The following is an 89982-nucleotide window of genomic DNA, read 5'->3' as shown; positions in this document are numbered from 1 at the left end:
GAGCGGTGCGAGAGGAGGAATAGTCCCCTCGCACACAGCGTCCTCGCTGTGTTTTTTCAAAGGAACCTCGTCCCAGCGGATGCTATAGACGGGGTATCAACATATCTGGCGTTGACTTTTGGCACGCTGTTGAGTTCTCAAGGAACGGTCGCTTCCTTTGTACTCACCCTCTCGGGCTTTCCTCCGGGCGCTTCCCTTCGGTCTTGCGTTTCCGACTCTATCAGATCTTTTCTCGATCCGATTTCCTCGGTGCTTTCCAGGTTCCCGCTCTCGCGTTTCCCTTTCCGGCGCTTCCGACTCTATCAGATCCTTTCGGGCCTGACTCCCAGTCAGAGGGGGCTGTCTTCGCGGCTGTTGGGCCGTTCCGACGTCTCAAACTTTAGCGGATCCTCTCGGCGATTCCCAATCGGGCCGCCGGGTCCCGAATCGAATTGAATTCGGGCACGCCGAATACAACCCCGTCGGGAGATCGTGCTGTGGTTTGAGGTGCCGCTTTCGCGGCGGAAGGTGCCGTCGCAGAACCGTTCCGGCTCCGTGACAACCCGAAGAACTTTACGGATCGGGCAGGAGGGTGTCAAGTGGCCCTTGTCAAGATCTTTTATGGCTCGGGTCCGACCTGGTCAGTCGAGGTCGGAGAGGCGGCCGCCGGCGTCCGGCTGGGCGTGCTCCACCCGGCGCAGCAGCCTGGTCAGCACCTCGCCGAGGACCATGCGTTCCGCGGGAGTGAGGTCCTGGAGGAGGTCTTCCTCGAAGACCGTGGCGAGACGCATGGCCTCCAGCCACTTCTCCCGGCCCTCGGGGGTCAGCTCCACGATGACGCGGACCCGGTTGTTCTCGTCCCGCTCCCGGGTCACCAGTCCCTCGGCGACCATCCGGTCGATGCGGTGGGTCATCGCGGCCGGCGTCAGGCCGAGGCGCTTGGCGAGGTCGCTGGGGCCCATGCGGTACGGGGCGCCGGACAGGACGAGGGCCTTGAGGACCTCCCACTCGGCGTTGCTGATGCCGAGCGCCGAGGTCTGGCGGCCGTAGGCGACGTTCATGCGGCGGTTCAGCCGGGACAGTGCCGACACGATCTTCTCGACCTGGGGGTCGAGGTCCTGGAACTCGCGCTGGTAGGCGGCGATCTGCTCTTCGAGGGTCGGCTCGCTGAGGCCGGGTGTGTCGCCCATGGGTCGAAGTATCGCACGGACGTGCTTGGCATTGAAGTCCTCGAGTGTGTACTCTTTAGCGTCGAAGTTTAGTTTCGAAGTCTTCACTCCTAACTTGTTGTCGCTCCTACCTGAGAGAGGTGAACGTGACCAGGGCGATGGGCGCAGCGATGCGCCGGATCCACGTGGGCAACGCACTCAGCGCGTTCGGGCTCGGCTTCACCGTCCCCTACCTGTACGTCTATGTGGCGCAGGTGCGGGGGCTCGGTGCTGTGACGGCGGGGCTGGTCCTCGCCGTGTTCGCCGTGGCCGCGCTGATCGTGCTGCCGTTCGCCGGCCGGGCGATCGTGCGGCAGGGCCCGCTTCCGGTGCTGCTGGCCGCCCTGGTCACGGCCTCCGTCGGTGCGCTGAGCCTGGGGCTGGCGGGCGGCGCGGTCACCGTGCTGCTGTCGGCGGCGCTGCTCGGGGCCGGGCAGGCGGTGATGCAGCCTGCGCTGGCCACGATGATCGTGGACTGCTCGACCGCGGAGACGCGGTCGCGGGCGTTCGCGATGCAGTTCTTCCTGCAGAACCTGGGTCTCGGTGTCGGCGGTCTGATCGGCGGGCATCTCGTCGACACCACGCGGGTCTCCTCCTTCACCCTGCTGTTCGCCATCGAGGCGGCGATGTTCCTGCTGCTCGTCGTGGTGATGGCGACCGTGCGGATGCCGCACTCGCCGAAGATCGAGGGGGCGCCCGCGCGGTCGGCCAAGGGCAGCTGGAAGCAGCTGCTGGGCAACCGGGCGATGGTTCAGCTGTGCGTTCTCGGCTTCGTGCTGTTCTTCGCCTGCTACGGGCAGTTCGAGTCGGGGCTGAGCGCCTACGGCGTGGAGGCCGCCGGGATATCGACGTCCGCGCTGGGGACGGCGCTGGCCGCCAACACCGCGATGATCGTCGTCGCCCAGTTCGCCGTACTGCGGTTCGTGGAGCGGCGCCGGCGTTCCCGGGTGATCGCGGCGGTCGGGCTGATCTGGGCCGTGGCGTGGCTCGCGGCCGGGTACGCGGGGCTGGGGCACGGCAGCCAGGAGATGGCCACGGCCGCGTTCGTCTCGACGTACGCGCTGTTCGGGCTGGGTGAGGCGATGCTGTCGCCGACCGTGGCCCCGCTGGTCGCCGATCTGGCGCCGGAGGGCCTGGCCGGTCAGTACAACTCGGCGTTCGCCCTGGTGAAGCAGCTGGCGCTGGCCGTGGGGCCGGCGGTGGGCGGGCCGATGGGCGCCTCGCTGCACGCGCCGTACATCGTGACCTTCCTGCTGTTCTCGCTGGGCATCAGCGTGCTGGCGATACGGCTGGGGCGGCGGCTCACCGAGGGCCAGGACCAGCCGTGGGTGGCGCGCAACCGGGTGGTCGCGCGCGGCGGCTCGGCGGCGGAGCCGGTGGCCGCGGAGGCCTGAGCCGGCTCGGCCGCCTCAGCTCTTCGGCAGTGCGAACTCGCACCACACCGCCTTGCCGCCGCCCGGTGTCCGGCGGCAGCCCCAGTTCGAGGCGATGGTCGCGACGATGGCGATGCCCCGGCCGGATTCGTCGCCGGGTTCCGCGCGGCGGCGTCGGGGGAGGTGGTCGTCTCCGTCGGTGACCTCGATGATCAGGCGGCGGTCGGTGCGGCGCAGGCGGAGCCGCATGGGCGGGGTGCCGTGCTGGAGGGAGTTCGCGACCAGTTCGCTCGCGGCCAGGACGCCCAGGTCGTGCAGGTCCGCCGGGAAGCGCCAGCTCGTCAGGACGCCGGAGGCGAAGGCGCGGGCGCGGGGTGCCGCTTCCACGCCGCCGAGGAGTTCCAGGGCGGCGTTGCGGAAGAGGTCGGCGTCGGGGCCGGTGCGGGCCGGGTGCTGGAGGACGAGGACGGCGACGTCGTCGTCGTGGTCGGCGGTGACTCCGGCGGAGCGGACCAGGCGGTCGCAGACGACCTGCGGGGTGCCGGTGGCGCCGGCGAGGGCGCGTTCCAGGGCGGCGATGCCCTCGTCCAGGTCCTCGTCGCGGCGTTCGACGAGGCCGTCCGTGTAGAGGACGGCGGTGGAGCCGGGGCCGAGCGGGACGGAGCCGGAGGCGTGCATCCAGCCGCCGGTGCCGAGGGGCGGGCCGGTGGGCTCGTCGGCGCGCTGGACGGTGCCGTTCTCGTCGCGGACCAGGATCGGCAGATGGCCGGCGGAGGCGTACACCAGCCGGCCCTCGTTGGGGTCGTGGATGGCGTAGACGCAGGTGGCGATCTGGTTGGCGTCGATCTCGGTGGCGAGGCCGTCGAGGAGCTGGAGGACCTCGTGCGGGGGCAGGTCGAGGCGGGCGTAGGCGCGGACCGCGGTGCGGAGCTGGCCCATGACGGCCGCCGCGCGGACGCCGCGGCCCATGACGTCGCCGATGACGAGGGCGGTGCGGCCGCCGCCGAGGGTGATCACGTCGTACCAGTCGCCGCCGACGGCCGCTTCGGTGCCGCCGGGCTGGTAGGTGGCGGCGATCCGCAGGTCGTCCGGCTGTTCGAGTTCCTGGGGGAGCAGGGAGCGCTGGAGGGTGACGGCGGTCTCGCGCTGGCGGCGTTCGCTGGCGCGCAGGCGTTCGGCGGCCTCGGCGTGGTCGGTGACGTCGGTGGCGAAGACGAGGACTCCGCGGCCGCCGCTGCCGTCGCCTTCGCGGACCGGTGTGCAGGAGAACGTGTAGGAGCGGCCGTCGAGGGCCTTGCGGGACTTCAGGGTGCGCGGCTTGCCGCTGCGCTGGACCTGGTCGAGGAGCGGCAGCAGGCCCAGCTCCTGGAGCTCGGGCAGGGCGTCGCGGGCCGGCTCGCCTGGCGGGCGGGCGCCGAAGGCGGCGGCGTAGGCCTCGTTGACGTACGCCAGTCGGTGGTCGGGGCCGTGGACGAGGGCGACCAGCGCGGGGACGCGGTCCAGGACCTCGCGCACCGGCAGTTCGTCGACGGCGGGGACGGCGGGGAGCTGGTCGGTGAGGTGTTCGGCGCGGGCCGCGGGGACGGAGCCCTCGCCCCGGCCCTCCGCCCGGCGGTCGGGGTTGACCGTGGGTTCGGTCCGCGCTGCGGCGCGGCGCTGCGTTCCGGGGAGCCGGGCGCTCCAGCGCGTGAAGTTCACGAATCCTTGCCTCGTGTAGTTGTCGTCGGCCGGCTCCGGACCCGGCCCGGTCCCCCGGGGGCGGCACGGTGGTGACCGTGGGGTGGCACCGCCCCTGGAATGTGCAGCACTTGGGAAAGCCTCGTGGGTTCGGCGGGCAGGCCGGGCGGCGGCCCGCCCGTTTCGGCGTGGACCAGTCTGGCAGTGTGACCGACCGGACCGACATCCGTCAGACGCCCGGGTGGCTCCGGGAGTTCCTTGCTTCGGTCAGGACGACCCCTTCGGGTCGTCGGCAGGTTTTCCCCCGGCCGCGAGTTCGAACTCGGCACGGGGGTGTTCGAGTGAACCGAGGGAGACGATCTCCCGTTTGAAGAGGCCGGCGAGGGCCCATTCGGCGAGGACACGGGCCTTGCGGTTGAAGGTGGGCACGCGGCTGAGGTGGTAGGCGCGGTGCATGAACCACGCGGGGTAGCCCTTCAGCTTGCGTCCGTATACATGGGCGACGCCCTTGTGCAGGCCCAGGGAGGCGACGGAGCCGACGTACTTGTGGGTGTACGTCAGAAGTGCCTCGTCGCGCAGGGAGCGCACGATGTTGTCGGCGAGGACGCCGGCCTGGCGCACGGCGTGCTGGGCGTTGGGGGCGCATTCGGTGCCGGGTTCGGCGGCGGTGACGTCGGGGACGGCGGCGGCGTCGCCCGCGGACCACGCGTGCGGGTGCCCCTCGACGGCCAGCTCGGCGGTGCACCGCAGCCGGCCCCGCGCAGTGCGGGGCAGGTCGGTGGCCTCGAGGACCGGGTGCGGTTTGACGCCGGCCGTCCAGACGACCGTACGGGTGGGGAACCGTTGTCCGTCGCTGAGGACGGCGACCCGGTCCGCGCAGGACTCCAGGCGGGTGCCGAGGAGGACCTGGATGTTGCGGCGGCGCAGCTCGGTGACCGTGTAGCGGCCCATCTCCTCGCCGACCTCGGGCAGGATGCGGTCCGAGGCCTCGACGAGGACCCACTTCATGTCCTCGGGCTTGATGTTGTGGTAGTACCGCGCGGTGTAGCGGGCCATGTCCTCCAGCTCGCCGAGGGCCTCCACGCCCGCGAAGCCGCCGCCGACGAAGACGAAGGTGAGGGCCGCGTCGCGGATCGCGGGGTCGCGGGTGGAGGAGGCGATGTCCATCTGCTCGATGACGTGGTTGCGCAGGCCGATGGCCTCCTCGACGGTCTTGAAGCCGATGCCGTGGTCGGCGAGACCGGGGACGGGCAGGGTGCGCGAGACCGAACCGGGGGCGAGGACGAGTTCGTCGTACGCCAGCTCCTCGGGCGGCGCGCCCCGCTCACGGGTGGCGAGGGTGGCGAGGGTCGCGGTGCGGTCGGCGTGCCGGACGGCCTCCGCCTCGCCGATCACGACGCGGCAGTGGGGCAGGACGCGGCGCAGCGGTACGACCACGTGGCGCGGGGAAATGGCACCGGCGGCCGCCTCGGGGAGGAACGGCTGGTACGTCATGTACGGGTCCGGGGTGACGACCGTGATCTCCGCCTCGCCCGTCCTCAGTTCGTGTTTCAGCTTCTGCTGGAGGCGCAGGGCCGTGTACATCCCGACGTAGCCGCCGCCGACAACGAGAATGCGCGCACGTTCCTTCACCATCCCATGACGCACCCAGCGCTTGCGTTTGTCCACAGCCCCGGCAATTTGTGTGACCGCACGGCGCGCGTGCCCGGTGTTGGCCGAATCACCCATGTACGGGAAAGCTCCGCAGGTCAGGCGGTGTGAGACAGGTGACATAGGGGGGTGCAATCGGGGCGTATACGGCCCGTACTCCGATCGGGGGGCGCTCCGTGCGGAACCTGCCCCTTCTGAATTGACTGTCTCTCAACTATGTTCGTCTCACGACGGGGTGTAGGGGGTGCCTCTCGGGTCCGCGACGGGCGGGCTCGACCGGCGGGCTCGGGGTTTGAGCCGGTTCCGTGCGCTCCGGCATCCAATGACGGGGAGAGTCTCCGGGGGGAGACGTCATTACCGGGGGATTTCTTATGCACATTCAGGACTCTCGTTGGTCTTCCGCGTCGGCCATCGCAACCGGCGGCGCGGTCGGCGCGGCGGTGAGCACCGGACGCGGGGACACCTCGCGGACGACGCCGCTGCGTGTGGACGCACAGCGCAACCTCGAGCACGTACTGCGCGCGGCGCGCGAGGTCTTCGGCGAGCTGGGTTACGGCGCGCCGATGGAGGACGTGGCGCGGCGCGCCCGGGTCGGCGTCGGCACGGTGTACCGGCGCTTCCCGAGCAAGGACGTCCTGGTCCGGCGGATAGCCGAGGAGGAGACCTCCCGGCTGACCGACCAGGCGCGGGCCGCGCTCGGGCAGGAGGACGAGCCGTGGTCGGCGCTGTCCCGCTTCCTGCGGACCTCGGTGGCGTCGGGCGCGGGCCGGCTGCTGCCGCCGCAGGTGCTGCGGGTCGGCGTCGCCGAGGAGGGCGACGCCGAGCCGGAGGAGACGCGGGTGCCGCAGCAGCGGACCCAGCCGGGCGGCGGGGAGCTGCGGCTGGTGCCGGAGCAGCCGGCGGCCGAGGACGACGCGGGGGCGGCGGCGCTGCTCGACGTGGTGGGCCAGCTCGTGGAGCGGGCCCGCGCGGCGGGCGAGCTGCGTGCCGACGTGTCGGTGTCGGACGTCCTGCTGGTGATCGCGACGGCGGCGCCCTCGCTGCCGGACCCGGCGCAGCAGGCGGCGGCCTCGGCACGGCTGCTGGACATCCTGCTGGAGGGGCTGCGGTCGCGTCCGGCGTGAGGTGTCGGCCGATCGGCGTAACCCGATGAGGTGACAGGGGCGTGGGTGCCGAGGTGCCCGCGTCCCCCGCCTTCTCGCCGCCGGCGACCCGGGCGTTCCGGGGACGGCGCTCAACTGCACGTCCACGCGCGCCCGTTGCCGCTTCCCCGAACGGGTGACGATCAGTACCGTGCGGCGACAAGTCCCCTCGGACGAGTGGACGGCCCTTCACTGCCGGAGTCCGGCCGAAAGGCCTTGTGGCACTCTGACCCGGTGGTCGGGACTGGTTGGGCAGGCGGCGAGGGCTTTCCGCGATGAGCGTTGACGGGCGGGACGAGTCACTGGACGACGGCGACCCGGAGGCCGGTGGCCTCGTTCCACCACATGTGCCGAGCCAGGGCAAACGCGCCGGCCTCCCGGCGGGCTTCTCACCCGAGCGGGCCGTACCCGCGCAGCGTGACCGGCGCGACGACCACGGCATCCTGCCGCCGCCGCGCGAGATGCCGCCTTCCGACGCCGAGCTGATCGGCCGGATGCGGTCCGGGGACGACACGGCGTACGAGGAGCTGTACCGGCGCCACGCGGACGCCGTCCGCCGGTACGCGCGCACCTGCTGCCGTGACACCCACACCGCGGACGACCTCACGGCCGAGGTCTTCGCCCGCATGCTCCAGGCGGTGCGCGGCGGCTCCGGCCCCGAGCACGCCGTGCGCGCCTATCTGCTGACCAGCGTCCGCCGGGTCGCCGCGAACTGGACCAGCTCGGCGAAGCGGGAGCAGCTGGTCGACGACTTCGCGGTGTTCGCCGCTCAGGCCGCGCGGGCCTCCGACGTCTCCGACGCCGGCACGCTCGATCTCGGGGCCGACGCGCGGGCGATGCACGAGGCCGAGCAGTCGATGGCCATGCGGGCCTTCCGCTCGCTGCCCGAGCGCTGGCAGGCGGTGCTGTGGCACACCGAGGTCGAGGACGAGTCGCCGAGCGAGGTCGCGGTGCTCTTCGGGCTCGACGCCAACGGCACGCGCGTGCTGGCCAGCCGGGCCCGCGAGGGCCTCAAGCAGGCGTACCTCCAGGCGCATGTCAGCACCAGCCTCGCCACCGACCAGGAGTGCGCGCGCTACGCCGACCAGCTCGGGACCTACGCCCGCCGCAAACTGCGCACCCGCGCGGAGCGGGGTCTGCGCAAGCACCTGGAGGAGTGCGCGAAGTGCCGGCTGGCGGCCGGCCAGATCGAGGAGGTCGCCGCCGGCATCCCCGCCGTCGTACCGGTGGCCGTCATCGGCTGGTTCGGCGCCGCCGGGTACGCCAAGGCGGCCGGGCTCGTCGCGGGCGGGGCCGGAGCCGGTGCGGCGGGCGCCGCGGGCGCGGCCGCCGCGGCGGGCGGTTCGTCCGGCGGGGCGGGCACGGGCGCCGGAGCGGCCGCGGGTGCCGGGGCAGGCACGTCCGGCAGCGGGGTGGCCGCGGGAAGCGGGGCGAGCGCCGGAAGCACGGCAGGTGCCGGAGGCGGAGCGAGCGCCGGAAGCACGGCAGGTGCCGGAAGCGGGGCGGGCGCCGGTGGTGTGGCCGCCGAAGGGGTGGGCGCGCCGGTGAAGGCCGGTGTCGCGGCCGGGGTGGTCGCGGTGGCCGCCGCTGCCGTCGCGCTCGCGCTGGTCGGCGACGACAGCCCGCCCCGGAAGCCGGTGGCCAGGCCGCCCGTGTCGGCACCGGCCGTCCAGCCGGAACCGCCGGCGCCGACCTCGTCGGCGATCCCGTCGGCGATTCCGTCGCCGAAGAAGCCCGCGCCCGCGCCCCCGCCGGCGCCCCGGGTGATCGCTCGCAAACCGGCCCCCACCCCTACCCCCACGCCCACCCCGAAGCCGGCCCGGACACCGACTCCCGCACCGACCCCGACCGCCACCCCGAAGCCGACCCCCACGCCCACCCCGACACCGACACCCACTCCCCCGCCCGCGCCGGTCGTCTACCAGTGGAGCGACCTCGCGTACGACATCAGCGGCGACGGCAGCGAGCCCGAGATGCGGATCGGTGAGAGCGGCTGGGTGTGGCAGCGGCAGGGCCTGTCGATCGGCGGGACCTCCTACGCGCGCGGGGTCACCGTGCACGCCGAGTCCTCCGTGACCATCGACCTCAACCGCGAGTGCAGCTCCTATCAGGCGCTGGTCGGCGTCGACGACATGACGCTGAAGCTCGGCAAGGTCTACTTCTCGGTCTATGCCGACGGCGTCCGGCTGTGGAAGTCCCGCATGGTCAAGGGCGGCGACGCGGCCGTCCCCGTACAGGTGAACCTGACCGGGCGGGAGACCGTACGGCTGGTGGTGGAGCCGCACAACCACGTCGACAACGTGGCCGTCGCGGACTGGGCGGACGCCAAGTTCACCTGCTCATAGGGTTCGCCGCGGCTCCCGCGCCCAGCGCGCCGCGTTGCGGGACGATGCCTGCCGGGACGGCACGCGCGCGTCCGGGGGTGCCGGTCCAGCAGGTGCCGCGGCGGGCGAGCAGGCGGCGCAGCCACAGTTCCAGGGAGACGAGGTCGGCGAGACCGTCGAGGGGCAGCGGCTCGCCCTCGGCGGCGCGGCGCAGCGCCTTGCGGACCACGCGGGCCTCGACCAGGCCGGCCTGCGCCAGCAGCGGGGTGTCGAAGAGGGCCATCAGGGAGTGGGCGGCGACGCGCAGGCCGGTGCGGGCGGCGGCGGCCTGCGGGGCCTGGGAGGTGGCGCCCCAGCCGGGCGGCAGGTCGGTGACACCGGCGCCGGTGAGCACGGTGCGCAGGATCTCGGCGCGCGCCCCGGGCTGCACGCGCAGCGCCTCGGGCAGTTCACGGCAGGCACGGACGACCTGGTTGTCCAGGAAGGGCGTGTGCAGGCGCTGGAAGCGGATCTCGGCGGCCTGTTCGAGGACGCGGACGTCGGCGGCGGTGCGGGCGAGGGCCGCGCGGGCGCGGAAGTCGCCGGGGCGGCGGTCGGGGCCGACGGCGGACCGCTGGAGGGCCGTCTGGAGACGAACCGATACTTCAGCGAGCGCCTCGCCGGTCAGCCAGCGTGCCGCCGGGCCGGGTCTGGCCCAGGTGAGCCCGGCGAGAGACGCCCCCGTGGCACCGCCGGGTTCGTCGAAGCCCCGTTCCAGGAGCTGGGCGGCGAGGCCTTCCACGCCCGCCCGGTACGGGGTGCGGGCGAGGCGGCGGGCGGCGGCGTAGACCCGCGCGGGGACCAGCACCGAGCCGTCCGCCTTCGCGAGGGCGGCCACGGGGCGCACCAGGTGCCGGCGCCGGCGGTCCATGAGGAGGTCGGCGAGGCGCGCGGGGTGGGCGTCGAGGACCTGGCGGGCGCCGTAGCCGGTGAGATGGTCCGCGCTGCCGGCGGCGAGCCGGGCGCGGTGCCGGACGGCCGACACCAGCATGGGGCTCGGCTCGTCGGTGAGCGGTCCGTCCAGGTCGGCGTACGGCAGGGTCTCCTCGTCGCCGGTCACCACCACGTGGTGCAGCCGGGGTCCGGCGGCGAGCGCCCCGGCGCGCTCCAGTTCTGCCTCCCGGCCGCCGACGGCCAGGTCGTTGAAGGTGACGGCGAGCAGCCGCTCACCGGCGCCGGTGCCGTGCCCGAGGACGGTGCCGGGCATGCCGGGCAGTCCGGCGGCCAGCAGCGCGAGGGTCGCCGAGGCGGGGCCGCCGGACAGGTCGGCGCCGATGCCCGGGACCGGCATCCCGCGCGCGGCTCGCCGTTCGGCGGGGCCCATGCCGGGCACGGGTCCGGGGTCGATGTCGGCGCCGGGGACGTGGCGGGGTGCGGACAGCCGGGTCCGTACGGCCTCCACGAGGGCGTCGCGTACGGCGTCGACCGCGCGGTCGGGGTCGGCGGGGGGCGCGGCCACGGCGAGGGAGGCGACGGGCTCGTACCCGGCGATCTCCCGCGCCCCCGCGCGCAGGATCAGCGCGTGCCCCGGCGGAATGCGCCGTACGCCGTCGTACGGGGTGGACTCCTGGACGGCGGCCGGGACGTCGGGGGCGGCCAGCAGGGCGGCGAGGTGGCCGAAGTCGAGGTTGGCCTCGACGAGGTCGGCGAGCGGCAGCGCGGCGGTGGCGTAGGCGGTGCCGCCCGCCCAGGCGGTGTGGAAGACGGGGCGGGCGCCCGCGAGGTCGCCGCAGACGGTGATCCGGCGGCCGACCTGGACGACGGCCGTGTAGCTGCCGGGCCAGGCGGTCAGATGCCGCAGTGCGCCGCCGCGCGCGGCGAACAGCCCGACCCGCAGCTGTTCGTCGGTGGCGCCGCAGGTGCCGAGGACGGCGATGCGGGTCTGCGCGTCGGCGGACACCACCCGCACCTCGTCGGGGCGCCAGTCGCCGACCGCCCACAGCGGGTCGGGGTCGCCCCACAGGAGCTGGGAGCCCACCGGCTGCAGGGTCTCGCCGTCGTACCCGGTGGCGCCGGCGGTGCCGATCCGGGCGGCGCCCGCGGCGGTGCTGCTCCAACCCACCAACCACCGCATCGACGCCTCCACAGACTGTGGACAACCAGTGCACCGCGAGAACCGGTTCACCATGCTGCCACGAAGGAGGCGCCGCGGAGGGTCGGCGGAGCCGCTTGCGATCCCTTGAATGCGCCCCACGCGCCCTGGCATGCGCCCTTGGCATGCGCCCGGCATGCGCCTCGGAGGCAGCCACCGGCCGGCCCAACTGCCTTTCAGCGCAGGGAAGCGCGGAGTGGACCGCGGGGAGGACCAGAGGGAGGACCGGGGAAAAAGCGCAGGCGGACCGCCCGCGCCGACGACGTGAATGCGCCCCCGGTACGCCCCCCGAAAACCCCCAACGCGCCCTCAAACCGTGTGGTGGACGCAGGTATTGGCCAGCACCCTACAGGGTCGAATTTCGGCCATTCCAAGACCACCAAGGCCGTGCGCCTTCGCCGCCGTGCACGCTCCGTACAGGCTCTGCGCATCACCGAACGGGCGCACGGCCCGGGAAACGGAGCACGCCCCCCGGGCCGGACCGCCGCCCGCGGGGATGTGAGGCGGCGGTGTCCCCCAGCCCACTGGTCAGTACAGCGGGCCGACCCACGCAGAAGCCATGGAATCGCTCCCGAGTTGGCCGGAGAAGAGCGCACGGACGGGCGCACGGCCACACACCGGGAGCACGCCGCAACGGTGCGTACAGGGCCCGTACTCCCGTACGGACCACAATCCCGCCAACCGGAACAATGCCCCTTAACGCTTGGGATGCGGCGAACTACGCTGGGTTTACGAATGCCGCACGGTTATGCCAGCGCGGCAGCCGTCTGTGTCGAGGGGTGGCGCATGTCCAGGGAGCAACGCGGGCCGAACGAGAAGCTCGGCGCCGTTCTCGCCCTCGCGGGAATCAGCAACGCGGGACTCGCACGACGCGTCAACGACCTCGGTGCCCAACGCGGGTTGACGCTTCGCTACGACAAGACCTCGGTGGCCCGCTGGGTGTCGAAGGGCATGGTCCCGCAGGGTGCCGCGCCCCATCTCATCGCGGCCGCGATCGGCCAGAAGCTCGGCCGTCCGGTGCCGCTGCACGAGATCGGCCTGGCGGACGCCGACCCCGCGCCCGAGGTGGGTCTCGCCTTCCCCCGGGACGTCGGCCAGGCGGTCAAATCGGCGACCGAGCTGTACCGCCTCGACCTCGCCGGGCGGCGCGCCGGCTCCGGCGGCATCTGGCAGTCGCTGGCCGGTTCGTTCGCCGTGAGCGCCTATGCGACCCCCGCGTCACGGTGGCTGATAACCCCGGCCGACAGCTCGGTGGCGCGCGAGGCGAACCCCGCCGAGGGCTCCGGCGCACCGATCAAAGTCGGCCACAGCGATGTGCAGAAACTGCGGGAGGCCGCCGAGGACGCGCGCCGCTGGGACTCCAAGTACGGCGGCGGTGACTGGCGTTCGTCCATGGTCCCCGAATGCCTGCGCGTGGAGGCCGCCCCGCTGCTCCTGGGCTCCTACTCCGACGAGGTCGGCCGCGCCCTGTTCGGCGCCAGCGCCGAGCTCACCCGTCTCGCGGGCTGGATGGCCTTCGACACCGGCCAGCAGGAAGCCGCCCAGCGCTACTACATCCAGGCCCTGCGCCTGGCCCGCGCGGCGGCCGACGTGCCCCTCGGGGGCTATGTCCTGGCGTCGATGTCGCTGCAGGCCACCTACCGGGGCTTCGGCGACGAGGGCGTGGACCTCGCCCAGGCCGCCCTGGAACGCAACCGGGGCCTGGCCACCGCCCGCACCATGAGCTTCTTCCGTCTCGTCGAGGCACGCGCGCACGCCCGCGCGGGAGACGCCCAGGCCGCCGGCGCGGCCCTGAAGGCCGCCGAGAGCTGGCTGGAGCGGGCCCGCCCCGGCGACCACGACCCGAGCTGGCTCGCCTTCTACTCCTACGACCGCTTCGCCGCCGACGCGGCCGAGTGCTACCGCGACCTGAAGGCTCCCCGCCAGGTCCGCCGCTTCACCGAGCAGGCCCTCTCGCAGCCGACCGAGGAGTTCGTCCGCTCCCACGGACTGCGCCTGATCGTCGGGGCGGTCGCCGAACTGGAGTCCGGCAATCTGGACGCGGCCTGCGCGGCGGGGGTCCGCGCGGTGGAGGTCGCCGGGCGCATATCGTCCGCGCGGACCACGGAGTACGTGAAGGACCTGCTGCACCGCCTGGAGCCGTACGGCGACGAGCCGCGCGTCGTGGAGCTGCGCGAACGCGCCCGCCCCCTGCTGATGGCCCCGGCGTGACACCGGACACCTCCCGGGTTTGAGCGCATTGTCAGTGGCGCAGTGCACTATCGAAACCGGGAGGTGGTGCAGGTGCGGAAGGTCGCCTACGACTGTGACGTGCTGGTGATCGGCGGCGGGATCGTCGGCCTGTCGACGGCGTACGCGATCACACGCCGGGCGCCCGGCACGCAGGTCATGGTGCTGGAGAAGGAACCGGGCCCGGCCCGGCACCAGACGGGGCGCAACAGCGGCGTCATCCACAGCGGCATCTACTACCGCCCCGGCTCCCTCAAGGCGCGGTACGCGGTCCGGGGCGCCGCCGAGCTGGTCAAGTTCTGCGCCGAGTACGACATCGCGCACGCCGTCACCGGCAAGCTGATCGTCGCCACCGACCGCGCGGAGCTGCCCCGCCTGCACGCCCTGGTGCAGCGCGGCCGGGAGAACGGCATACCGGTGCGGGAGCTGGGCGCGGCCCAGATCGCGGAGTACGAGCCGGAGGTCCGCGGCCTCGCCGCCATACACGTCGGCACGACGGGCGTCTGCGACTTCGTCGGCGTCGCCCACCGGCTCGCCGCCGCGTCCGGCGCGGAGCTGCGGTACGGCGCGGAGGTCGTCCGCGTGGACCGGCGGCCGGAGCTGGGCGTGGCCGTGGAGACGGCCGACGGGGCGGTCGTGCGGGCGCGGGTGCTGGTGAACTGTGCCGGACTGCGGTGCGACGAGGTCGCGCGGCTGACCGGGGACGACCCCGGGATGCGGATCATCCCCTTCCGCGGTGAGTACTACGACCTGCGGCGGCCGGAGCTGGTGAACGGGCTGGTGTATCCCGTCCCCGACCCCGCGTTCCCCTTCCTGGGCGTCCACCTCACCCGGGGCATCGACGGCACCGTCCACATCGGCCCCAACGCGGTGCCCGCGCTGGCCCGTGAGGGGTACGGCTGGGGCGTCGTACGGCCCCGGGAGCTGGGCGGCACGCTGGCGTGGCCCGGGGCGTGGCAGCTGGCGCGGCGGCACTGGCGGTACGGGGCGGGGGAGCTGCGGCGGTCGGTGTCCAAGGGGGCGTTCACCGAGGCGGTGCGAAGACTGCTGCCGGCGGTGACCGAGGCAGATCTCACGCCGAGCGCCGCCGGGGTCCGGGCGCAGGCCGTGCTGCGGGACGGGACGCTGGTGGACGACTTCCTGATCCGGGAGGGAGCGCGCGCGGTGCACGTGCTGAACGCGCCGTCTCCCGCGGCGACCGCGTCCCTGCCGATCGGCAGGGAGGTGGCCCGGAGGGTGCTGCGGGTGCTGGGGGAGGCGCGCTGAACGGCGTCGCGGCCGAGGCGTCGCGGCCGAGGCGTCGCGGCAGCTCGGCGCGGCTGCCCGCGGCCGGGGCGATGCCCGTAAAATCGACCCCACTGTGTCTGACTCCCTGAGCTCCCCCGCGCCCCGCCACCCCAGCCGTCCCAAGGGCCGGCCCCGGTTTCCCGAGGGGCCGCAGGCCGATCCCGCCGGTTCGCACTTCGAGCGGCGGATCCGGAGTTTCCAGCCGCGGCGGAGCCGGGTGACCGCGGGACAGGCGGACGCGTTGCAGCGGCTGTGGCCGAAGTGGGGGCTGGACATCGACGGCGGGCGGGTGATCGACCTCGCGGAGCTGTTCGGGAACACCGGCCCCGTCGTCCTGGAGATCGGCTTCGGCATGGGCGAGGCGACCGCCCAGATGGCCGCCGCCGACCCCGGCACCAACATCCTCGCGGTCGACGTGCACACCCCCGGCCAGGGCAACCTTCTGAACCTCGCCGACCGCGACGGCCTGACCAACGTCCGGGTCGCCAACGGCGACGCCATCATCCTGCTCCGCGAGATGCTGGCCCCGGACGCGCTGGACGGCCTCCGGGTCTACTTCCCGGACCCCTGGCCCAAGAAGCGCCACCACAAGCGGCGGCTCATCCAGCCCGAGTTCCTGAGCCTCGCCGCGACCCGGCTGAAGCCCGGCGCGATCCTGCACTGCGCCACCGACTGGGAGCCGTACGCGGAGCAGATGCTCGAGGTGCTCACCGCGCACCCCGACTTCGAGAACACCCGGGCCGACGGCGGTTTCGCGCCCCGCCCCGAGTTCCGTCCGCTGACCCGTTTCGAGGGACAGGGACTGGACAAGGGTCATGTCGTGAACGATCTGCTCTTCCGCCGCGTACCCCACGTACCGTCAGCTCAGCCTCCCGCCGACGTCTGATCCCCCGCGGGCGGCTCCGTCCCTCGTTAGGGTCAATGCCGTGGCCAGCAGTCCCCCGTACCCCCCGCCTCCCGGTTTTCCCCCTCCCGGGGCGCCCCGGCACGCGCACTGGTGGCAGCGCTCCTGGGTGCGCTACGGCGCGCTCGTCACGCTCCTCGCCCTGTCCGGTCTGGTGATCCTCGCGCTGGTACGGGAGGAGACCGGCACCGAGGGCTTCCTCGTCGGGCTGGGCCTGGCGGTCCTGCCCGTGCCGCTGCTGATAGCCGCGTTCCGCTGGCTGGACCGGGTCGAACCCGGCCCCTGGCGGAACCTGCTGTTCGCCTTCGCCTGGGGGGCCTGCGCGGCGGCGCTGATAGCGATCGTGGCCAACAGCTTCGCGACCCGCTGGATAGCGACGGCCACCGCCGATCCGTCCGGCGCGGACACCCTGGGCGCGACCGTCATAGCGCCGGTCGTGGAGGAGACCGCGAAGGCCGCCGCGATCCTGCTGATCTTCCTCTTCCGCAGACGTGACTTCACGGGGATCGTCGACGGCGTGGTGATAGCCGGGGTGACCGCGACCGGCTTCGCGTTCACCGAGAACATCCTCTACCTCGGCACCGCCTTCGGCACCGACCAGCTGCACGGCGACCGCGGCATCGCCTCCGTGACCGCGGCGACGTTCTTCGTGCGCGTCGTGATGTCCCCGTTCGCACACCCCCTGTTCACCGTCCTCACCGGCATCGGCTTCGGCATCGCCGCGCTGTCGGGGGAACGCCGGCCGCTGCGCCGGGTGCTGCTGCCCCTGGGCGGGCTGCTGCTCGCGATGGGCATGCACGCGTTCTGGAACGGCTCGGCGACCTTCGGCGAGTACGGGTTCTTCGCGGTGTACGGCGCGTTCATGGTGCCCGCGTTCGGACTGCTGACGTGGCTGGTGATCTGGACGCGGCAGCGGGAGCTGCGAACCGTCCGCGATGAGCTGCCCGCGTATGTGATGGCGGGCTGGCTGGGCCCGGCGGAGCCCTTCGTGCTCGGCTCGATGCGGGCGCGCCGGCTGGCCCGCGAGTTCGCCGGCCACCACCTGGGCAAACCGGCGTCCCGCGCGGTGGCCGAGTACGAGGCGTACGCGACGTCGCTGGCGTTCCTCAGGCACCGGGGGCGGCGGGGCCGGGCCGGCGCGGACTTCGTCGTACGGGAGCGGGAGCTGCTGCACGAGCTGTGGCGCCGCCGCGAGGTGGCCCGCCCGGCGCTGGAGTATGCCGCGCGGGCCACGGCCCCGCCGGTGCCGGTCCTGATGCCGTGGCCGGCGTACGGCCCACCGGCACACGGCTCAGCGGCGCACGGCCCCGCGGTGTACGGCCCGGCGGCTCCGTATCCGGCGTACAACCCGTACCGGACCTAAGGCCAGGGTTTCCGGGACTTACGCGGAGGCCTCTCCCAGCCGCTTCAGCTCCTCCTCCGTGAGCCGCAGCTCCGCCACGCCCAGCAGGGCCGGGAGCTGCTCCACGGTCCGCGCGGAGGCGATCGGCGCGGCGACCGTCGGCTGGGCGGCGAGCCAGGCGAGGGCGACCGTGGCGACCGGCGCCTCGTGGGCGGCGGCGATGTCGTCGAGCGCGGTGAGGACCCGGCGTCCGCGCTCGCTGTCGAGGTGCTTGGCGGCGCCGGACGCCCGCGCACTGTCGACGGTGGTGCCGGGCCGGTACTTGCCGGTGAGGAAGCCGGAGGCCAGCGCGTAGTAGGGGACGGCGGCGAGGCCGGCCCGCGCGGCGACGTCCTGGAGCTCGCCCTCGTAGGTCTCCCGGGACACCAGGTTGTAGTGCGGCTGGAGCGCGACGTACCGGGCCAGGCCCTCCCGGTCGGAGAACTCCAGGGACTCCCGCAGCCGCTCCGCCGAGATGTTGGACGCGGCGATGTGCCGGACCTTGCCCGCCTTCACCAGTTCGTCGAGCGCGCCGATGATCTCCTCGACCGGCACCTCGGGCCGGTCGAAGTGGGTGTAGTAGAGGTCGATGTGGTCGGTGCCGAGGCGATGCAGGGACGCGTCGGCGGCGGCCTTGATGTTCGCGGCGGACAGACCCTGGTACTCGGGGTGCTGGCTGACCTTGGTCGCGACGACCACGTCGGCGCGGTTGCCGCGGGCCCTCAGCCACTCGCCGATGATCGTCTCGGACTCGCCACCGGAGTTGCCCTCGATCCAGGCCGAGTAGACGTCGGCGGTGTCGACGAAGTTGCCGCCCGCGGCCGCGTAGGCGTCGAGGACGGCGAAGGACTGGTCCCGGTCGGCGGTCCAGCCGAAGACGTTGCCGCCGAGGGAGAGCGGGAAGACCTCGAGGTCGGAGGAGCCGAGCTTGCGCAGAGAAGTCATGCTCGAAGTCAACGACCCCGGGGGAACCGGCTATTCCGTGAACCGGCAGCCCTGACGTCGGGGGGTTGCCGTCAGGACCGCCGGGGCTCGAAGCCGGCCGGGGTCAGGGGGTGAGGCCCTTGCCGCGCAGCCAGGCCAGCGGGTCGAGGGCGCCGCCGTCGGAGGTGTGCACCTCCATGTGCAGGTGCGGCCCGGTCACGTTGCCGGTCGCGCCGACGCGTCCGATGACGTCCCCGGTGCTGACCTTCTGCCCGACGCTCACGCTGATCGACGACTGGTGGGCGTAGAGGATCTCGGTGCCGTCCTCCAGGGTGAGGACGGTCTTGTAGCCGTAGGAGCCGTCCCAGCCGGCCTGGGTGATCGTGCCGGTGTGCACGGCCTTGAGGAGGGTACCCGTGGGCGCGGCGAAGTCGAGGCCGGTGTGGTAGCCGGAGGACCACATGGCGCCGGCCTGACCGTAGGTGGAGGTGAGCGTGTACGAGGAGGTCGGCAGCGTGAACTGCTTGGCCAGCTCGGCCAGGCGCTCGGCCTCGGCCTTCTTGCGGGCCTCCTCCTCCGCCTTCTTCTTCGCGGCGGCGGCCTCGGCCTCGGCTTCCTTCTCCGCCTTGGCGGCGGCCTCCGCGGCCTTCTTCTCGGCGGCTTCGAGCGCCTCGGCGGCGGCCTTGGACTCGACCTGGTCCTGCTGCTGCTCGGCCTGCGCCATGATGCGGGCGCGCAGCGCCTCACCGGCGTCGGTGGTGCCCTGCGCGGTGTCGACGGCGGTGACGCCGACGCTGCTGAGCGGGGTGGCGGTGGTCTCGGCCTCGGGCTCGGCGTCGTCGGAGATGAGCGAGCCGACGTTCGGCAGGTCGGGCATCGAGATGGACACCGGCGGCTTGCCGGTCTGGGCGGTGGCCATGCCGCCCGCGCCGACGGCGGCTATGACACCGACGCCCAGGACGGTGGAGCTGCGGGCGAGTCCGCCGCCGCGCTGCTTGGAGACGCGGTGCCGGCCGCGTACGGGGCGAATGGACTCCGCGGTGGGATTCCACTCCTCGAACGGTCCCTCTTCGGTGCGCTGACCGCCGTAGACGAAGGTGTCGGCGGGATCGCCGGTGCGCTGGCCGGGCACGAAGGGGGCCCCGGGGGCAGGCCGGTTGGACGCCACGTGGGCGTACTCCTTTCCTTCCTTCTCGCCTACCGGGTTAGCTGACGGGTTCGGAGCAGGAAGGTCTCCTACGCGCGTAAATCAGCCGTGTGGACACGACCGCTTACGCCCGATTCACCCCAAGGTGGTGGTTCCCCGGTTCCCTTACGGGATTCGGCGCGTGCGCACGGAGCCGCCTCTTGTGACGGCTGGGACGACCGCGCTGCGTTATCGGACGTTAATAGAACCGAGGGGTGATTTCCAAGCTGTTCCACTTGATCATTAAGGACGACCGCCGGGACGTACGCCCCACTGTCGGCGAAAACCGGGCGAGTTGACCTGCCTTCGCGACAACTTCAGCAGCATTCCCGTTTTTGATGGTGTCTCAGATGTTATGCGGAGGGGGTTCGACCGCTCACTCCCGGTGACGGCTCAGGCGCCCGTCGGCCCGGCGGGTGAAGAAACGCGAAAACACTCAGGGCCGGAACCCATTTCCATGGATTCCGGCCCTGAGCCTTCAGTAGCGGGGACAGGATTTGAACCTGCGACCTCTGGGTTATGAGCCCAGCGAGCTACCGAGCTGCTCCACCCCGCGTCGTTGAAACCAGTGTACGCCATGCGGGGGGCCGTCCGTGCCAGGGTTTTCCCGCGCCCTCCCGCACCGCCGGCGCACCGCCTCTGACCTGCGGTGATCAGCCCACGTTCAGCCCGGTCAAGTCGGCCAGCGGCAGGGTGTGCCGGGTCTGGAGGACCTTGGCGCGCAGGTAGTGGACGTTGTGGGCGGTGGTGAAGACGCCGGTCGGGACGCGGTCGCGCACGTCGACGCCGAGGGCGCGCAGCTGCTCCGCCTTGTCCGGGTTGTTGGAGAGCAGGTCCAGCTCGGTGATGCCGAGGGCGGCGAGCATCTGGGCGGCGGCCGTGTAGTCGCGGGCGTCCTCGGGCAGGCCGAGGGCCAGGTTGGCCTCGTAGGTGTCGAGGCCCTGGTCCTGGAGGGCGTAGGCGTCGAGCTTGTTGTAGAGGCCGATGCCGCGGCCCTCCTGGCGGAGGTAGAGCAGGACACCGCCGCGCTCGGCGATGCGCTCGACCGCCTCGCGCAGCTGCGGGCCGCAGTCGCAGCGGGCGGAGCCGAAGACGTCGCCGGTCAGGCACTCGGAGTGGAGCCGGACCAGCGGGGTGCTGCCAGGGGCGGGGTCGCCGAGGACGGCGGCGAGGTGTTCCCGGCCGTCGGCCAGGCCGTGGAAGGTGACGAGTTCGGCGTCGACGCGGTAGCCGTCGTGGAAGTGCAGGGGCACCCGGACGCGGGCGCGCTGGGTGGCGGCGGGGGTGTCGGACATGCGGTTCTCCGGGTCGGCGGCTGGGAACTCCTCTTGCTTCAGTTTTGAAGCAGCCTATCGATCAGGACCCTACCCATGCTTGAAACTTAAAGCAACAGCCGGTGGGACAGCTCACGAGCAGGACGGCGGCGCCGACCGCCGCAGCCAGGGGACCTCTCCGCCGTCCCGGCCGTCCTGGAGAACCCCGGCGACCCTGGTGAAGATCTCCTCGACCTGCCCCACCTGCTCGGGCGTGAGGTGGTCGAAGAGCGCGGCCCGCACCGTCGCGACGTGTCCCGGAGCCGCCCGTTCGACGGCCGCCGTCCCCTCGTCCGTCAGGACGGCGATGCTGCCCCGCCGGTCACTGGCGCAGCCCTCCCGTCGCACCAGCCCGTCCTTCTCCAGCCGCCCCACGGCGTACGTCAGCCGGCTGCGGGTGATCTTCAGTTGCCCGGCGAGGTCGGTCATGCGCAGCCGGCGCTCGGGCGACTCGGACAGGACGGCCAGGACGGAGTAGTAAAGGTGTGGCATGCCGGCCTCCCGCTGGAGCTGCCGGTCGAGCGCGTCCTCCAGGAGATGGGCGGCGTCGATGTACGCGCGCCAGGCGCGCTGCTCCTCGGGCGTGAGCCAGCGGGTCGTCATGCCGCCCAGTGTAGGTTTGCTTAAAACTTGAACCAAGATCCGCCGTCTCCCAGATGGGTGCGCCGATGCCTTACCCGTACGTCCTGCTCTCCGCCGCCGTCTCCCTCGACGGCTACCTGGACGACACCGGTCCCGAACGCCTCCTGCTGTCCGGGCCCGCCGACTTCGACCGGGTCGACGACGTACGGGCATCCGTCGACGCGATCCTCGTCGGCGCCGGCACCATCCGCGCCGACAACCCCCGCCTCCTCGTCAACTCCCCCGAGCGCCGGGCGGCCCGGACGGCGGCCGGACGGCCGGAGTACCCCCTGAAGGTGACGGTCAGCGCCACCGGCGACCTGGACCCCGGCGCGCAGTTCTGGCACACGGGCGGACAGAAGGTCGTCTACACGACGCCGGAGGGCGCGGACCGGCTGCGGGCGGCGGGCATCGCGGCGGACGCGGACGTGGTGGCGCTGGGCGCCTCTCTCGACTGGCGGGCCGTCCTGGAGGACCTGCACGACGTACGCGGCGTACGGCGGCTGATGGTGGAGGGCGGCGGCACCGTCCACACCCAGCTCCTCCAGCAGGGCCTGGCCGACGAGGTCCAGCTGGCCCTGGCCCCGTTGTTCGTCGGCGACCCGGACGCCCCCCGCCTGTTCGGCCCCGGCGCCTACCAGTCGGGCCGTCTGCGCCTGGTGGAGACCCGCCCGGTCGGTGACGTCGTCCTGATGCGCTACGAGCCGACCGCCCCCGGCACCGGCGCCGTCGCGTCGGCCGCGGACCGGCACTGGCTCTCGCTGGCCTGCGACCTGGCACGGCAGTGCCCCCCGTCGTCGTCCGCCTTCAGCGTCGGCGCGGTGGTGGTCGCCGCCGACGGCGCCGAGCTGGCCCGCGGCCACTCCCGGGAGGGCGACGACCCGGTCGTCCACGCGGAGGAGGCGGCGCTGGCGAAGATCGACCCGGCGGACCCCAGGCTGCCCGGCGCGACCGTCTACAGCAGCCTGGAACCCTGCACCCACCGCGCCTCCCGGCCCCGCCCGTGCGCCGGGCTGATCCTGGACGCGGGCGTGCGCAGGGTGGTCACGGCGTGGCGGGAGCCGGACACGTTCGTGACGGGTGCGGACGGGGTCGGCGCGCTGTCCGCGAAGGGCGTGGACGTGGTGGTCCTGCCGGAGTACGAGGAGGCGGCGACGGCCCCGAACCGCCACCTGCTGACCTGACCGGGCGGGCCGGGCGGGCCGGGTCCGGGCCGACCGACCGACCGGACGCGGTCGGTCAGCCGTGCGTGGCGAACATCTGGTGCAGCGGCACCACCCGCAGCGCCTCCGGCGGAACCTGCGCGACGAGCCAGGTGTTGCCGCCCGCGTGCCGGCACTCCAGCCCGTCGGGCTCGGGCACGCACAGGAGCACGCTGGGGCCGTGCCGCCGCCCGGCGCTCAGCGCGGTCGCCGGGTCGGTCGTCAGGTGCACCCACTGCCGGGTCATGGGCCGCAGCCCCTCACCCCGCTCGAAGATGCTGCCCAGCGCGGCGGTCGGCGTGCAGTGGTAGAGCGGGCCGTCCGGCTTGCGGACCTCGTACTCGACGGCCGCCGGACGCGAGTGCCCGTAGCGGGCCCGGATGAGGCCGTCGCGCACCTGGAAGCGCGTCTCGGTCACCGCGCGCGCCACACTGATCAGTTCGTCGGCGGAGACCTTGAGCCTCGGTCCGAGCGCCGCGACCAGCGTGTCGACCGGCACCCACCCCTGACCGTCCCGGTTGATCCCGTGGTCGTGGCGCAGGTGATAGGCGAGGGTGCGGCTGATCCGGCGCCTGCGGCCCTCGCTGAGTTCGCGCAGCGGGGCGTCACCGGGGGTGCCGCGCCGTTCCGCCCAGGCGTCCCGCAGCCTGATCGCCAGGTCGTGCAGGGAAGCCCGGCCGGGGCCGTGCGGGCCGCCGTCGGCCGGGGCGTCCAGGCACAGCTCGTCCAGCATCGCCTCGCCGTGCTCGCGGACGCCCGGTCCACCCGTGCGGTCGGTCAGGCCGCGCACCGAGCGGACCAGCAGGGAGGCCCGGTAGGCGGCCCACAGCTTCTCCATGTCGACGGCCGGGGCGTCCGTGCAGCGCGCCAGCGCGTCCACGTAGGCCGTGACCACCTCGCGGCGCAGGTCCCAGCGGTCCACCGGGAGCGCCGGCACGTCGTCCGTGAGCTGGGCGAGCTCGTACCCCATGGGACGCCAGTGCGACGCCTCCAGGTCGACCGCGATGATCCGGTCGGTGTCCGTCACCAGCCAGTTGAAGGCGTGGGCGTCGCGGCGCGGCTGCGGCGGCAGGTCGCTCTCGCCGAGCAGTGCCCACCACTCCTCGAACAGCGCGCTGTCCTCGCCGGGCGGCTCCTCGGGCAGGATCGCCCGCAGCCACATCTTCACCTCCTTGCGCACCTCCTTGCGCACGCCGGGGACCCGGGCCGGGGGCGGCTCGCCGGACCCGTGCACGTACGCGAGGAACCTGGCCGCGCGCTTGAGCAGTTCGCAGGACGAGTCCGGCGCGGCGGGCGACAGCCGTTCGGCGAGCACGGTGCCGTGCTCGAACCGGCGCACCGAGATGATCTCGGTGCCGAGCGCGAACTGCGCGTCGCCGTGCGGCAGGTCGGTGACCGGGATGGTGGTGATCAGGTCGATGATGCCGAACTCGCCCTCGGCACCCATCCGGTTCAGCGTCCCCTGCACCGCGGCGGACTTCTCGGTGTCACGCTGGAAGCAGAGCCGCGTGGTCGGCTTGAACACCAGGGTGGAGTTGGTGAAGCCGAGGTAGTCGTCGACGGTCACCACGTTGCTGCGGCCGCCGAGGTTGCGGCGCACCAGGTCGGGGCTGCTGATGGCCCGGTCGGCGGCGTGCTCGTAGAAGAATCCCGGGTCGCCGTCCGCGACCGCCTGGATCCACCGGTCGGCCTGCGAGAGGCCGCTCAGCCGGGCCCGCATGAGCCCGCGTTCGGCCTGGTTGACGGTCACGCCGCCGCGTTCCAGCTCGCGGCCGAGCCGGACGAGCGGCACGCAGGAGGTGGTGTTCGTCTCCGTCTCCCGGATCAGCCGGGTGACGCCCTCGATCCAGAACGACCGGTTGTCGCGCAGCGCGGCCACGGCCAGCATGTCGTCGGCGTAGCGGATGCGGCTCAGCTCGTCGGTCAGCGGCCCGGTCTTGACGAGCGACCCGTCCTGCAGCCCGAGCGCGTTGTGCAGCAGCAGGTAGCGGTCCATCTCGCCGACGTCCTCCAGCTGGACGTACGCCCGGAGGCAGTCCGACAGCAGGCGGCGGTGCAGCGGTTCGGTGGAGCTCATGAAGCGGGTCTGCAGGGCGTGCACGAGAGCGGCCGGCAGCTCCACCGCCGGGTGGCCGGCCTCCGCGAACCGGCGCAGCTGTTCGCCGAGTCCGAAGGGGTTGTTGAGCCGCCGCAGACCGAGCCGTATCTGCGGGAGCAGCGCCGGGGCCCGGCGGGCGGCGGCGGTCACGCACGACAGCAGCACCTGCTGCACGGCCTCGCCGCCGCTCGGCTCCCCCGCGAGCCTGAGCGCCTCCTCGGCCCGGCGCAGGTAGAGGGCGAAGTTGTCGTCCTTGGGCATGCCGTCGGCCAGCCGGAGCCAGATCTCGGCCATGAGCAGGTGCCAGGTGGTGCCGCGGGCCACGGTGGGGTGGGCCCGGTCCGTGCGGACCGCCCGTCCCAGGTATTCGCGGTTGCCCGTGTGGTCGTGCAGCCGCAGGTAGCACTCCAGGAGGTAGGGCACCGCGTCCTGGGCGGGGTTCCCCTCGACGATCGAGACCTGGAACTGCTCCGCCGACGCCTCCAGGTCCGCGACACCGACCTGCTCGAACCGCGCCAGCAGCACCGCCGCCTGCCCCAGCCGCCCGGAGAACTGGAGTTTGCTCCCGGCGTCGGTCAGTTCGCTGTCCCCCACCACGTGGACCAGGTAGGTCCGTGCCAGCCGCAGGGCCCGGCAGAACACCACGGGCCGGCGCCAGTTGATGGACAGCGCGTGGTCCCACAGGGAGAGCGCGGTGCGCGGCCGGACCACGTGGAGCGTCTTGTCGTAGTGCATCCGGCCCGGCATGCTCGTCGCCGCGCGGGCCGCGTACCGGCACAGGTTGCTCTCGAAGACGAACGACTCGAGGACCAGGATGGACCTGGAGCGCGCGTCGAGGACGTCCTTCCACGCGGTGGCGATCCGCCCCGGGTCGCCGCCCGCGTCGAGCACCCCGCCGACCCAGGCCGCGCCGCGGTGCTGGACCCACTCGCCCATCAGGTCGTCGAAGGACTCGCAGCCGATCCAGCGCAGTAAGTGGACGACTTCCGGGTAGCGCTGCTCCAGCAGCGCGGTGAGCTCCGGCACGGACGGCCCCGGCTCGGGAGCCGGCGCGGCGCTCGCGACGGTCCTCTGCCGCGGCCACGCCGCCCGCCGGGCCAGATCCAGTGGGGTGACTCTGTCGCTCACGAACGCCCCCGTCGTCCGAGTACCGGGACGGGCGAGTCTAGCGTTCAGCCCTCGCGTACGACCCGGAAACAGCGGCTTCAGCAGGCATTGTGACGCTTGGTCATGCCCGGCGCGGGGCGCCCGCCCCGACACGCCGGGAGAGGACCACGGTCATGGCCGCGCAGACCGACGCGAACACGAGGACCCCGGCCGGGTTCTCGTCGTGGACGACATGGGCCGACGCGGCCACGGTGAACACGCCGGACGCCAGTCCGAACGCCGACGCGAGCAGGGGCGCCGCGCGTTCCTTCGGCAGTCCCGCCGCCACGGCCAGTACGACGCCCACCAGCACGTCGGGCACGACGAACATGTCCTCCACGCCGCGCACGAGCAGGTTGGCGAATGTTCCCAGGCTGACGAAGGCAGCCACCCAGCGGCCGATCACAGGAGCAGTGGGCACGTTCCACCCCTCTCGGGCCCTTCGGGTCTTTTGCACCCTTGGTCCTCGGCTGGTCCTCGGCGTCCGGCGTGACTCGCCCGCCGCCGACAGATGTCTACAGCGTAGACATGCGTCGAGCGGCACGTCTACGGCGTAGACAAAGTGGAAGGATGGGCGCATGGCCCGGACCCGCTTCCTCACCCCCGAACTGATCACCCGCAAGGCTCTGGAGGTCGGCGACCGGGGCGGTGCGGAGAGCATGACGATGCGCCGGATCGCGGCGGAACTGGGGTGCGACCCCATGGCGCTCTACCGGCACTTCGCCAATCGGGACGCCCTGCTCGACGCCGTCGCCGACCTCGCCGTCGCCGAGGTGCGGGACCCGGGCCCCGGCCTGCCGTGGGACGAGCGCGTCACGGCCACCGCCGACGCCCTCCGCGAGGCGGCGCTGAGCCATCCGGGGGCCACGGCGCACCTGGCCGCGCGCCCGCCCATGGGAGAGCACGGCCGGCGGATCGCCGGGAGCGTGCTGGCGGCGCTCCAGGAAGGCGGGCTGCCGCCGGCCACGGCGGTGCGGTGCTTCCAGACGCTCGTCGCCTACCTGGCGTCGTCGCTGGCCATGGCGGTCCGGGCGGGAGAGCGGGACCGGCGCTGGGAGCAGGTGCGGGACATGGTGAACGAGCTGCCCGCGGCCGCCGCCGTCGGCGAGGAACTGTTCACCGTCGGGTCGGCCGAGCAATTCCGTTTCGGGCTGAGGCTGTTGATGGCCGGCATCCGGGAAGAGGCCGCAGCTCACCCGCCCGGCCGCCCGAGCGGAACGACCGGGACGTGAGGACCGCGTCACTCGCGCGGCTCGGGTTCGCCCGAATCTTCCTCCTCCTCCATGAGCCGGATGCCCTCGTGGGTCAGTGCGGCGGTGGCGGGAGTGTTGTGCGACGTCCAGTCGACGGCTATCAGGCCCTCGTCGGCCAGATAGACGCAGGCGGCGGACAGGTCGTCGTCGGGCATCCCGAGCTGCTCGCGCAGCGCCGCCCCGCTGATCTCGGGACGGTTGCGTTCCACGGCCCCGTACAGACACCGGAGAATGGCCTTGCGGTAGATCCTTCGTTCGCGGAGTGTCGTCATGGCTGGCGCCCTCGGACTCGCGGCCGACCCAGCGGCCTCGCTCATCTGGTCCGGGTGCCCCGCTGCGCGGCCCCCATGCGGCCATTCACCGCCGTAAACGGGCGCCACCGCGATGTCCCCGCCGCCGGCCCCCGGCCGCAGACGTGATCAGCGCACAGCCGACGGAGGCCCGCGGACGGGAACGCCCCCGGCTCGAACTGCTCGGGAGCCGGGGGCGTTTCGGTAGGCCCTGTGGGACTCGAACCCACAACCAATGGATTAAAAGTCCACTGCTCTGCCAATTGAGCTAAGGGCCCAGGCGATGTTCGCCACCCCGAGCATAGCCGGATCGGGCCGTGTCTCCGATCGGGTATCGGGGACACGGCGTGGACGGACCGCCGGGGGCGGTGAACGAATCGCCTCGCAGGCTACGAATCGGCGGTTTCCGGTACGGCCGCCCGCTCCCCCGCGGGCTTCAGGAACCAGTGACGCGCCGACGCCAGCCACCAGGCCGCGGCGAACCCCAGCACCACCAGGACGGCCACCGGCGCGTAGTTGAACGTCTCGCCGGTGACCGGGTACACCTGGGGCAGCATGAACAGGACGGTGATCACACCGACCCAGCCGACCGCCACCACGCCGACGGCCCGCGACCAGCGCCCCAGGTGCCAGGGCCCGCGCTCGAACGCGTCGCCCTTGCGCAGCCGCAGCAGGGTCGGGATGACGTAGGCGATGTAGAGCCCGATCACGGCGATCGAGGTGACCGCCGCGTACGCGGTCACGTTGATCAGGTACGGCAGCCCGAGCGCCAGCGCCCCGCCCGCCGCCAGCCACACCGCCGCCACCGGCGTCCGGGTGCGCGGGCTCACCGTGTGCCACACGCGGGAGAACGGCAGCGCGCCGTCGCGGGAGAAGGCGTAGATCATGCGGCTGTTGGCGGTCACGGAGGCCATCCCGCAGAACAGCTGGGCCCCGATCACGACGAGGAGCAGCAGCTTCCCGGCCGTGACGCCCAGCGCGTCGAGCAGGATCTGCGCGGGCGGTACGCCGGTCGGGGAGCCGAGTGCCCCCTCGTACGACTGGATGGCGAAGGTGAACCCGAGCAGCAGTACGAATCCGGCGATCCACGACGTCCAGATGGACCGCACGATGCCCTTCGGCCCGGCGGTCGACGCGTCGTGGGTCTCCTCGGTCATATGGGCGGAGGCGTCGTAGCCGGTGAAGGTGTACTGGGCCATCAGCAGCCCCAGCAGCACCACGTACGGCCCGCTCCCCCACCCGGTGTTGTTCACGAACTCCCCGAACACGAACGACGCGGACTGATGGCGGTCCGGTACGAGGGCCAGCGCGCCGACGATCACCGCCACGCCCAGCACGTGCCACCACACGCTGACGCTGTTCAGCACGGCGACGATCCGCACGCCGAAGGTGTTCAGCAGACCGTGCAGCAGCAGGATCGCCGCGAACAGCAGGATCGTGCGGCCCGGGGTGACCTCCCAGCCGAACTCCAGGTTCAGATACGCGCCGAGGAACGACGCCGCCCCGAAGTCGATACCGGCGGTCACCGCGACCTGCCCGAGCACGTTGAACCAGCCCGTGAACCACGCCCAGGCCGCCGCGCTCCGCGGCGGTGCCAGCCGGTGCGCCCAGAAGTACAGGCCCGCCGAGGTCGGATAGGCGGAGCAGATCTCCGCCATGGCCAGCCCGACGAACAGCGTCATCAGCCCCACGGCCACCCAGCCCCAGGTCATCACCGCGGGCCCGCCGGTGTTCATGCCGAACAGGTACAGCGTCAGGCAGCCCGACAGCACCGAGATGATCGTGAAGGAGACCGCGTAGTTGGAGAACGCCGACATGCGGCGGGCGAGAACCTGCGTGTAGCCGAGCTGGGCCAGCCGCTCTTCGTCCGACAGCCCACTCGCCTTGGCGTCATCTGTCATGCACCCAGCAATGCCCAGAGCGGTGGCGTGACATGCGTCACAGGGCAAAGCGGAGGGCCCGCACGACCGGAGTCGTACGGGCCCTCTTACTTCAGCTGTCAGCCGTTGCGCTTCCAGCGCGGCTTGTCCTCGCGGCGGCCGAAGGAGCCGCCGGCGCGGTGGTCGTCACGGCGGCCGTAGGGACGCTCGTGGCCGCCGGTGCGGAAGCCCGGACGGTCGCCCTGGCGGTCGCGGTTGAACGGACGGTCGCTGCCACGGTGGCCGGTGCGGTCGTCGCGGCGGAAGCCGCCACGGTCCTCACGGCGGTCGTCGCGGCGGAAGCCACCGCGGTCACCGTCACGGCGGTCGAACGAACGGCCACCACGGTCGCGGTCACGGTCGCGGTCGAACGGGCGACGGTCGTCACGGCGCTCGTCACGACGGTCGTCCCGGCGGAAGCCACCCCGGTCGTCACGGCGCTCGAAGGAACGGCCGCCACGGTCACGGTCCCGGTCCCGGTCCCGGTCGAACGGGCGACGCTCGTCACGGCGGTCGTCCCGGCGGAAACCGCCCCGGTCCTCACGACGCTCGAACGAACGGCCACCACGGTCGTCACGGCGCTCGAAGGAGCGACCGCCACGGTCACGGTCCCGGTCCCGGTCGAACGGGCGACGCTCGTCACGGCGCTCGTCCCGGCGGAAACCGCCCCGGTCCTCACGGCGCTCGGCGCGCTCCGCGCGGTCCACGTCCTGCGCGGCCGGCTGCTCCGGCACCGCGACGGCGTCGCCCTGGGGCTCGGCGGTCTCGGCGGCCGGGGTCCCGGCGACGACGGCGGCCTCGGCCACGGCCGTCTCCGGGTCCTCGCCCCGCTCCCGGGCGAGCCGGGCGACCAGGCGGTCGGCCTCGTCACGCAGCTCGGCGGCCCGGCGCTGGGCTCGCTCCAGCTGCTTGGTGAGCTGGGCGACCTCGCGCTCGGCCTGCTGCGCGGCGTGGCCCGCGGACTCGGCCTGCACCTCGGTCATGGACCGGGCGCCGGTGATCTCGGCGACCTCCGGGTCGAAGGCGCCGCCGCCCTGGATGATGTGGCGCGAGGCGTCGACGCCCGCGTCCTCCATCAGGCGGAAGATCTGGCGCCGCTGGTGCGGCAGGGCCAGGGAGACGACCGTGCCGGTGCGGCCGGCGCGGGCGGTGCGGCCGGCCCGGTGCAGGTAGTCCTTGTGGTCACCGGCGGGGTCGACGTTCAGCACCAGGTCGATGCCGTCCACGTGGATGCCGCGCGCGGCGACGTCCGTCGCGACCAGCACGTTGACGTAGCCGTCCTTGAAGTCCGCCAGCGTCCGGGTGCGCGCGCCCTGGGTCATGCCGCCGTGCAGCGCCTCGGCCTTGGCCCCGGCGTCGCGCAGCTGCTCGGCGACGCGGTCGGCGCCCAGCTGGGTGCGGACGAAGATGATGGTGCGGCCCTTGCGGGAGGCGATCGCGGCGGTGACCGGCGCCTTGTCCTTGGGCTTCACGATCAGGATGTGGTGCGACATGGTCGTCACCGCGCCCTGCGCCGCGTCGACCTCGTGGGAGACCGGGTCGTTCAGGTACCGGTCGACGAGGGTCTGGATCTCGTTCTCCATCGTCGCGGAGAACAGCATCCGCTGGCCGCCCGCCGGGACCTGGTCGAGCAGCTCGGTGACCTCGGGCAGGAAGCCCAGGTCGGACATCTGGTCGGCCTCGTCGAGAACGGCGATCTGGACGTCCTCGAGCGAGCAGGCGCCGCGGTTGATGATGTCGCGGAGCCGGCCCGGGGTGGCGACCAGGATGTCGACGCCCTTCTCCAGGGCGTAGATCTGGTTGCCCATGGAGGTGCCGCCGCAGACGACCTTCATGCGCAGGCCCACGACGTCGCCGTAGGGCTGGAGCGCGTCGGCGACCTGCATGGCCAGCTCGCGCGTCGGGGTGAGGATGACGGCCCGCGGCCGCTTCTTCTCGGTGCGGCCGCCGGCCAGCTGGGCCAGCGTCGGCAGACCGAAGGAGAGGGTCTTGCCGGAGCCGGTGCGGCCCCGGCCGAGAATGTCCTTGCCGGCCAGGGCGTCCGGGATGGTCGCGGCCTGGATCGGGAAGGGGGTGGTCACGCCGTTCTGCGCGAGCTTGCGCACGACGCCCTCGGGGAGGCCGAGGTCCGCGAAGGTGAGCTCGGGGGCGGCTTCCGCCGCGGCCTCGGTCACGACCTCGATGTCTGCCTCGTTCTCGGGCATGACGGAATGATCAGTACTGGCGATGGACATACGTCTGCGAAACCTTCCGGAGTCTCAGTCGGCACGCGCCCGTCAACTCCGTGATTCGCAATACGACCGCCTCGATGCGGTCAGCCACGGCAAAGGAGAGTACGCGCCACACGGCGCGCTTCTGATTGGCGCCGGGCAAATGGGATCAAACGATCTACCACCATACGCACCCACCACCCCTGAAGGCAAACCGCCAGCCCAGCGCCACCACGTGACCCTCATTACGCCGGCGATCCCGCCTCCGGCGCCGGTTCCCGCTCCACCAGCTGCGGTCCCGGCTCCGGATGCGCGGACGACGACGGCTCGGCGACCGTCGGCTCCGGCGAGGCCGTCGGCTCCGGCGACGGCGGCTCGGGCTCCGGCGCGGGCGTGGTGGGCGCGGGCGTCGGCTGCGCGGGCGTGTGGCCGGGACCGCCGGGCCCCTCGGTGCTGCCCGGCCCGGCCGGCTCCGGGGCGGACGCGCCGCCGCCGGGCGCGGCGGAGCCGGACGGCGCCGCCGACTTCCCCGGCTTACCGCCGTCGCCCTTCTTCCCCTTGCCCTTGCCCTTGCCGTCCGCGCGCCCGGCCTCCCCGGCCGCCACGCCCTGGTACCCGGCGCCGCCGCCGGACACCGCCGGACCCCCGTCGGGCGCCGCGCCGCCCTCGCGTCCCGCCGAGTGGGACGGCTTGGCCCGGCCGGCGTCGTCGTCGCCCACGCTCACACAGCCGGTGGCTGCGGCGACGGCCACGACGGCGGCGGCCAGGCGGACGGGTACGTACAAGGGGCGCACGAGCAGCCACCTCCGTGGGCCGGTGAAGAGTCAACGTGCCCAACTCCCGCCGCCCGCAAGAGGACACGCGCCAGGCTCATCCGTAACCGAGCGCGTGCAGCCGGGCGTCGTCGATCCCGAAGTGGTGGGCGATCTCGTGGACCACGGTGATCTCGGTCTCCGCGACGACGTCCTCCCGGTTCTCGCAGATCCGCAGCGTCGGCCCCCGGTAGATGGTGATCCGGTCCGGCAGCACCCCCGCGTACCACTCGCCCCGCTCGGTCAGCGGGGTCCCCTCGTAGAGCCCGAGCAGCTCCGGGTCGTCGGTCGGCGGTTCGTCCTCGACGAACACCGCGACGTTGTCCATCAGCCGCGTCAGCTCCGGCGGGATCCGGTCCAGCGCCTCGGCGACCAGTTCCTCGAACTCCTCGCGCGTCATCTCCAGCACAGGCCCATTGTCGGGTACGACACGGCCGTACGAGAGCCCGCCGACCGCCTGTACGACGACCCGGACGTCCCCGCATAGCCACCCCCGCTCCCGGGCATACGGCCCCAATGGCCCGCGTCCCCGCCGCAGTCCTGAACGTCCTGACCCGCAACCGCAAGCCGTCCCGTCCCCGCCCACCCGTGCTCGAACTGGCCGCCGGGCCCGGCCCGTGGGCCCGCGCCCTCGGCGTGGTCGCGGTCGTGCTGCTCGGCGGCTGGCTGGGCCTGCTGGTCGTCGGCCAGGTGAGGGTCCCGGTCGGGCCGATGGACACGACGATGACCCTGCGCCCGTCCTTCACCGGCGGCACGAAGATCAACGTCTCTCCGCTGGGCGCGCTGCACCTGGACAGCCACATCGCCCCGGTCCGCCTGGACGTCAACGTCGACCAGCTCGACCCGGTCCGCTCCCAGGCCCTGGTCGACCACCCCGAACGCCTCTCCGGACTCCAGGACGAGGTCACCCGCGACGTCGGCCACGGCACCCTCGACCTGGCCGTCCGCTCCGGCGTCGCCGTGGTCGCCGGCGCCACCGCCCTCGGCCTCGCCGTCTACCGCCGCCCGCGCCGCGCGCTGGCCGCCGGCGGCCTCGCCCTCGCCCTGCTCGCCGCCTCCGGCGCGACGGCGTACGCGACCTGGAACCCGAAGTCGGTCCTGGAGCCGCGCTTCTCCGGCCTGCTCTCCTCCGCGCCCAGCCTGGTCGGCGACGCGCGCAGCATCGTCACCGAATTCGACGTCTACCAGAAGGAGTTGGCGCGCCTGGTGACGAACGTGACGAAGCTCTACGACGCCACCTCCACGCTCCCCGCGTACGCCCCCGACCCGACCACCATCCGCGTCCTGCACGTCTCCGACATCCACCTCAACCCGGCGAGCTGGACGATCATCGCCTCGCTGGTGGAGCAGTACGAGGTGAACGTGATCGTCGACTCCGGCGACACCATGGACCACGGCACGGCGGCGGAGAACGGCTTCCTGGACCCGGTCGAGGACCTCGGCGCCCCGTACGTCTGGGTCCGGGGCAACCACGACTCCCGGGTCACCCAGCGCTATCTGGAGCGTCTGAAGAACGTGCACGTCCTGGACGACGGCCGTGCCGAGACCGTCGCGGGCCTGCGCTTCGCGGGCATCGGCGATCCCCAGTTCACCCCCGACCGCACGGCCGCCCGGACCGGCGCCGAGCGGTCCCAGGAGCTGGCGGGCGCCCGGCTGGCCTCCGCCCTGCGCGACGAACGGGCCGCCGGTACGCCGGTGGACGTCGCCGTGGCCCATGAACCGGCGGCCGCCCGGAGGACCGACGGCGAGGTGCCGCTGGTCCTGGCGGGGCATGTCCACCACCAGGAGACGGAGGTCATGAAGTACGGCACCCGGCTGCGCATCGAGGGCTCCACGGGCGGCAGCGGACTGCGCGCGGTCGAGGACGAGGACCCCGATCCGATCGAGGCGTCGATCCTCTACTTCGACCGCGACTCCCGCCGTCTGCAGGCCTGGGACGCGATCAGGCTGGGCGGCCTCGGCCTGACGACGGCGGAGGTCAGCCGCCATCTGGTGGAGGAGAACCAACCGGGCGCGTCCCCGTCGCCGGCCGGCTCCGGCAGCCCCTCTCCGTAAACCGTTTTGGCGATCCCTCCCGCCATCCCATATGCTTCTCACGTCCCCGACGCGCTGAGAAGCGCCCAGGCGGGCCGATAGCCCTCATCGTCTAGCGGCCTAGGACGCCGCCCTTTCAAGGCGGTAGCACGGGTTCGAATCCCGTTGGGGGCACGCAGTACCGTGTGCGACACTTGGCTACGCTGGTTCGCACACACGCCACGCTTGGTCCTGTGGAGCAGTTTGGAGTGCTCGCCACCCTGTCAAGGTGGAGGCCGCGGGTTCAAATCCCGTCAGGACCGCTGAGGTTTCACGTGAAACCTCGTGGCTGGGTAGCTCAGTTGGTACGAGCGTCCGCCTGAAAAGCGGAAGGTCGCCGGTTCGACCCCGGCCCCAGCCACAAAGAGAAGGGCCCGATCGTCTGATCGGGCCCTTCTTCCGTTGCCGTCCCGTGTCGGCGGAGCAAAAGCGTTAGCCAGGAATTTCGGGGGGATGCGATCCTGGACTGCGTATGTCTACGCACCCCGCCCCCGCCCTCGGCGCTCTCGCCCCCCGTCTGACCGAGCTCTCGCTGCGCGACGCGCACCGGCTCGGGCGCAGGCTCGAAGGCGCGCGCAAGATCCGCAAGCCGGAGGCCCGGGCCGCCGTTCTCGCCGAGATCGAGGCGGAGGTCGCCAAGGCCGAGGGGCGGATGGCCGAGCGGCGCACCCGTGTGCCCGGGATCAGCTATCCCGAGCAGCTGCCCGTCAGCCAGAAGAAGGACGAGATCGCGGCCGCCATCCGTGATCACCAGGTGGTGATCGTCGCGGGTGAGACCGGCTCCGGCAAGACCACCCAGATCCCGAAGATCTGCCTCGAGCTGGGCCGGGGCGTGCGCGGCATGATCGGGCACACCCAGCCCCGCCGGATCGCCGCCCGCACGGTCGCCGAGCGGGTCGCCGACGAGCTGGACACGCCGCTCGGCGAGGCCGTCGGCTGGAAGGTGCGGTTCACGGACCAGGTGAACCCGGACGCCACGTTCATCAAGCTGATGACGGACGGCATCCTGCTCGCCGAGATCCAGACCGACCGCGAGCTGCGCGCCTACGACACGATCATCATCGACGAGGCACACGAGCGGTCCCTCAACATCGACTTCCTGCTCGGGTATCTGGCCCAGCTGCTGCCGAAGCGGCCCGACCTCAAGGTCGTCATCACCTCGGCGACCATCGACCCCGAGCGGTTCTCCCGGCACTTCGGCGACGCGCCGATCATCGAGGTCAGCGGCCGGACGTACCCGGTGGAGGTGCGCTACCGCCCGCTCCTCGAAGAGGACTCCGAGGACACCGACCGGGACCAGATCACCGCGATCACGGACGCGGTGGAGGAGCTGATGGCCGAGGGGAAGGGCGACATCCTCGTCTTCCTCTCCGGCGAGCGCGAGATCCGGGACACCGCGGACGCGCTGAACAAGAAGCAGTACAGGTTCACCGAGGTGCTGCCCCTGTACGCCCGGCTGACCCACGCCGAGCAGCACCGGGTGTTCCAGCCGCACACCGGGCGCCGGATCGTGCTCGCCACGAACGTGGCCGAGACGTCCCTGACCGTGCCGGGCATCAAGTACGTCATCGACCCCGGCTTCGCCCGGATCTCCCGCTACAGCCACCGCACCAAGGTCCAGCGGCTGCCCATCGAGGCGATCTCGCAGGCCAGCGCCAACCAGCGCAAGGGCCGCTGCGGCCGCACGTCCGACGGCATCTGCATCCGGCTGTACAGCGAGGACGACTTCCTCGCCCGGCCCGAGTTCACGGACGCGGAGATCCTGCGGACCAACCTGGCCTCCGTCATCCTCCAGATGACCGCGGCCGGCCTCGGCGACATCGAGAAGTTCCCCTTCATCGACCCGCCGGACCACCGCAACATCCGCGACGGCGTGCAGCTCCTCCAGGAGCTGGGCGCGCTCGACCCGCAGCAGAAGGACCCCCGCAAGCGGCTCACCGACACCGGCCGCAAGCTGGCCCAGCTGCCGGTCGACCCCCGGCTGGCCCGCATGGTCCTGGAGGCCGACCGCAACGGCTGTGTCCGCGAGGTCATGGTGATAGCCGCCGCGCTCTCCATCCAGGACCCGCGCGAGCGCCCGGCCGACAAGCAGACCCAGGCCGACCAGCAGCACGCCCGCTTCAAGGACGAGACCAGCGACTTCCTCGCCTACCTCAACCTGTGGCGGTACGTCCGCGAGCAGCAGAAGGAGCGCGGCTCGTCGTCCTTCCGCCGGATGTGCAAGCAGGAGTACCTGAACTTCCTGCGCATCCGCGAATGGCAGGACATCTACACCCAGCTGCGCACGGTCGCCAAGCAGATGGGCATCCATCTCAACGAGGACGACGCCCCCGCCGACCGCGTCCACGTCTCCCTCCTCGCCGGCCTCCTGTCGCACATCGGCATGAAGGACGTGAAGGACGGCAACAAGAACGAGTACCTGGGCGCCCGGAACGCCAAGTTCGCCATCTTCCCGGGCTCCGCCCTGTTCAAGAAGCAGCCGCGCTTCGTGATGTCCGCCGAGCTGGTGGAGACCAGCCGCCTGTGGGCCCGCGTCAACGCGAAGATCGAGCCGGAGTGGGTCGAACCCCTCGCCGAGCACCTGATCAAGCGGACGTACAGCGAACCGCACTGGGAGAAGGACCAGGCGGCCGTGATGGCGTACGAGAAGGTCACGCTGTACGGCGTCCCGATCGTCGCCCAGCGCAAGGTGAACTACGGCCGGATCGACCCGGAGGTCAGCCGCGAGCTGTTCATCCGGAACGCGCTGGTCGAGGGCGACTGGCGCACCCACCACAAGTTCTTCGCCGACAACCGCAGACTCCTCAGCGAGGTCGAGGAGCTGGAGCACCGCGCCCGGCGCCGGGACATCGTCGTCGACGACGAGACGCTGTTCGACTTCTACGAACAGCGGGTCCCCGACCACGTCGTCTCCGGTGCCCACTTCGACTCCTGGTGGAAGCGCAAGCGGCACGAGCAGCCGGACTTCCTGGACTTCGAGCGCGAGATGCTGATCCGGGAGTCGGCGGAGGCGGTCACCAAGGCGGACTACCCCGACACCTGGCGGCAGGGCCCGCTGAAGCTCCGCGTGACGTACCAGTTCGAGCCGGGCGCGGACGCCGACGGTGTCACGGTCCACATCCCGCTCCAGGTGCTCAACCAGGTCACCGGCGAGGGCTTCGACTGGCAGATCCCCGGCCTGCGGGAGGAGTTGGTGACCGAGCTGATCCGTTCGCTCCCGAAACCGATCCGCCGCAACTACGTGCCCGCGCCGAACTACGCGAAGGCGTTCCTGGAGAAGGCGGTACCCCTCCAGGAGCCGCTGACCGTCACCATGGCCCGCGAGCTGAAGCGGATGGTCGGCGTTCCGTTCGAGGCGGACGACTTCGACTGGGCGAAGGTGCCGGACCATCTGCGGATCACCTTCCGCATCGTCGACGAGCGGCGCCGCAAGCTGGCCGAGGACAAGGACCTCGAAGCGCTGAAGCTCAAGCTGAAGCCGAAGGCGCGCCAGGCCCTGTCCCAGGCCGCCGCGGCGACCGCCGTGCGCCAGGGCGGGGAGTCCCTGGAACGCAAGGGCCTCACCGACTGGACGATCGGCGCGCTCACCCGCGTGTTCGAGACCCGGCGGGCCGGGCAGCCCGTCAAGGCGTACCCGGCGCTCGTCGACGACGGCGACACGGTCTCCGTACGCCTCTTCGACACCGAGGCCGAACAGGCGGAGGCGATGTGGAAGGGCACGCGCCGGCTGATCCTGCGGAACATCCCGGTCAACCCGGCGAAGTTCGCGTCCGAAAAGCTGACGAACGCCCAGAAGCTCGCCCTGTCGGCGAACCCGCACGGCTCCATCCAGGCGCTGTTCGACGACTGCGCGATGGCGGCGGCGGACAAGCTGATCGCGGACTTCGGGGGTCCCGCGTGGGACGAGGAGTCGTACCGGAAGCTGTACGACAAGGTCCGCGCGGAGATCGTCGACACGACGGTGCGCACGGTCGCCCAGGTGCAGCAGGTGCTGGCCGCCTGGCAGGCCTGTGAGCGTCGTCTGAAGGGCGTACGCAGCCCGGCGCTGCTGCCGAACCTCCAGGACGTACGGAAGCAGCTGGACGCGCTGGTGAAGCCGGGCTTCGTGACGGAGACGGGGCTGCGGCGGCTGCCGGACCTGATGCGCTATCTGGTGGCGGCGGACCGCCGCCTGCAGCAGATGCCGACGAACGTCCAGCGGGACACGACCCGCATGGAGAAGGTCCACGAGATGCAGGACGAGTACGCCTGGCTGCTGGAGCAGATGCCGCAGGGCCGCCCGGTGCCGTCCGCGGTCCTCGACATCCGCTGGATGATCGAGGAGCTGCGGGTCAGCTACTTCGCCCACACGCTGGGCACGGCGTACCCCGTCTCCGACAAGCGGATCGTGAAGGCGATCGACACGTTGGCACCGTGACCGAGCCGACACACAGCGTGAGTTCGACCAGGCGGCCCGGCTCCTGTACAGTCTCTTCTCGCAGCGCAACGCAGGAATAGCGCAGCGAAACCTGGTCCTGTGGAGCAGTTTGGAGTGCTCGCCACCCTGTCAAGGTGGAGGCCGCGGGTTCAAATCCCGTCAGGACCGCATTGAAACGAAGAAGGCCCGCCCCGCGAGGGAGCGGGCCTTCTTCGTTCCCTCTGGCAGGCCTCCAGCGCGCACTCCGCCGAGACGCGGGCCCTGACGGCCCCTCACAGCGCTTCAAGAGCGTCCGGCATCCCAAATCCGCCTCCGGCTCGTATACGGCCCTCCTGGCGCCGCTGGCGCCCTTGACGGCGTCACATTCGGTCGGTACCCCAGGAGTCAGGGCACTGTTTCCGGCACGGCCCCCGGAGGTGGCGTATGGCGACATCGGCGAGGCACGAGACGCGGGCACTGCTCCGCGCGCACCTGTCGGCCGCGTCGTCGTACCGCCACCTGACCCGGCACTGTCCGATCTGCCACCAGCTCCTGCGGCTGGCGATGCAGGGAGCCGGCCAGGAGGACCGGAGTGAGGGGACCGGGCGCGTCGAGGACGAGAGTCCCTCGCCCGCGTGACCCTCGGCGGCCCCAACACCCGTACGCACGTGGGGCGCTGGAACGCGTGGCTCCACTAGCGCACATACGCCAGGGGCAACAAGTAGCCTGGCATGTGACGGGAGTCACCGCATGAGTTTTTGAAACTGCGGAACTTACCCCGCCCCTACAACCGGTCAATTTAATATGTGCAATTGCACTGCCGTCGAAGGGTGCCTCACAGCCGTTCCGACACCCCTCCCCAGACTCCGACAAGCCCGCTCACAGGCCGGTCCGGCACGCTGGGCCACGCGCACAAAAAAGATCGCGCTGGACCCGGCGGAGTCCAGCGCGATCGACGACGCACCCTGTGACATCTGAAGAGCTTGGGCGAGGAGCCTGTTGGGGCAGGATCCGCGTCGCTTGGAGCTAGGGTTTCGGGCCGCCCGGCAGGTTGGGGGACCTGCCGTTTTGCCCGGTTATGCAGTTGTTCAGGCCTCGCTGCGCTGCTGCGGGATGCCCGCGAGCAGGGCGCGGACCTCGGCCTCGCGGTAGCGGCGGTGCCCGCCGAGCGTGCGGATGGAAGTGAGCTTGCCGGCCTTCGCCCACCGCGTGACCGTCTTGGGGTCGACGCGGAACATGGTGGCGACCTCAGCCGGGGTCAGCAGCGGCTCGGCATCAGGGGTGCGAGCGGTCATGAGCGGCCTCCTCGGGAGAACCGAACCTTCTCGGTTCTTTCCTCTAAATTCTGCACCTTGACCCGCGTTGCCCGAAATGGCGGACGCGAGTCGAGTCGGTTATAGGACGAACGGCTTGTCCTCGGCACTACAACTACACCATCTGTCCAGCCGCGTCGGCCAAACCGATGGAATTGCCCTCCCAGGTGTTCATCAGCGACGGAAGCCGATGGACCATGCCATAGCGGACAGTCACGCCACTGTGACGATCAGTCACAGGGCGATCAGGAGGCACCAGACCCCCCAAAGCGTGCAATGCTGAGATTCCACCCACAGTGGAGCACAGCGGGGCGGACAGAGTCCTCCCCGGACTCCTTGTCCTATTTTGGCACGAGGAGGGGCAAGCGGCGCAAGGGTGGTGTACGTGCGGTCCGTCACCCTTGACACCTGTCGCCACATACGCCCGGATCGGGACCTACGCCCCTTCTTGACGATCCGTAAGGTGTCCTGCGTCACCCACTGCGGCTCGGGACCCGGCCCGGCTCTCAGTTCGCCGAACGCAGGTCCCGCACCGAACGCCAGCGCGCCACGAGCCGACCGTACGCCTCGCCCGCGGCGACCCCGTCGCCCTCGCGCAGCGCCTCGATGCCGGCGGCGACGTCCGCCGCCGAGTGGTCGTCCTCCAGATCGCCCGCCGGCAGGGCGTGCACCAGCCCGCCGTAGTCCAGTTCGACCAGCGAGCGCGGGTGGAACTCCTCCAGCCAGCGCCCCACGTCGAGCAGGCCGTCGATGAGCGGCCCCTCGTCCATGGCCTCCTTCAGGGTGCGCAGGCCGCGTGCCACCCGGCGGCGGGCCTGCACCATGGGCGTGCGGTAGCGCAGCACCGGCGCGGTCTCCTCCGACGCGCCCCCGGAGCCCTTGGCGTACTCCCGCTCCTCGTCGGTGACCAGCACGAACCAGTGCAGCGGCACCTGCCAGGTCGCGGTGCGGATCCAGGGGCGGGCGTCGGGGTTGCGGGCCAGCCAGCGCTCGTAGTCCTGGGTCGCCTGGTGGCGCACGACCGGCGGCAGCACCGCGTCCAGGACCGTCGCGGGAAGCTCCTCGGCGAGATCGCCGAGGGCCTGCCAGCCGCGCAGCCGGGTGCGCCACGGGCAGACCACCACCACTCCGCCGGCCTCCAGCACGAACGCGTCGCCGCTCTCGTGCACCGGCACCGGGACGGGCGGGGTGGGCACCAAGTCGGCCAGGGAGCGCCGGAGTTCGTCCTGGTACGAGGGGCGGTGGGGGCGGCGGGCGTAGCGCTCCCAGTGCCCGCGCTCCGGCTCCGGGAAGGCGGCCAGCGGTTCGTACACGCGCAGGTATGCCGCGTACGGGACGATCACCGAGGACACCTTGGGCACGCCTGCTCCCTCCCCCGCGGGGCGCCGGGGAAAACTGCTGAACCCGCCGACAAAGCCGCGGGAAATCTATGCAAATCGTCGCACGGTGGTACTCCGGGAGGAGGTGATCCTGAACACTGTCCGTTCGGCGGGGCCGGCAGGCTCTACTCTCGTGCTCACAGCCCCCGCCACCCGCACGGGAGCTGATCCCCACCCGCCGTTCTTCACCTCAGGAGTCACCACAGTGACCGACGTAACCGACGGCGTCCTGCACACCCTGTTCCAGTCGGACCAGGGGGGTCATGAGCAAGTCGTGCTGTGCCAGGACCGCGCCAGTGGCCTGAAGGCCGTGATCGCCATCCACTCCACCGCTCTGGGCCCCGCCCTCGGCGGTACCCGCTTCTACCCGTACGCCACCGAGGAAGAGGCCGTCGCCGACGCGCTGAACCTCGCGCGCGGGATGTCGTACAAGAACGCCATGGCCGGGCTGGACCACGGCGGCGGCAAGGCCGTGATCATCGGGGACCCCGAGAAGATCAAGACCGAAGAGCTGCTGCTCGCCTACGGCCGTTTCGTCGCCTCCCTCGGCGGCCGGTACGTCACCGCCTGTGACGTGGGCACGTATGTCGCCGACATGGACGTCGTGGCGCGCGAGTGCCGCTGGACGACCGGGCGGTCCCCCGAGAACGGCGGCGCGGGCGACTCCTCCGTGCTCACCGCCTTCGGTGTCTACCAGGGCATGCGGGCCAGCGCCCAGCACCTGTGGGGCGACCCGTCCCTGCGGGGCAGGCGGGTCGGCATCGCCGGCGTCGGCAAGGTCGGCCACCACCTGGTGGAGCACCTGATCGCGGAGGGTGCCGAGGTCTTCGTGACGGACGTGCGCGAGGACGCCGTGCGCCGGATCACCGAGCGGCACCCCGGCGTGGTCGCGGTCGCGGACACCGACGCGCTGATCCGGACCGAGGGCCTGGACATCTACGCGCCGTGCGCGCTCGGCGGGGCACTGAACGACGACTCCGTGCCGGTGCTGACCGCGAAGGTGGTGTGCGGCGCGGCCAACAACCAGCTCGCCCACCCGGGTGTCGAGAAGGACCTCGCCGACCGCGGGATCCTGTACGCGCCGGACTACGTGGTGAACGCCGGCGGTGTCATCCAGGTGGCCGACGAGCTGCACGGCTTCGACTTCGACCGGTGCAAGGCGAAGGCGGCGAAGATCTTCGACACCACGCTGGCCATATTCGCACGTGCGAAGGCAGACGGGATTCCGCCGGCCGCCGCGGCCGACCGGATCGCCGAGCAGCGGATGCACGACGCCGCGGCGGCACGCGGACGGTGAGGTTCCGGGCGCGGTTCCACAGGGTCGACGCGCGGGTTTGAGCGGTACCTGCCGGTGGGCACTTAGAGAGAACTCTCACTTCCACCGGCGGGTCGTCCGCCGATAAGTGGTTAAAATCGCCACTGACCAGCGAGGACGGGGCGCCTCGAAGGTCCTGGGCGCGGGCACGTCATGCGGGCGACGTACCGTATGGGCGCGGGCTCAGGTACCGTGGAAGCCCTACGGACGGGCTCTCTGAGGAGAGACCGTTCTAGATCATGAACGCGTGTCAACCTGGGGCCGTCGAGCCCCGTCGTTGAGGGGGTCGAGCCATGGGGCGCGGCCGGGCCAAGGCCAAGCAGACGAAGGTCGCCCGCCAGCTGAAGTACAACAGCGGTGGGACGGACCTCGCACGCCTGGCCGAGGAGCTGGGCGCATCGACGTCGAACCAGTCGCCGAACGGTGACCGCTTCGAGGACGATGAGCATGACGACGACGACCTGTACTCCCGGTACGCCGACCTCTACGACGAGGACGACGACGAGGAGGACGAGGACGACAACTCCTCGCAGCAGCGTCGCGGCGCTTGACCTTGCACTGAGTATCAACCCGGTCGGTGACCTCGGTCACCGACCGGGTTCTGTGCTGCCCGCAGGGCCTCAGCCCGCGTAGTCACCCACCAGGGCCGCGCCCGTCTCGTGGTCGCCGCGGTCGGTGATCTCGCCCGCGATCCAGGCGTCGACACCGCGGTCGGCCAGCGTCGCCAGGGCCACCTCGGTGGACTCCTCGGGAACGATGGCCATCATGCCCACGCCCATGTTGAGGGTCTTCTCCAGCTCCAGCCGCTCGACCCGGCCGGTCTTCCCCACCAGGTCGAAGACCGGGGCCGGGGTCCAGGTGGACCGGTCGACGACCGCGTGCAGCCCGTCCGGGACGACCCGGGCCAGGTTGGCGGCGAGGCCGCCGCCGGTGATGTGGCTGAAGGCGTGCACCTCGGTGGTGCGGGTCAGGGCCAGGCAGTCCAGCGAGTAGATCTTCGTCGGCTCGAGCAGCTCCTCACCGAGGGTGCGGCCCAGCTCGTCGATCCGCGCGTCCAGGGACAGGCCGGCCTGGTTCAGCAGCACGTGCCGGACCAGGGAGTACCCGTTCGAGTGAAGACCGGAGGCCGCCATGGCGATCACAGCGTCACCCTTACGGATACGATCCGCGCCGAGCAGCCGGTCCGCCTCCACGACGCCCGTACCGGCGCCGGCGACGTCGAAGTCGTCCTCACCCAGCAGGCCCGGGTGTTCGGCCGTCTCACCGCCCACCAGGGCGCAGCCGGCCAGCACACAGCCTTCCGCGATGCCCTTCACGATGGCCGCCACCCGCTCGGGGTGGACCTTGCCGACGCAGATGTAGTCGGTCATGAACAGCGGCTCGGCACCGCAGACGACGATGTCGTCCATGACCATCGCGACCAGGTCGTGGCCGATCGTGTCGTACACGCCCAGCTGCCGGGCGATGTCGACCTTCGTGCCCACGCCGTCGGTGGCGGAGGCGAGCAGCGGGCGCTCGTAGCGCTTGAGGGCGGAGGCGTCGAAGAGGCCGGCGAAACCGCCGAGGCCGCCGAGGACCTCGGGGCGCTGGGTCTTCTTCACCCACTCCTTCATCAGCTCGACCGCACGGTCGCCCGCTTCGATGTCGACGCCCGCGGCTGCGTAGCTGGCACCAGTTGTCTCAGACATGACTTTGAGAACCTTCGTGTCGTACGTCAGGTAACGCGGACGGCTACGGGCGACGGATGGCGTCGGCGGCGGCCGTGGCGGCGGGACCGGCGGCGAGCTCGGTCTCCAGAAGCTGCTTGCCCAGCAGCTCGGGGTCGGGCAGCTCCATCGGGTACTCGCCGTCGAAGCAGGCGCGGCACAGGTTCGGCTTGGCGATGGTGGTCGCCTCGATCATGCCGTCGATGGAGATGTACGCCAGCGAGTCGGCGCCCAGCGAGGTGCCGATCTCGTCGATCGTCATGCCGTTGGCGATCAGCTCGGCGCGGGTGGCGAAGTCGATGCCGAAGAAGCAGGGCCACTTCACCGGCGGCGAGGAGATCCGGATGTGGACCTCGGCGGCGCCGGCCTCGCGGAGCATGCGGACCAGGGCGCGCTGGGTGTTGCCGCGCACGATCGAGTCGTCGACGACGACCAGGCGCTTGCCCTTGATGACTTCCTTCAGCGGGTTCAGCTTCAGGCGGATGCCGAGCTGCCGGATCGTCTGCGAGGGCTGGATGAAGGTCCGGCCGACGTACGCGTTCTTGACGAGACCCGCGCCGAACGGGATGCCGCTGGCCTCCGCGTAGCCGATGGCCGCGGGAGTGCCGGACTCCGGGGTCGCTATGACCAGGTCGGCCTCGACGGGGGCCTCCTTGGCGAGGCGGCGGCCCATCTCGACCCGGGAGAGGTACACGTTCCGGCCGGCGATGTCGGTGTCCGGGCGGGCCAGGTACACGTACTCGAAGACGCAGCCCTTGGGCTTCGCTTCCGCGAATCGGGAGGTGCGCAGGCCGTTCTCGTCGATGGCGACGAACTCGCCCGGCTCGATCTCGCGGACGAAGCTCGCGCCGCAGATGTCGAGGGCGGCGGTCTCGGAGGCGACCACCCAGCCGCGCTCCAGGCGGCCGAGGACCAGCGGGCGGATGCCCTGCGGGTCACGGCCGGCGTACAGGGTCTGCTCGTCCATGAAGACGAGGGAGAAAGCGCCACGGACCTTCGGCAGGACCGTGTGGGCGGCTTCCTCGATGGTCAGCGGCTTGCCGTCCTCGTCGACCTGGGCCGCGAGCAGCGCGGTGAGCAGGTCGGTGTCGTTGGTGGCCGCGACGCGGGTGGTGCGCCCGTTGTTGTCCTTGGGCAGCGCGGCGACCATCTCGGCCAGCTCGGCCGTGTTCACCAGGTTGCCGTTGTGACCGAGCGCGATGGAACCGTGCGCGGTGGCGCGGAACGTCGGCTGGGCGTTCTCCCACACGGAGGCGCCGGTGGTCGAGTAGCGGGCGTGTCCGACCGCGATGTGACCCTGGAGCGAACCGAGTGAGGTCTCGTCGAAGACCTGGGAGACCAGGCCCATGTCCTTGAAGACGAGGATCTGGGAGCCGTTGCTGACCGCGATTCCCGCGGATTCCTGACCCCGATGCTGGAGGGCGTAGAGCCCGAAGTACGTGAGCTTGGCGACCTCTTCGCCCGGAGCCCAGACACCGAAGACGCCACACGCGTCCTGGGGGCCTTTCTCACCGGGGAGCAGGTCGTGGTTGAGTCGTCCGTCACCACGTGGCACGCCACCGAGTGTAGGCGAGGTCGACCACTGGTCCGAATTGGGGAATGCCTGATCAGCGCCGCCGCAGTGGATCACTCGGCTGCGACGGCAGTCACGCTCTCGCCGTTTTCGCTGGTCAGAGTGAGGGTGCGGTGATCGAGGCGGTACTCGACGGTGCCGTCGAAGAGCCGCAGGAGCCGCTTTTCCGTTTTCATGAGTGAGGCGTCGCACATCATTCGGGTCGTGGACGGCGTGCCCAACGTGATATTTCCGTCGCGTACGGTCGCGGTGGCGTTCACCTTGTTGCAGCCGAGGCGTCCGGTGACCTTGCCGTCCTCGTCGAAGGTGAGGTGGGCCTCGGCGTCCTCCGGGAGGGACTGGGCGACGCCCTCGGCGCCGAGTGCCGTGACGTTCCAGCGGGTGCCGAGCAGGGGCGCGTCGGGCACCTTGCTGAGCCGCACGGTGTCGCCTCCGTCCGTGGTGAGGGTCAGCCGGTCCTTGGTCGTGCGCGCCTTCAGCGCGCCGTCGGCGAGCGTGCGGGCCAGGGTCTCCTCGAACTTCATCGGCTTCTCCTCGCAGCCCATCTCGGTCACCGAGGTGTCCTCCAGCCGGATCCGGTCGCCGTCGAAGGAGGCCTTGGCGTTGAAGTGGTTGCAGCCGAAGTTGCCCTGCGCCTTGCCGCCGTCGTCGATCGTGACGAACGCGCCGGTGGGGGCGTCGTGCTCGGTCCCGTCGACGGTCACGCCGTCCACGGACCAGTGGACGCCGGTGACCCCGCCGACGGTGTTCCCGGCGCTGCCTGCGTCGTCTCCGGCCTTCTCGGTGCCGCAGGCCGCCGCGAGGGGCAGCAGGGCGAGGACGGCGGCGGTGAGGGTGATGCGGTGCGTCTGCCTGTACATGCCGCTTCGACGGGGCGGGTGGGGTGATCGGTTCCACGCCTACGACAGGATCGGCAGCAGCCCTCCGAGGTCCGCCCGCTCCCCGCTCGCGCTGACCTTCGCCTCCTCCAGCGCCTCGGCCCAGGCCAGGCGGCCGGTCGCCAGCCGGATCCAGGTCAGCGGATCGGTCTCGACCACGTTGGGCGGGGTGCCGCGGGTGTGCCGGGGGCCTTCCACGCACTGCACGACGGCATAGGGCGGAATCCGCACCTCCGTCGACCCTCCGGGCGCCTTGGCCGCCAGCGCGTCCGCCAGCAGCCGCGTACAGGCGGCGAGGGCCTGGCGGTCGTACGGGATCTCCAGGCCCGGCACGGCGGCGTTCAGGTCGTCGGTGTGGACGACGAGTTCGACCGTGCGGGTGACGAGGTAGTCGTCGAGCGGCATGGCGCCCGTGCGCGCCGCGAGCAGCCGGGTGCCGGGGGCGCCGGCCAGGGCCTCGGTGAGGCGCTGCCCGGTGCGGGCGTAGAGGGCGTCCAGGTCGGGGTTGGCCTCGGCCAGCCGCCGGGTGCCGTCGGCGATGTCGGCGGCCCGGTCGGCCGTCGCGAAGGGCCACTCCAGCAGGGTCAGCTCCGCCTTGGCCGGCTCGTCCCGCTCCAGACTGCGGCTGACCGTCTCCAGGGCCATGGTCACGTGCGCGGCCAGGTCCCTGACGGTCCAGTCGCCGAGCCGGGTCGGCGACGCCAACTGCTCCGCGTCGAGGGTGCGTACGGCCTGCCGTACCTGCTCGAACTGGGCGAGGACCGCGGCGCGGGTCTTGACGGGGTCGTAGCTGCGGGTGCGCTTCTTGGCCGGCATGAGGGTGAGCCTAGGGGGTGTCTCGCCGATCATGCCGGGCTCGCGGCGCCTGGCACCGCACCTCGCCGCGTTGTCGTCGGTCCCCGATTCCCCCAAGCTCTCGGCTCCGCTCGAGCAGGGGGGACCCCCATCGCATCGGCTCCCTCCTCCGCCTTGCGATGCACGGCACCAGACGCCGCTCCCTGATCCGGCCTGATCGACGAGACACCCCCTAGGCCAAGGCAGGCGAAGGCCCCGCCCGGTTTTTCGACCGGCCGGGCGGGGCCTTCGTACGGCCTGTGATCAGGCCAGGAGCGCCGGGATGGTGCTCTCGTGGGCGGTGCGCAGCTCCTCCAGGGAGAGGCTGAACTCGCCCTGGATCTCCACCGTGTCGCCGTCGACGACACCGATGCGGGTGGCCGGGAGGCCCCGGGCGCCGCACATGTCGTTGAAGCGGACCTCCTCCGAGCGGGGGACGGCGACGACCGCGCGGCCGGCCGACTCCGAGAAGAGGAAGGTGAACGCGTCCAGACCGTCCGGGACGATCAGGCGGGCGCCCTTGCCGCCGAGCAGCGCCGACTCGACGACCGCCTGGATCAGGCCGCCGTCGGACAGGTCGTGCGCCGAGTCGATCATGCCGTCGCGGGAGGCGGAGATCAGGATCTCGGCGAGCAGCCGCTCGCGCTCCAGGTCCACCTGCGGGGGCAGGCCGCCGAGGTGGTCGTGGACGACCTGGGACCAGGCCGAGCCGCCGAACTCCTCGCGCGTGTCGCCGAGGAGGTACAGCAGCTGGCCCTCCTCCTGGAAGGCGACCGGCGTGCGGCGGGCGACGTCGTCGATGACGCCCAGCACGGCGACGACCGGCGTCGGGTGGATGGCCGCCTCGCCCGTCTGGTTGTAGAGCGAGACGTTGCCGCCGGTCACCGGGGTGCCGAGCTGCTGGCAGGCGTCCGCCAGGCCGCGCACGGCCTCCGCGAACTGCCACATGACCGCCGGGTCCTCGGGGGAGCCGAAGTTCAGGCAGTCGGAGACGGCGAGCGGCTTGGCGCCGGTCGTCGCCACGTTGCGGTAGGCCTCGGCGAGGGCCAGCTGCGCGCCCGTGTACGGGTCGAGCTTGGCGTACCGGCCGTTGCCGTCCGTCGAGATGGCGACGCCGAGGCCGGTCTCCTCGTCGATGCGGATCATGCCGGAGTCCTCGGGCTGGGCGAGGACCGTGTTGCCCTGCACGAAGTGGTCGTACTGCGACGTGATCCACTTCTTGGAGGCCTGGTTCGGGGAGGCGACCAGCTTCAGGACCTGGTCCCTCAGCTCCTCCGAGGTCTCCGGGCGCGGCAGCTTGTTCGCGTCGTCCGCCTGGAGCTCGTCCTGCCAGGACGGGCGGGCGTACGGGCGCTCGTAGGTCGGGCCCTCGTGGGCGACCGTGCGCGGGTCCACGTCGACGATCTTCTCGCCGTGCCAGAAGATCTCCAGACGGTCGCCGTCGGTCACCTCACCGATGACGGTGGCGATGACGTCCCACTTGTCGCAGATCTCGAGGAAGCGGTCGACCTTCTCCGGCTCGACGACCGCGCACATGCGCTCCTGCGACTCGCTCATGAGGATCTCCTCGGGCGAGAGAGTCGAGTCACGCAGGGGGACGTCGTCCAGGATGACGCGCATGCCGCCGGAGCCGTTGGACGCCAGCTCGCTGGTGGCGCAGGAGATTCCGGCGGCGCCCAGGTCCTGGATGCCGACGACGAGCTTCTCCTGGAAGGCCTCCAGGGTGCACTCGATGAGCAGCTTCTCCTGGAAGGGGTCGCCGACCTGCACGGCGGGACGCTTCGAGGGCTTCGCGTCGTCGAAGGTCTCGGAGGCCAGGATCGAGGCGCCGCCGATGCCGTCGCCGCCCGTGCGGGCCCCGTACATGATGACCTTGTTGCCCGCGCCGGACGCCTTCGCGAGGTGGATGTCCTCGTGCCGCATGACGCCGATGGCACCGGCGTTGACCAGCGGGTTGCCCTGGTAGCAGGAGTCGAAGACGACCTCGCCGCCGATGTTCGGCAGGCCGAGGCAGTTGCCGTACCCGCCGATGCCGGCGACGACCCCCGGCAGCACACGCTTGGTGTCGGGGTGGTCGGCCGCGCCCATGCGCAGCGGGTCGACGACCGCGACCGGGCGGGCGCCCATCGCGATGATGTCGCGGACGATGCCGCCGACACCCGTGGCCGCGCCCTGGTAGGGCTCGACGTACGACGGGTGGTTGTGCGACTCGACCTTGAAGGTGACCGCGTAGCCCTGGCCGACGTCGACCACACCGGCGTTCTCGCCGATGCCGACGAGCATCGCGTCGGACTGGGGGGCCTTCTCGCCGAACTGGCGGAGGTGGACCTTGGAGGACTTGTACGAGCAGTGCTCGGACCACATGACCGAGTACATGGCGAGCTCGGCACCGGTGGGCCGGCGGCCGAGGATCTCGACCACGCGCTCGTACTCGTCCTTCTTCAGGCCGAGTTCGGCCCAGGGCAGCTCGACGTCGGGGGTCGCGGCCGCGTGCTCGACCGTGTCCAGAGGCGTCCGGCTCATGCGTTGACCAGCTTCTTGAGGATCGAGGTGAAGAACGGGAGGCCGTCGGTGCGGCCGGTGCCGATCAGCGGCTCCACGGCGTGCTCCGGGTGCGGCATCAGGCCCACGACGTTGCCCGCCTCGTTGGTGACGCCGGCGATGTCGCGGAGCGAGCCGTTGGGGTTGAAGTCCACGTAGCGGAACGCGACGCGGCCCTCGGCCTCCAGCTTGTCGAGCGTGTACTCGTCGGCGACGTACCGGCCGTCCATGTTCTTCAGCGGGATGTGGATCTCCTGGCCCGCCGCGTAGTCGGTCGTCCAGGCGGTGTCCGCGTTCTCCACCCGCAGCTTCTGGTCGCGGCAGATGAAGTGCAGGTGGTCGTTGCCGAGCATCGCGCCGGGCAGCAGGTGCGCCTCGGTGAGGATCTGGAAGCCGTTGCAGATGCCGAGGACCGGCAGGCCGGCTTTCGCCTGCTCGATGATCGTGTCCATCACCGGCGAGAAGCGGGCGATGGCTCCGGCGCGGAGATAGTCGCCGTACGAGAAACCGCCGCACAGCACCACGGCGTCGACCTGCTTGAGGTCCTTGTCCTTGTGCCAGAGAGCGACGGGCTCGGCGCCTGCGAGACGGATCGCCCGCCGGCTGTCCCGGTCGTCGAGAGAGCCCGGGAAAGTGACGACGCCAATACGAGCGGTCACTTGACGGCCTCCGCGACTTCCTCGATCCGGACGGTGAAGTCCTCGATCACGGTGTTGGCGAGGAAGGATTCCGCAAGATCGTGGATGCGGGCGAGCGCGGCCTCGTCGACGGGCCCGTCAACTTCCAGTTCGAATCGCTTTCCCTGACGTACATCGGAGATGCCGTCGAAACCCAGCCGCGGCAGTGCGCGCTGCACCGCCTGGCCCTGGGGGTCGAGGATCTCCGGCTTGAGCATGACGTCGACTACGACGCGTGCCACTGGCACTCCCGGTGTGTGGTGCTGAGCAGGTTCCTTCAGACTACCCGCACAAAATTTCTACGCGAGTAGAGTTGTAGGAACCTACGGAACGATCGTCACGATCCGGCATCGGAGCCACCCCTTCACGAAAAGTTCAGGGAAAGATCCCGGATCGACCCGGGATAGCTAGTGCGCCGGGACACGCGGGGAGATTTAGTCGGGCTTCACATTGCTTTGCCAGGCACTGTACAAATGAATTGGCAATAGCCGACACTCGGCACGTCATCGCAGATGAGCTGCATTGAGGTGCCGCACGAAGGGACCGATATTCGTGGCGCAAAAGGTCGTGGTCACCCTCTTTGACGACATCGACGGCTCGGAAGCGGCGGAAACGATCGCCTTCGGACTCGACGGCAAGTCGTACGAGATCGACCTGAATGAAGCCAATGCCAGGAAACTGCGTAAGGCGCTCGCGCCCTACGTGGAGGCCGGCCGCAAGCGGTCGAAGTCGGGCAAGGCCTACAAGCAGACCGAGGTGGCCCCCGACCCGGCGGCGGTACGCGCCTGGGCCCAGGCCAACAAGATGGACGTGCCCGCGCGCGGCCGCATCCCCAAGAAGGTCTACGAGGCGTTCACCGCCGCGCAGTGAGCCGTTGCCGTGGGCCGTCGGTGCCGTCCGTGCCGTGCGCGCCGGCCCCGCGCGCCCCGCGCGTGGCGAGCCCGCCGACGGCCGCTCAGCCGCCCCTCACGGCAACCGACTTGCGCAGCACCCCCGCTGATCAGCTAGAGTCTGGAGCACGCCGAGGGGCGAGGCCGAAAGGCCCGGCTCACGGAGTACATGCGGGTGTAGTTCAGTAGTAGAACATCCCCCTTCCAGGGGGAAGGCGCAGTGTGCAATTCCTGTCACCCGCTCTGCACCGCCGTACGGACCACTCTTGTGGATCAGGTAGGCTGGTGCTCGCGCCGGTCAGTGAGAGCTGATCGGAGGCAATGCGGACGTAGCTCAGTTGGTAGAGCGCAACCTTGCCAAGGTTGAGGTCGCGAGTTCGAGCCTCGTCGTCCGCTCCAGTCACCAAGGCCCTGGTCATCGACCGGGGCCTTCGGCGTATGTCCCACGTATTGCGCGATCTCTCTGACATTTGTCATGTCCGCCTATGACAGCGCGCACTGCCGAACGGCCCCGGCCGCCGGGACGCTGAAGTCATGAAAACCGACGAACACGAGCACGTGATCGAGGTCACCGACCTCAAGCGTGTGTACGGGGGCGGGTTCGAAGCCGTGCGCGGGATCACGTTCAGCGTGACCCGCGGTGAGGTCTTCGCGCTGCTGGGCACCAACGGCGCCGGCAAGACGTCCACGGTCGAGCTGCTGGAAGGGCTCGCCCCGCCGACCGAGGGCCGGGTGCGGGTGCTCGGGCACGATCCGCACGGCGAGCGGGAGGTCGTACGGCCGCGCACCGGTGTCATGTTGCAGGAGGGCGGGTTCCCGGCGGAGCTGACCGTCGCCGAGACCGTACGGATGTGGGCGGGCTGCACCAGCGGCGCCCGGCCCGTCGGCGAGGCGCTGGAGGCCGTCGGGCTCGGGAAGCGGGCCACGGTGCGGGTGAAGCAGCTGTCCGGCGGTGAACGGCGGCGGCTGGACCTGGCGCTCGCGCTGCTCGGCGACCCCGAGGTGCTGTTCCTCGACGAGCCGACGACCGGACTGGACGCCGAAGGCCGCCGCGAGACCTGGGACTTGGTGCGCGCGCTGCGCGACGGCGGTACGACCGTGCTGCTCACCACGCACTACCTGGAGGAGGCCGAGCAGCTGGCCGACCGGCTGGCGATCCTCCACGAGGGGCGCATCGCGGCGAGCGGCACCCCGGACGAGGTGACCGCGGCCCAGCCGTCCCGGATCTCCTTCGAACTGCCCGAGGGCTACTTCCTCGGCGACCTGCCCGCCCTCGGCGAGCTGGGCGTCGTCGGCCACGACGTCGACGGCAGGACCGTACGGCTGCGGACGTACGAGTTGCAGCGGGCGGCCACCGGCCTGCTGGTGTGGGCGCGGGACGCCGGGGTGGAGCTGCGGCGGCTGGACGCGCGGTCCCCGTCGCTGGAGGAGGCGTTCCTGGGGATCGCCGGGCGGGCGTCGGCCCTCGCGGCGCACGAGGAGGGGGCAGGCGTATGAGCACCACGACTGTCGCGGGGCGGATGGGCGCGCTGGCGCGGGCCGAACTGACCCTGCTCGGACGCAGCAAGGCCACACTCGTCACCGCGTTGCTCGTGCCGCTGGCGCTGCCGTTCAGCGTGCGCGGCGCGGTCGACGAGATGGACCTCGAGGGCGCGGGGCTGACCGTCGGCACCGTGATCCTGCCCGCCGCCGTCGGCTTCTCCCTGCTGTTCGCCGTCTACGCCTCCCTCACCACCGCCTACGTCACCCGCCGCGAGGAGCTGGTGCTCAAGCGGCTGCGCACCGGTGAGCTGCGGGACCGGGAGATCCTGGTCGGCGCCGCGCTGCCGGCGTCCGGGATCGGGCTCGCGCAGTGTCTGCTGGTCGCGGTGGGCAGTGCGGCGGTGCTGGACGTCGGTGCCCCGTCCGCGCCCCATCTCGCCGTGGCGGGCGTGCTGTTGGGGATCGTGATGTGCGGGGCGCTGGCGGCGGTCACCGCGGTCTTCACCAGGACCGCGGAGAGTGCCCAGGTGACCGGGCTGCCGATGATGTTCGTCTCCATGCTGGGCTCCGGCATCACCGTCCCGCTGGAGGTGCTGCCCGACGGGCTGGCGTCCGTCTGCGAACTGCTGCCGCTGACCCCGGTGATCGCGCTGGTGCGGGGCGGCTGGACCGGGGACCTCTCCGGCTCCGAGGCGCTGGGCGACCTCGCCACCGCGCTGGCCTGGACCGCACTCGCGGTGTTTGCTGTACGGCGGTGGTTCCGCTGGGAGCCGCGACGCTGACGGACGGGGGTGGCGGGCAGGTGTCCGGGCCGGGGAGATGGTGGCGGCGCAAGAGCACGCCGGCGAAGGTCGAGACGTACACGCGGTGGTCGTTCCACTTCTTCGCGGTGGCCGAGGTCGCGGTGTTCGGCCTCCCGGCCCTCGGCGAGGTGCCGCTGCCGTACGCGCCCTGGGTGTGCCTGATGGTGTGCGCGCACGCGGCGTTCGGCGCGGTGGTGGGCAGCCGGGCGCTGGACTGGACGCGCGGGCGGCGGGCGCAGCCGCTGCGGCTGATGTCGGCGTTCGGGGTGACCAGCGCGGTGTTCGCGGTCGTCGTGCTCTGGCTCGTCGACCGTGGCCCGGGCGGTGAGGGCACCGCATCCGCACTGGGCTCGGTGATCGGCGGTCTGCTCTTCTTCGGCGTCGGGATGATCACTCTCGGCCTCCGCAGCAGACGCCGGGTGTCTGCGCTGGTGCTCGGCGTCGCGGCGGGCGTGGGCGTGATCTCCATGGCGCTGGGGGCCGGTATGGCCGCGCTGGTCACGGCGCTGGCGGCGCTGCTCGGCACCGGCTTCTTCGCCATGACCTCGGTGTTCTCCGTCTGGCTGCTCAACGCCGTCTACGAACTCGACGAGGCCCGCGAGACCCGGGCCCGGCTCGCCGTCGCGGAGGAGCGGCTGCGGTTCGGGCGCGACCTGCACGACGTCATCGGCCGGAACCTCGCGGTCATCGCCCTGAAGAGCGAACTGTCCGTGCAGCTCGCCCGGCGGGGGCGGGAGGAGGCCGTCGAGCAGATGATCGAGGTGCAGCGGATCGCGGCGGAGTCGCAGCGGGAGGTGCGGGACGTCGTACGCGGCTACCGGGAGGCCGACCTCGGCGTCGAACTCGTGGGCGCTCAGGGCGTCCTGAAGGCCGCCGGGATCGAGTGCGAGGTCACCGGGGAGGCGGCCGGACTGCCCGCCGAGGTGCAGTCGGCGCTCGCCTGGGTGGTGCGCGAGGCCACGACGAACGTGCTGCGGCACGGAGACGCCCGGCGGTGTTCCGTGGGGCTGCTGATGTCCGAGGGATGTGTGGTGCTGACAGTGGAGAACGACGGCGCCGAGACCGCCGCCGGAAGCGGCGGCGGAGGCACCGGCCTCGCGGGGCTGCGGGAGCGGCTGCGGGCGGTGGACGGCACGCTGGAGGCCGGGCCGGCCGGGACCGGGAAGTTTCGGGTGGTGGCGAGGGTGCCGGTGGGGGAGGCCGTGGCCGGCAACGCCGTTGCCTGTGCGCCCGTGGCCGTGGACGCCGACGACGGGGAGGCCGTAGTCGGGGACGCCGTTGCCTGTGCGCCCGTGGCCGGGGACGCCGACGACGGGGAGGCCGTAGTCGGGGAGCGGGGGGCCGCGGCGTGAGTGTGCGGGTGCTGCTCGCCGACGACGAGCACCTCATCCGGGGGGCGCTGGCCGCGTTGCTCTCGCTCGAGGACGATCTGCTCGTCGTCGCGGAGGCGGCGAGCGGGCCGGAGGCGCTGGCGATGGCGCGGGCGCACGCGCCCGACGTGGCGGTGCTCGATCTGCAGATGCCGGGCGCCGACGGTGTGAAGGTCGCCACATCGCTGCGGACGGAACTGCCCGGCTGCCGGGTGCTGATCGTGACCAGTCACGGGAGGCCCGGGCATCTGAAGCGGGCTCTCGCGGCCGGTGTGCGGGGGTTCGTCCCGAAGACGGTCAGCGCGCAGCGGCTCGCCGAGATCATCCGGACCGTGCACGCCGGAAACCGCTACGTGGATCCGGAGTTGGCCGCCGACGCGATCTCCGCCGGGGACTCGCCGCTCACCGCGCGCGAGGCCGAGGTGCTGGAGCTGGCCGCCGACGGGGCGCCGGTCGCGGAGATCGCCGAGCGGGCCGTGCTGTCCCAGGGGACGGTCCGGAACTACCTCTCGTCGGCCGTCTCGAAGCTCGGCGTGGAGAACCGGCATGCGGCGGTGCGTCTCGCACGCGAGCGAGGTTGGGTATAGTTGCTCTCGCGCCACGGCGCAACGCGGACGTAGCTCAGTTGGTAGAGCGCAACCTTGCCAAGGTTGAGGTCGCGAGTTCGAGCCTCGTCGTCCGCTCCAGTCACCAAGGCCCCGGTCACCGACCGGGGCCTTCGTCGTGTCAGCTCCAGGTGAGACCCGTCAGGCGCTCGTACGCCTCCACGTACTTCGCCCGGGTCGCGTCCACGACCTGCTGCGGCAGCGCGGGCGGCGGCTGCTCGCTCCTGCGGTCCCAGCCGGACTCGGCGGAGGTCAGCCAGTCGCGCACGAACTGCTTGTCGTACGACGGCTGCGCGCGGCCCGGCTGCCACTGGTCGGCCGGCCAGAAGCGGGAGGAGTCCGGGGTCAGCACCTCGTCGGCGAGGATCAGGGTGCCGTCCTCGTAGCCGAACTCGAACTTGGTGTCCGCGAGGATGATGCCCCGGTCGCGGGCGATGTCCCGGGCCCGGGAGTAGACGGCGAGGGTCGCCTGGCGCAGCTGGGCGGCGGTCTCGGCGCCGACCTGGCGGGCGACCTCCTCGTAGGAGACGTTCTCGTCGTGCTCGCCGACGGCGGCCTTGGTCGCCGGGGTGAAGATCGGGGCGGGCAGCTCCGAGCCGTCGGTGAGGCCTTCGGGGAGGGCGAGGCCGCAGACCGTACGGGACTCGTTGTACTCGGCCAGGCCGGAGCCGGTGAGATACCCGCGGGCCACGCACTCCACCTGGACCATCCGCAGCGACTTGCACACCAGGGTGCGGCCCGCCCAGTCGGCGGGGGCGCCCTCGGGCAGCTCGGTGCTCAGGACGTGGCTGGGGGCCAGGTCGGCGAGCTGGTCGAACCACCACAGGGAGAGCTGGGTGAGGACCCGGCCCTTGTCGGGGATCTCGGTCGGCAGCACCCAGTCGTAGGCGGAGATGCGGTCGCTGGCGACCATCACGAGGTCGCCCGCCTCGTTCTGGTACAGGTCGCGCACCTTGCCGGTGTGCAGATGCACCAGACCCGGAACCTGGAGCGGCTCGGGCTTTTCGACGAATCCGGACACGGTTCCTCCCCGTGGTTCTGTCCAATGGCTCGATTCTCCCGTACGGGAGAGTGATCACGGACAGTGGGTCAGTCACGTTTGCAGATGCGGTCCAGAAGGTTGGCGGTGGCGCGCTGGATACGCCGGTCGACGTGGCCCGGGCGGTCCAGTGCCGGGGACCAGGCGAAGGTTCCGGACGCGAAGACCCAGGCGCCGGAGGGGGCCCGGTAGAGGGACGTCTCCTGGTGGCGGGTGACGCCGTCGGCGTCGGTGTAGGGCGAGTGGGCGAGCAGGACGCGCTCGTCGTGCTCGGGGAGCGGGGCGCGCGGGAAGTACCGGTCGGCCTCACCGGCGACCAGGCCCGCGATCTCGTCGCCCTCGTGGGCGCCGGTCGCCTCCCACAGCCAGTGGCCGGCGTTGCGGACGATCAGCGGATGGGGCTCGGGGACCTGGCCGGCGTACTGGATGCCCAGCAGTTCCTGTTCGGGGCGGTCGATCTCGCGCCACAGCACGGGCTTGCCGGGGCCCTGGCGCTTGCGGCAGGTGAGGAGGCGGTCGGGGCTGCCGGACGGGGACGGGCCCAGCTCGACCTGCCAGTACACCGAGTTGGAGGAGAGGAACACCAGGGAGGTGCCGTGGTCGCGGGCCTGCTCGGCGGCGCGGCGCATCGGCACGGACCAGTACTCGTCGTGGCCGGGGAAGATCAGCGCCCGGTAGCGGGCGGGGTCGATCCGGCCGGCGTGCAGATCGCGGGCGTCGGCGTAGGCGAGGTCGTAGCCGTAGCGCTCGGCCCAGCGGATGACGTCGTAGGCGTGCCCGACGTGCAGCGGGAGGCCCGCGCCGGCGTACGGCCGGTCGAAGGAGACGGTCGTCGCGGCGTCGCGCTCGCCGAGCAGCCGGCCGTCCTCGTCCCAGGCGTGGTAGAGGCTCGCGCCGGTGCGGCCGTCCTCCGGGTAGAGGTTGTACGCCTGCCAGGTGACGTCCGGCAGCACCAGCAGGAAGTCGGCCGGGCGGTCGTCGCGGACCGTGAAGGGCACGTGGGAGCGGTAGCCGTCGGCGGTGGTGAGGACGGCCACGTAGGCGCCGATGGGCCAGTGCGGCGGGACCTGGAGCCGCCAGGACAGCCACCAGTGGTGGCAGGAGACCGTGCGGTCGGCGGCGAGCGGCGCGGACTGGACGATGCCGGAGAGGCGGGGACTGGTGGTGATCTTCGCGGCGCCGTCGCCCCCGTAGTGGCCGATGCGGTAGACGTCGACGCCGAATTCCTGGGGCGGGTCGACGGTGATGTGGAAGTCGACGGCCTCGCCGGGGGCGACCGCGCCGGTGGAGGCGAAGCCCTTGATCTGCCGGCGCACGTCGTCGGCGGAGCGGATGGCGCCGGAGGCGCTGCGGGGGGCGGGGACGCGGGCGCCGGTCCTGCGGCGGGCGTCGGGGGTGTCGGGGGCCGTGTCCACGTCGACGTACCAGGGGACGACGTGACCGGTGTCGTCGAAGTAGGTCTCGCTGCCGCGCAGCCAGGGGAGCGGGCCCTGGCCGAAGGGGTCCGTCACGGCGTGCGCGAGTGCTCCCGACTCCCAGCGGCGGATGTGGTCCGAGCCCATGGTCCGTGCTCCCCTCCCTTGGGCCCCCGTGTGCCGTGGTGCGTGTGCCTGCGGTGCCTGGTGCCTGCGGTGCCTGGTGCCTGCGGTGCCTTGTGCCTGCTTGCGGTGCTTGCGGTGCGTTTTCGGTGTGCTGCTGTGCCCTGTGTGCGGTGTGGTGCGGAGGCGATCGGGTGTGGCGTTCTTGTGCTTGTCGTATGTCGCAAGCCTTTGCCATGTGCCTGTTCGGTCCCAGCACATCACATTACGCACGGACTCCGTCACCGTTCGTTTCGAATTGACCGAAAGCGGAACTGCGGGCTCCGGGAAAGGGGGTTCTCGGGAGGGCCCTCAGACGAGCCGTACCGGCTTCTCCGGGCGTATGCCGACCTCGGTCAGCCAGGCGCGGAGCGGGGCCGGATCGCCGTCCTCTATGAGGCTCAGTACCTTCGGGGCCAGATCGGCCGCCCGTTCGCCCTTGATCAGGAGGGAAGGGCCGTCGAGCCAGTCCAGGCCGGGAGTCGCGCCCGCGGTGTCCATCGCGGCGCAGCAGACCATTGCCGTGATGTGGTCGGCGAGCAGTTCGCGCGGGGTGCGCGGGGTCTGGAGGGGGAAGAGCGGGAGGGTGCCGTCGTCCCAGAGCGGGATGTCCGGCGTGGTGGCGGCGGGGGCCGCCGTCGGGGGTGCGGCGGTGGCGGCGGTCTCCTCCTCGCGGGTGAGCTCGTCGGTGAGGCCGGCGGCCAGCGCGGCGCAGCGGGGGTTGGACGGGGAGAGCTGGTCGGGGTCGGTGCCGTCGTCCAGGTCCGGGTCCAGGTGAGTGTCCAGGTCCGGGTCCAGGTCCCGGGGGGCGGGGGCGGCCGGGTCCGTGGGCGGCTGGGCGCCGGGGGCCGGGTGCCTGCCGGGCTGGGGTGTCAGGCCCTCGTGAGGCTGGTGGGGGTCATGCGGCCGGTGAGGCCGGCCCGTGAGGTGGTCGAGTACGCGGGCCAGGGTCGGGCCCTGGGCGTCGGGGGCGGTGCGGCGGACGCCGAGGGTGTCGAGGACGCGGTGCAGCCGGGCCGCGTCGGTGCGCCATTTGCGGTCGACGACCTCCTCCGGGTACTCCTGCCAGTCCACCGGGGACCAGTCGGGGCCCTGCTCGGCCGGGCCGCCGTGGAAGAGGCGGGCGGCGAGCAGCGAGGCGGCCTCGTCCACCGCGCCGGGCTCCTCCAGCAGGTCACAGGCGGGCCGCTCGCCGAGGCGGGAGGCGAAGCCCTCGGCCAGCCGGTCCCGCCGGGAGAGTTCGGTGAGGGCGGCGACGACACCCGCGTCCAGCCGGGAGGGCCAGCGGCCCATCCGCCAGGCGGGCAGCGCGACCCGGGTGAGCAGGCGGTCCCAGCCCGCGTACGCCAGGCCGACCTGTTCCTGCGCGACGATGCGGAGTCCGTAGTCCACGGCCTGCGCGCGCTCGGCGGCGGCAGCGGCGACACCGCGCTCCATCTCGGCGGCGTGCTCCCGGCAGCCGCGCAGCAGCAGCCGGGCCAGCCAGCCGACGCCGGCGCCGGGCAGGCGGGTCAGCGGACCCCGCCCGGGGGCGGAGGCGACGGCCACCGCGGCGTCCAGCCCCCGCACAAAGCGCCGGGCCGCGGCCAGGTCCGGGTGGGCCGAGGGGCCTGTACCGGCGACGACCGGGGCGAGGACGGCGCGCAGCTCGCCGACGCGCATCCACCACAGGAAGGGCGAGCCGATGACGAGGACGGGCGCGGCCTGCGTACGCCGGTGGACGCGGCGGCCGAGGCCGGGCGGCTCGTCGGGGTCGTCGGGCGGCGGAGGCGGGCCGTGGGCCGGATGGGTGCGGTCCTCCAGCCAGCTGTCGCAGTCCGGGGTGAGGGCTATCGCCGAGGGGGCCGGCACGTCGAGGCGGTCGGCGAGGTCGCGCACCAGCCGGTACAGGTCCGGGGCCGCCTGCTCGGCGATCGGGACCGTGGGACTGACGGCGGGACGGGCGCGGGCCACGACCAGCGCGAAACCGCCCGCGGCGAGCAGTACGAGCAGCGCGACGACGCAGACGGCCCAGCGGGCCGCGTCCCAGCCCGGCCCCGTCAGCCGGCCGGTGGAGCCGCCGGCCAGCAGGACCACGGCGACGGCGGCCGGCAGCAGGGCCACGGCCAGCGCGCGGCTGCGTATCCGCAGCACGGCGAGCGCACGGGACCGCGCGGCCTGCGCTCCCGCCTCCACACCCATACCTGTCACGACCCGACCTCACCCCCTCCCAAGCGGGCTGCTGTTGCTGTCCTGGCGTTGCTCACTCCCCCACTGTGGCACCCACGACTGACATCGCAATGCCGGTGGGCCAAGTGCCGGAACACTTGCGCCGCACCCTAGTTGGGGTGTCGCCGCCCGTCAGCCGGATACGGCATCGGTCACTCGATGGAATGGCTTTGGGGAAAGGTGAACGACGCAGGGCAAGGGTCAGGCCCCGGATTCGCTGGGAGTCCGGGGCCTGTGCGGTGCGGGTGTCGATGGAGGTCCGGGGCCGCTTTACGCGCCTGCCGCCGCCTTCGCCGCGATGTCCGTGCGGTGCTGGGAGCCGTCGAGCCGGATGCGGCCGACCGCCCGGTAGGCGCGCTCGCGGGCCTGGGCGAGGTCCTCGCCGGTCGCGGTGACGGACAGGACGCGGCCACCCGCGCTGACCACGTCGTCGCCGTCGCGCCTGGTGCCGGCGTGCAGCACGTACGCGTGCGGGGCGTCCTGGGCGGCCACCTCGTCCAGACCGGTGATCGGGTCACCGGTGCGGGGGGTGCCGGGGTAGTTGTGCGAGGCGACGACCACGGTGACCGCGGCCTCGTCGCTCCAGTGCAGCGGCGCCAGGTCGCCGAGGTTGCCGGTCGCGGCGGCCATCAGCAGACCGGCCAGCGGGGTCTTCAGCCGGGCCAGCACGACCTGGGTCTCCGGGTCGCCGAAGCGGGCGTTGAACTCGATGACCCGCACGCCCCGGCCGGTGATGGCCAGACCGGCGTAAAGCAGACCGGAGAACGGCGTGCCGCGGCGGCGCATCTCGTCGACCGTCGGCTGCAGGACGGTCTGCATGACCTCGTCCACCAGCTTCGGGTCCGCCCACGGCAGCGGGGAGTAGGCGCCCATGCCGCCGGTGTTCGGGCCCTCGTCGCCGTCCAGGGCGCGCTTGAAGTCCTGGGCGGGCTGGAGCGGGACCACGGTCTCGCCGTCGGTGACGGCGAAGAGGGAGACCTCGGGGCCGTCCAGGTACTCCTCGATGACGACCCTCCCCCGCTGCCCGGAAGGCGCGGGAGGTGCCCCCACACAGGCCGCCGCGTGCGCGCGGGCCTGGTCGAGGTCGCTGGTGACGACGACACCCTTACCGGCGGCGAGACCGTCGTCCTTGACGACGTACGGCGCGCCGAAGGCGTCGAGGGCCTCGTCGACCTCCTGCGGGTTCGTACAAACGTACGAGCGGGCCGTGGGCACGCCCGCGCCCGCCATGACGTCCTTGGCGAAGGCCTTGGAGCCCTCCAGCTGCGCGGCCTCCTTCGAGGGGCCGAAGACCGGGATGCCCGCCTCGCGCACCGCGTCGGCGACGCCCGCGACCAGCGGGGCCTCCGGGCCTACGACGACCAGCTCGGCGCCCAGCTCCGTGGCCAGCGCGGTCACCGCCGCGCCGTCGAGGGCGTCGACCTGGTGCAGTTCGGCCACCTCGGCGATGCCGGCGTTGCCGGGTGCGCAGTGCAGCGCGGTCACGGCGGGGTCGAGGGACAGGGAACGGCACAGGGCGTGTTCGCGGGCGCCGCTACCGATGACGAGGACCTTCACGGGGTCAGCCTAACCGGCGCGGGGCGGGGCGGTTTGTGCGGGCCGCTGAAGGGGTGGGGGTGGGGGGATTGTGGGTTTGTCCAAAAACGGGGGTTGGGCGGGGGCGGACGGGAGTCCGGCGGGAGTCGGACGGGAGTCCGGCGGGGGGCCGACGGAGGTCGGACGGGGGGCGGCAGGCGTCCGCCAGGGGGACCGTGACCGGCAGGCGTCGGCCGGGGGGCGGCAGGCGTCCGCCGGGGGGACCGTGACCGGCAGGCGTCGGCCGGGGGCCGGCAGGCGTCCGGGGGGACCGGTAGGCGTCCGGGGGGCCCGACAGGGGTGCTACGGGGGTCTGGCGGGGGCCCGGCGGGGGCTACTCGTTGGTGAACTCCTCCATCACCGTCGCCCCCAGCTCCCGCACGATCAGCTCCTGCCCGGAGAGGGCCGACTCGTCGAGGTCCGGGTCGTCGTCCTCGGGGATGTCGTCCTCGGGGGCGACCGGCACCGGGGCCGGGTCCGGGGCGGGTGGCGGCGGAGACACGGGGGTGGGCGCCGCGGCGGGGGCGGACACGGATGCCGAGGCGCTGGGGGCGGGCGGGGCCGCGGGCTGCGGCTGGGCCGGGCGCTGGGGCGCGGCCGTACCGCCACCGCCGTAGCCGCCGGTGGCCGGGCCGCCGCCGTAGCCACCCGCGCTGCCTCCGCCGCCGTAGCCGCCGCTGCTGAAGCCGGGGGCGCCGGAGCCGCCGGTCGGTGCGGAACCGCCGGACGGGTCGACGATCGCGTCGATCTTCCACTGCACGTTGAACTGCTCGGCGAGCGCCTGCCGCAGCACGTCCTCGCTGCCGCTGCTCGCGAAGTTGTCGCGGGCACCGGCGTTGACGAAGCCGAGCTGGAGCGTGGTGCCGTCGAAGCCGGTCACCTGGGCGTTCTGGCTGAGCAGGATCCAGGTGAAGCGGCGGCGGTTCTTCACCGCCTCCAGGATGTTCGGCCACAGGGCACGGGGGTCCAGCCCGCCGGGTGCGGGGACCTGGGCGGGAGACGGTGCGGCGGGGGGCGCGGACGGGGACGGGGCGGTCTGAGCAGGGGCGGGGGCCGGGGCGGCGGCCTGGGGGCGGCTCGCGCCGCTGCCCGGGGACGTGGCGGTGGGCCAGCCGCCGGGCCGGCGGCCACTGCCCGCGGCGGTGGCGGTGGGCCAGGCGCCGGGAGCGGGTGCGGCCGCGGCGGCCGCGGGGGCCGCCGGGGCCTCCGTGGGGGCGGGCTGCTGCGGCGGGGCGGCGGGAGGCGCGCTGGGGGCGTGCACAGGGGTCGGGGCGGGTGCCGGAGCCGGGGCCGGAGCCGGGGGCTGTGCGGCGGGCGTGGGCGGCGTTCCCTGGCCCTGTATGGGGGCCACAGGGGCCCCTGAGCCCCGTACGGCTGCGCGGGCCGCGGCGACGCCGCCACCCGGCGGGATGGCCGGGGCGGGGGCAGCGTGGGCCTCCGGGCCCGGCGCGTAGGCCATGGCGGGCGCGCCGGCACCCGCCGAGAAGTTCACGCCGCGCTCCAGCCGGTCCAGGCGGGCCATGACGGACCGCTCGTCCCCGTAGGCGGCGGGCAGCATGACGCGGGCGCAGATCAGCTCCAGCTGGAGCCGCGGGGAGGTGGCGCCGCGCATCTCGGTCAGGCCCTCGTTGACGAGGTCGGCGGCACGGCTCAGCTCGGCGGCGCCGAAGACGCCGGCCTGGGCCTGCATGCGCTCCAGGACGTCCGCCGGGGCGTCGATGAGGCCCTTCTCGACGGCGTCGGGGACGGCGGCGAGGATCACGAGGTCGCGGAGCCGCTCCAGCAGGTCGGCGACGAACCGCCGGGGGTCGTTGCCGCCCTCGATGACGCGGTCCACGACCTCGAAGGCGGCGGCGCCGTCACCGGTGGCGAAGGCCTCGACGACGGAGTCCAGAAGGGACCCGTCGGTGTAACCGAGCAGGGAGGTGGCCATGGCATACGTCACACCCTCCTCCCGCGCGCCGGCGAGCAGCTGGTCCATGACGGACATCGAGTCACGCACGGACCCGGCACCCGCGCGCACGACCAGCGGCAGCACTCCGTCCTCGACCGGGATGTCCTCCTTCTGGCACACCTCGCCGAGGTAGTCGCGGAGGGTGCCCGGGGGGACGAGCCGGAACGGGTAGTGGTGCGTACGCGACCGGATGGTCCCGATGACCTTTTCGGGCTCGGTCGTGGCGAAGATGAACTTCAGATGCTCCGGGGGCTCCTCGACGACCTTCAGGAGCGCGTTGAAACCGGCCGACGTGACCATGTGGGCCTCGTCGATGATGTAGATCTTGTACCGGCTGGAGGCGGGGCCGAAGAAGGCCTTCTCCCGCAGCTCACGGGCGTCGTCCACACCACCGTGGGAAGCGGCGTCGATCTCGATGACGTCGATGGACCCGGGGCCGTTCCTGGCGAGGTCCCGGCACGACTGGCACTCCCCGCAGGGCGTCGGGGTGGGACCCTGCTCACAGTTCAGGCAGCGGGCGAGGATCCGCGCGCTGGTCGTCTTGCCGCATCCGCGCGGACCGCTGAACAGGTACGCGTGATTGACCCGGTTGTTCCGCAGCGCCTGCTGCAACGGGTCGGTGACATGCTCCTGCCCGATGACCTCGGCGAACGACTCCGGGCGATAGCGGCGGTACAGCGCGAGAGACGACACGCTTACGAGGTTATAGGCGCCCACTGACAACCTGCCCCGCCCGAAGATCCACGCCCCGGAACGCAAGCGCCCCCCACGCACCCGCCAGAGCCGACCTACCCTTGCTGCCTTCCGGCCCTGGGGGAGTTCAGTCAGATAGCGCCGCGTGAGGGGCTGCGCCAAGGCTACCTGATGCGAGGGGTCGGGAACGAGTTCGCGAGCACTCCTCTCGGTCATGTAATGTTTCCGGCGGAGGATTCGCCTAGAGGCCTAGGGCGCACGCTTGGAAAGCGTGTTGGGGGCAACCCCTCACGAGTTCGAATCTCGTATCCTCCGCCTCCGCCCAGCAGGGCAGACGAGGGCCCCGACCGGTTCGCCGGTCGGGGCCCTCGTCGTGTGCGGTCCAGTAGTGAAGTCGAGCGCCCGCACTGCGGTGACGTAGATCACCGGCCGTCGCCGCAGGGCGTGAGGCGAAACAAAGGCGACCGGCAGGGCGGCCTGAAGGCCCCGACCAGTTCGCCGGTCGGGGGGCCTCATCTGGTGTTCAAGGGATCAGTCGCTGTTCCTTCGCCGTCGCCACCGCGCCCGCGCGTGTGGTGACGCCCAGTTTTTCGTAGATGCGGCGCAGGTGGGTTTTGACGGTGGCCTCGCTGATGAAGAGGGTGCGGGCGATGTCGCGGTTGGTGAGGCCCTGGACGAGGTGGCCGAGGATGTCGCGTTCGCGTGGGGTGAGGGTGGGGCGCGGGGTGCGCAGGTGGGCCATGACGCGGCCCGCGACGGGGGGTGAGAGGGCCGTGCGGCCCTGGGCGGCGGCGTGGATGGCGGCGAAGAGTTCCTCGGGGCGCTCGGCCTTGAGGAGGTAGCCGGTGGCGCCGGCCTCGATGGCGCGGGTGATGTCCGCGTCGGTGTCGTAGGTGGTGAGGACCAGGACGTGGGGTGCCGGGTCGGTCATGGCGAGGATGCGGCGGGTCGTCTCCACGCCGTCGATGCCCTCGCCGAGCTGGAGGTCCATCAGGACGACGTCCGGGGACAGTTTGCGGGTCAGCGCGATGGCCTCCTCGCCTGTCGCCGCCTCGCCGGTCACCTCTATGTCCGGGGCGCTCGACAGGAGGGCGCGCAGGCCGGCGCGGACGACCGCGTGGTCGTCGCAGAGGAGGATCCGTACGGTCGTCGCCGTCATCGGGGCTCCGTGGGGGTCGTCAGGGGGATCGCGGCCGATACGACCGTGCCTTCGCCGGGGGCCGACTCGATCGTCAGGGTGCCGCCCAGCTGGCGGAGGCGGGCGCGGATGGCGGGGAGGCCGTGGCCGCGCACGTCGCGTGCGGGGGCGGGGGTGCGGGGATCGAAGCCGCGGCCGTCGTCGGCCACGTCCAGCACGATCTGGTCGTCCAGGCAGGTCAGGGTGAGGGTCGCCGTGGTGGCGGCCGCGTGTTCGCGGACGTTGGCGAGGGCGCCCTGCGCGATGCGCAGCAGGGCCGATTCGACCAGTGCGGGCAACGGGGCCGCCGGGGTGCCCTCGGTGTGCAGCCGGACGGTGAGGTGGGCGTCGCTCTCGCGCTCGGCCAGCGCGGCGAGGGCGCGGCCGATGCCGGTGCCGCCCGCGAGGTCGGCCGGGGTGAGGTCGTGGACGAAGCGGCGGGCCTCGGCGAGGTTGTGTTCGGCGACGGAGGCGGCCGTACGGATGTGGGAGCGGGCGCCGGCCGGGTCGGTCTCCCAGACCCGGTCCGCCGCCTGCAGCAGCATCCGCTGGCTGGACAGCCCCTGGGCGACGGTGTCGTGGATCTCCCGGGCGAGGCGTTCCCGTTCGGCCAGCATGCCTTCGCGGCGCTCGGTGGCGGCGAGGACGCGGCGGGTGCGCACGAGGTCGTCGATGAGGGCGCGCTGGCGGGCCGACTGGCGTTCCATCGTGACGAACACCGTGGTGGCGATCGCGGCCACCGCCGGGGGTGCGAGGAGCACGTTCGGGTCGGCCCAGCCCGCCAGTTTCAGCTGGGCCGCCACCACGAGTGCGGTGAGCAGCACGACCAGGGTGATGGCCGCGCGGAGCGGCAGGGTGCGCAGGCCGGTGTAGAAGAGCGGGACCGCGCACCAGGCGAAGCTCGGCGCCAGTGCCACCAGCGCGGCCCAAGCGGCCACCACCGCGCCGAGCCAGATCATCCGGCGCGCGGTGAGGCGGGCGCCTAGGGCCGGGCCGAGCACGTACAGCGCGGCCAGCAGCACGGACAGGGCGATGATCCACGGGGTGCGGGGTTCGGGGCCGTGCCGGGCGAGGTAGCGGGCGAGGGAGGCGCCGAGCAGCACGAAGAAGGCGGAGTGCATGACGACGGCGAGGGCGGTGCGGGCGTCGCGTCCGGTCTCCCGTACGTCGTGGTCGTCCGCCGGGGCGTGCGTCACGGGCTTCACCGCCTCTCGCGCCGAATCCTTCGCCGCGTCCTTCACTGAGCTGGGCAAACACCTTCATTGTCGGCCCTGGGAGGCGGGGCGGGGTCAGCCGTTCGGATGACCCGGGTCAGCTGATCCGTACCGGGCGGGCCACCGTCACCTGGTCGAACTCCGACAGCCGCACGGTCGTCCTCATGGTCCACGTGCCCGGGACGGGCAGGTCGAGGCTGTCGGTGGCCCAGTAGCCGCCGCGGTCGGCCAGTTCGGCGTCGATGGGGCCGATCTCCTGGGCGGGCAGGGTGAAGGTGAGGCGGAGTTCGGGGACCGTGGTGACGCCGCCGTCGGCGCCGAAGACGACCGCCTGCACGGAGTTCTCGCCGGTGCGGGCCGGGTCCAGGGTGATCTGCACCTTGCCGCTGCCGCCGGGGGTGCCCACGTCGAAGGGGACGGTCGTGGTCGTGGTGGGGGGCAGCACGGTCGTCTGTCCGGCCGCCGCGGCCTCGGTCTCGGCGCGGCCCGGGAGGGTGCCTGTCAGGAGGGTGGTGATCAGGAGCACCGCCACGCCCAGCGCTGCTTCGACGAGGACCGAGCGGCGCAGACGGCGCTGGTCGAGCGGACGCTCCGGCGCGGAAGCGGCCTCGGACCCGGGCTCCGGCTCCGGCTCCGGCTCGGGAAGCGGTCCGCCCACCGGCTCCGGCACCCTCTCCCGTACGGCCGTCCGCTCCGCCGGCACCCGTATCAGCCGCCGCGACACCCCCGCCGCCGCCAGCAGCAGCGCGACGCCGGCGAGTTTGGCGAGCAGGAGGCGGCCGTACGACGTCTCGGTGAGCGCGTCGAAGGAGCCCAGGCCGCGCCAGGACTGGTAGGTGCCGGTGACGGCGAGGACGGTCACGGAGGCGAAGGCGAGCCGGGAGAAGCGGTGCACGGTGCCGGCGGGCAGGGTGCCGTGGCGCAGGCTGGTCAGCAGCGCGGCGAGGCCGCCCAGCCAGGCCGCCGTCGCCAGCAGGTGCAGCACCGAGGACGTCATCGCCACCGGCACCTGGATCCCCGCGGAGGCGTGCTCGGCGGCGGCCCAGGTGAGGGCCAGGCCCACGGCGAGGGGGATGTGGACGGCCGGCAGGGGGCGCCTGGGGAGCCGTACGAGCAGCAGGAGCAGGGCAACCCGGGCCAGAAGGGCCATGCCGGGGCGGCCGGTCAGGGTGCGGGTGAGGGCGGCGGGGTCGAAGGCCGTCCAGGGTGCCGTGCCCGTCTCGTACGGGGCGCGCAGCAACAGCAGGGCGAGGGTGGACAGCAGCAGGGCCCACCAGCCGGTGACGAGCAGGCGGCGCAGCGGGCGGGGGTCGGGTGGGCGGCAGAAGGCGATGAAGGCGGCCGTGCCGAGGAGGAGGGCGGCGGCGAGGTACGCGAGGTGGCGGGCGAGGGTGTGCAGGGCCTTGGTCGCCGGGTGCTCGGGCGGGCCGGTGTCCGGTGCGGCCGTGGTGCGGGTGGCCTTGCCGACGGAGAAGGTGAAGACGCCGGAGACGGGGTGGCTGTCGGCGGAGACCACCCGCCAGGCCACGGTGTAGGTGCCGGTGCGCAGGCCGTCGGGGAGGGTGACGCGGACCCGGTCGTCGCCGCCGGGTACGTGGCGCGGCTCCTCGACGTGCACCCGCCGGTTGTCGGGGCCGAGGAGCCGTACGGAGCCGTCGAGCAGGCCGACGGACTCGGTGAAGTCGAGGGTGAGGGCGCGCGGCGCCGATTTCAGGACGGTGCCGTCGCGGGGGTCGGTGCCGGCGAGGGCGGCGTGCGCGGAGGCGGGGGCGGCGGAGCCGAGGAGGAGCAGGATCAGCAGTACCGCCGTCAGCGCCGGCCGGCAGCGCGGTCGTCCGCCCGTGTGCATCAGATCCGTACTCCCGGTGTCCGCGCCTGCCCTTCGGGAGGAGTACGGACGCCGGGCTCCGGATGTTCAGTCGGCTCACCAGGTCGGCCGGGCCGTCACCCCGCCGTCCACCACGAGGTCGTGTCCGGTCACCCAGGACGCGAGCGGCGAGGCCAGGAACACGCAGGCGTCCCCGATGTCCTCCGGCCGTCCCAGCCGGCCCAGCGGTGCGGCCTGCCGCCAGCGTCGTACGCCGTCCGGCCAGGCCTCCGCCAGGCCCTCGCGGTCGATCAGGCCGGGCGAGACGGTGTTGACGCGGATGCCGAGGGGGCCGTACTCCAGGGCCGCCGCGCGGGCGTGCATCACGACGGCCGCCTTGGAGGCGCTGTAGTGGGCGTGGGCCGGGGCCGGGGCGCTCGCCTCGATGGAGGCGATGTGGGTCACCGAGCCGCCCTCCCCCATGACGTCCACGGCCGCCTGTGTGCACGCGAACACGCTGCCCAGGTTGGTGTCCACGACGGTCCGCCACTCCTCGGCGGTCATCCCGGCCAGTTCGCGCACCGGTTGCACGCCCGCGTTGTTGACCAGCGCGGTGAGCCGTCCGCCGGCCCATTCGGCGGCGTCGCGGACGACACGGTGGCACGCGTCCTCGTCGGTGAGGTCGCCGCGCAGGACGACGGCCCGGCCGCCCAGGCCGTGGATGCGGCCGGCCACGGCCCGCGCCTGTTCCACCGCCGTACGGCAGTGCACGGCGACCGCCGCGCCGTGTTCGGCGAACTGCAGCGCGATGCCCCGGCCGATGCCGCCGCCCGCGCCGGTGACCAGGGCGGTCTGGCCTTCCAGGAGCCTCATGGGCGGCAGAGTTCCATGATCCGCGCGGCCTGCGCCGGGTAGCGCGCCGTGAGTTCGGCGGACTCGCCGTGCTCGTAGTCGGCGTAGGTGAAGCCGGGGGCCATGGTGCAGCCGAACAGCGTCCAGGAGCCGCCGGCGGCGACCCGGCCGCCCATCCAGGTGCCGGCGGGCACGGTGAACTGGACGTGCTGGCCGCCCAGGACGTCCGCGCCGAGCACGGCGGTGCGGGTGCCGCCGTCGGGGGCGAGCAGCAGGAGTTCCAGTGGGTCGCCGAGGTAGAAGTGCCAGGTCTCGTCGGCGGGGAGGCGGTGCAGCGCGGAGTGGTCGTCCCGGGTGAGCAGGGCGATGATCGCGCTGCCCTCGGGGCGGCCGTCCGGGCGTTCGGGCCCGGCCCAGGTGCGCCGGAACAGTCCGCCCTCGCGCGGGATCGGTTCGAGTCCGTAGTGGGCGACGAGGGCTTCGGGAGTGGGTGACGTGGTCTCGTGGTCCGGGGTCACCCCGGGAAGGCTACCTCCCGGCTGAGGAAGGCCAGTTGTGCCCGCTTCTCCGGCAGGTGCACCTCCGGCAGATCGATCTCCGGCAGCACGACCGCCGGGCCCGCCACGAAGCCCTGCTTCACGAAGCGGGCTATCGCCTTGTCGTTGCGGACGTCCGGGTCGACGACGATCCGCTGCCGGCCGAGCGCGCGGAAGACGTACCCGGTGATGGCCATCGTCAGCCGCGCCGTCCAGCCGGCCCGCGCGCCGTCCGCCGGGGCGGGTGCGAGGAGCAGGTGGATGCCGATGTCCCCGGGTTCGACCGGGTAGCACTCGCCCACCCGGTCGGCCTCCGGGTCGTAGGTCTGGAGCAGGGCTGCCGGGACGCCGTCCTTGACGAGGAGGAAGGCGTGGTGGGTGTCGAGGCTGTCCAAGTGGACGTAGACGTCGGCGACCTGGTCTTTCGTCAGGTCGTTCATGCCCCAGAAGGAAGCCCGCTCCTCGCTGACCCAGCCGTGGATCAGCTCGGCGTCACCCTTGGCGTCGAGGGGGATGACGCGGACGGTGCCGAAGCCGGCGACCGTCTCCTCGTGGACGGTTTCACGTGAAACATACGGGTCAGACATCGGTTTCCCTCATGAGCTGGTCCCAGTCGGTGACGACCGGGACGAGTTCTCCCTCGACCCATCGGGGGAGTTGATCGCGGTGGTGCGGCGAGCCGGGCACACCGGACGCGCCGAACGGCACCACCCACCGGCTGTCCTCGCGTCGGGCCAGGTCCCACACGTAGCGGGCGGCCGGGCCGCGCGCGGCGAGGTCGGTGAGGCCGGGGACGGCGGAGGTGCACAGCACGCAGTCGTGGTCGCCGGACAGGCCTGGTTCCGCGAACGAGGTGGTGGTCAGGGCCCGCCAGGGGGCGAGGCGGTGGGTGTCACCCCAAGTGCCCCGCGGCGGCCGCGCGGCGGTCTCCTCCAGCGCCTCGCGGGCCAGTGCCGCGCGGTCGATGCCGTACAGCTCCGGCGCGCGCAGCAGGTGTTCGAGGGCGTAGCCGATGCGCACGGTGAGGTTCAGCCAGGGCAGCAGGGCCTCCGGGTAGGCGGGCACGTCGGTGAGCGGAGCGAACACCGGTTGGGCGGCGAGGCCGCGGACGAGCGCGCTCCGTACGGCCGCGAAGGCGGCGGCGTCGGCGCTGGTCGCGTCCATACGGCGGTCCCAGCGCAGCAGGCGCTCACGCAGCCGTTCCACCTCGGGGCTGAGGCCGTCGAGGCCGGCGAGGAGGTCCAGGAGGGGCGCGGCGGAGGCGAGGTGGGTGTCCGTGTGGATCGCGGGCATGTCGCCGGCCGCCCAGTGCTCCTTCTCGGCGAGCAGGGCGGCGATGCGGTCGGCGCGGTGCGGCGGGGCGAACTCGATGCCGAGGGGGGCGGCGGGGCCGCGCTGGTTGGCCATGACGGCGATGCCGTCGGTGAGGCCCGCGCGGGGCGTCTCGTGCCAGCCGGTCCACTCGTGGCCGGGTTCCCAGGCGGGCACCGGGCCGAGGCGGTTGGCGAAGGAGCGTTCCGGCACCCGGCCCGCGACCCGGTGCAGGGTGCCGCCCTCGGTGTCGGCGGCCTGGACGACGTTGACCGGCTCGGCCCACTGGTCGAAGGCACGGTCGACGTCGGCCACCGTGCGGGCCCGCAGCAGCGGCAGCAGGGCGCCGAAGCCGAGGTCGGCGGTGACGCGGGGCGGCTGGCGCAGGCTGAGGGCGAGCGGGGTGCCGTCGTCGAGGCCTTCGGGGCCGCCCGCGACGACGGGACCGCGGTCGGTCTCGATCACCTCGACGGGCACGCGTTCCTCGCCCCGCACGTCGACGTACTCGGTGTGCCGGGTGGCGTGCCGCCAGATGCCGTCGGGTCCGAGGGCCTCCACGCCCGCTCCGGTGCGGCGCAGCCGCTCCTCGTAGAGGTCCTGGTAGTCGGCCATGGCGTTGGTGATGGCCCAGGCGACGGTGCCGGTGTGGCCGAAGTGGGCGATGCCGGGGACGCCGGGCACGGCGAGGCCGACGACGTCGAACTCCGGGCAGGACAGGTGGATCTGCTGGTAGACGCCGGGGTCCTCGATCCAGCGGTGCGGGTCGCCCGCGATGACGGCCTGTCCGGTGACGGTCCGCTCGCCGGACACCAGCCAGCCGTTGCTGCCGGAGGTGCCGGGGCCGTCGGTGGCGAACAGGCCGACGGCCTCCGGACCGAGGTGCCGTGCGGCGTGCGCGCGCCAGAGTTTCGCGGGGAACCCGGCGAAGAGGACGTGGGTGGACAGCCAGACGGCGAACGGGGTCCAGGGCTCCCAACGGCCGGGGGCCAGGCCGGTCTCGGCGAACTCGGGGGCGCGGCGGGCACCTGCCGCGAGACCGTCGTTGACGCCGTCGACGTACGCCTGTACGAACTCCGCCGACTCCGGGTCCCGTTCGGCCAGCGCGTCGAAGCAGCGGCGGGCGGTGTCGGCGAGGCGGGCACGGCGGGCGAGAATGTCCCAGGCGAGGGATTCGGTGCCGAGGAAGGCGGCGGAGGTGCCCTGGGCGCGGTGGCGTTCGACCTCCAGCTGCCAGGCGCGGTCGAGGGCGGTGACCCGGCCCTGGGCGCGGGCGAGTTCCGGTGCGCTGCCGGCCCGCAGATGCGGGATGCCCCAGGCGTCCCGGTAGAGCCCGTGGATCCCGTCCCTCTCGGTGGTCACCCCTGTACCCCTTTCCATGCTTTAGGTTAGCCTTGCCTAACTGAGTGGTGGCGGAATCGTACGCGACGTGTGGAGGAGCGCCATGGGGCAGGGGCACGGTTGGCAGGGCGCGGTCCTGAAACTGATGCGCGCGAAGGACTTCGTCCTCACCGTGACCGGGGCGGAGGACGTCACCGACGACTACCGGCGGCTCCACCTCACCGACGGCGGACTGCTCGCCGCGACCGGCGTCCACCCCACCATGTGGGTCCGGCTCTGGTTCGAGAACGCGGGCAAGCCCCACCAGCGGGCCTACACCCTCGTCGACCCCGACCCGGAAGCCGGCACCTTCAGCCTCGAGTTCGCACTCCACGAGGGGTGCGCCAGCGACTGGGCGCGGGCGGCGAAGCCCGGGGACACCATCGAGGCGACGGTCCAGGGCACGGGCTTCCAGCGGCCCCGGCCCGAGCCCTCGCACGTCTTCGCGATCGGCGACCCGGCGTCGCTGCCCGCGCTCAACTCCCTCTTCCAGGAGTTCGCGGCCACCCCGGCCACGGTGTGGTTCGAGGGCGAGCCGGACGGGCTCCCGAGCCGTGCCGACGCCTCCCGGCACGAGATACGGACGGTGCCCCGGGAGAACGCCGGCGCCCGCCTCGCCGAACAGGTCCGGGCCGAGCTGCCCGAGCTGCTGCGGGCCGCCCCGGACCCGTACGTCTGGATCGCCTGCGACACCGCGACCACCCGCACCCTCACGACGTACGTCCGCAAGGAACTGTCCGTTCCGAAGGACCGGATGCACGCGCTGGGGTACTGGCGAGCGACCTGACGCGCGCCCGCGCGCCCACCCAGCACACCCCAGGGCGCGCGCCCCCGCGCCGGACGCGAGATCATCGGTCCATGGACGTCACCCTCCGCCTCGCCCAGGATCCCGACGCCGACGCGCTGCTCGGCCGCAGTCCGCTCGCCGCGCTCGTCGGCATGCTGCTCGACCAGCAGATCCCGATGGAGTGGGCGTTCAAGGGTCCGGCGACGATCGCCCGGCGGCTCGGCGCCGACGACCTGGACGCCCACGACATCGCCGCCCAGGACCCCGAGGCGTTCGCCGCCGTGCTGTCGGAGAAGCCGGCCGTGCACCGCTACCCGGGCTCGATGGCCAAGCGGATCCAGCAGCTGTGCCAGTACCTCGTCGAGCACTACGACGGGGACGCCGAGGCCGTGTGGAAGGACGTCGGCAGCGGCGCCGAACTGCTGAAGCGGCTCCAGGAGCTGCCCGGCTTCGGCAAGCAGAAGGCCCAGATCTTCCTCGCCCTGCTGGGCAAGCAGCTCGGGGTGCGCCCCACGGGATGGCGGGAGGCGGCCGGGGACTACGGGCAGCCGAAGTCGTTCCGCTCCGTCGCCGACATCACCGGCCCGGAGTCGCTGGCGAAGGTGCGGGCGCACAAGCAGGAGATGAAGGCGGCGGCGAAGGCCGCCAAGGCGGCCGGGAAGTAACGCAGGCCGCGAGGCCCGGACCCGGTGTCATCCGGGTGGCCCGCGCCCGGTGGCGGGCAGTCCGCGCGCGGTCCAAGCATGGACCATGACCGAGGCACCGTCGGGCTCCCCGTGGGGGCCCGATCACAACGACCGGAAGGTCCACCACTCCAGACCCCCGGCGGCCGGGCACGCGCCCGAGCCGCCGTTCGAGGGCCCCCTGCACGCCCTGTCCCGCGCCGCCTGGCAGATCGTGCTGCTCACCGGCATCACGTCCCTGGTCCTGGGCGTCCTGGTCCTCGTCTGGCCGGACGCCTCACTGCGCGTCGCGGGCGTCCTCTTCGGCCTCTACCTCCTGCTCAGCGGCGTCCTGCAGCTGGTCTCCGCGTTCGGCACGCACAAGACGACCGCGCTGCGCGTGCTGGCGTTCATCAGCGGCACCGTGTCGATCCTGCTGGGCCTGTTCTGCTTCCGCGGCCCCATGCAGTCGATCCTGCTGCTCGCCCTGTGGATCGGCATCGGCTGGCTGTTCCGCGGCGTCGCCCAGACCATCGCCGCCGCCTCCGACCCGGGCGTGCCGGCCCGCGGCTGGCAGATCCTCCTCGGCGTCGTCACCTTCCTCGCCGGAGTCGTCCTGATCGTCTCCCCGTTCGAGTCGCTCGTCGTCCTCACCGTCGTCGGCGGCTGCTGGCTGGTCGCCGTCGGAGCCGTCGAGATCGTCACCGCCCTGCGCATCCGCGGCCGGGCCCGGCAGGTCCCGCACGAGCTGTGAACGGCGCCGACCGTACGCCGAGCGGGCGGTTCCCGGGGACCGCGCGATGAAGGCCGTACACCTGCCGGGGAGACGACTTCCGTGAGTGCCGCACCGAGCCTGCCGCGCAGCCGCGCAGGGCTGCGGGTGCTCGTCCTGCTGCTGGCGCTGCTGATACCGGGCTCGCACGTCGAGGCCACCGGGATGCCGGTCGCGGCCGGTGAGGTGGCCGAGGCGGACCTCGTGGTGGTGGCGCCGCGGCCGGTGGTGCGCAGCGCCCGGCGGGCCGCCGTACCCCGGCCGCCGCTGCGGACCGGGGCGACGGGCCCCGCCCGCTGCCTGCCGGGGCACCTCCCGGCCGCCCCGCCGTCCGCGCCGCCGTACACCCTGCGCACCCTGCGCTCCGTGGTCCTGCGCTGCTGACCGGGCCTTCCCGAACCCAGGTCAGTCGGCAGGACCACGACACAAGGAGCACAGACATGCCCGCAGATCCCTACGCGGTGCTGCGCGCCCTGGTGCGCGCGGAGGCCGCGCGCAGCGCCCCGAAGCCGGACGCGCCGAAGCCCGGGCCGCAGCAGCCCCAGCCGAACGAGCAGGACCGCTGAGCCGACGGTACGGTCCGGCCGGGCCTAACGCCTCCGCCGGGCCGTACCGAAGAGGGAACGGGTGATCTCGCGGCCGATCTGGGTGCCGATCGAACGGGCCAGGGACTTGAACATGCCGCTGCCGACGACCTGCTCGACGACGGACGGCTCCTCCCGCGGCCGCTTCTCCCGCCGGGATTCCGGCTCGGGCCGTTCGGGTTGCTCAGGCTGCTCGGTCTCCGGCCGCCGCTGGAGCTTCTCGTACGCCGACTCCCTGTCCACAGCCTGTGCATAACGTTCGAACAGCGGGGACCCCGTCACCGCCCGCTCCAGCACGGCCGGCTCGACCGGGCCCATCAGGGACTCCGGCGCCCGCAGCCGGGTCGCGGCGACCGGCGTCGGCGCGCCCTTCTCGCTCAGCACCGTCACCACCGCCTCCCCCGTGCCGAGGCCGGTCAGCAGCTCCTCCAGGTCGTACGCCGAGTCCGGGAAGGTGCGCACCGTCGCCGTCAGCGCCTTCTGGTCGTCCGGTGTGAACGCGCGCAGCGCGTGCTGGACGCGGTTGCCGAGCTGGGCGAGGACGTCGGCGGGCACGTCCTTCGGGGTCTGGGTGACGAAGAAGACCCCGACCCCCTTGGAGCGGATCAGCCGCACGGTCCGCGTGATCGACTCCAGGAACGCCTTGGACGCGTCGTCGAACAGCAGATGCGCCTCGTCGAAGAAGAACACCAGCTTCGGCTTGTCCGCGTCGCCGACCTCGGGCAGATCGTGGAAGAGATCGGCCAGCAGCCACATCAGGAACGTGGAGAACAGCCGCGGCTCGTCCTGTACGGCGGGCAGCTCCAGGACGGAGACCACGCCCCGCCCGTCCTCCGCCGTCCGCAGGAACTCCGCGGTGTCGAACTCAGGCTCCCCGAAGAAGTCCCCCATGCCCTGCGCCTCGAACGCGGTCAGCGAGCGCAGGATCACCCCGGCCGTGGCCGGGGACAGCCCGCCGAGGGTCTTCAGCTCGGCCTTGCCCTCGTCGGAGGTGAGGAAGGCGACGACCGCCGCGAGGTCCTTCAGGTCGAGCAGTTCCAGGCCCTTCCGGTCGGCGTAGTGGAAGACCAGGCCGAGGGACTGCTCCTGGGTCCGGTTCAGCCCGAGCACCTTCGACAGCAGCACCGGGCCGAAGCTGGTGACCGTGGCCCGTACGGGGATGCCGTGGCCGATGCCGCCGAGCGCGTAGAACTCGGCGGGGAAGCCGGTCGCCGTCCACCGCTGGTGCACCTCGGCGGCGCGCGAGCGGACCTTGTCGCCCGCCACGCCCGGCGCGGAGATCCCGGAGACATCGCCCTTGACGTCGGCGAGGAACACCGGGACGCCCTGCGCGGACAGCTGCTCGGCGATCAGCTGGAGCGTCTTGGTCTTGCCCGTGCCGGTGGCGCCCGCGACCAGGCCGTGCCGGTTGAGCATCGGCAGCGGGATGCGGACCTGCGCGTCGGGCAGGCACACGCCGCCCCAGAGCAGGGCTCCCAGGTCCAGGGCGGGCCCGGCGAAGGCGTACCCGGAGGCGATCTTCAGGGCCTCCTCCGGGAGCGCGGGCGCGCCGCCGGGCGCCTCGGGCGCGGTGGCGCCGGGCAGGGTCTCACGGTCGCTCATGTCAGGCCTTCCCTCTCAGCCCCCGTCCGTTTCGCCCTGATTCACGGCATCTTTTCCAGCGTCGCACTCGCTCTTCATGGCTGCGCCCGGAACGTCAGGACCGGTAGGCTTTCCGTGTGATCTTCAAGCGCATCGGAAACGGCCGGCCGTACCCCGACCACGGCCGGGAAAGCACCCGGCAGTGGGCGGACGTCGCGCCGCGCCCGGTCCGCCTCGATCAGCTCGTGACGACCAAGCAGCAGCTCGACCTGGAGACGCTGCTCGCCGAGGACTCCACCTTCTACGGCGACCTCTTCGCGCACGTCGTGAAGTGGCAGGGCGACCTCTATCTGGAGGACGGCCTGCACCGCGCGGTCCGCGCGGCACTCCAGCAGCGCCAGGTGCTGCACGCGCGCGTGCTCGAACTGGACTGATCCGCCCGCAGGGCCCGCCTTTGGCCCTTTCGGGTTCTTTCCCGATGCCCCGCGCGGCGTCGAGTGATCATCTAATAGGCATCGTCGTCCAGGCGCACTACGCTGCGCCCATGAGCATGCTGACTCCCCCAGGCATGGGCGGCCAGTACCGGATCACGGGGGACAAGTACCCGCGGATGCGCCGGCCCCGCCGACGCGGCAGGCTCGTGTTCCTCGCCGCCGCCTCCGCCGCCGTCCTCGGCATGCTCGGCTGGGGCACGCTCCAGCTGATCGACGTCTTCACCGGCAACAGCGGGAAGGCCTCCGCGGCCGGGCCCAAGGCCGACTGCGCGAAGAAGGCGAGCCCCTCACCCGCCGCGGACAAGCCCGCGGCGGTGCCGAAGCCGGGCACGATCACCGTGAACGTCCTCAACGCCACGACGCGCACCGGCCTCGCCAAGGAGACCGCGGACGAGCTGAAGAAGCGCGGCTTCCGCATCGGCGACGTGGGGAACGCGCCGAAGGAGTACGACAAGAAGGTCAAGGGCACCGGGATGCTGCTGGGCCCCGCCGCCGCCCTCAACACCTCGCTGCCGGTGCTCGCCACCCAGCTCCCGGCGGCCGAGCGCCGCACCGACGCCGCCCGCCAGGGCACCACCGTCGACCTCGTGCTGGGCGACGCGTTCAAAGCCCTGGCGCCGCGGCCGGCCGCCGACAAGGCACTGGCCGCGCTAAGCGCGCCCGAGCCGATGTCGACGGGGCCGAAGAAGACCTGCTGAGGCCTGGAGTGACCGGGGCCTGAATAGGCCGGGGTCTGGACAGGCCGGGGCCTAGATGGGCCGGGCCTCGATGGGCCGGGGCCTGGATGGGCCGGGGCCTCGATGGGCCGGGGCCTGGATGGATATGCCCCGGAGCCCGAAGAGGCCGCCTACTCGGCCGCCCCGTACATCCGGTCCCCCGCGTCGCCGAGGCCCGGGATGATGTAGCCGTGCTCGTTCAGGCGCTCGTCGACCGAGGCGGTCACGACCGTCACCGGCGTGCCGGCCAGCTCGCGCTCCATGACCTCCACGCCCTCCGGGGCGGCCAGCAGCACCACGGCGGTCACGTCGTCCGCGCCGCGCTTGATCAGCTCCTGGATCGCCGCGACCAGGGTGCCGCCCGTGGCCAGCATCGGGTCCAGCACGTACACCTGGCGGCCGGACAGGTCCTCCGGCATCCGGGTGGCGTACGTGGACGCCTCCAGCGTCTCCTCGTTGCGGATCATGCCGAGGAAGCCCACCTCGGCGGTCGGCAGCAGCCGCACCATGCCGTCCAGCATGCCGAGCCCGGCACGCAGGATCGGCACCACCAGCGGGCGCGGACGGGCCAGCTTCACACCCGTGGTCCGGGCGACCGGCGTCTGGATGTCGACCTGCTCGGTGCGCACGTCGCGCGTGGCCTCGTAGGCGAGCAGGGTGACCAGCTCGTCGGCGAGACGGCGGAAGGTCGCGGAGTCGGTGCGCTGGTCGCGCAGCGTGGTGAGCTTGTGGGCGACCAAGGGGTGGTCGACGACGTGGAGACGCATGACCTAACAGTAACCGCGCCCGCCGTCCCCTTCCGCTCGTCGCCCGCCGTCCCCTTCCGTCGTCGCACGCTGGCGTCAAACCCGCCGTCCGGGGGAAAGTGAAGGGACGGACTGGGAGGTGTGCCTGTGCCTGAGCTGCCGGACCTGCCCGCGCCCGACCCGGCGGACGACGGATCGCGCCCGGAGACCGACGCCGAGCGCCGCCGTCGGCGAGCGCGATTCCTGCGGGAACTCGCCGAGGCCCGGGAACTTCGTGACCGCGTCCAGCCCCGTCGCGCGAAGGCCGCCAGACTGCGCCACGCGATGCGTATGCGAACGTTCCGCTGGTAGCCGTACCGCCCTGGGCCCGCCCGGAAGATCCGCGCGGCGCACCGGTGTTGTGGGAGTGGGCATGCGTGGGCGGCGCCGAAAGCCGCGTACGATCCGCAGGTGGCGGCAACGAGTGTGCTGGTGAGTCGTTCGTGGACGTGCGATCAAAACAGCCGGACACAGGGAGCCGAAGACGTCCCCTGAACGCTTTGTTTCTGCCACGATTCCGAGTGGGTGGGGCTCGGAGCCCTCGACTCCCCGCCCGTAACCTCCGCCGGGGGGACCCCCAACCGGCACGCCTATGACCAGTGGGAGAGTCACGGTGTACTTCGCCGCACTGCTCGCGCGCACCGAAGACGGGTGGGAAGCGAGCGACACAGAGCTCGACGATGTGGAAACCCTGTCGGATCTGGCCGACCTGGCCCGGGAAGCCTCTCCCGACGAGGACACGGTGCTCGTCCTGATCGAGCAGGAGGACGCCTGGTTCGGCGTCGTCCGGGTCGACGGCGAGGACGACCCTCGTATCTACGTCTCGGAGGCCGCCGCCGCTGCCCGCAGCAGCTACGGCGAGATCCTGCTCACCGACGAACTGCTCGGCCGGGAGCCCGGCGACGACGACGCCGACCTGGACGCCCTCGACCTCGACGGCACCGAGGACGGCGAGCCGGAGCACGGCGACGCCGACGACGACGCCGAGGACGGCGGCTCCGCCGAGGCCGTGCCGCACGGCCCGGTCGGCGACCCCGGCCTCCTGGAGGACCTGGGGATCGACGCGAAGGAGCTGCTGGCCCTGGAGGGCGACGCGCTCAGCACCATCGCCGACGCCCTCGGTGCCGCGGACGTCCTGGAGGCGGTCCGCTGACCGCCCCCGAGGGTGCCGGCGCCCTGGACCCGGTGCGCGACCGCTGGCGGGACGCCATGTGCCTCGCGCTGGCCGAGGCGCACAAGGCCGCCCGGGGCGGAGACGTCCCGGTCGGCGCGGTGCTCCTCGCCCCGGACGGCACGACGGTCCTCGCGACCGGGCACAACGAGCGCGAGGCCACCGGCGACCCGACCGCGCACGCGGAGGTCCTGGCGATCCGCCGGGCCGCCGCGCGGCTCGGCGAGTGGCGGCTGGCCGACTGCACCCTGGTGGTCACGCTGGAGCCCTGCACGATGTGCGCGGGAGCCCTCGTGCAGTCCCGGGTCGACCGGGTGGTCTATGGCGCCCGGGACGACAAGGCGGGCGCGGCCGGCTCCCTGTGGGACGTCGTCCGCGACCGGCGGCTCAACCACCGCCCCGAGGTCGTCGAGGGCGTCCTCGCCGAGGAGTGCGCGCGGTTGCTCACGGATTTCTTCCGCGCCCGCTGAGCCCCCGTGCGCGGGGGACTCCCGGGAAACGGATTTCAGAGCATGGCCCGGCGTGCTGTAAGGTCTCCCTCGGTAGCGTGTCCGAGCGGCCGAAGGAGCTCGCCTCGAAAGCGAGTGTGGCGCAAGTCACCGAGGGTTCAAATCCCTCCGCTACCGCTGAGAAGGGCCCCGTCGAAAGACGGGGCCCTTTGTGCGTCCGGGGGTTCTTCGCGTCCGGAGGCTCTTCGCGTCCGGGGCCGGGGGAGGCGGCTACGGGGGATTCAGCCGCCTCCCCCGCTGGGGGCCGACCCGCAGTACGCCGCGTCCACGGGGAGGCAGCGCGGCGTACCCCGCAGAGGGGTCGGTCCCGGTTCCCCGCGGTCTCCTGCCGGATCCGGCGGGGCACAGCTCCATCCTGCGCCGCCGGCCCGGCCCGCGGACCGGCGAAGGGCCCCTACATCAGGGCCGTAAGTCCTTAAATACGATGTGAGTGACGGGGTGGCAGTTACACTCACCGCCGGCAACAGGGGCCCCTCGGGGCACGGCAGTCACAGGGGAGGCCGCGGTGGCGGTGAACGCCAAGAAGATCGCCGTCTATCTGGTCGTGGTCTTCGTCCTGTACGTGATCATCACGGACCCGGCCAAGGCCGCCGACTACGTGCAGATAGGCTTCGAAGGCATTTCGGACGCCGCCAAGGCCCTCGGCGACTTCGCGACGTGGGTCGCCAACGGAGGAAAGTCATGATCCGCCACCTGGTCCTCTTCAAGCTCCACGAGGGTGTCGACCGCGACGACCCGCGTGTGGTGAAGGGAGTCGAGGCGTTCCGCGCCCTCGACGGCAAGATCCCGGAGATCCGCTTCTGGGAGCTGGGCTGGAACCTCAGCGACCGGCCCATCGCCTACGACTTCGCCATCAACTCGGGCTTCGACGACGCCGACGCGCTGCGCCGGTACGTGGAGCACCCGGAGCACCAGGCGGGCGTGGCGCTCTGGAAGGAGTTCGCCACCTGGGTGATCGCGGACTACGAGTACTGAGCCGCGAGCCCCTTCCCGGCCGAGCCCTCCGCCGTCCAGGCGGGGGGCTTTTCGCTGCCATATGCCCCAACTCATCCCCCAACACGGTGTTATGGGGTGCTTGCACACAGTGCACATGTCTTGTGATGCTATGACCGCTTTTGACGGATGAGTTGACGGATGAGTTGACCGATGAAGAGGTGGCGTTGACCGTGTCGGCCAGTACTGCGCCGCCCCAGGAAGCCGCACCGCGCAGCCGCGGTGCCGACACCCGGGCCCTCACCCAGGTGCTCTTCGCCCAGCTCAAGGAGCTAGAGCCGGGCACGCCGGAGCACGACCGGGTGCGCGGGGCGCTGATCGAGGCCAACCTGCCACTCGTCCGTTACGCGGCCGCCCGCTTCCGCTCCCGCAACGAACCCATGGAGGACGTCGTCCAGGTCGGCACCATCGGGCTCATCAACGCCATCGACCGCTTCGACCCGGACCGGGGAGTGCAGTTCCCGACCTTCGCGATGCCGACCGTGGTCGGCGAGATCAAGCGGTACTTCCGCGACAACGTGCGCACCGTCCACGTACCGCGCCGGCTGCACGAGCTGTGGGTGCAGGTCAACAGCGCCACCGAGGACCTGACCACGGCCTTCGGCCGCTCCCCGACGACCGCCGAGATCGCCGAGCGGCTGCGGATCACCGAGGACGAGGTGCTGTCCTGCATCGAGGCCGGGCGGTCGTACCACGCCACCTCGCTGGAGGCGGCCCAGGAGGGCGACGGACTGCCGGGCCTCCTCGACCGGCTCGGGTACGAGGATCCCGCCCTGGACGGCGTGGAGCACCGGGACCTCGTCCGGCACTTGCTGGTGCAACTTCCGGAACGCGAACAGCGCATCCTTCTCCTGCGCTACTACAGCAACCTCACCCAGTCGCAGATCAGCGCGGAGCTCGGCGTCTCCCAGATGCACGTGTCCCGGCTGCTGGCGCGCAGCTTCCAGCGGCTGCGGTCGGCGAACCGCATCGAGGCCTGAAGAGGCCCGGAGAGGCCTGAGAGACCTGGGACGCGCGTGACGCCCGTATGGAGCCGTTTGCGGGCCTGCTGAATCGAACCGGCGCACAACCGAAAACCTGATCCATCGGTCACCGTGGCGGGCGAATCGCTCACCTGGGCCGTTGCCGGTGAAACGGCGCCGAAAGCCCGTCAGACCCCTTGTTTCCAGGGCGGATTCGCGTCTTGCATGTCGACATGTCACTACAGCGTGTTGCCGACATGTGACATTCTGCGGGAAGCGCGTTTGCCGGTGCCCCGGCTCCGGTATTCAGGTGAAGGCTGCGTTCCCCGGTGGGAGCGTCCGCCGCGACCGTCCCGCGACCCAAAGGGGGTGGCATGTCCGCAGACCAGGGCAGCTCGAAGGTGCTCACGCTCACGAAGAGCGAGGCAGCGACCGTCGAGCCCGACGTGCTCGACGACGTTACGGCGCTCGAGGCCGTGCCGGCCCCGGCCATCCCGACGGCGCCGGAGGCCATCGACACCCGCACCCTGTCCCGCTCCCTGTTCCTGCGGCTCGCCGCACTCGACGAGGACAGCCCCGAGCGCGCCTACGTCCGGGACACCCTGATCGAGCTCAACCTCCCCCTCGTGCGCTACGCGGCCGCCCGGTTCCGCTCCCGCAACGAGCCGATGGAGGACATCGTCCAGGTCGGCACCATCGGCCTGATCAAGGCCATCGACCGGTTCGACTGCGAACGGGGCGTGGAGTTCCCGACGTTCGCGATGCCGACCGTCGTCGGTGAGATCAAGCGGTTCTTCCGCGACACGTCGTGGTCGGTGCGCGTGCCGCGCCGGCTCCAGGAACTGCGCCTGGCCCTGACCAAGGCCAGCGACGAGCTCTCCCAGAAGCTGGACCGCTCCCCCACGGTCGGCGAACTCGCCACCGTGCTCGGCGTGTCCGAGGACGACGTGGTCGACGGCCTCGCGGTCGGCAACGCGTACACCGCCTCCTCCCTCGACTCACCGGCCCCCGAGGACGACGGCGGCGAGGGCTCCCTGGCCGACCGGCTCGGCTACGAGGACTCGGCGCTGGAGGGCGTGGAGTACCGCGAGTCCCTGAAGCCCCTGCTGGCCAAGCTGCCGCCCCGCGAGCGCCGCATCATCATGCTGCGCTTCTTCGCCAATATGACCCAGTCGCAGATCGGCGAGGAGGTCGGCATCTCCCAGATGCATGTGTCCCGCCTGCTGACGCGCACGCTGGCGCAGCTGAGGGAAGGGCTCATCTCGGACTGACGGTTCTCGACCGACGGTTCTCGATCGACGGTTCTCGATCGACCGTTCTGATCTGACGCGGCGTCAGTCACCATGGCCCGATGCTTCGGGCATCGCTTCGAACGACATGGACTCGTGGCCGCCGAGGCGCCCTGACCGGCGCATCGGCGGCCGTCGTGTGCCTGGGCGTGATCCTGGGCGCGTGCGGTGGTGACGGGACGCGTGAAGGGCGCGTGGCTGTTGGCGCGGCCGGGGGCGGCCCCGGAGGCGGGAGCTCCACGGGGGTGAGGCCGACGGAGGGGGTGCGGCTGGTGCCGCTCGACGGGGGCGGGGACGCCTCGTCCGGCGCCACGGCACCCGGGCCCGGCCCTGACGGAGCGTCGGGGGCGTCAGCGGCGAGGTCTGATCAGGGGGACGGTCCGAGTACGTCACCGGAGCGGGACTCGGGGCCGGAGCCGCGGCCGGAAGGTTCACCACCGCCGGCGCCGCCCCGGACCGCGCGGCCGGCACCCGGACCGGCACCGGGGCCGGCACCGGGACCGACGCCCACGTCATCGCCCCCGGCCCCTGCGCCACCCCCTCCCGCACCCGCCGAGCTGAGCGCCGCGGTCGTCGCGCGGGACGGGACGGACAAGCGGTGGTGCGAGGAGGTGACCGTCGCCTTCCGGAACACCGGCGGTACGGCGGTGCGCGACGGCACGGTGACCTTCGGGACGCACGTCATCGGCGCACTGGGGGTCGACTGGGGCACCGTGGAGAGCACCGAGGAGCTCCCGGTGCCGATCGAGGCCGGCACGCGGAAGGAACGGGCCTGGACGGTGTGCGTCGACGCCTGGAGAGTGCCGCTCGGCATGCACATCGAGACGCGGGACGTGTCCGTCCAGGGGGAGTGAGGGCGCGGCGGCGCGCCTTTACTTCAGCGCCAGCCAGGCGACGGCGGCGACGATCGCCACGGCGACGACGACGCCGACGATCAGACCGATACGGGGGCCCGCCGGGGCGGACGGCTGCTGCCGGGTCTGGGGCGCCTCGTCGACGAACGCGCGGAACATCTGGGTGCTGCCTGCGGGGTCGTGGTTGCCCTGCGGGTTCTGGGTGTTGGCCATGTCCCGAGACCCTAGCGAAGACACCGGGTCCGGCCCAAGGCCGGCTCTGCGACCTGCGTCTTTACACCCGCCAATACTTGCCTTTGCCAAGTTTTTATGCCCCGCATGCCCGTTTTAGTTTGCCTGCGGCAACCATCCATTCCTATGGTTGCTCTAAGCAACAAAGAAGCGGGAGATGCCACATGGCCGAGCAGGCGCAGTACGAGGAGCTCGTGCGTCAGTTCAGTGCTTTCGGGGCCGTGAAGCGGGAGATGGGGCGGATCCTGCCGTCCGACTGCCCCGCCGGCTCCGCTGCCGTACTGACGCTGCTCGGCCGGCACGGCGAGATGCGTATGAGCAGACTCGCCGAGCTGCTGAGCGTGGACATGTCGGTCACCAGCCGCCATGTCACGCACCTCGCCGAGCGCGGCTGGATCCAGCGGTCCCCCGACCCGGCGGACAAGCGCTCCCGCATCCTGCACCTCACCCCGGCCGGGGAAGCCCAGCTGGACGAACTGTCCGAACGGACCACCCGGCTGCTCGCCGAGCGGCTGAGCGACTGGTCCGACGACGACGTCGGCCGGCTCATCCAGCTCATGGCCCGGCTGCGGGCGAGCTTCGACGACTGCCGGGCCGCTCCGCCCCGGCCGCCGGTGCGGCCCCCCGCACCGCCGGAGGCCGAGCAGCGCACGGCCCCCACCACCCGTACACCCGCATCAGCGACGTAAGTAAAGGAAGCCCATGGCAACGACCACACCAGCCGGTGTGCGGGCTCACGCCAAGCACGGCGGAGGCGCCCACGGCGCCCACTCCGCCGGCGGCGCATCCATGTCCCACCGGCAGATCATGGAGGCGCTCTCCGGGCTGCTGCTCGGCATGTTCGCCGCCATCCTGTCCTCCACGATCGTCTCCAACGCCCTGCCCGAGATCATTCAGGACCTCGGCGGCGGACAGAGCGCGTACACCTGGGTCGTCACCGCCGCGCTGCTGTCGATGACCGCCTCCACCCCGCTCTGGGGCAAGCTGGCCGACCTGGTCAGCAAGAAGGCGCTGGTGCAGATAGCCCTGCTGATCTACATCGTCGGCTCGGTCGTCGCCGGTCTGTCGCAGAACAGCGGGATGCTGATCGGCGCCCGGGTCATCCAGGGTCTCGGCGCGGGCGGTCTGACGGCCCTCGCCCAGATCATCATGGCCGCGATGATCTCCCCGCGTGAGCGTGGCCGCTACTCCGGCTACCTGGGCGCGACGTTCGCGGTCGCGACGGTCGGCGGTCCGCTGGTCGGCGGTGTCATCACCGACACCGACTGGCTGGGCTGGCGCTGGTGCCTGTACGTCGGTGTGCCGTTCGCGCTGATCGCGCTGGTGGTGCTGCAGAAGACGCTGCACCTGCCGGAGAGCAAGCGCAAGGTGAAGGTCGACTGGGCCGGCGCCTTCTTCATCACCGCCGCGGTCTGCCTGCTGCTCATCTGGGTGACCTTCGCCGACGACAAGTACGAGTGGCTGTCGTGGCAGACGTACACGATGGTCGGCGGCGCGCTCCTGCTCGCCCTCGTCTTCCTGTTCGTCGAGACGAAGGCCGCCGAGCCGATCATCCCGCTGCACCTGTTCCGCAACCGCACCATCACGCTGGCCTCGGTCGCGTCGCTGTTCGTCGGTATCGCGATGTTCGCGGGCACCGTGTTCTTCAGCCAGTACTTCCAGCTGGCCCGGGACAAGTCCCCGACGATGTCCGGTGTCATGACGATCCCGATGATCGCCGGTCTGTTCGTCTCCTCCACCGTCTCCGGTCTGATCATCACCAAGACCGGCAAGTGGAAGGCCTGGCTGGTCAGCGGTGGTCTGCTGCTGACGGCCGGTCTGGGTCTGCTCGGCACCATGCGCTACGACACCGACTACTGGAAGATCGGCGTCTACATGGCGGTCATGGGTCTCGGCGTCGGCATGATGATGCAGAACCTCGTGCTGTCCACGCAGAACCAGGTCGCCCCGCACGAGCTGGGCGCCGCCAGCTCGGTCGTCACCTTCTTCCGGTCCCTCGGCGGCGCGGTGGGCGTCTCCGCACTGGGCTCGGTGATGTCGACCCGGATCACCCACTACGCCGAGGACACCATCGGCACCCTCACCCCCGAGCAGCAGGCCGGTGCCGCCAAGGCCATGGGTTCCGGGCAGCTGCCCGACATGGACCTGCTGCCCGCCCCCATCCGCACCTGGCTGGAGAGCGCCTACGGGCACGGCATCGCCGACGTCTTCCTGTACGTCACCCCGGTCGCCCTCGTCGCGTTCCTGGTGACCCTGTTCATCAAGGAGGTCCCGCTGCGGACGTCCGGCGCGCTGGCCCAGGCCGCGGAGGCGGACGCTCCGGCGCAGGCCCAGGCGCGGGCCGAGGCCCCGGCCGCCACGGTCCCGGCCGCCACGGCCGCGACCGCCGAGGAGCAGGTCCCGAGCTGGGCGGTGACCGTCCCCGCCGACACCACCGGCGGCATCCCGGTCCGCGGCCACGTCCGCGGCGCCGAGAGCGCACCGGTCCCGCAGGCCGCGGTCACGCTGATCTCGCTGTCCGGGCGGCAGCTGGGCCGGTCGGTCACCCAGGCCGACGGCTCCTACGCCCTGGACGCGCCGGGCGCGGGCTCGTACGTGCTGATCGCCTCCGCCGACGGGTTCCAGCCGCAGGCGTCCACGATCGTGGTGAACGACGAGCCGCTGTCGTACGACATCCTGCTCAGCGGCACCAGCGGGCTGAGCGGTGTGGTGCGGGCCGCCGACGGCGGGCTGCCGGTGAAGGACGCGATGGTCGTCGTCACCGACGTGCGCGGTGATCTGCTGGCCGGCGCGGCCACCGGGGAGCAGGGCGAGTTCGGCTTCGCCGAGCTGGTGCCCGGTCCGGTGACGATCGCGGTGAACGCCGCCGGGTACCGGCCGCGCGCCCTGCCCGTCGAGGTGGGCGGCACCGGGGTCACCCGGGTCGAGATCGACCTGGACGCCGGCGCCCGGGTGCAGGGCGTGGTGCACGCGCCGCACGGTCCGCTCGCGGACGCCCGCGTGACGCTGGTGGACGCGGCGGGCAACGTGGTCGGCTCGGCCACCACCGGGACGGACGGAGCGTACGCCTTCACCGACCTGGACGGCGGCGAGTACACGGTCATCGCGACGGGTTACCCGCCGGTGGCGACCGCGCTGACGGTCGCCGGCGCGGGCGTCGACGACCACGACATCCGGCTCGCCCACCCCGGCGAGTAGTCCGGACCCCGGCCCGTGGCGCGCGCTCCGAGCGGAGGTGCGCGCCACGGGCCGGTTCACCTCCAGGCCGTTCACATCCAGGCCGAACGACTCGGCGAGAAAGCTTCGAAGGACGTAGGGACATGGGACTGACCGCGAGGATCCGTACCCGGGACGGATGGGCCGTGTCGCACGCGGTCGTCACGCTGACCGACATGACCGGTACGCAGGTGCTGCGCGCCGAGGCGGACGCGGAGGGGGCCGTACGGGACACGACCGGGCTGGCGCCCGGGGCGTACACCGTGATCGTCACCGCCGTCGGGTACGCGCCGCACGCCGCCAGCGCGATCGTCACCGCGAGCGGACGCGCCGAGGTCGGCACGGTGACGCTGGCCCGGCAGGGCGGTGGCTCGGAGCTGCCGCCGCCGGGGCCCTGGACGATCGATCCGGCGCACTCCAGCGTCGCCGCCGTCGCCCAGCACCTGGGGATCTCCAGCGTGCACGGGCGGTTCACCGAGTTCGGCGGGGTGATCGAGATCGCGCCGGACGACGTCGCCAAGTCGCGGGTGGAGGCCGTCATCCGGGCCGCGTCCATCGACACCGGCAACGGCATGCGCGACACGCATCTGAAGTCGGCGGACTTCCTGGACGTCGAGCGGTTCCCGGAGATCACCTACCGGTCGGCGGGCCTCACCGAGGCCGGCCCCGACCGCTGGACGGTCCACGGCGAGCTGGGCCTGCACGGCGTCGTACGCCCCGTCGACCTGGACCTCTCCTACCTCGGCACCGGCGCCGACCCGTGGGGCGGCACCCGCGCCGCGTTCCGGGCGACGACCGAGCTGCGGCGCGACGACTTCGCCATGCACTACAACCAGGTCGTGCAGGCGGGCATCGCCGCCATCGGCACGACCCTGCGGGTGGAACTCGACATCCAGGCGGTTCAGGGCTAGGGGGTGTCTCGTCGATCAGGCCGGATCAGGGAGCGGCGTCTGGTGCCGTGC

Annotated in this window: 76 protein-coding genes, 11 tRNA genes, 1 other RNA gene and 1 riboswitch; of the genes, 46 read left to right on the top strand and 42 right to left on the bottom strand. The window is 72.2% G+C overall.

Annotated features, from left to right (window positions below; genetic code table 11):
* Positions 1-620 precede the first annotated feature (620 nt).
* The gene (locus tag AMK31_RS37275) at positions 621-1169 is read right to left on the bottom strand and encodes a MarR family winged helix-turn-helix transcriptional regulator (RefSeq protein ID WP_073945181.1); all 549 of its coding nucleotides are present in this window, start codon (positions 1167-1169) and stop codon (positions 621-623) included.
* 149 nt (positions 1170-1318) lie between these two features.
* Here AMK31_RS37275 and AMK31_RS37270 point away from each other — a divergent pair, with 149 nt between their 5' ends.
* Complete coding sequence (locus AMK31_RS37270) at positions 1319-2581, top strand: MFS transporter (RefSeq protein ID WP_198948662.1); 1263 nt, start codon at positions 1319-1321, stop codon at positions 2579-2581.
* A gap of 15 nt (positions 2582-2596) precedes the next feature.
* Here AMK31_RS37270 and AMK31_RS37265 read toward each other — a convergent pair whose 3' ends face one another.
* Complete coding sequence (locus AMK31_RS37265; RefSeq protein WP_073945179.1) at positions 2597-4258, bottom strand: ATP-binding SpoIIE family protein phosphatase; 1662 nt, start codon at positions 4256-4258, stop codon at positions 2597-2599.
* A 246-nt stretch (positions 4259-4504) separates the two neighbouring features.
* Entirely contained in the window at positions 4505-5872 is a 1368-nt protein-coding gene (locus AMK31_RS37260) for an NAD(P)/FAD-dependent oxidoreductase (protein ID WP_073945178.1), read from the bottom strand.
* A 386-nt stretch (positions 5873-6258) separates the two neighbouring features.
* On the opposite strand from AMK31_RS37260, the gene AMK31_RS37255 reads away from it, so the two are divergent.
* Together AMK31_RS37255 and AMK31_RS37250 are read left to right on the top strand one after the other, a co-directional pair.
* A complete protein-coding gene (locus tag AMK31_RS37255) occupies positions 6259-7011 on the top strand; it encodes a TetR/AcrR family transcriptional regulator (RefSeq protein ID WP_073945177.1) in 753 nt (250 codons plus the stop codon).
* A gap of 293 nt (positions 7012-7304) precedes the next feature.
* On the top strand, positions 7305-9374 hold the full coding sequence (locus AMK31_RS37250) for a sigma-70 family RNA polymerase sigma factor (RefSeq protein WP_073945176.1): 2070 nt from the start codon (positions 7305-7307) through the stop codon (positions 9372-9374).
* Here AMK31_RS37250 and AMK31_RS37245 read toward each other — a convergent pair.
* Positions 9361-11466, bottom strand: a complete 2106-nt coding sequence (locus AMK31_RS37245) for an asparagine synthase-related protein (protein WP_073945175.1) — start codon at positions 11464-11466, stop codon at positions 9361-9363. The genes AMK31_RS37250 and AMK31_RS37245 overlap by 14 nt on opposite strands.
* An 804-nt stretch (positions 11467-12270) precedes the next feature.
* On the opposite strand from AMK31_RS37245, the gene AMK31_RS37240 reads away from it, so the two are divergent.
* From AMK31_RS37240 to AMK31_RS37225, 4 genes are all read left to right on the top strand, one after another.
* A complete protein-coding gene (locus tag AMK31_RS37240) occupies positions 12271-13695 on the top strand; it encodes an MFS transporter (protein ID WP_073945174.1) in 1425 nt (474 codons plus the stop codon).
* Positions 13696-13758: 63 nt separating this feature from the next.
* A complete protein-coding gene (gene lhgO / locus AMK31_RS37235; RefSeq protein WP_073945173.1) occupies positions 13759-14979 on the top strand; it encodes an L-2-hydroxyglutarate oxidase in 1221 nt (406 codons plus the stop codon).
* Positions 14980-15073: 94 nt separating this feature from the next.
* Positions 15074-15886: a tRNA (guanosine(46)-N7)-methyltransferase TrmB gene (trmB, locus tag AMK31_RS37230; RefSeq protein ID WP_198948661.1), complete on the top strand. Its 813-nt coding sequence runs from the start codon at positions 15074-15076 to the stop codon at positions 15884-15886.
* Positions 15887-15926: 40 nt separating this feature from the next.
* Positions 15927-17267, top strand: a complete 1341-nt coding sequence (locus AMK31_RS37225) for a PrsW family intramembrane metalloprotease (RefSeq protein ID WP_073945171.1) — start codon at positions 15927-15929, stop codon at positions 17265-17267.
* 18 nt (positions 17268-17285) lie between these two features.
* Here AMK31_RS37225 and AMK31_RS37220 read toward each other — a convergent pair whose 3' ends face one another.
* The 5 genes from AMK31_RS37220 to AMK31_RS37200 all read right to left on the bottom strand — a co-directional run bounded on the left by AMK31_RS37220 (position 17286) and on the right by AMK31_RS37200 (position 21311).
* Complete coding sequence (locus tag AMK31_RS37220) at positions 17286-18230, bottom strand: aldo/keto reductase (protein ID WP_073945170.1); 945 nt, start codon at positions 18228-18230, stop codon at positions 17286-17288.
* Positions 18231-18333: 103 nt separating this feature from the next.
* Positions 18334-19377, bottom strand: a complete 1044-nt coding sequence (locus AMK31_RS37215; protein ID WP_073945169.1) for a M23 family metallopeptidase — start codon at positions 19375-19377, stop codon at positions 18334-18336.
* A gap of 11 nt (positions 19378-19388) precedes the next feature.
* A riboswitch (cyclic di-AMP (ydaO/yuaA leader) is annotated at positions 19389-19546 on the bottom strand.
* 331 nt (positions 19547-19877) lie between these two features.
* Positions 19878-19951, bottom strand: a tRNA-Met gene (locus tag AMK31_RS37210).
* A gap of 97 nt (positions 19952-20048) precedes the next feature.
* Complete coding sequence (locus AMK31_RS37205) at positions 20049-20690, bottom strand: GTP cyclohydrolase II (RefSeq protein ID WP_073945168.1); 642 nt, start codon at positions 20688-20690, stop codon at positions 20049-20051.
* A gap of 111 nt (positions 20691-20801) precedes the next feature.
* Complete coding sequence (locus AMK31_RS37200) at positions 20802-21311, bottom strand: MarR family winged helix-turn-helix transcriptional regulator (RefSeq protein WP_073945167.1); 510 nt, start codon at positions 21309-21311, stop codon at positions 20802-20804.
* 65 nt (positions 21312-21376) lie between these two features.
* Here AMK31_RS37200 and AMK31_RS37195 point away from each other — a divergent pair, with 65 nt between their 5' ends.
* Positions 21377-22513 carry a dihydrofolate reductase family protein gene (locus AMK31_RS37195; protein ID WP_073945166.1) on the top strand — a complete coding sequence of 379 codons (1137 nt, stop codon included), beginning with the start codon at positions 21377-21379 and terminating at the stop codon, positions 22511-22513.
* A gap of 55 nt (positions 22514-22568) precedes the next feature.
* On the opposite strand, the gene AMK31_RS42235 is transcribed toward AMK31_RS37195, so the two are convergent.
* Both AMK31_RS42235 and AMK31_RS37185 read right to left on the bottom strand, forming a co-directional pair.
* Complete coding sequence (locus AMK31_RS42235) at positions 22569-25757, bottom strand: RNA 2'-phosphotransferase (protein ID WP_079187097.1); 3189 nt, start codon at positions 25755-25757, stop codon at positions 22569-22571.
* Between the two features lie 100 nt (positions 25758-25857).
* The gene (locus AMK31_RS37185) at positions 25858-26196 is read right to left on the bottom strand and encodes a hypothetical protein (protein WP_143204303.1); all 339 of its coding nucleotides are present in this window, start codon (positions 26194-26196) and stop codon (positions 25858-25860) included.
* A 157-nt stretch (positions 26197-26353) separates the two neighbouring features.
* Between AMK31_RS37185 and AMK31_RS37180 the strand changes: the two genes are divergently transcribed.
* Positions 26354-27007 carry a TetR/AcrR family transcriptional regulator C-terminal domain-containing protein gene (locus tag AMK31_RS37180; RefSeq protein WP_073945164.1) on the top strand — a complete coding sequence of 218 codons (654 nt, stop codon included), beginning with the start codon at positions 26354-26356 and terminating at the stop codon, positions 27005-27007.
* Between the two features lie 8 nt (positions 27008-27015).
* Here the strand turns inward: AMK31_RS37180 and AMK31_RS37175 are convergent, their stop codons facing one another.
* The 6 genes from AMK31_RS37175 to AMK31_RS37150 form a co-directional block, all read right to left on the bottom strand.
* Positions 27016-27300 carry a hypothetical protein gene (locus AMK31_RS37175; RefSeq protein WP_073945163.1) on the bottom strand — a complete coding sequence of 95 codons (285 nt, stop codon included), beginning with the start codon at positions 27298-27300 and terminating at the stop codon, positions 27016-27018.
* Between the two features lie 223 nt (positions 27301-27523).
* Positions 27524-27596 (bottom strand) — tRNA-Lys (locus AMK31_RS37170).
* A gap of 111 nt (positions 27597-27707) precedes the next feature.
* Complete coding sequence (locus AMK31_RS37165) at positions 27708-29219, bottom strand: amino acid permease (protein ID WP_073945162.1); 1512 nt, start codon at positions 29217-29219, stop codon at positions 27708-27710.
* A gap of 98 nt (positions 29220-29317) precedes the next feature.
* Positions 29318-31471: a DEAD/DEAH box helicase gene (locus AMK31_RS37160; protein WP_073945161.1), complete on the bottom strand. Its 2154-nt coding sequence runs from the start codon at positions 31469-31471 to the stop codon at positions 29318-29320.
* A gap of 221 nt (positions 31472-31692) precedes the next feature.
* Positions 31693-32241 carry a hypothetical protein gene (locus tag AMK31_RS37155; protein WP_073945160.1) on the bottom strand — a complete coding sequence of 183 codons (549 nt, stop codon included), beginning with the start codon at positions 32239-32241 and terminating at the stop codon, positions 31693-31695.
* Positions 32242-32317: 76 nt separating this feature from the next.
* Complete coding sequence (locus tag AMK31_RS37150; protein ID WP_198948660.1) at positions 32318-32668, bottom strand: metallopeptidase family protein; 351 nt, start codon at positions 32666-32668, stop codon at positions 32318-32320.
* A gap of 107 nt (positions 32669-32775) precedes the next feature.
* On the opposite strand from AMK31_RS37150, the gene AMK31_RS37145 reads away from it, so the two are divergent.
* The 7 genes from AMK31_RS37145 (at position 32776) to AMK31_RS37115 (ending at position 39367) form a co-directional block, all read left to right on the top strand.
* Complete coding sequence (locus AMK31_RS37145) at positions 32776-34314, top strand: metallophosphoesterase family protein (protein ID WP_073945159.1); 1539 nt, start codon at positions 32776-32778, stop codon at positions 34312-34314.
* Positions 34315-34394: 80 nt separating this feature from the next.
* Positions 34395-34467, top strand: a tRNA-Glu gene (locus AMK31_RS37140).
* A gap of 53 nt (positions 34468-34520) precedes the next feature.
* Positions 34521-34595, top strand: a tRNA-Asp gene (locus tag AMK31_RS37135).
* A gap of 24 nt (positions 34596-34619) precedes the next feature.
* A tRNA-Phe gene (locus tag AMK31_RS37130) sits at positions 34620-34693 on the top strand.
* A gap of 111 nt (positions 34694-34804) precedes the next feature.
* Positions 34805-38749 carry an ATP-dependent RNA helicase HrpA gene (gene hrpA / locus AMK31_RS37125; protein ID WP_073945158.1) on the top strand — a complete coding sequence of 1315 codons (3945 nt, stop codon included), beginning with the start codon at positions 34805-34807 and terminating at the stop codon, positions 38747-38749.
* Between the two features lie 93 nt (positions 38750-38842).
* A tRNA-Asp gene (locus AMK31_RS37120) sits at positions 38843-38917 on the top strand.
* 255 nt (positions 38918-39172) lie between these two features.
* Positions 39173-39367 carry a DUF6274 family protein gene (locus AMK31_RS37115; protein WP_073945157.1) on the top strand — a complete coding sequence of 65 codons (195 nt, stop codon included), beginning with the start codon at positions 39173-39175 and terminating at the stop codon, positions 39365-39367.
* 449 nt (positions 39368-39816) lie between these two features.
* Here the strand turns inward: AMK31_RS37115 and bldC are convergent, their stop codons facing one another.
* Positions 39817-40023, bottom strand: a complete 207-nt coding sequence (gene bldC, locus AMK31_RS37110) for a developmental transcriptional regulator BldC (RefSeq protein ID WP_003949541.1) — start codon at positions 40021-40023, stop codon at positions 39817-39819.
* Positions 40024-40547: 524 nt separating this feature from the next.
* Positions 40548-41402 carry a hypothetical protein gene (locus tag AMK31_RS37105; RefSeq protein WP_073945156.1) on the bottom strand — a complete coding sequence of 285 codons (855 nt, stop codon included), beginning with the start codon at positions 41400-41402 and terminating at the stop codon, positions 40548-40550.
* Between the two features lie 223 nt (positions 41403-41625).
* Here AMK31_RS37105 and AMK31_RS37100 point away from each other — a divergent pair, with 223 nt between their 5' ends.
* Positions 41626-42717, top strand: a complete 1092-nt coding sequence (locus tag AMK31_RS37100) for a Leu/Phe/Val dehydrogenase (RefSeq protein ID WP_073945155.1) — start codon at positions 41626-41628, stop codon at positions 42715-42717.
* 311 nt (positions 42718-43028) lie between these two features.
* On the top strand, positions 43029-43286 hold the full coding sequence (locus tag AMK31_RS37095) for a DUF3073 domain-containing protein (protein WP_073945154.1): 258 nt from the start codon (positions 43029-43031) through the stop codon (positions 43284-43286).
* Between the two features lie 69 nt (positions 43287-43355).
* On the opposite strand, the gene purM is transcribed toward AMK31_RS37095, so the two are convergent.
* The 7 genes from purM to purS form a co-directional block, all read right to left on the bottom strand.
* Positions 43356-44423, bottom strand: coding sequence for a phosphoribosylformylglycinamidine cyclo-ligase (gene purM, locus AMK31_RS37090; RefSeq protein WP_073945153.1), 1068 nt, complete (start codon positions 44421-44423; stop codon positions 43356-43358).
* 43 nt (positions 44424-44466) lie between these two features.
* On the bottom strand, positions 44467-45996 hold the full coding sequence (purF, locus tag AMK31_RS37085) for an amidophosphoribosyltransferase (RefSeq protein ID WP_073945152.1): 1530 nt from the start codon (positions 45994-45996) through the stop codon (positions 44467-44469).
* Positions 45997-46067: 71 nt separating this feature from the next.
* Complete coding sequence (locus AMK31_RS37080; protein WP_073945151.1) at positions 46068-46874, bottom strand: META domain-containing protein; 807 nt, start codon at positions 46872-46874, stop codon at positions 46068-46070.
* Positions 46875-46913: 39 nt separating this feature from the next.
* Positions 46914-47708 carry a maleylpyruvate isomerase family mycothiol-dependent enzyme gene (locus tag AMK31_RS37075; RefSeq protein ID WP_198948659.1) on the bottom strand — a complete coding sequence of 265 codons (795 nt, stop codon included), beginning with the start codon at positions 47706-47708 and terminating at the stop codon, positions 46914-46916.
* A 282-nt stretch (positions 47709-47990) separates the two neighbouring features.
* Positions 47991-50249 carry a phosphoribosylformylglycinamidine synthase subunit PurL gene (gene purL / locus AMK31_RS37070; protein WP_073945149.1) on the bottom strand — a complete coding sequence of 753 codons (2259 nt, stop codon included), beginning with the start codon at positions 50247-50249 and terminating at the stop codon, positions 47991-47993.
* The gene (purQ, locus tag AMK31_RS37065; RefSeq protein ID WP_073945148.1) at positions 50246-50926 is read right to left on the bottom strand and encodes a phosphoribosylformylglycinamidine synthase subunit PurQ; all 681 of its coding nucleotides are present in this window, start codon (positions 50924-50926) and stop codon (positions 50246-50248) included. Before purQ ends, purL begins: the two co-directional genes overlap by 4 nt.
* The gene (purS, locus tag AMK31_RS37060; RefSeq protein ID WP_073945147.1) at positions 50923-51186 is read right to left on the bottom strand and encodes a phosphoribosylformylglycinamidine synthase subunit PurS; all 264 of its coding nucleotides are present in this window, start codon (positions 51184-51186) and stop codon (positions 50923-50925) included. The genes purQ and purS overlap by 4 nt, the downstream gene beginning before the upstream one ends.
* Positions 51187-51496: 310 nt before the next feature.
* On the opposite strand from purS, the gene AMK31_RS37055 reads away from it, so the two are divergent.
* From AMK31_RS37055 to AMK31_RS37020, 8 genes are all read left to right on the top strand, one after another.
* Complete coding sequence (locus tag AMK31_RS37055) at positions 51497-51814, top strand: histone-like nucleoid-structuring protein Lsr2 (protein WP_073945146.1); 318 nt, start codon at positions 51497-51499, stop codon at positions 51812-51814.
* Positions 51815-52005: 191 nt separating this feature from the next.
* Positions 52006-52077 (top strand) — tRNA-Gly (locus AMK31_RS37050).
* Between the two features lie 80 nt (positions 52078-52157).
* A tRNA-Gly gene (locus tag AMK31_RS37045) sits at positions 52158-52233 on the top strand.
* A 135-nt stretch (positions 52234-52368) separates the two neighbouring features.
* Entirely contained in the window at positions 52369-53331 is a 963-nt protein-coding gene (locus AMK31_RS37040) for an ABC transporter ATP-binding protein (RefSeq protein ID WP_073945145.1), read from the top strand.
* Positions 53328-54098 (top strand): ABC transporter permease, encoded by a 771-nt coding sequence (locus AMK31_RS37035; protein ID WP_073945144.1) that lies wholly within the window; start codon positions 53328-53330, stop codon positions 54096-54098. Before AMK31_RS37040 ends, AMK31_RS37035 begins: the two co-directional genes overlap by 4 nt.
* Before the next feature lie 20 nt (positions 54099-54118).
* Complete coding sequence (locus AMK31_RS37030) at positions 54119-55471, top strand: sensor histidine kinase (protein WP_079187099.1); 1353 nt, start codon at positions 54119-54121, stop codon at positions 55469-55471.
* Complete coding sequence (locus tag AMK31_RS37025; RefSeq protein WP_073945142.1) at positions 55468-56076, top strand: response regulator transcription factor; 609 nt, start codon at positions 55468-55470, stop codon at positions 56074-56076. The genes AMK31_RS37030 and AMK31_RS37025 overlap by 4 nt, the downstream gene beginning before the upstream one ends.
* A gap of 23 nt (positions 56077-56099) precedes the next feature.
* Positions 56100-56175: transfer RNA gene (locus AMK31_RS37020), tRNA-Gly, on the top strand.
* A gap of 40 nt (positions 56176-56215) precedes the next feature.
* Here AMK31_RS37020 and AMK31_RS37015 read toward each other — a convergent pair.
* The 6 genes from AMK31_RS37015 to ffs form a co-directional block, all read right to left on the bottom strand.
* On the bottom strand, positions 56216-57115 hold the full coding sequence (locus tag AMK31_RS37015) for a phosphoribosylaminoimidazolesuccinocarboxamide synthase (RefSeq protein ID WP_073945141.1): 900 nt from the start codon (positions 57113-57115) through the stop codon (positions 56216-56218).
* Positions 57116-57183: 68 nt separating this feature from the next.
* Positions 57184-58695 (bottom strand): N,N-dimethylformamidase beta subunit family domain-containing protein, encoded by a 1512-nt coding sequence (locus AMK31_RS37010; protein WP_073945140.1) that lies wholly within the window; start codon positions 58693-58695, stop codon positions 57184-57186.
* A 327-nt stretch (positions 58696-59022) separates the two neighbouring features.
* On the bottom strand, positions 59023-60891 hold the full coding sequence (locus AMK31_RS37005) for a hypothetical protein (RefSeq protein ID WP_241842855.1): 1869 nt from the start codon (positions 60889-60891) through the stop codon (positions 59023-59025).
* Between the two features lie 297 nt (positions 60892-61188).
* The gene (gene purD / locus AMK31_RS37000; RefSeq protein ID WP_073945138.1) at positions 61189-62475 is read right to left on the bottom strand and encodes a phosphoribosylamine--glycine ligase; all 1287 of its coding nucleotides are present in this window, start codon (positions 62473-62475) and stop codon (positions 61189-61191) included.
* A gap of 352 nt (positions 62476-62827) precedes the next feature.
* Complete coding sequence (locus AMK31_RS36995) at positions 62828-65140, bottom strand: DNA polymerase III subunit gamma and tau (RefSeq protein WP_073945137.1); 2313 nt, start codon at positions 65138-65140, stop codon at positions 62828-62830.
* Between the two features lie 59 nt (positions 65141-65199).
* An RNA gene (gene ffs, locus AMK31_RS36990) (signal recognition particle sRNA small type) lies at positions 65200-65298 on the bottom strand.
* A 72-nt stretch (positions 65299-65370) separates the two neighbouring features.
* Between ffs and AMK31_RS36985 the strand changes: the two genes are divergently transcribed.
* Positions 65371-65455, top strand: a tRNA-Ser gene (locus AMK31_RS36985).
* Between the two features lie 208 nt (positions 65456-65663).
* Here AMK31_RS36985 and AMK31_RS36980 read toward each other — a convergent pair.
* From AMK31_RS36980 to AMK31_RS36950, 7 genes are all read right to left on the bottom strand, one after another.
* Entirely contained in the window at positions 65664-66299 is a 636-nt protein-coding gene (locus tag AMK31_RS36980) for a response regulator (protein ID WP_073945136.1), read from the bottom strand.
* On the bottom strand, positions 66296-67438 hold the full coding sequence (locus tag AMK31_RS36975; protein ID WP_073945184.1) for a sensor histidine kinase: 1143 nt from the start codon (positions 67436-67438) through the stop codon (positions 66296-66298). Before AMK31_RS36975 ends, AMK31_RS36980 begins: the two co-directional genes overlap by 4 nt.
* Positions 67439-67628: 190 nt before the next feature.
* The gene (locus tag AMK31_RS36970; protein ID WP_073945135.1) at positions 67629-69380 is read right to left on the bottom strand and encodes a copper resistance CopC/CopD family protein; all 1752 of its coding nucleotides are present in this window, start codon (positions 69378-69380) and stop codon (positions 67629-67631) included.
* A gap of 75 nt (positions 69381-69455) precedes the next feature.
* The gene (locus AMK31_RS36965; RefSeq protein ID WP_073945134.1) at positions 69456-70211 is read right to left on the bottom strand and encodes an SDR family NAD(P)-dependent oxidoreductase; all 756 of its coding nucleotides are present in this window, start codon (positions 70209-70211) and stop codon (positions 69456-69458) included.
* Complete coding sequence (locus AMK31_RS36960; protein WP_073945133.1) at positions 70208-70708, bottom strand: cupin domain-containing protein; 501 nt, start codon at positions 70706-70708, stop codon at positions 70208-70210. The genes AMK31_RS36965 and AMK31_RS36960 overlap by 4 nt, the downstream gene beginning before the upstream one ends.
* On the bottom strand, positions 70705-71313 hold the full coding sequence (locus AMK31_RS36955; protein WP_073945132.1) for a GNAT family N-acetyltransferase: 609 nt from the start codon (positions 71311-71313) through the stop codon (positions 70705-70707). Before AMK31_RS36955 ends, AMK31_RS36960 begins: the two co-directional genes overlap by 4 nt.
* Entirely contained in the window at positions 71306-73396 is a 2091-nt protein-coding gene (locus AMK31_RS36950) for a penicillin acylase family protein (protein ID WP_385313085.1), read from the bottom strand. The genes AMK31_RS36955 and AMK31_RS36950 overlap by 8 nt, the downstream gene beginning before the upstream one ends.
* Before the next feature lie 82 nt (positions 73397-73478).
* Here AMK31_RS36950 and AMK31_RS36945 point away from each other — a divergent pair, with 82 nt between their 5' ends.
* From AMK31_RS36945 to AMK31_RS42230, 5 genes are all read left to right on the top strand, one after another.
* Entirely contained in the window at positions 73479-74201 is a 723-nt protein-coding gene (locus AMK31_RS36945; RefSeq protein ID WP_073945130.1) for a siderophore-interacting protein, read from the top strand.
* A gap of 71 nt (positions 74202-74272) precedes the next feature.
* Positions 74273-74866, top strand: coding sequence for an HhH-GPD-type base excision DNA repair protein (locus tag AMK31_RS36940; RefSeq protein WP_073945129.1), 594 nt, complete (start codon positions 74273-74275; stop codon positions 74864-74866).
* A gap of 85 nt (positions 74867-74951) precedes the next feature.
* Positions 74952-75617, top strand: coding sequence for an HdeD family acid-resistance protein (locus AMK31_RS36935; RefSeq protein ID WP_073945128.1), 666 nt, complete (start codon positions 74952-74954; stop codon positions 75615-75617).
* Between the two features lie 81 nt (positions 75618-75698).
* Complete coding sequence (locus AMK31_RS36930; protein WP_073945127.1) at positions 75699-76019, top strand: hypothetical protein; 321 nt, start codon at positions 75699-75701, stop codon at positions 76017-76019.
* Between the two features lie 56 nt (positions 76020-76075).
* Positions 76076-76201, top strand: a complete 126-nt coding sequence (locus AMK31_RS42230; RefSeq protein ID WP_274535996.1) for a hypothetical protein — start codon at positions 76076-76078, stop codon at positions 76199-76201.
* 24 nt (positions 76202-76225) lie between these two features.
* Here AMK31_RS42230 and AMK31_RS36925 read toward each other — a convergent pair whose 3' ends face one another.
* Positions 76226-77821 (bottom strand): helicase HerA-like domain-containing protein, encoded by a 1596-nt coding sequence (locus tag AMK31_RS36925; RefSeq protein WP_073945126.1) that lies wholly within the window; start codon positions 77819-77821, stop codon positions 76226-76228.
* 116 nt (positions 77822-77937) lie between these two features.
* Here AMK31_RS36925 and AMK31_RS36920 point away from each other — a divergent pair, with 116 nt between their 5' ends.
* Both AMK31_RS36920 and AMK31_RS36915 read left to right on the top strand, forming a co-directional pair.
* Positions 77938-78234 (top strand): type II toxin-antitoxin system VapB family antitoxin, encoded by a 297-nt coding sequence (locus AMK31_RS36920; protein ID WP_004943146.1) that lies wholly within the window; start codon positions 77938-77940, stop codon positions 78232-78234.
* Positions 78235-78368: 134 nt separating this feature from the next.
* Positions 78369-78992: a LytR C-terminal domain-containing protein gene (locus AMK31_RS36915; protein ID WP_073945125.1), complete on the top strand. Its 624-nt coding sequence runs from the start codon at positions 78369-78371 to the stop codon at positions 78990-78992.
* A gap of 149 nt (positions 78993-79141) precedes the next feature.
* Here AMK31_RS36915 and upp read toward each other — a convergent pair whose 3' ends face one another.
* A complete protein-coding gene (upp, locus tag AMK31_RS36910; protein ID WP_073945124.1) occupies positions 79142-79777 on the bottom strand; it encodes a uracil phosphoribosyltransferase in 636 nt (211 codons plus the stop codon).
* Between the two features lie 135 nt (positions 79778-79912).
* Between upp and AMK31_RS36905 the strand changes: the two genes are divergently transcribed.
* From AMK31_RS36905 to AMK31_RS41910, 9 genes are all read left to right on the top strand, one after another.
* Positions 79913-80107 carry a hypothetical protein gene (locus tag AMK31_RS36905; protein WP_073945183.1) on the top strand — a complete coding sequence of 65 codons (195 nt, stop codon included), beginning with the start codon at positions 79913-79915 and terminating at the stop codon, positions 80105-80107.
* Between the two features lie 301 nt (positions 80108-80408).
* On the top strand, positions 80409-80948 hold the full coding sequence (locus AMK31_RS36900; protein ID WP_073945123.1) for a tRNA adenosine deaminase-associated protein: 540 nt from the start codon (positions 80409-80411) through the stop codon (positions 80946-80948).
* A 56-nt stretch (positions 80949-81004) separates the two neighbouring features.
* Positions 81005-81436: a tRNA adenosine(34) deaminase TadA gene (gene tadA / locus AMK31_RS36895; protein WP_079187098.1), complete on the top strand. Its 432-nt coding sequence runs from the start codon at positions 81005-81007 to the stop codon at positions 81434-81436.
* Between the two features lie 71 nt (positions 81437-81507).
* Positions 81508-81592: transfer RNA gene (locus tag AMK31_RS36890), tRNA-Ser, on the top strand.
* A 388-nt stretch (positions 81593-81980) separates the two neighbouring features.
* Entirely contained in the window at positions 81981-82160 is a 180-nt protein-coding gene (locus AMK31_RS36885) for a hypothetical protein (RefSeq protein WP_073945121.1), read from the top strand.
* Positions 82157-82450, top strand: a complete 294-nt coding sequence (locus tag AMK31_RS36880) for a Dabb family protein (RefSeq protein ID WP_073945120.1) — start codon at positions 82157-82159, stop codon at positions 82448-82450. Before AMK31_RS36885 ends, AMK31_RS36880 begins: the two co-directional genes overlap by 4 nt.
* 152 nt (positions 82451-82602) lie before the next feature.
* Positions 82603-83448 (top strand): RNA polymerase sigma factor SigF, encoded by an 846-nt coding sequence (locus AMK31_RS36875; protein ID WP_073945119.1) that lies wholly within the window; start codon positions 82603-82605, stop codon positions 83446-83448.
* Between the two features lie 356 nt (positions 83449-83804).
* A complete protein-coding gene (locus AMK31_RS36870; RefSeq protein ID WP_073945118.1) occupies positions 83805-84701 on the top strand; it encodes an RNA polymerase sigma factor SigF in 897 nt (298 codons plus the stop codon).
* A gap of 629 nt (positions 84702-85330) precedes the next feature.
* A complete protein-coding gene (locus AMK31_RS41910) occupies positions 85331-85573 on the top strand; it encodes a hypothetical protein (RefSeq protein WP_241842853.1) in 243 nt (80 codons plus the stop codon).
* Between the two features lie 18 nt (positions 85574-85591).
* On the opposite strand, the gene AMK31_RS36860 is transcribed toward AMK31_RS41910, so the two are convergent.
* Positions 85592-85786 (bottom strand): hypothetical protein, encoded by a 195-nt coding sequence (locus tag AMK31_RS36860; RefSeq protein WP_073945116.1) that lies wholly within the window; start codon positions 85784-85786, stop codon positions 85592-85594.
* Between the two features lie 182 nt (positions 85787-85968).
* Between AMK31_RS36860 and AMK31_RS36855 the strand changes: the two genes are divergently transcribed.
* From AMK31_RS36855 to AMK31_RS36845, 3 genes are all read left to right on the top strand, one after another.
* Positions 85969-86493: a MarR family winged helix-turn-helix transcriptional regulator gene (locus AMK31_RS36855; protein ID WP_073945115.1), complete on the top strand. Its 525-nt coding sequence runs from the start codon at positions 85969-85971 to the stop codon at positions 86491-86493.
* A gap of 13 nt (positions 86494-86506) precedes the next feature.
* Complete coding sequence (locus AMK31_RS36850; protein ID WP_079187096.1) at positions 86507-89002, top strand: MFS transporter; 2496 nt, start codon at positions 86507-86509, stop codon at positions 89000-89002.
* 122 nt (positions 89003-89124) lie between these two features.
* Positions 89125-89931, top strand: coding sequence for a YceI family protein (locus AMK31_RS36845; RefSeq protein WP_073945114.1), 807 nt, complete (start codon positions 89125-89127; stop codon positions 89929-89931).
* Positions 89932-89982 lie beyond the last annotated feature (51 nt).

Origin of the sequence: Streptomyces sp. TSRI0107 (genome assembly GCF_001905845.1) — a bacterium.
Lineage (GTDB): Bacteria > Actinomycetota > Actinomycetes > Streptomycetales > Streptomycetaceae > Streptomyces.
This window is presented reverse-complemented; position numbering and strand designations above follow the sequence as displayed.

What these genes read in the sequence shown, in the direction of transcription:
- AMK31_RS37275 (WP_073945181.1), bottom strand. Translation starts at nt 1,169, where the DNA reads ATGGGCGACACACCCGGCCTCAGCGAGCCGACCCTCGAAGAGCAGATC.
- AMK31_RS37270 (WP_198948662.1), top strand. Translation starts at nt 1,319, where the DNA reads ATGCGCCGGATCCACGTGGGCAACGCACTCAGCGCGTTCGGGCTCGGC.
- AMK31_RS37260 (WP_073945178.1), bottom strand. Translation starts at nt 5,872, where the DNA reads ATGGTGAAGGAACGTGCGCGCATTCTCGTTGTCGGCGGCGGCTACGTC.
- AMK31_RS37255 (WP_073945177.1), top strand. Translation starts at nt 6,259, where the DNA reads ATGCACATTCAGGACTCTCGTTGGTCTTCCGCGTCGGCCATCGCAACC.
- AMK31_RS37250 (WP_073945176.1), top strand. Translation starts at nt 7,305, where the DNA reads ATGAGCGTTGACGGGCGGGACGAGTCACTGGACGACGGCGACCCGGAG.
- AMK31_RS37245 (WP_073945175.1), bottom strand. Translation starts at nt 11,466, where the DNA reads ATGCGGTGGTTGGTGGGTTGGAGCAGCACCGCCGCGGGCGCCGCCCGG.
- AMK31_RS37240 (WP_073945174.1), top strand. Translation starts at nt 12,271, where the DNA reads ATGTCCAGGGAGCAACGCGGGCCGAACGAGAAGCTCGGCGCCGTTCTC.
- AMK31_RS37220 (WP_073945170.1), bottom strand. Translation starts at nt 18,230, where the DNA reads ATGACTTCTCTGCGCAAGCTCGGCTCCTCCGACCTCGAGGTCTTCCCG.
- AMK31_RS37205 (WP_073945168.1), bottom strand. Translation starts at nt 20,690, where the DNA reads ATGTCCGACACCCCCGCCGCCACCCAGCGCGCCCGCGTCCGGGTGCCC.
- AMK31_RS37200 (WP_073945167.1), bottom strand. Translation starts at nt 21,311, where the DNA reads ATGACGACCCGCTGGCTCACGCCCGAGGAGCAGCGCGCCTGGCGCGCG.
- AMK31_RS37195 (WP_073945166.1), top strand. Translation starts at nt 21,377, where the DNA reads ATGCCTTACCCGTACGTCCTGCTCTCCGCCGCCGTCTCCCTCGACGGC.
- AMK31_RS37180 (WP_073945164.1), top strand. Translation starts at nt 26,354, where the DNA reads ATGGCCCGGACCCGCTTCCTCACCCCCGAACTGATCACCCGCAAGGCT.
- AMK31_RS37175 (WP_073945163.1), bottom strand. Translation starts at nt 27,300, where the DNA reads ATGACGACACTCCGCGAACGAAGGATCTACCGCAAGGCCATTCTCCGG.
- AMK31_RS37165 (WP_073945162.1), bottom strand. Translation starts at nt 29,219, where the DNA reads ATGACAGATGACGCCAAGGCGAGTGGGCTGTCGGACGAAGAGCGGCTG.
- AMK31_RS37160 (WP_073945161.1), bottom strand. Translation starts at nt 31,471, where the DNA reads ATGTCCATCGCCAGTACTGATCATTCCGTCATGCCCGAGAACGAGGCA.
- AMK31_RS37145 (WP_073945159.1), top strand. Translation starts at nt 32,776, where the DNA reads ATGGCCCGCGTCCCCGCCGCAGTCCTGAACGTCCTGACCCGCAACCGC.
- hrpA (WP_073945158.1), top strand. Translation starts at nt 34,805, where the DNA reads ATGTCTACGCACCCCGCCCCCGCCCTCGGCGCTCTCGCCCCCCGTCTG.
- AMK31_RS37115 (WP_073945157.1), top strand. Translation starts at nt 39,173, where the DNA reads ATGGCGACATCGGCGAGGCACGAGACGCGGGCACTGCTCCGCGCGCAC.
- bldC (WP_003949541.1), bottom strand. Translation starts at nt 40,023, where the DNA reads ATGACCGCTCGCACCCCTGATGCCGAGCCGCTGCTGACCCCGGCTGAG.
- AMK31_RS37095 (WP_073945154.1), top strand. Translation starts at nt 43,029, where the DNA reads ATGGGGCGCGGCCGGGCCAAGGCCAAGCAGACGAAGGTCGCCCGCCAG.
- purM (WP_073945153.1), bottom strand. Translation starts at nt 44,423, where the DNA reads ATGTCTGAGACAACTGGTGCCAGCTACGCAGCCGCGGGCGTCGACATC.
- AMK31_RS37080 (WP_073945151.1), bottom strand. Translation starts at nt 46,874, where the DNA reads ATGTACAGGCAGACGCACCGCATCACCCTCACCGCCGCCGTCCTCGCC.
- AMK31_RS37075 (WP_198948659.1), bottom strand. Translation starts at nt 47,708, where the DNA reads ATGCCGGCCAAGAAGCGCACCCGCAGCTACGACCCCGTCAAGACCCGC.
- purL (WP_073945149.1), bottom strand. Translation starts at nt 50,249, where the DNA reads ATGAGCCGGACGCCTCTGGACACGGTCGAGCACGCGGCCGCGACCCCC.
- AMK31_RS37040 (WP_073945145.1), top strand. Translation starts at nt 52,369, where the DNA reads ATGAAAACCGACGAACACGAGCACGTGATCGAGGTCACCGACCTCAAG.
- AMK31_RS37035 (WP_073945144.1), top strand. Translation starts at nt 53,328, where the DNA reads ATGAGCACCACGACTGTCGCGGGGCGGATGGGCGCGCTGGCGCGGGCC.
- AMK31_RS37010 (WP_073945140.1), bottom strand. Translation starts at nt 58,695, where the DNA reads ATGGGCTCGGACCACATCCGCCGCTGGGAGTCGGGAGCACTCGCGCAC.
- AMK31_RS37005 (WP_241842855.1), bottom strand. Translation starts at nt 60,891, where the DNA reads ATGGGTGTGGAGGCGGGAGCGCAGGCCGCGCGGTCCCGTGCGCTCGCC.
- AMK31_RS36980 (WP_073945136.1), bottom strand. Translation starts at nt 66,299, where the DNA reads ATGACGGCGACGACCGTACGGATCCTCCTCTGCGACGACCACGCGGTC.
- AMK31_RS36975 (WP_073945184.1), bottom strand. Translation starts at nt 67,438, where the DNA reads ATGCACTCCGCCTTCTTCGTGCTGCTCGGCGCCTCCCTCGCCCGCTAC.
- AMK31_RS36970 (WP_073945135.1), bottom strand. Translation starts at nt 69,380, where the DNA reads ATGCACACGGGCGGACGACCGCGCTGCCGGCCGGCGCTGACGGCGGTA.
- AMK31_RS36965 (WP_073945134.1), bottom strand. Translation starts at nt 70,211, where the DNA reads ATGAGGCTCCTGGAAGGCCAGACCGCCCTGGTCACCGGCGCGGGCGGC.
- AMK31_RS36955 (WP_073945132.1), bottom strand. Translation starts at nt 71,313, where the DNA reads ATGTCTGACCCGTATGTTTCACGTGAAACCGTCCACGAGGAGACGGTC.
- AMK31_RS36945 (WP_073945130.1), top strand. Translation starts at nt 73,479, where the DNA reads ATGGGGCAGGGGCACGGTTGGCAGGGCGCGGTCCTGAAACTGATGCGC.
- AMK31_RS36940 (WP_073945129.1), top strand. Translation starts at nt 74,273, where the DNA reads ATGGACGTCACCCTCCGCCTCGCCCAGGATCCCGACGCCGACGCGCTG.
- AMK31_RS36935 (WP_073945128.1), top strand. Translation starts at nt 74,952, where the DNA reads ATGACCGAGGCACCGTCGGGCTCCCCGTGGGGGCCCGATCACAACGAC.
- AMK31_RS42230 (WP_274535996.1), top strand. Translation starts at nt 76,076, where the DNA reads ATGCCCGCAGATCCCTACGCGGTGCTGCGCGCCCTGGTGCGCGCGGAG.
- AMK31_RS36925 (WP_073945126.1), bottom strand. Translation starts at nt 77,821, where the DNA reads ATGAGCGACCGTGAGACCCTGCCCGGCGCCACCGCGCCCGAGGCGCCC.
- AMK31_RS36915 (WP_073945125.1), top strand. Translation starts at nt 78,369, where the DNA reads ATGGGCGGCCAGTACCGGATCACGGGGGACAAGTACCCGCGGATGCGC.
- upp (WP_073945124.1), bottom strand. Translation starts at nt 79,777, where the DNA reads ATGCGTCTCCACGTCGTCGACCACCCCTTGGTCGCCCACAAGCTCACC.
- tadA (WP_079187098.1), top strand. Translation starts at nt 81,005, where the DNA reads ATGTGCCTCGCGCTGGCCGAGGCGCACAAGGCCGCCCGGGGCGGAGAC.
- AMK31_RS36880 (WP_073945120.1), top strand. Translation starts at nt 82,157, where the DNA reads ATGATCCGCCACCTGGTCCTCTTCAAGCTCCACGAGGGTGTCGACCGC.
- AMK31_RS36870 (WP_073945118.1), top strand. Translation starts at nt 83,805, where the DNA reads ATGTCCGCAGACCAGGGCAGCTCGAAGGTGCTCACGCTCACGAAGAGC.
- AMK31_RS36860 (WP_073945116.1), bottom strand. Translation starts at nt 85,786, where the DNA reads ATGGCCAACACCCAGAACCCGCAGGGCAACCACGACCCCGCAGGCAGC.
- AMK31_RS36855 (WP_073945115.1), top strand. Translation starts at nt 85,969, where the DNA reads ATGGCCGAGCAGGCGCAGTACGAGGAGCTCGTGCGTCAGTTCAGTGCT.
- AMK31_RS36850 (WP_079187096.1), top strand. Translation starts at nt 86,507, where the DNA reads ATGGCAACGACCACACCAGCCGGTGTGCGGGCTCACGCCAAGCACGGC.
- AMK31_RS36845 (WP_073945114.1), top strand. Translation starts at nt 89,125, where the DNA reads ATGGGACTGACCGCGAGGATCCGTACCCGGGACGGATGGGCCGTGTCG.